Annotated in this window: 114 protein-coding genes, 2 tRNA genes, 1 pseudogene and 1 riboswitch (2 of these 118 only partly in view); of the genes and pseudogenes, 62 read left to right on the forward strand and 55 right to left on the reverse strand. The window is 71.4% G+C overall.

Translation table 11 applies throughout. The features are described 5' to 3' along the window. Together MTDSW087_RS03675 and MTDSW087_RS03680 are read right to left on the reverse strand one after the other, a co-directional pair. On the reverse strand, positions 1–152 hold the 5' portion of the coding sequence (locus MTDSW087_RS03675) for an anti-sigma factor family protein (RefSeq protein ID WP_144760289.1). It extends 646 nt beyond the left edge of the window; the window shows 152 of its 798 coding nt (coding positions 1–152); it begins with the start codon at positions 150–152; its stop codon lies beyond the left edge, outside the window. Next, entirely contained in the window at positions 149–658 is a 510-nt protein-coding gene (locus tag MTDSW087_RS03680) for a sigma-70 family RNA polymerase sigma factor (protein WP_144760292.1), read from the reverse strand. Before MTDSW087_RS03680 ends, MTDSW087_RS03675 begins: the two co-directional genes overlap by 4 nt. A 197-nt stretch (positions 659–855) precedes the next feature. Here MTDSW087_RS03680 and copM point away from each other — a divergent pair, with 197 nt between their 5' ends. Both copM and MTDSW087_RS03690 read left to right on the forward strand, forming a co-directional pair. Continuing rightward, the gene (gene copM, locus MTDSW087_RS03685; protein WP_003605583.1) at positions 856–1,254 is read left to right on the forward strand and encodes a CopM family metallochaperone; all 399 of its coding nucleotides are present in this window, start codon (positions 856–858) and stop codon (positions 1,252–1,254) included. A gap of 48 nt (positions 1,255–1,302) precedes the next feature. Continuing rightward, positions 1,303–2,742, forward strand: a complete 1,440-nt coding sequence (locus tag MTDSW087_RS03690; RefSeq protein ID WP_144760295.1) for a YncE family protein — start codon at positions 1,303–1,305, stop codon at positions 2,740–2,742. Positions 2,743–2,800: 58 nt separating this feature from the next. Here MTDSW087_RS03690 and MTDSW087_RS03695 read toward each other — a convergent pair whose 3' ends face one another. The 7 genes from MTDSW087_RS03695 to MTDSW087_RS03725 form a co-directional block, all read right to left on the reverse strand. After that, positions 2,801–3,238: an EamA family transporter gene (locus MTDSW087_RS03695; protein WP_003605580.1), complete on the reverse strand. Its 438-nt coding sequence runs from the start codon at positions 3,236–3,238 to the stop codon at positions 2,801–2,803. After that, positions 3,235–3,669: a DUF190 domain-containing protein gene (locus tag MTDSW087_RS03700; protein ID WP_003605578.1), complete on the reverse strand. Its 435-nt coding sequence runs from the start codon at positions 3,667–3,669 to the stop codon at positions 3,235–3,237. The genes MTDSW087_RS03695 and MTDSW087_RS03700 overlap by 4 nt, the downstream gene beginning before the upstream one ends. 9 nt (positions 3,670–3,678) lie before the next feature. After that, on the reverse strand, positions 3,679–5,064 hold the full coding sequence (locus tag MTDSW087_RS03705; RefSeq protein ID WP_003605576.1) for a voltage-gated chloride channel family protein: 1,386 nt from the start codon (positions 5,062–5,064) through the stop codon (positions 3,679–3,681). A 23-nt stretch (positions 5,065–5,087) separates the two neighbouring features. Then, a riboswitch (Fluoride riboswitch) is annotated at positions 5,088–5,161 on the reverse strand. 82 nt (positions 5,162–5,243) lie between these two features. Then, complete coding sequence (sorB, locus tag MTDSW087_RS03710; RefSeq protein ID WP_003605575.1) at positions 5,244–5,564, reverse strand: SorB family sulfite dehydrogenase c-type cytochrome subunit; 321 nt, start codon at positions 5,562–5,564, stop codon at positions 5,244–5,246. A 13-nt stretch (positions 5,565–5,577) separates the two neighbouring features. Continuing rightward, positions 5,578–6,789: a SorA family sulfite dehydrogenase catalytic subunit gene (gene sorA, locus MTDSW087_RS03715; protein WP_003605574.1), complete on the reverse strand. Its 1,212-nt coding sequence runs from the start codon at positions 6,787–6,789 to the stop codon at positions 5,578–5,580. 122 nt (positions 6,790–6,911) lie between these two features. After that, complete coding sequence (locus tag MTDSW087_RS03720) at positions 6,912–7,628, reverse strand: anti-sigma factor family protein (protein ID WP_144760298.1); 717 nt, start codon at positions 7,626–7,628, stop codon at positions 6,912–6,914. Next, positions 7,628–8,116, reverse strand: coding sequence for an RNA polymerase sigma factor (locus MTDSW087_RS03725; protein WP_003607611.1), 489 nt, complete (start codon positions 8,114–8,116; stop codon positions 7,628–7,630). The genes MTDSW087_RS03720 and MTDSW087_RS03725 overlap by 1 nt, the downstream gene beginning before the upstream one ends. 489 nt (positions 8,117–8,605) lie before the next feature. Between MTDSW087_RS03725 and MTDSW087_RS03730 the strand changes: the two genes are divergently transcribed. Continuing rightward, positions 8,606–8,893, forward strand: a complete 288-nt coding sequence (locus MTDSW087_RS03730; RefSeq protein WP_144760301.1) for a hypothetical protein — start codon at positions 8,606–8,608, stop codon at positions 8,891–8,893. A 211-nt stretch (positions 8,894–9,104) separates the two neighbouring features. Here the strand turns inward: MTDSW087_RS03730 and MTDSW087_RS03735 are convergent, their stop codons facing one another. Beyond that, entirely contained in the window at positions 9,105–9,623 is a 519-nt protein-coding gene (locus MTDSW087_RS03735) for a hypothetical protein (protein ID WP_144760304.1), read from the reverse strand. A gap of 60 nt (positions 9,624–9,683) precedes the next feature. Continuing rightward, positions 9,684–10,577: a hypothetical protein gene (locus tag MTDSW087_RS03740; RefSeq protein WP_144760307.1), complete on the reverse strand. Its 894-nt coding sequence runs from the start codon at positions 10,575–10,577 to the stop codon at positions 9,684–9,686. Positions 10,578–10,829: 252 nt separating this feature from the next. Here MTDSW087_RS03740 and MTDSW087_RS03745 point away from each other — a divergent pair, with 252 nt between their 5' ends. The 8 genes from MTDSW087_RS03745 (at position 10,830) to MTDSW087_RS03780 (ending at position 13,790) form a co-directional block, all read left to right on the forward strand. After that, positions 10,830–11,189, forward strand: coding sequence for a hypothetical protein (locus MTDSW087_RS03745; protein ID WP_144760309.1), 360 nt, complete (start codon positions 10,830–10,832; stop codon positions 11,187–11,189). Further along, positions 11,186–11,443: a hypothetical protein gene (locus tag MTDSW087_RS03750; protein ID WP_144760312.1), complete on the forward strand. Its 258-nt coding sequence runs from the start codon at positions 11,186–11,188 to the stop codon at positions 11,441–11,443. Before MTDSW087_RS03745 ends, MTDSW087_RS03750 begins: the two co-directional genes overlap by 4 nt. Continuing rightward, positions 11,440–11,631: a hypothetical protein gene (locus MTDSW087_RS03755; protein ID WP_017483090.1), complete on the forward strand. Its 192-nt coding sequence runs from the start codon at positions 11,440–11,442 to the stop codon at positions 11,629–11,631. Before MTDSW087_RS03750 ends, MTDSW087_RS03755 begins: the two co-directional genes overlap by 4 nt. Beyond that, on the forward strand, positions 11,628–11,840 hold the full coding sequence (locus MTDSW087_RS03760; protein ID WP_017483089.1) for a hypothetical protein: 213 nt from the start codon (positions 11,628–11,630) through the stop codon (positions 11,838–11,840). Before MTDSW087_RS03755 ends, MTDSW087_RS03760 begins: the two co-directional genes overlap by 4 nt. Before the next feature lie 151 nt (positions 11,841–11,991). Beyond that, a complete protein-coding gene (locus MTDSW087_RS03765; protein ID WP_144760315.1) occupies positions 11,992–12,351 on the forward strand; it encodes a hypothetical protein in 360 nt (119 codons plus the stop codon). A 2-nt stretch (positions 12,352–12,353) separates the two neighbouring features. Then, positions 12,354–12,863: a hypothetical protein gene (locus MTDSW087_RS29935; RefSeq protein ID WP_017483087.1), complete on the forward strand. Its 510-nt coding sequence runs from the start codon at positions 12,354–12,356 to the stop codon at positions 12,861–12,863. After that, the gene (locus MTDSW087_RS03775; RefSeq protein ID WP_144760318.1) at positions 12,860–13,135 is read left to right on the forward strand and encodes a hypothetical protein; all 276 of its coding nucleotides are present in this window, start codon (positions 12,860–12,862) and stop codon (positions 13,133–13,135) included. The genes MTDSW087_RS29935 and MTDSW087_RS03775 overlap by 4 nt, the downstream gene beginning before the upstream one ends. Before the next feature lie 88 nt (positions 13,136–13,223). Next, a complete protein-coding gene (locus MTDSW087_RS03780) occupies positions 13,224–13,790 on the forward strand; it encodes a hypothetical protein (RefSeq protein ID WP_003607332.1) in 567 nt (188 codons plus the stop codon). Here the strand turns inward: MTDSW087_RS03780 and MTDSW087_RS03785 are convergent. Further along, entirely contained in the window at positions 13,787–14,329 is a 543-nt protein-coding gene (locus MTDSW087_RS03785; RefSeq protein WP_003607333.1) for a metallophosphoesterase family protein, read from the reverse strand. The two genes, MTDSW087_RS03780 and MTDSW087_RS03785, sit on opposite strands and share 4 nt — an antisense overlap. Before the next feature lie 232 nt (positions 14,330–14,561). Further along, complete coding sequence (locus tag MTDSW087_RS03790) at positions 14,562–16,058, reverse strand: tyrosine-type recombinase/integrase (RefSeq protein WP_144760321.1); 1,497 nt, start codon at positions 16,056–16,058, stop codon at positions 14,562–14,564. A 399-nt stretch (positions 16,059–16,457) separates the two neighbouring features. Between MTDSW087_RS03790 and MTDSW087_RS29940 the strand changes: the two genes are divergently transcribed. Continuing rightward, entirely contained in the window at positions 16,458–16,598 is a 141-nt protein-coding gene (locus tag MTDSW087_RS29940; RefSeq protein WP_186383719.1) for a hypothetical protein, read from the forward strand. Positions 16,599–16,744: 146 nt separating this feature from the next. Here the strand turns inward: MTDSW087_RS29940 and MTDSW087_RS03800 are convergent, their stop codons facing one another. From MTDSW087_RS03800 to MTDSW087_RS03810, 3 genes are all read right to left on the reverse strand, one after another. Next, positions 16,745–17,023 carry an adenylosuccinate synthase gene (locus MTDSW087_RS03800; protein ID WP_144760324.1) on the reverse strand — a complete coding sequence of 93 codons (279 nt, stop codon included), beginning with the start codon at positions 17,021–17,023 and terminating at the stop codon, positions 16,745–16,747. A 1-nt stretch (position 17,024) separates the two neighbouring features. Next, the gene (locus tag MTDSW087_RS03805) at positions 17,025–17,279 is read right to left on the reverse strand and encodes a hypothetical protein (RefSeq protein WP_144760327.1); all 255 of its coding nucleotides are present in this window, start codon (positions 17,277–17,279) and stop codon (positions 17,025–17,027) included. A 160-nt stretch (positions 17,280–17,439) separates the two neighbouring features. Then, positions 17,440–18,126 (reverse strand): spermidine synthase, encoded by a 687-nt coding sequence (locus MTDSW087_RS03810; RefSeq protein ID WP_144760330.1) that lies wholly within the window; start codon positions 18,124–18,126, stop codon positions 17,440–17,442. Between the two features lie 263 nt (positions 18,127–18,389). On the opposite strand from MTDSW087_RS03810, the gene MTDSW087_RS03815 reads away from it, so the two are divergent. Beyond that, entirely contained in the window at positions 18,390–18,641 is a 252-nt protein-coding gene (locus MTDSW087_RS03815; protein WP_144760333.1) for a hypothetical protein, read from the forward strand. A gap of 96 nt (positions 18,642–18,737) precedes the next feature. Then, the gene (locus tag MTDSW087_RS03820) at positions 18,738–20,135 is read left to right on the forward strand and encodes an adenylate/guanylate cyclase domain-containing protein (RefSeq protein WP_144760336.1); all 1,398 of its coding nucleotides are present in this window, start codon (positions 18,738–18,740) and stop codon (positions 20,133–20,135) included. Positions 20,136–20,179: 44 nt separating this feature from the next. On the opposite strand, the gene MTDSW087_RS03825 is transcribed toward MTDSW087_RS03820, so the two are convergent. From MTDSW087_RS03825 to MTDSW087_RS03845, 5 genes are all read right to left on the reverse strand, one after another. Next, entirely contained in the window at positions 20,180–20,758 is a 579-nt protein-coding gene (locus MTDSW087_RS03825; protein ID WP_144760339.1) for a peroxidase-related enzyme, read from the reverse strand. A 95-nt stretch (positions 20,759–20,853) separates the two neighbouring features. Then, positions 20,854–21,648, reverse strand: coding sequence for an anti-sigma factor family protein (locus MTDSW087_RS03830; RefSeq protein WP_144760342.1), 795 nt, complete (start codon positions 21,646–21,648; stop codon positions 20,854–20,856). Then, entirely contained in the window at positions 21,645–22,175 is a 531-nt protein-coding gene (locus MTDSW087_RS03835) for a sigma-70 family RNA polymerase sigma factor (protein WP_373321900.1), read from the reverse strand. The genes MTDSW087_RS03830 and MTDSW087_RS03835 overlap by 4 nt, the downstream gene beginning before the upstream one ends. A 281-nt stretch (positions 22,176–22,456) precedes the next feature. Beyond that, a complete protein-coding gene (locus tag MTDSW087_RS03840) occupies positions 22,457–22,840 on the reverse strand; it encodes a cupredoxin domain-containing protein (protein ID WP_186383720.1) in 384 nt (127 codons plus the stop codon). 33 nt (positions 22,841–22,873) lie between these two features. Beyond that, positions 22,874–23,827: a metallophosphoesterase family protein gene (locus MTDSW087_RS03845; RefSeq protein WP_144760348.1), complete on the reverse strand. Its 954-nt coding sequence runs from the start codon at positions 23,825–23,827 to the stop codon at positions 22,874–22,876. A gap of 298 nt (positions 23,828–24,125) precedes the next feature. On the opposite strand from MTDSW087_RS03845, the gene MTDSW087_RS03850 reads away from it, so the two are divergent. From MTDSW087_RS03850 to MTDSW087_RS31385, 4 genes are all read left to right on the forward strand, one after another. Then, positions 24,126–24,434 (forward strand): hypothetical protein, encoded by a 309-nt coding sequence (locus MTDSW087_RS03850; RefSeq protein WP_144760351.1) that lies wholly within the window; start codon positions 24,126–24,128, stop codon positions 24,432–24,434. 104 nt (positions 24,435–24,538) lie between these two features. Then, positions 24,539–25,522 (forward strand): ABC transporter substrate-binding protein, encoded by a 984-nt coding sequence (locus tag MTDSW087_RS03855; RefSeq protein WP_144760354.1) that lies wholly within the window; start codon positions 24,539–24,541, stop codon positions 25,520–25,522. A gap of 157 nt (positions 25,523–25,679) precedes the next feature. Continuing rightward, on the forward strand, positions 25,680–25,847 hold the full coding sequence (locus MTDSW087_RS29945; protein ID WP_186383721.1) for a hypothetical protein: 168 nt from the start codon (positions 25,680–25,682) through the stop codon (positions 25,845–25,847). A gap of 149 nt (positions 25,848–25,996) precedes the next feature. Next, positions 25,997–26,116, forward strand: a complete 120-nt coding sequence (locus MTDSW087_RS31385; protein WP_373321901.1) for a YjiS-like domain-containing protein — start codon at positions 25,997–25,999, stop codon at positions 26,114–26,116. 11 nt (positions 26,117–26,127) lie between these two features. On the opposite strand, the gene MTDSW087_RS03865 is transcribed toward MTDSW087_RS31385, so the two are convergent. Further along, positions 26,128–27,105 carry an ABC transporter substrate-binding protein gene (locus MTDSW087_RS03865; RefSeq protein WP_144760360.1) on the reverse strand — a complete coding sequence of 326 codons (978 nt, stop codon included), beginning with the start codon at positions 27,103–27,105 and terminating at the stop codon, positions 26,128–26,130. A 482-nt stretch (positions 27,106–27,587) separates the two neighbouring features. On the opposite strand from MTDSW087_RS03865, the gene MTDSW087_RS03870 reads away from it, so the two are divergent. Next, positions 27,588–29,408 (forward strand): HAMP domain-containing protein, encoded by a 1,821-nt coding sequence (locus MTDSW087_RS03870; protein WP_144760362.1) that lies wholly within the window; start codon positions 27,588–27,590, stop codon positions 29,406–29,408. Here MTDSW087_RS03870 and MTDSW087_RS03875 read toward each other — a convergent pair. Continuing rightward, positions 29,378–29,647, reverse strand: a complete 270-nt coding sequence (locus tag MTDSW087_RS03875) for a hypothetical protein (protein ID WP_144760365.1) — start codon at positions 29,645–29,647, stop codon at positions 29,378–29,380. The genes MTDSW087_RS03870 and MTDSW087_RS03875 overlap by 31 nt on opposite strands. Before the next feature lie 200 nt (positions 29,648–29,847). On the opposite strand from MTDSW087_RS03875, the gene MTDSW087_RS03880 reads away from it, so the two are divergent. The 10 genes from MTDSW087_RS03880 (at position 29,848) to MTDSW087_RS03925 (ending at position 40,957) form a co-directional block, all read left to right on the forward strand. Then, positions 29,848–30,048, forward strand: a complete 201-nt coding sequence (locus MTDSW087_RS03880) for a hypothetical protein (RefSeq protein ID WP_144760368.1) — start codon at positions 29,848–29,850, stop codon at positions 30,046–30,048. Positions 30,049–30,191: 143 nt separating this feature from the next. After that, complete coding sequence (locus MTDSW087_RS03885; RefSeq protein WP_144760371.1) at positions 30,192–31,424, forward strand: sensor domain-containing phosphodiesterase; 1,233 nt, start codon at positions 30,192–30,194, stop codon at positions 31,422–31,424. A gap of 395 nt (positions 31,425–31,819) precedes the next feature. Further along, entirely contained in the window at positions 31,820–31,909 is a 90-nt protein-coding gene (locus tag MTDSW087_RS03890; RefSeq protein ID WP_144760374.1) for a K(+)-transporting ATPase subunit F, read from the forward strand. 33 nt (positions 31,910–31,942) lie between these two features. After that, entirely contained in the window at positions 31,943–33,658 is a 1,716-nt protein-coding gene (gene kdpA, locus MTDSW087_RS03895; protein ID WP_144760377.1) for a potassium-transporting ATPase subunit KdpA, read from the forward strand. Position 33,659: 1 nt separating this feature from the next. After that, a complete protein-coding gene (locus MTDSW087_RS03900) occupies positions 33,660–33,854 on the forward strand; it encodes a hypothetical protein (RefSeq protein WP_144760380.1) in 195 nt (64 codons plus the stop codon). Between the two features lie 180 nt (positions 33,855–34,034). Continuing rightward, positions 34,035–36,125 (forward strand): potassium-transporting ATPase subunit KdpB, encoded by a 2,091-nt coding sequence (gene kdpB, locus MTDSW087_RS03905; protein ID WP_144760383.1) that lies wholly within the window; start codon positions 34,035–34,037, stop codon positions 36,123–36,125. Positions 36,126–36,142: 17 nt separating this feature from the next. After that, a complete protein-coding gene (locus MTDSW087_RS03910; protein ID WP_144760386.1) occupies positions 36,143–36,748 on the forward strand; it encodes a K(+)-transporting ATPase subunit C in 606 nt (201 codons plus the stop codon). A gap of 137 nt (positions 36,749–36,885) precedes the next feature. Further along, the gene (locus MTDSW087_RS03915; protein WP_144760389.1) at positions 36,886–39,603 is read left to right on the forward strand and encodes a sensor histidine kinase; all 2,718 of its coding nucleotides are present in this window, start codon (positions 36,886–36,888) and stop codon (positions 39,601–39,603) included. Between the two features lie 22 nt (positions 39,604–39,625). Next, on the forward strand, positions 39,626–40,348 hold the full coding sequence (locus MTDSW087_RS03920) for a response regulator (RefSeq protein ID WP_144760392.1): 723 nt from the start codon (positions 39,626–39,628) through the stop codon (positions 40,346–40,348). A gap of 417 nt (positions 40,349–40,765) precedes the next feature. Next, the gene (locus MTDSW087_RS03925) at positions 40,766–40,957 is read left to right on the forward strand and encodes a hypothetical protein (RefSeq protein WP_144760395.1); all 192 of its coding nucleotides are present in this window, start codon (positions 40,766–40,768) and stop codon (positions 40,955–40,957) included. A gap of 87 nt (positions 40,958–41,044) precedes the next feature. Here the strand turns inward: MTDSW087_RS03925 and MTDSW087_RS03930 are convergent, their stop codons facing one another. After that, positions 41,045–41,341, reverse strand: a complete 297-nt coding sequence (locus tag MTDSW087_RS03930) for a hypothetical protein (protein WP_144760398.1) — start codon at positions 41,339–41,341, stop codon at positions 41,045–41,047. A gap of 125 nt (positions 41,342–41,466) precedes the next feature. Continuing rightward, positions 41,467–41,832: a helix-turn-helix domain-containing protein gene (locus tag MTDSW087_RS03935; RefSeq protein WP_244948369.1), complete on the reverse strand. Its 366-nt coding sequence runs from the start codon at positions 41,830–41,832 to the stop codon at positions 41,467–41,469. Between MTDSW087_RS03935 and MTDSW087_RS30690 the strand changes: the two genes are divergently transcribed. Both MTDSW087_RS30690 and MTDSW087_RS03940 read left to right on the forward strand, forming a co-directional pair. After that, complete coding sequence (locus tag MTDSW087_RS30690; protein WP_238178590.1) at positions 41,819–41,986, forward strand: hypothetical protein; 168 nt, start codon at positions 41,819–41,821, stop codon at positions 41,984–41,986. The two genes, MTDSW087_RS03935 and MTDSW087_RS30690, sit on opposite strands and share 14 nt — an antisense overlap. Positions 41,987–42,260: 274 nt before the next feature. Continuing rightward, a complete protein-coding gene (locus MTDSW087_RS03940; RefSeq protein WP_144760401.1) occupies positions 42,261–42,671 on the forward strand; it encodes an MFS transporter in 411 nt (136 codons plus the stop codon). A 70-nt stretch (positions 42,672–42,741) separates the two neighbouring features. Here MTDSW087_RS03940 and MTDSW087_RS03945 read toward each other — a convergent pair whose 3' ends face one another. From MTDSW087_RS03945 to MTDSW087_RS03955, 3 genes are all read right to left on the reverse strand, one after another. Then, entirely contained in the window at positions 42,742–43,068 is a 327-nt protein-coding gene (locus tag MTDSW087_RS03945) for a DMT family transporter (RefSeq protein ID WP_144760404.1), read from the reverse strand. Further along, complete coding sequence (locus MTDSW087_RS03950; protein WP_144760407.1) at positions 43,065–44,219, reverse strand: SDR family oxidoreductase; 1,155 nt, start codon at positions 44,217–44,219, stop codon at positions 43,065–43,067. Before MTDSW087_RS03950 ends, MTDSW087_RS03945 begins: the two co-directional genes overlap by 4 nt. A 165-nt stretch (positions 44,220–44,384) precedes the next feature. Continuing rightward, entirely contained in the window at positions 44,385–45,248 is an 864-nt protein-coding gene (locus MTDSW087_RS03955; protein ID WP_186383724.1) for a MipA/OmpV family protein, read from the reverse strand. A 320-nt stretch (positions 45,249–45,568) separates the two neighbouring features. Between MTDSW087_RS03955 and MTDSW087_RS30695 the strand changes: the two genes are divergently transcribed. Beyond that, complete coding sequence (locus tag MTDSW087_RS30695; protein WP_238178589.1) at positions 45,569–48,913, forward strand: PAS domain S-box protein; 3,345 nt, start codon at positions 45,569–45,571, stop codon at positions 48,911–48,913. 99 nt (positions 48,914–49,012) lie between these two features. Here the strand turns inward: MTDSW087_RS30695 and mutS are convergent, their stop codons facing one another. Both mutS and MTDSW087_RS03980 read right to left on the reverse strand, forming a co-directional pair. Beyond that, on the reverse strand, positions 49,013–51,727 hold the full coding sequence (gene mutS, locus MTDSW087_RS03975; protein ID WP_144760414.1) for a DNA mismatch repair protein MutS: 2,715 nt from the start codon (positions 51,725–51,727) through the stop codon (positions 49,013–49,015). Positions 51,728–51,859: 132 nt separating this feature from the next. Continuing rightward, the gene (locus MTDSW087_RS03980; protein WP_144760417.1) at positions 51,860–52,153 is read right to left on the reverse strand and encodes a hypothetical protein; all 294 of its coding nucleotides are present in this window, start codon (positions 52,151–52,153) and stop codon (positions 51,860–51,862) included. A 241-nt stretch (positions 52,154–52,394) separates the two neighbouring features. Here MTDSW087_RS03980 and hrpB point away from each other — a divergent pair, with 241 nt between their 5' ends. The 7 genes from hrpB to MTDSW087_RS04015 all read left to right on the forward strand — a co-directional run bounded on the left by hrpB (position 52,395) and on the right by MTDSW087_RS04015 (position 59,451). Continuing rightward, on the forward strand, positions 52,395–54,854 hold the full coding sequence (gene hrpB, locus MTDSW087_RS03985) for an ATP-dependent helicase HrpB (protein WP_144760420.1): 2,460 nt from the start codon (positions 52,395–52,397) through the stop codon (positions 54,852–54,854). Positions 54,855–55,027: 173 nt separating this feature from the next. After that, positions 55,028–55,810, forward strand: a complete 783-nt coding sequence (locus tag MTDSW087_RS03990; RefSeq protein ID WP_144760423.1) for an alpha/beta fold hydrolase — start codon at positions 55,028–55,030, stop codon at positions 55,808–55,810. A gap of 279 nt (positions 55,811–56,089) precedes the next feature. Next, positions 56,090–56,524, forward strand: a complete 435-nt coding sequence (locus MTDSW087_RS03995) for a PaaI family thioesterase (protein WP_144760426.1) — start codon at positions 56,090–56,092, stop codon at positions 56,522–56,524. 7 nt (positions 56,525–56,531) lie between these two features. Then, entirely contained in the window at positions 56,532–57,116 is a 585-nt protein-coding gene (locus MTDSW087_RS04000) for a DUF1285 domain-containing protein (RefSeq protein ID WP_144760429.1), read from the forward strand. A 2-nt stretch (positions 57,117–57,118) separates the two neighbouring features. Continuing rightward, complete coding sequence (locus MTDSW087_RS04005) at positions 57,119–57,769, forward strand: CoA pyrophosphatase (RefSeq protein ID WP_144760432.1); 651 nt, start codon at positions 57,119–57,121, stop codon at positions 57,767–57,769. A 219-nt stretch (positions 57,770–57,988) separates the two neighbouring features. Then, positions 57,989–58,246 carry a DUF6111 family protein gene (locus MTDSW087_RS04010; RefSeq protein ID WP_144760435.1) on the forward strand — a complete coding sequence of 86 codons (258 nt, stop codon included), beginning with the start codon at positions 57,989–57,991 and terminating at the stop codon, positions 58,244–58,246. Beyond that, positions 58,246–59,451 (forward strand): CCA tRNA nucleotidyltransferase, encoded by a 1,206-nt coding sequence (locus MTDSW087_RS04015; protein WP_144760438.1) that lies wholly within the window; start codon positions 58,246–58,248, stop codon positions 59,449–59,451. Before MTDSW087_RS04010 ends, MTDSW087_RS04015 begins: the two co-directional genes overlap by 1 nt. A gap of 70 nt (positions 59,452–59,521) precedes the next feature. Here the strand turns inward: MTDSW087_RS04015 and MTDSW087_RS04020 are convergent, their stop codons facing one another. From MTDSW087_RS04020 to MTDSW087_RS04050, 8 genes are all read right to left on the reverse strand, one after another. Continuing rightward, positions 59,522–59,923 carry a F0F1 ATP synthase subunit epsilon gene (locus MTDSW087_RS04020; RefSeq protein ID WP_144760441.1) on the reverse strand — a complete coding sequence of 134 codons (402 nt, stop codon included), beginning with the start codon at positions 59,921–59,923 and terminating at the stop codon, positions 59,522–59,524. Between the two features lie 150 nt (positions 59,924–60,073). Beyond that, on the reverse strand, positions 60,074–61,534 hold the full coding sequence (atpD, locus tag MTDSW087_RS04025; protein WP_144760444.1) for a F0F1 ATP synthase subunit beta: 1,461 nt from the start codon (positions 61,532–61,534) through the stop codon (positions 60,074–60,076). Between the two features lie 59 nt (positions 61,535–61,593). After that, positions 61,594–62,475 carry a F0F1 ATP synthase subunit gamma gene (locus MTDSW087_RS04030; RefSeq protein WP_144760447.1) on the reverse strand — a complete coding sequence of 294 codons (882 nt, stop codon included), beginning with the start codon at positions 62,473–62,475 and terminating at the stop codon, positions 61,594–61,596. A 158-nt stretch (positions 62,476–62,633) separates the two neighbouring features. After that, positions 62,634–64,163 (reverse strand): F0F1 ATP synthase subunit alpha, encoded by a 1,530-nt coding sequence (atpA, locus tag MTDSW087_RS04035; RefSeq protein ID WP_144760450.1) that lies wholly within the window; start codon positions 64,161–64,163, stop codon positions 62,634–62,636. Positions 64,164–64,220: 57 nt separating this feature from the next. Beyond that, the gene (locus MTDSW087_RS04040) at positions 64,221–64,793 is read right to left on the reverse strand and encodes a F0F1 ATP synthase subunit delta (protein ID WP_144760453.1); all 573 of its coding nucleotides are present in this window, start codon (positions 64,791–64,793) and stop codon (positions 64,221–64,223) included. Between the two features lie 409 nt (positions 64,794–65,202). Beyond that, the gene (locus tag MTDSW087_RS31170; RefSeq protein ID WP_280525248.1) at positions 65,203–65,337 is read right to left on the reverse strand and encodes a hypothetical protein; all 135 of its coding nucleotides are present in this window, start codon (positions 65,335–65,337) and stop codon (positions 65,203–65,205) included. Between the two features lie 175 nt (positions 65,338–65,512). Next, positions 65,513–66,205, reverse strand: a complete 693-nt coding sequence (locus MTDSW087_RS04045) for a DsbA family protein (protein ID WP_144760455.1) — start codon at positions 66,203–66,205, stop codon at positions 65,513–65,515. 51 nt (positions 66,206–66,256) lie between these two features. Continuing rightward, positions 66,257–66,883: a 2-hydroxychromene-2-carboxylate isomerase gene (locus MTDSW087_RS04050; protein WP_144760458.1), complete on the reverse strand. Its 627-nt coding sequence runs from the start codon at positions 66,881–66,883 to the stop codon at positions 66,257–66,259. Between the two features lie 211 nt (positions 66,884–67,094). On the opposite strand from MTDSW087_RS04050, the gene MTDSW087_RS04055 reads away from it, so the two are divergent. Next, the gene (locus tag MTDSW087_RS04055) at positions 67,095–68,333 is read left to right on the forward strand and encodes an argininosuccinate synthase (protein WP_144760461.1); all 1,239 of its coding nucleotides are present in this window, start codon (positions 67,095–67,097) and stop codon (positions 68,331–68,333) included. 41 nt (positions 68,334–68,374) lie between these two features. Here MTDSW087_RS04055 and MTDSW087_RS04060 read toward each other — a convergent pair whose 3' ends face one another. Both MTDSW087_RS04060 and mtgA read right to left on the reverse strand, forming a co-directional pair. After that, positions 68,375–68,950: a hypothetical protein gene (locus tag MTDSW087_RS04060; protein ID WP_144760463.1), complete on the reverse strand. Its 576-nt coding sequence runs from the start codon at positions 68,948–68,950 to the stop codon at positions 68,375–68,377. Between the two features lie 105 nt (positions 68,951–69,055). After that, positions 69,056–69,778, reverse strand: coding sequence for a monofunctional biosynthetic peptidoglycan transglycosylase (gene mtgA / locus MTDSW087_RS04065; protein WP_238178588.1), 723 nt, complete (start codon positions 69,776–69,778; stop codon positions 69,056–69,058). Between the two features lie 87 nt (positions 69,779–69,865). Here mtgA and MTDSW087_RS04070 point away from each other — a divergent pair, with 87 nt between their 5' ends. Both MTDSW087_RS04070 and MTDSW087_RS04075 read left to right on the forward strand, forming a co-directional pair. Further along, positions 69,866–70,837: a polyprenyl synthetase family protein gene (locus tag MTDSW087_RS04070; RefSeq protein ID WP_144760466.1), complete on the forward strand. Its 972-nt coding sequence runs from the start codon at positions 69,866–69,868 to the stop codon at positions 70,835–70,837. A 199-nt stretch (positions 70,838–71,036) separates the two neighbouring features. After that, on the forward strand, positions 71,037–73,247 hold the full coding sequence (locus MTDSW087_RS04075; RefSeq protein ID WP_144760469.1) for a GAF domain-containing protein: 2,211 nt from the start codon (positions 71,037–71,039) through the stop codon (positions 73,245–73,247). A 797-nt stretch (positions 73,248–74,044) separates the two neighbouring features. Here MTDSW087_RS04075 and dksA read toward each other — a convergent pair. From dksA to MTDSW087_RS04095, 4 genes are all read right to left on the reverse strand, one after another. Further along, positions 74,045–74,464 (reverse strand): RNA polymerase-binding protein DksA, encoded by a 420-nt coding sequence (gene dksA, locus MTDSW087_RS04080; protein WP_144760471.1) that lies wholly within the window; start codon positions 74,462–74,464, stop codon positions 74,045–74,047. Between the two features lie 220 nt (positions 74,465–74,684). Continuing rightward, the gene (locus tag MTDSW087_RS04085; protein WP_144760474.1) at positions 74,685–75,707 is read right to left on the reverse strand and encodes a hypothetical protein; all 1,023 of its coding nucleotides are present in this window, start codon (positions 75,705–75,707) and stop codon (positions 74,685–74,687) included. A gap of 4 nt (positions 75,708–75,711) precedes the next feature. Beyond that, positions 75,712–77,085, reverse strand: coding sequence for an MBOAT family O-acyltransferase (locus tag MTDSW087_RS04090; RefSeq protein WP_144760477.1), 1,374 nt, complete (start codon positions 77,083–77,085; stop codon positions 75,712–75,714). Positions 77,086–77,199: 114 nt separating this feature from the next. Then, positions 77,200–78,363: an acyl-CoA dehydrogenase family protein gene (locus tag MTDSW087_RS04095; protein WP_144760480.1), complete on the reverse strand. Its 1,164-nt coding sequence runs from the start codon at positions 78,361–78,363 to the stop codon at positions 77,200–77,202. A 366-nt stretch (positions 78,364–78,729) separates the two neighbouring features. Here MTDSW087_RS04095 and MTDSW087_RS04100 point away from each other — a divergent pair, with 366 nt between their 5' ends. Next, positions 78,730–79,950 carry an MFS transporter gene (locus tag MTDSW087_RS04100; RefSeq protein ID WP_244948370.1) on the forward strand — a complete coding sequence of 407 codons (1,221 nt, stop codon included), beginning with the start codon at positions 78,730–78,732 and terminating at the stop codon, positions 79,948–79,950. Positions 79,951–79,984: 34 nt separating this feature from the next. On the opposite strand, the gene MTDSW087_RS04105 is transcribed toward MTDSW087_RS04100, so the two are convergent. Continuing rightward, positions 79,985–80,341 (reverse strand): response regulator, encoded by a 357-nt coding sequence (locus tag MTDSW087_RS04105; protein WP_342353831.1) that lies wholly within the window; start codon positions 80,339–80,341, stop codon positions 79,985–79,987. A 540-nt stretch (positions 80,342–80,881) separates the two neighbouring features. Here MTDSW087_RS04105 and MTDSW087_RS04110 point away from each other — a divergent pair. The 3 genes from MTDSW087_RS04110 to MTDSW087_RS04120 all read left to right on the forward strand — a co-directional run bounded on the left by MTDSW087_RS04110 (position 80,882) and on the right by MTDSW087_RS04120 (position 83,684). Further along, the gene (locus MTDSW087_RS04110; RefSeq protein WP_144760489.1) at positions 80,882–81,496 is read left to right on the forward strand and encodes a cysteine hydrolase family protein; all 615 of its coding nucleotides are present in this window, start codon (positions 80,882–80,884) and stop codon (positions 81,494–81,496) included. Positions 81,497–81,572: 76 nt separating this feature from the next. Then, the gene (locus MTDSW087_RS04115; RefSeq protein WP_144760490.1) at positions 81,573–81,824 is read left to right on the forward strand and encodes a hypothetical protein; all 252 of its coding nucleotides are present in this window, start codon (positions 81,573–81,575) and stop codon (positions 81,822–81,824) included. A 60-nt stretch (positions 81,825–81,884) separates the two neighbouring features. Further along, positions 81,885–83,684 carry a methanol/ethanol family PQQ-dependent dehydrogenase gene (locus MTDSW087_RS04120; protein ID WP_144760493.1) on the forward strand — a complete coding sequence of 600 codons (1,800 nt, stop codon included), beginning with the start codon at positions 81,885–81,887 and terminating at the stop codon, positions 83,682–83,684. Positions 83,685–84,003: 319 nt separating this feature from the next. Here the strand turns inward: MTDSW087_RS04120 and MTDSW087_RS04125 are convergent, their stop codons facing one another. The 4 genes from MTDSW087_RS04125 to MTDSW087_RS04140 form a co-directional block, all read right to left on the reverse strand. Next, positions 84,004–84,405 (reverse strand): hypothetical protein, encoded by a 402-nt coding sequence (locus MTDSW087_RS04125; RefSeq protein ID WP_144760496.1) that lies wholly within the window; start codon positions 84,403–84,405, stop codon positions 84,004–84,006. Positions 84,406–84,863: 458 nt separating this feature from the next. After that, positions 84,864–85,364 (reverse strand): hypothetical protein, encoded by a 501-nt coding sequence (locus MTDSW087_RS04130; RefSeq protein ID WP_186383725.1) that lies wholly within the window; start codon positions 85,362–85,364, stop codon positions 84,864–84,866. A 279-nt stretch (positions 85,365–85,643) separates the two neighbouring features. Further along, the gene (rpoH, locus tag MTDSW087_RS04135; protein ID WP_144760499.1) at positions 85,644–86,528 is read right to left on the reverse strand and encodes an RNA polymerase sigma factor RpoH; all 885 of its coding nucleotides are present in this window, start codon (positions 86,526–86,528) and stop codon (positions 85,644–85,646) included. Between the two features lie 282 nt (positions 86,529–86,810). Then, positions 86,811–87,800, reverse strand: coding sequence for an RluA family pseudouridine synthase (locus tag MTDSW087_RS04140; protein WP_373322019.1), 990 nt, complete (start codon positions 87,798–87,800; stop codon positions 86,811–86,813). 90 nt (positions 87,801–87,890) lie between these two features. On the opposite strand from MTDSW087_RS04140, the gene MTDSW087_RS04145 reads away from it, so the two are divergent. Beyond that, positions 87,891–87,966 (forward strand) — tRNA-Glu (locus tag MTDSW087_RS04145). A gap of 55 nt (positions 87,967–88,021) precedes the next feature. Here MTDSW087_RS04145 and MTDSW087_RS04150 read toward each other — a convergent pair. Further along, entirely contained in the window at positions 88,022–88,270 is a 249-nt protein-coding gene (locus MTDSW087_RS04150; protein WP_144760501.1) for a tyrosine-type recombinase/integrase, read from the reverse strand. On the opposite strand from MTDSW087_RS04150, the pseudogene MTDSW087_RS04155 reads away from it, so the two are divergent. From MTDSW087_RS04155 to MTDSW087_RS04165, 3 genes and pseudogenes are all read left to right on the forward strand, one after another. Beyond that, positions 88,263–88,540: pseudogene (locus MTDSW087_RS04155) on the forward strand (LysR family transcriptional regulator); the annotation flags it as partial. The gene MTDSW087_RS04150 and the pseudogene MTDSW087_RS04155 sit on opposite strands and share 8 nt — an antisense overlap. Positions 88,541–88,634: 94 nt before the next feature. Next, a complete protein-coding gene (gene msrA, locus MTDSW087_RS04160; protein WP_144760786.1) occupies positions 88,635–89,144 on the forward strand; it encodes a peptide-methionine (S)-S-oxide reductase MsrA in 510 nt (169 codons plus the stop codon). A gap of 153 nt (positions 89,145–89,297) precedes the next feature. After that, entirely contained in the window at positions 89,298–89,705 is a 408-nt protein-coding gene (locus MTDSW087_RS04165; protein WP_238179430.1) for a hypothetical protein, read from the forward strand. 67 nt (positions 89,706–89,772) lie between these two features. Here MTDSW087_RS04165 and MTDSW087_RS04170 read toward each other — a convergent pair whose 3' ends face one another. After that, the gene (locus tag MTDSW087_RS04170) at positions 89,773–90,735 is read right to left on the reverse strand and encodes a LysR family transcriptional regulator (RefSeq protein ID WP_144760507.1); all 963 of its coding nucleotides are present in this window, start codon (positions 90,733–90,735) and stop codon (positions 89,773–89,775) included. Positions 90,736–91,039: 304 nt separating this feature from the next. On the opposite strand from MTDSW087_RS04170, the gene MTDSW087_RS04175 reads away from it, so the two are divergent. The 6 genes from MTDSW087_RS04175 (at position 91,040) to MTDSW087_RS04200 (ending at position 98,023) form a co-directional block, all read left to right on the forward strand. Then, positions 91,040–92,233, forward strand: coding sequence for an ABC transporter substrate-binding protein (locus tag MTDSW087_RS04175; protein WP_144760510.1), 1,194 nt, complete (start codon positions 91,040–91,042; stop codon positions 92,231–92,233). 153 nt (positions 92,234–92,386) lie between these two features. Beyond that, positions 92,387–93,262 carry a branched-chain amino acid ABC transporter permease gene (locus MTDSW087_RS04180; protein WP_144760513.1) on the forward strand — a complete coding sequence of 292 codons (876 nt, stop codon included), beginning with the start codon at positions 92,387–92,389 and terminating at the stop codon, positions 93,260–93,262. Continuing rightward, on the forward strand, positions 93,259–95,040 hold the full coding sequence (locus MTDSW087_RS04185) for a branched-chain amino acid ABC transporter ATP-binding protein/permease (RefSeq protein WP_144760516.1): 1,782 nt from the start codon (positions 93,259–93,261) through the stop codon (positions 95,038–95,040). The genes MTDSW087_RS04180 and MTDSW087_RS04185 overlap by 4 nt, the downstream gene beginning before the upstream one ends. Continuing rightward, complete coding sequence (locus MTDSW087_RS04190; RefSeq protein ID WP_144760519.1) at positions 95,040–95,777, forward strand: ABC transporter ATP-binding protein; 738 nt, start codon at positions 95,040–95,042, stop codon at positions 95,775–95,777. The genes MTDSW087_RS04185 and MTDSW087_RS04190 overlap by 1 nt, the downstream gene beginning before the upstream one ends. 82 nt (positions 95,778–95,859) lie before the next feature. Beyond that, on the forward strand, positions 95,860–96,561 hold the full coding sequence (locus MTDSW087_RS04195; protein ID WP_144760522.1) for a cyclase family protein: 702 nt from the start codon (positions 95,860–95,862) through the stop codon (positions 96,559–96,561). Between the two features lie 52 nt (positions 96,562–96,613). After that, on the forward strand, positions 96,614–98,023 hold the full coding sequence (locus tag MTDSW087_RS04200) for an amidase family protein (protein WP_144760525.1): 1,410 nt from the start codon (positions 96,614–96,616) through the stop codon (positions 98,021–98,023). Positions 98,024–98,347: 324 nt separating this feature from the next. Here the strand turns inward: MTDSW087_RS04200 and MTDSW087_RS04205 are convergent. Beyond that, positions 98,348–98,425: transfer RNA gene (locus tag MTDSW087_RS04205), tRNA-Pro, on the reverse strand. 160 nt (positions 98,426–98,585) lie between these two features. Between MTDSW087_RS04205 and MTDSW087_RS04210 the strand changes: the two genes are divergently transcribed. Further along, on the forward strand, positions 98,586–99,857 hold the full coding sequence (locus MTDSW087_RS04210) for a glycosyltransferase family 4 protein (protein WP_373322051.1): 1,272 nt from the start codon (positions 98,586–98,588) through the stop codon (positions 99,855–99,857). 114 nt (positions 99,858–99,971) lie between these two features. Here the strand turns inward: MTDSW087_RS04210 and MTDSW087_RS04215 are convergent, their stop codons facing one another. Beyond that, positions 99,972–101,321 (reverse strand): 8-oxoguanine deaminase, encoded by a 1,350-nt coding sequence (locus MTDSW087_RS04215; RefSeq protein WP_144760530.1) that lies wholly within the window; start codon positions 101,319–101,321, stop codon positions 99,972–99,974. Between the two features lie 143 nt (positions 101,322–101,464). Between MTDSW087_RS04215 and MTDSW087_RS04220 the strand changes: the two genes are divergently transcribed. The 4 genes from MTDSW087_RS04220 to MTDSW087_RS04235 all read left to right on the forward strand — a co-directional run bounded on the left by MTDSW087_RS04220 (position 101,465) and on the right by MTDSW087_RS04235 (position 104,423). Then, positions 101,465–102,379, forward strand: coding sequence for a protein-methionine-sulfoxide reductase heme-binding subunit MsrQ (locus tag MTDSW087_RS04220; protein WP_144760533.1), 915 nt, complete (start codon positions 101,465–101,467; stop codon positions 102,377–102,379). Positions 102,380–102,415: 36 nt separating this feature from the next. Beyond that, positions 102,416–102,724 (forward strand): hypothetical protein, encoded by a 309-nt coding sequence (locus MTDSW087_RS04225; protein WP_144760536.1) that lies wholly within the window; start codon positions 102,416–102,418, stop codon positions 102,722–102,724. Positions 102,725–102,764: 40 nt separating this feature from the next. Then, a complete protein-coding gene (locus tag MTDSW087_RS04230) occupies positions 102,765–103,319 on the forward strand; it encodes a Uma2 family endonuclease (protein ID WP_144760538.1) in 555 nt (184 codons plus the stop codon). Positions 103,320–103,409: 90 nt separating this feature from the next. After that, a complete protein-coding gene (locus MTDSW087_RS04235) occupies positions 103,410–104,423 on the forward strand; it encodes an adenosine kinase (RefSeq protein ID WP_144760541.1) in 1,014 nt (337 codons plus the stop codon). Between the two features lie 209 nt (positions 104,424–104,632). On the opposite strand, the gene MTDSW087_RS04240 is transcribed toward MTDSW087_RS04235, so the two are convergent. Both MTDSW087_RS04240 and ubiG read right to left on the reverse strand, forming a co-directional pair. Next, complete coding sequence (locus tag MTDSW087_RS04240) at positions 104,633–105,604, reverse strand: NADPH:quinone oxidoreductase family protein (RefSeq protein WP_144760544.1); 972 nt, start codon at positions 105,602–105,604, stop codon at positions 104,633–104,635. Between the two features lie 74 nt (positions 105,605–105,678). Beyond that, positions 105,679–106,437 (reverse strand): bifunctional 2-polyprenyl-6-hydroxyphenol methylase/3-demethylubiquinol 3-O-methyltransferase UbiG, encoded by a 759-nt coding sequence (gene ubiG / locus MTDSW087_RS04245; protein ID WP_144760547.1) that lies wholly within the window; start codon positions 106,435–106,437, stop codon positions 105,679–105,681. Between the two features lie 162 nt (positions 106,438–106,599). Between ubiG and MTDSW087_RS04250 the strand changes: the two genes are divergently transcribed. Then, positions 106,600–107,731, forward strand: the 5' portion of a protein-coding gene (locus MTDSW087_RS04250; protein WP_144760550.1) for an aspartate kinase. It continues 104 nt past the right edge of the window; the window shows 1,132 of its 1,236 coding nt (coding positions 1–1,132); the start codon lies at positions 106,600–106,602; its stop codon lies beyond the right edge, outside the window.

Consider the following 107,731-nt stretch of genomic DNA (forward strand, 5'->3'; position numbering starts at 1 on the left):
CGCACCTCCCGGTCGGCGGCGACACGGGCGGCTGCCTCCGGATGCGCGGCGAGCCACGCCTCGACGCGGGCGCGGCGGCCCGGATCGAGCCGTCCGTCCACGAAGGCGTGCAGGTCGTCCTCGCCGACGGGACGCGGGTCGGACGCGGTCATTTCACCCTCCGCAGATGCCCAGTGACGATCGTGGGGGCCTGATCGAGGAAAGCGCGCATGCGGCCGCGGGCCCGGCTGAGGCGCGACATCACCGTGCCGACCGGGACCGCGAGCACGGCGGCGACCTCGGCATAGGACATGTCCTCGACCGCGACGAGGAGCAGGACGGACCGCTGTTCCTCGGGAAGTGCGGCGATCCCGTCGAGCACGTCCCGCGCCCCCAGGGCCGCCTCGGGATCGACCCCGGCCTCCGCGATCTCCATCAGCGCCTCCGGGCCGACCTCGATGCCCCGGCGGCGGCGCACGCCTTCGAGGTAGCGGTTGCGCAGGATCGCGAACAGCCACGCCCGCAGATCGCCCTCGCGGCGCTGCGGCCAGGCGCGGATCGCCCGTTCCAGCGTGTCCTGGACGAGGTCGTCGGCTGCTTCGCGCTGCCGCAGCAGCGCGGTCGCGTAGCGCCGCAAGGCCGGAATCTGCGGTTCGATCAGGACGGCGAGGACGTCCAAGGGTGGTCTCCGGATCGCGGCTACGGCGATGCCCGTGCCGCCGTTCGGAACAGAGATGCCGGAAGCGCCCGAACTATTCCAAGCCTCGCCCCGGTAAGCTGATCACGCATCCGTGACCGATTGACCGGGAGCGCCGGGGAATATCCCGGCCTGGCCGGCATCTCTCCCCGCGTGACCTCGACACTGCGGGAGAGACCATGCGCGGAGCACCGACGGCGATCCTCATCACACTGCTCATGGCCGGAGGCGTCCTGGGCGGCGGGATGATGATGCGCACCGGGCATGCGGAGACCGCCCCCGGCGGCTTCGATGCGATGATGGCCCAATCGATGGCGCGGATGCACGCCGACATGGCGGTGGCGCCGTCCGGCGACCCCGACCGGGACTTCGCCGCCATGATGATCCCGCACCATCAGGGCGCGATCGAGATGGCCAAGGCCGAACTCGCCTACGGCCGCGACCCGGTCCTGCGCCGGCTCGCGCAGGGCATCATCGTCGAGCAGGCGCAGGAGATCGAGGTCATGCACCGCGCCCTGGCCGAGCGACCAGCCGCGCAGACCCCACTGACGCAGCCGCCGGCCCGCCACCATCACTGAGCGGATTGCCGTCCCCCGTCCCAACCATCAGCGCGAAGAGACCTCACGATGCGACATCTCATTCCGGCGGCCCTGCTGCTCGCCCTTCTCGGCGGAACCGCCTTCGCGGGCCAAGCGCCGGGGTCCGCCTCGGCGCCGGACGTGCCGGTCGGGCCCCGCGACCGGTTCTATACCTCGGACCAGTTCTCCAACACGGTCTCGGTGATCGATCCCGCCGCCAACACGCTCCTCGGCGTGATCCGCCTCGGCGACACGACCCCCGCGAACCTGAGCCCACTCTATCGCGGCCAGCTCCTCGTGCACGGCATGGGCTTCTCGCCCGACCGCAAGACGCTGCTCGCCGTCTCGATCGGCTCGAACTCGATCAGCTTCATCGATACCGGCACCAACACGGTGCGCCACACGACCTATGTCGGTCGCTCGCCGCACGAGGCGTTCTTCACGCCGGACGGGCGGGAGGTCTGGGTCAGCGTGCGCGGCGAGGACTACGTCGCAATCCTCGACGCCGGGACGGGCCGGGAGACGGGCCGGATCACGGTGCCGAACGGGCCCGGCATGACGATCTTTTCGCCCGACGGGCGTTACGGCTACGTCTGCTCCAGCTTCAGCCCCGAGACGGTCGCCATCGACGTGAAGAGCCGGGAGATCGTCGGGCGGATCAAGCAGGAGAGCCCGTTCTGCCCCGACATCGCGGCGACGCCCGACGGCAAGCAGGTGTGGTTCACCCTCAAGGACGTCGGCCGCGTCCAAGTGTTCGAGGCCACGCCGCCGTTCAAGGCGCTCAAGACCATCGAGACGGGACCGATCACCAACCACGTCAACATCGCGCGCACGAAGGCCGGGCAGTTCGCCTACGTGACGGTCGGCGGCCTGAACCAGGTGAAGGTGTTCCGCACCGACGACTTCTCGCAGGTCGCGACGATTCCCACCGACGCGCTCCCGCACGGCCTCTGGCCCTCGGGCGACGGTTCGCGGATCTATGTCGGCCTGGAGAACGCCGATGCGGTCGCGGTGATCGACACCGGCAGCAACGCGGTGATCGCCACGATCCCGATCGGCCAGGGGCCGCAGGGCGTAGCCTACGTCCCGGAGGCGGTGCCGGAGGGGGCCGGCGCGCCGAACCTCCAACCGCTGGGCGCGGCGGGCCAATCGAGCACGCTGACGCTCGCCGGGCCGGACGGCAAGGCGGCGACGCAGGTCACGCTGTTCGACCAGGGGGTGCTGCAGACCCTGCAGGCGGCGGTGACGGGCCTCACACCGAAGAAGCCCTACGTGCTGGCCCTCTCGGCCGATCCGAAAGGCGCCGGGCCGCTGGAGCCGCTGGCCGCCTTCATGACGAACCCGGCGGGCGCGGCCATCGTCAACGCCGTCGGCCCGATCCGGCAGGTGACGCAGAACGCAAATGCGGCTGCGCGGCGCAGCCTCGTCATCGTCGAGGGCAAGCCCGGCGAGACCGGCGCCACGATCCAGACCCAGGCACCGCACTGACGAGACGAGGGGGCGGTCGCCGGACTGCCCCCTCGCGTCCTATCCCGACGGCTTGTCCTCACGCCCTGTAGGCGACCAGCACGGCGCCGGCGGCGATCAAGGCGATGCCCAACCAGTTTGGGGCAGCCAATCGCTCGCCCAGGAACATGACGCCGAACACCGCGACCAGCACGACGCTGAGCTTGTCCAGAGGTGCAACGCGGGCCGCATCGCCGAGCTTCAAGGCGCGGAAGTAGCAGAGCCACGAGCCGCCGGTGGCGAGCCCCGAAAGGACGAGGAACAGGTAGGTCTTCCGCGAAATCGACCCGAGCGGCTGCCATTGCCCGGTGGCGAGCAGAATCAGGCTGAGGACGCAGACGATCACGACCGTGCGGATCAGCGTGGCGAAGTCGGAATTGACCCCCTCGATCCCGATCTTGGCGAAGATCGCCGTCAAGGCCGCGAAGGCGGCGGAGAGCAGTGCCCAGATCTGCCAGGATGCCAGAAGGGTCTTCACCGCTCGAACCCCGCCACGTCCTGAGGGACATCGGCCTGCGTGATCCCGGCAGGCCCGACGCACCAGTGTTCCAGAGGCTTGTAGACGACGATCTTGTCGGTCAACAGATCGCCCTGTTGACGGCAGAATTGTTCGAGTTGGGCGCGCCGGCCGATTAACTCGACGCAGATGGTGAGCTGAGGGTCGGAAAGCTCCGAACCGTCTTCTCGGATCGGCCCGTGGTCGCTGAATCCGTACTGAGCCGGGTGGGCGACCGCGTTCATCAGGCCTGCGGTATTGGCCCGCAGGATCAGTTCCCGGTAAAGGGGCTTTGCTCCCGTTCCGGGCTGCCAGAATGAGCGCCGCCCGCGCGATGCGGCCCTGTCCGCCCGTCTGGCATAAGCGCGCAGCATGCCGACCTCGGCCGGAATCACGGTGTGTGCCTGGGGCATCGTTTCTCCTTAGTCCTTCACGGGTGCGACGGTGCGAGGGGAAGCGGTCCGGACCGTGCGGGCCTGCCGCAGGGTGGCGCCGAGGATCGACGCATCCTGGGTGGCGACTTTCGGAACGGCGATGCGCTGCGACAGGTAGATGCCGCTATGCCCGGAGCAGAGATAGGCCACGAAGCAGGCGATGGCGGTTGGGACGGCATGGGTGGCACCGAACAGCTCGATGCCCATCAGAGTGCAGGCGAGCGGCGTGTTGGCGGCCCCCGCAAAGACCGCAACGAAGCCGAGGCCCGCCATCAGGTCGATAGGTGCCCCCAGAAGCCCCGCGAGCGCGTTGCCGAGGGCCGCCCCGATGAAGAAGAGCGGCGTGACTTCGCCGCCCTTGAAGCCGGTGGCGAGGGTTACGGTGGTGAAGAGGATCTTGAGCGCCCAGCTCCAGGGATGCACGTCCGGCCCGAAAAAGCTCGCGATGATCAGGGCATGCGGATCGGGCGACCACACGCCCAGCCCGAGATAGTCGCGGGTGCCGCACACGGAGACCAGGCCGATGACGGCGAGGCCCCCGACGACGGGCCTCAGCGGGGCGTAGGCGATGAGCCGCTTGCACCAGCCGCCGAGCCAGTGGTTCAGCTCCGCGAAGAGCAGGCCGGCAAGCCCGAAGGCGACGCCGGCGAGGCCCACCTTGGCCAGGAGCAACGGCCCGGCCCCGTGCGCGCCCTCGGCTAGATCATCGATGCGGAACAGGCCGTGATGGATGCCCCAGAGACGGCACGTCCAGTCGCCCACGACCGCCGCGATCAGACAGGGGACGAGGGCTGCGTACTCGACGCGACCGATCGCCAGCACCTCCAGAGCGAAGACCGCACCGGCCAGCGGGGTGCCGAACACCGCACCGAACCCGGCCGCGATGCCGGCCATGAGCATGATCCGGGCGCTCTGGGAATCGAGGCGGAACAGCCTGACGCAGGCGCTCGCCAGGGAGCCACCGAGCTGGACGGCCGTGCCCTCGCGTCCGGCCGAGCCGCCGAACAAGTGCGTGACGACGGTGCCGAGGAAGATGAGCGGGGCCATGCGCAGCGGCACGCCGCCGCCGGGCTCGTGGATCTGCTCGACAATGAGATTGTTGCCGCCCTCTACCGACCGGCCGAGCCGGTGGTAGAGCAGGCCGACGGCAAGGCCTCCGAGGGGCAGCCCGAACAGCAGCCAAGGCTGGGCGAACCGCGCAGTGGTCGCGGCGTCGAGGCTCCACAGGAAGGCGGCGCAGAGCGTCCCGACCGCCGCGGCCATTGGCACGAGGGCGATCAGCCAGCGCGCGACCGACAGGGCGTGGACCCGCCTGAGACGCAGGAAGGCGATGAGGTCAAACTGAGAGAGAAGATTCCGGAACGAGGCGCGCATAATTCCCCCTTGTTGCGAGATCGCAAAAGGTAGGAATCATCAGCCCGAGAGCGGTTCGGCCACGATGGCCCGGCAGAAATCCATTGCCGTGCTGGCGATGTGTCAGCCGCGGAGTTGCGTGTCAAGCTACGCTCTCCGCGCGTGCGCACGCGCGGAGAGCGGACTGCCCGTGCAACGCTTCAGTACGTCTCCGCCAGATAGGCGGCGATGGCCTTGGCCTGCGCCTCGTCGATCGGCGCGTGGTAGACCTTGACCATCTTGTGCACCTCGGACTCCCAGAAGGCCGCGCCTTTGCCGGGCGGCTGCATCGCGATGTAGTCCACCGAATGGCAGACGAGGCAGTTCGTCTGGGCCGCCTCGAAGCCTTCCGCGTGCGTGCCGGCCTTCGGCGCCCGCAGGGTCGCGATCGGTTCGGGCACCTCGTAGGATTTCGGCGCGGCAAGCGCCGCGCCGGTCGCGAGGGCGAGGGCCGCCGTCAGGGCGAGGGTGATGCGGGTCATCGTCGTCACTCCCTCAGGCCGCGCGCACGCGGGTGGTTTCGACCACGTTGCGCAGGTACCCGGCCGGGTTCCAGCGCGGTTCCATCGGCTGGCTCGCCCCGTCGTTGGCGGTCGCCCGCACCCGGATCGCGTGCGCCCCCGGCGACAGCTCCGCGTCGAGGGTCCAGGGCCGGAAGGCGTAGGGGCCGAGATCCTGCCCGAGCCGCGCCTCCGTCCAGGTCTTGCCGTCGTCGGTCGAGACCGCCACCGCCTTGATCCCGGAGCCGCCGTCAAAAGCGATGCCGCGCAAGGGGATGCGCCCGGCCTTCACCTCCGCCCCATCGGTCAGGTTGGTGAGGAAGGAGCGCACCGTGAAGCGGTTGATCGGCACGGTCTTGTCCGCCGCCTTGCCGGGTTCGGTGCAGGCGCAGTCGTTGTCGGGGATGCGATAGGCCTTCTGCATCCAGAAGCCGTCGAAGGGTTTGTCGAGCACGCTGATGCTCTCCAGGTGCTTGACCCAGTAGGTGCCGTAGAAGCCCGGCACGACGAGGCGCAGCGGATAGCCGTTGAGCCAGGGCAGGTCCTGCCCATTCATGCCCCAGGCCAGCATCACCTGCCCGTCGCGGGCGTGGTCGAGCTTGAGCGACTTGGCGAAGTCCGGCGTCTCCGGGATCACCGGGCCGTCGAGCCCGGTGAAGGCGACCTCCACGGCGCCCGCCTTCACCCCGGCCTTGTCGAGCACGGCCTTCAGCGGCACGCCGGTCCAACGGGCGCAGCCCATGGCGCCGTTGGCAAGCTGCCCGCCGGCCATGCGCGGCGCGAAGAAGCCGCGGGAATTGCCCGAGCACTGGTTGACCGCGACGATCTCGGTCGTCGGCATCGCCTTCAGGTCGGCGAGCGAGAGCGAGACCTCCCGCTCGACATGGCCCTTGATCGAGACCCGGTAGGTCTCGGGATCGATCTCGGTCGGGATGTCGGCGAGATGGTAGCGCACGAAGAACGCGTCGTTGGGCGTGATGGCGCCCTCGTCGAACACCGAGAACGGGGTCTCCAGCTGCGGCGGGCGCGCGGTCATCTGGAGCAGCGGGCGCTTGCCCGGATAGGCCACCAGGGGCCGCTCGCCGTTGCCGAAGGGCAGCGTGGCGGTGTCGCCCGCGAGCGCCCGCAAGGGCGCGAAGCTGCCGCCGCCGAGGCCTGCCAGGGCGGTGAGGCCCGCCCGCCTGATGAGATCGCGTCTGTCGAGCATCCGATTCCTCCCCGATCCGCGCGTGGCTCATGCCAAGGAGCCCGCGACGTGCGGAGGAGGAGACGCACGTCGCCCCCGGTCTATTCGCGGCGGGTCGAAATAAATCCGCGACTCGCCCCGGATCAGCCGGTGCAGGGGCGCTCCGAGAGGCTGGTCGCCCGGTCTAGAGCGAGCCGCAGGCGGTCTGTCCTGTCCGGTGCCGTGAGCAGCACGGCCGCCTCGGCCAGCAGGGCGAACCGCTCGGCCGGCACCGTCTCGGACAGGAGGACGTAGCGCCGCCCCTCGCTGTCCCAGCGCGCCAGACGCAGGCCGCCACTCCCTTGCGCGATCTCCAGACGGGCCTGCCCGCGCGACGGTCCGCTCCAGATGGCGAGCCGGCAGCCGTGACGCCCCTCGTAACCGGCGAGCCAACCGGCCGAACCGTTACCCTCGGACACATAGACCAAGCGGAAGCCGGCCGCCTCGAGATCGAGGGGGAAGCCATTCAGGCCGCCCGCGGGCCGCACGTCGTTCGGGGGCGAGCCCGCCGCGCTCCAGGCCGTGAAGGCCGCGCGCGCGGGGTCGGTCGGCGCGCGAGACGACAGGGCCAGCCAGCCGGTGCCGACGAGGACGACCAGGGCCGCGGCACACACCCATCCGAGGGAGGCGCGGGCGATCGGTGCGCGCCGGGGCGGCACGGCCGCCGACGTTACCCCTTGCCTCACCCCCTGCTTCAGCCGGGTCAGGATCGCGACCCGCGCGGACAGGACCGGGTCCCGTGCCAGCGTCTCCGCGACCGCGCGCCGGTCCTGCGCATCGAGTTCCCCATCGACGTAGGCATTGAGGGTCTCCCAGCGCATCACGGCCCCTCGCTCCCATCGGACGGCCCGGCGATCCGGTTCAGCATGATCCGCCTCGCCCTATGCAGACGGCTCATGACCGTGCCGACGGGAATGCCGAGCCGTTCGGCGGTCTCCCGGTAGCTCAGACCTTCGACGTCCACGCAGGTCACGACCCTCTGGCAGGGCGCATCGAGGGCAGCGAAAGCCTGGCGCACGGCAATGGCCTCGATCAGGCGGTCGTCGAACCCTTCGTCGGGCCAATCCACCAGATCGTCCTCGCGGCGGGTCCGGGTCCGGCGGATCCGGTCGATCCAGGCGTGGCGCACGATCCGGAACAGGTAGGCGCGGGCCGCCCGCGGTTCGCTCGGCGTCGTCCCCGTCGAGAGCGCCTTGAGGGCGCTCTGCTGCATCAGGTCGCGCGCGGCGTCGGGCTCCCGCGTCAGCGTCAGGGCGTAGCGGAACAGGCGCGGCCACGCATCGACGAGGTGCTGACCGATGGACCGCATCCTGATGTGTCATCCTCCCCGCACTCCATAGCACATCGATGCATGTCCACACAGAGGCGCAACGGTCGTTGATGGTTGTGGATGTCGGGAGGCCTTACACCTCAGCAGCGCTACTCGGAGCGTTGCTGTTGCTGAACAATCGATAGCAAGCTCGCATGTCTGCTTTCAGGCATTGTGAGGATGCGGTTTTAAGGCCGGGGTGGGCGGGAAGCTAAATGTCCGGTTCCGGGTATCGAGCTGATGTCCGCTCATGGCGCATTGCTGACCGACAAGTGCTTGGCGGTCTCCGGCCGCCCGCCGCGGCGCGGGGGATTTTCGTTGCGAATCCGTGAAGTAACGGGGGGAGCGGCTTGGCCGAGCCCCAGGTCGACTCGGACCCGTCCGTCCGCATTTCCCGCCCAGGGATTGGGTAACCCTGGCGCCAAGCGCAGCTGGACAGGGAGTCCCGGCTCTGAATCTATGGGCCTACGGACACGGCGGGAGGCGGACATGGCAGGGCACGCGAGGGCAGCGACGGGCGAGATCGGCGCCGGCCTGATGGGCGCGCTCCTGGCCGTCGACGGCGCCGTCCGGGCGGCCCGGGAGCAGGCCGCGTGGGACCGTGCCGAGGCCCGCGCCGAGGACGCCGTCCACCGCCTGGGGCAGGCCCTCCTCGCCTCCCGCGCCCGAGAGGCGGAGCTCGCCCGCCAACTCGCCGCCGCGCGCGCCGAGGCCACCGGCCTGCGGATCAGGGCCACCCGGGCGGAGGCCCGGATCCCCGCCGCCCGGCGCGCCTGACCGCTCGATTTCCGTTGTCCCTTTCCGGGTGCGCCCGACAGGGGCCGCACGTCGGCCGACACAGGCCGCACGTCGGGCGCACGCTCCCATGAGCAAGGCCCGCCGGGGTGACCGGCGGGCCTCTTCGTTTCCGGGAATGCGGGGCGGGCTAGGCGGCGGAGGTCTGCCGGCGGCGGAGCCCCTCGACGTGGGCCAGCAGGTCGGCCATCGCTTAGTCCGAACGGTCCCGGCGATGGGGCCATGAGTAGACGGGTGCGGACGCGTCCGCATCGGCCTGCGGATGCGTCACGGGATCCGCGGACACGTCCGCGTCGTGGGGCCCTCTCAGGCCGGGGACCGTGCCCGTCCCAGCGGCCAGGGCCTCCGCCTCATGGGGGAGCGTCCGGGCCAGGACCGCGAGCTCGTCCGGCGCGAGCGAGTGCAGCCACGTCGCGACGTCGGCCGGCAGGGCGGACAGGTCCACCGGATCCCCGCCGGCGGCCACATGCCGGGCGTGCAGCACGAGCGCGACGCCGAGGGGATGCCTTGCAGGGACGCCGGCGACGGTCGGCACCGCCGGCGGCGGGGCGGCCGCGGCGTCCAGGTAGTCTTCCGCGGCGACGGCCGTGGGCAGGACGGGATCGGGGCGGGCGAGGGTCTTGAGCACCCAGCGCCCTCCCTCCCAGACCATGACGAGCGGAGCGAGGGCGACCGCGGCGAGGGCGGCGGCGAGGCGGGCGAGTAGGCGCATCGTGGGATCTCCGTGTCGGGGGCGACGCCTCGATGATCGCCCCCGGCCGGCAACCCACAATCAGGCGGCCGCCTCCGCCAGCATGTCGGCCATCTCGTGCCCGAAAACGGCGAGCTCCATCTCGCGCGGGAGCTGCTTGCGGTGCGTCCGGAGCGCCCGCAGGGCGTGGCTCGCGAGCGTGGCGTCGAGCGCCGGGAGACCGGCGAGGATATGGCCCCGGGTCGTCGTCGTCTTGCCCCAGCCCGACGAGTTGCGGATGCCGGCCCGATCCGCGTCGCGCGCGGTCAGGAGCTTGCACCCCTCGTGCGCGGCGGCCTGGACTTCGGGCAGCGCGGCTCGCTCGGCCTCGGGCTCGTACGGGATCTCCATCGCCTTGAGCGCCCGGTCGATGTTGGCCTGCGCGCGGGCGACGAGGTCGAGCAGGTGCTCGGACTGGTAGCGCTCCATGCCGGCGGGCCCGCGGGCGATGCGCCGCTCCGCCGTCTCGACGTCGTCGCGCACCGCCCAGGCCCACGCCTGCGTCCGGAGCGATTCGCGCGCGGCGGCGATGGCGCGCTCGGCCAGTACGAGGTCCTCGGCCGCGCGCCGGGCGACGGCGGCCGCCGTCAGGGCCTCGCGCTCCGCTTTCTCGACGCGCTCGCGGGCGAGCTTCTCGCGGTACGCCGGCAGCCCCCTGACCGCGGTGTTGACCAGGCACTCGACCTGGCGCGCGTCGGCGTGCACGCCTTCCCAGTAGCAGGGCAGGCCGCCCCTGAGCCTGTCGTGGGAGAACCCGAGGTTCCGCAGCGAGCGCCCCTCCGGCCCGGCGAGCGCGTCGTCGTAGTCCTGGCTCGGCGCCTCCGCCGTCCAGAGCGCCTTCGGGACGCCCCCGACCTTCAGCTCGCGCGGCGGCTGCCACGTCAGGCCGAACCCCGCCGGCGGCCCCTGCCACCCACCCACATTCGTCTCCGGCATCGTAACCTCCGCGTGCACGACATACGGCACATGACGAATGCTAGCACTCGCGGGGGCAGCCGCAAGATCTCGTTCAGTCCTGGTGTCAATTTTGGACCCCAACCGGATGCTCATTAAATGAGTAAATTCTGAGTGCTCCATGCTCATCCAGTCGTCCGCGTTAAGTTTGTGCCCTCAACTTCCCTTTCGTCATCTGACGAACGTGCTTGAATGCTTGGGCGCGGCGTCGCGCGTCGATTCGTGGAGGGGGCTATGCGGGTGTGGAGGGAGGTCGGCTCGGGCGTGACGGCGGCGCAAGTCCGCCGTGTCGTCGCGAGCACGGTGGGCGTCGGCGCCGTCGCGCGCCGGCTGGGCGTCGCGGAGTGCACGGCGCATCGCTGGGCCGGCCTGGCGGGCGTGAGCATCGTACCGCGGCCCCGAACGGAGCGCATGCCCGGGCGCCAGCTCGTGTCCGACGCCGCCGTGCGGGACGCCATGCTCGGCCCACTCTCGCTCCGCGGCGCGGCGGCCGCGCTCGGCGTCACCGCCGCCGGCCTCCAGGCGCGCGCCCAATACCTGGGGCTGCCGACCGACCCCCTCGGGCGCGAGGCCCTGAGGAGGACGCAGGTGTGAGCTGGCACCCCGACGACGCCTACGACGCGGCCGCGCTCTCCCGCGAGGAGGCGGCCGAGGTCGCGGCTCCCGCCGCCGTCCTCGACGAGCTCCGCGCCGCCGTCGAGCGCGCGCCCTCCGCCGCCCGCTGGGCCCGGCGCCACGGCGTCGGACCCGGCTACCTCGCAGACGTGCTTTCGGGCCGCCGCCCGCCGGGCGCGAAGATCCTGTCGGCGCTCGGCATCGACCGGGCCTTCGTGAGGGGGCGCCCGTGACCGACCGCGACGCCGCCGTCCTGGCCGCCCTGCGCGCCGTCCCCGCGGGCGCGCTCCCGATGCACCTGGCGCCCGGCCTCGGGCTCGGGGTCAAGCAGGTCTCGACCGTCCTGCAGCGCCTGCGCATCGCCGGCCTCGTCCGGTTCGAGGCGCCCCGCTGGACCGCCATCGAGGAGCCCCGCCCGTGAGCCCTCCCCTGCTCGACGGCCTCGACGCTCTCGTCGGCGCCGCCCTGCGTGAGCGCCTCGTCGCCGCCCTGGCGGCCGCCCTGGCCGCCGCCGCCGGCGACCCCGCGCACCCCCTCGTCGCCCGCGTCCGCGCTGCCGGGCGAGGCGGCCGCCCCGGCGCCGCGCACCCCGATCCGCCGCGTCCCCGCACCCGCCCCGAGGTCCCATGACGACGCCCCCGCCGGACCCGCCGCGCCTGAGGCTCGTGCCGGGGCCGCCCCCGGGATCCCCACCGCCGGCGCGGCCGCGGCCCCGCCCGCCATCATCGATCCTCGGGCCGGCCTCGTGCGAGCGCCGGTGGCGGCCGGCGGACCGGCGCCCGTGGCCGGACGCGGAGCGCTGGCCGCGCTGAGGCGAACGTCGGCGGCCGCGGCGGACGGCCCGCCCAAGACGCCGGAGCGGACCGTCCCAGCGAGGCCGGCCGTCCCGCCGTCCCGCCGTCCCGCCCGCAGGCCCGTCGGCCGGTGCCGCAGCTCGCGCCGCCGCCCCCTCGCCGTCGCCCTGGCGGCCGCCGAGGCGCGCGCTGCCCGCCGTCCCGCCGCCGTCCCGGGCGAGATGACCGCCGAGGACATCGCGTGGCTGCACGCGCTCCCCGACTACGAGCCCCCGGCCGCCCCGGCGCCGGCGCGCCGCCCCACGGACGGCGCTTGGCTCCGCGACCTGCTCATGCAGGCGAGGTGAGCATGGCCGCCGTCACCGCCCCCGCCTTCACCCGGCCGATCCGCCGCCGCATCCGGTGGGGCTACGGCCGCACGGTCATCCGGCCGGGCCACAGCGACCTGGCCGGGCTGCGCCGGTTCCCGGTCGAGACGTGGCACCCGATGAACGTCATCCTCGCGCCGCTCCCGGACCCGTGGCGCGAGGACCTCTACCTCTCCTCGCCCCTCCGCGACGCCACGCCGGCATGGGCCGCGCGCGTCACGGACGACGAGACCGGCGACCTCGTCGGCCTGCTCGTCGAGACGCCGCCCGGCGCCTGGCCCGCCCACGCCTGGCACCGGGGCGAGCTCGCCGCCGACGGCCACGCCGCGGGAGCCGGGGGCGGCCGCTACGCCGCCGTCGACCGGGAAGCGCGCCTCATCGTCGGCGAGTGCGCGGTGAGCCTGGACTCGGCCCTCGACGCGCTGTGCCGGACCGTGCGCCGCCGGCGCGAGACCCCCGAGGACCTCGCCGCGCTGGAGGGACTGCAATGACGCCCGCCGACCTCGCCCCCGCTGGCCGCCTGCTCTCGGGCAGCGACGAAGAGTGGAAGCGCCCGCTCGCCCGGATGCTCGGCGCCATGCACCCCGACGGCCCCCGCGAGAGCCTGGATCCCCGCGGCGTCGACCGCTGGGCGTCGGGCGCCCGCGAGATCCCCGGATGGGTCGGGCCCGCCGTCGCGCGCCTGCTCAGGGACCTAGCGGACAGCCTGGAATTCGAGGCGGCCGCCGCTCGCGCCGTGGCGGTTAGGGTTGCCGCGGGTTGAACGAGCCTCATCGCATTTGACGCGATTCCCGACGGGTCGATTCACGCGCGCCTGCTACGCCGTCCCCGTCGAGAGCGAGGAGGGCGGCATGCCTGAGGATTACACGGTCGAATGGCCGAAGGTGCCCGGGGCTAAGTATATGCACCTCGCCGACATCGGCTGGGGCTGGTGGCGGCCCATGCCGGTCGTGCTCGAAGAACACAGCGATCCTTGGGCGCACCGGCTCTACGCGCAGAGCCGACTGCCACAGGCAGTGCATCCCGAGCGCCGCCCACGGCAGGGCCTCCTCGTCCTCAACCCGGACCCGGCCCTCGACCAGAGGGAGCGTGAGCTCGCGCTCATCCTCCGCATGCCCCGAGACCCGCCGGGTGAAGAGCACCGGCTCCGATACCGTTGCCTGTACCTCGACGACCGCCATCCCGACCCGGGGACGCCGTGGGAGGACTGGCTCGTCGATAACCGGCGTTGGATCGCCATACGGTCGGACTGTCGGGTCGTTCGCGCGACGACGACCCGCGCCGAGGCCATCCGACATGCCCTCCAACCGCACCGGAAGTGGGTGTCATCGCCGGCCCCGGAGCGGGAGGCCGAGCCCGAGGGCGAGGACCTGGTCGAGCTCGGGATCGTCGCCGAGGCTCATCTCGGGCGGGGCTAGCCCCTGTCCCGCGCCCGGGCGACCTCCTCCGGCACGGTGTCGCTCAGGGCCATCGCATCCACGATGTCCGAGAGCGACACCGGCCGGTAGCTCCAGACGTCGACGCCTACGTCGCAGGACTGCGTCGTGCCCGGCAGCGTGCCGTGCACGTGCCCGTACAGGTGCAGGCTGCCCCGGAACGCCCGCGGCCAGCTACGCATGGGATAGTGGCACAGCACCAGGTGCCGCCCCTCGACCGAGATCTCGCGGATCCCGTCGTGCTGCTCCGCCCAGGGGAGCTTGCGCGACCGCTTGTCGTGGTTGCCAGCGACGAGGCACTTGCGCCCGTGCAGCCGGCGGAAGATGCGCTCGGCCGCCTCGGCCGGGCCCAAGGCGAAGTCGCCCACGTGGTAGACGGTGTCGGCGGGCCGGACGGTCGCGTTCCAGGCCTCGACCAGCGACGCGTCGTGCTCGGCGATGGACGAGAACGGGCGCCGGCAGGCCGGGATGACCCCGGCGTGCAGGAAATGCGTGTCGGCGGTGAACCAGGTGTCGGGCACGGAGGCCTCCAAAAATCGGAGGCCGGCGTCGCGCGCTCAGGGCCTCCGGGATGTCGGGACGGGCGGCGGGGCCCAGGGTTTTCGGGACATCGGGAAGGTCTCAGGCGGGGCAGGAATCGTGACGATCGCAGCTCGCGGCGTGGCGGTCCAGCGCGGGCTCGCGGCAGGGTGAACGAATGCCTGGCCGGGGCGGTCTGGTGGGACAAACCTAAGGCGGATCCGGGATTCTGCCTTAGGTTTGTACCGTGGGCTCCCTCCCCTTCTGCCTAGCGCGTGCAGCCAGGAACCCGGCCCGCACCTCGTCGAGGTCGAACTTCGCCTTGCCGGCGTGCTCCTCGACTAGGTCCCACCACGCCCTCATCGCGGGCCGCTTGAGGTCCATGCGGTCGTCGTCGACGTAGTGCCGCTCGGACACGTTGCCCGACGCGACGCCCTCGGCGTGGTCGATGATCATGTCCAGGACCGACGGCGCCAGGCCCAGGGCCCGGCGGCCATGCGAGCGCAGGGCGCGGCGCAGGTCGTGCGGGCTAGCGTCGACCGGGAGCGCCGCGAGCAGGTGCGTCAGCGCCGATTCGGACAGGTAGCCGACCGGCGCGCCGGCGCGGCGCGGCCGCATCCCCGGGAACAGCCACGGCCCCTCCCCGAACTGCCCCCGGACCGCCGCCCAGACCGGCGGCGGCAGCGGCACCGCGTGGTGCGCCTGCGCCCGGCCCGTCTCGCCCGTCTTGCGCCGCACGGGCGGCAGGCGCCACACGCCCCAGCCATCGCCGGCATCGGAGAACTCGTCGAGCCGGGCGGACACGATGGCGTGCCGGCGCTGGACTGTCGCGACCAGGAGCAGCACCGCGGCGGCCAGGCGAGGGTCGAGCAGGTCGGTGCGGGCGAGCGCCACGAGCAGCCCGACGCGCTCCATCGTCGGCCAGCGCACCTGCTGCCGCGGCGCCTCGCCCTCGCGCGCCTTCGGGCGCTTGGGCCGCTGCAGGTCGTCGAGGTAGCCCTTGGCGACGCCGCTGTCCCGCCTCGGCCCCGGCGTCGCAAGCCAGCCGTAGAAGTGGCGCAGCCGCACGAACAGGGCCTCGGCCTGGCGGTGGTGCGAGCGGTTCTTCGCGGCCAGCACCGTCGCCAGGTCGTCGGGCGTGACGGCCGCCACCGGCATGCCGGCGAACCGCTTGAGGACGGGGTGGCGCAGGTTCTTGCGCGCGTCTTCGTGGGCGGCCTTGCGCCACTCGGGCTCGTGGGCGGCGAGGTAGGCGGCGACGGCCTGATCGTACGTCCAGCCCCGGGGCCGCGGCGGGGGCGCGGGCGTCGGGTGGTGGTAGACGTTCTTCGGGAACACCTCCTCGATCCGCATGAGGCCGAGCTCGGCCAGGCGCCGGTTGAGCCAGAGCAGGGTCGGCCAGCCGTTGCCGGAGCGAAGCAGGTCCATGGCCTCCCCGGCGACCTGGCGGGCCTGGGCGACGGTCAGCCGCTCCACCGGCCCGAGGTCAAGGCGTACCGTCCTCTTGAGGCGCTCCGCCTTCCAGCCCCACGATATCGTCCGGGGCGAGACCCGCAGCAGCAGGCCCGGGGCGCGCAGGTCGCGGACGTCGACGGCCGGCACGCCGGGGCGCTGCTCCTCCCGGCACCGGGTGATGAATGTCCCCGTGATGTCGACCGGCCCGCGGGGCGGCCAGTCGATCCGGGCGCGGGCCGGTGCGGCCTTCTTCGCAGCGGGCTTGGCGCGGGCCATTTGGGCGGGATTCCTTGGGCGGCTTTGGGCGGGGCCGCGAAAATCACCCGGCCGGGGCCCGCCGTCGAGGGAAAACCGCCGCCGCTGGCTAAGTCCCTGTGGATGCTCGCGGAAGTTAACGCCCGTTAGCTACACGTTCCTGGCACCAGAAGCCGCCCAAAACCGGTCGGGAAGCTGACTCTTAATCAGCGGGTCCTAGGTTCGAACCCTAGTGCGCCCACCAAGATTTCCAGACACTTCGCCGAAATACCCACCTCGGTTCGATCGACCGGGGAGACGTTGCGGGTAGCAGGGTGTCTCACCACCTCCTGCCTCAGAAGCGGCGCCGTTAGCCCTTACTGCCGCCACACGGGTGCCCGATCTTGGCCGTTCGGACCATTGATCGCGGAGGCACCCACGATGGCCTCAATCAAGATCCACGGGACCGGAGACGGCACGTTCTCCGTCTTCAAGAACGGCAGCGCCGTCTGCTCGGGCCTCACCCGAGCGCAGGCCGAGAAGATGGCAGCACTTCTGCGCTGGACCGAGCCGGCCCTTTAAGACGCCGATCTCTGCGAACCGCACAGATCGCCGCATCGTGAGGTGACGGCTGGCGCTGTGGATCGTAGCGTCGAGCCTTCTTCTCCAAGCTTCTCGGCCCGCCCGGCATCGCCGCGGCGGGTCTTCTTTCTTGGGAAGCGAGCAGCCTACGCGGCCTCGGCGATGACGAACGCCATGCCGAGACCCGGACCCTGGTCGGCATATTCAGCGAGCGTCAGGCCGCGCTCGGCAAGCACCGCCTCGACGGTCTCGCGCTGCTTGCGCACCATCTGCCCGATCGCCAGCGGCGTCAGACGCGGGCTGGCGCGTCGGAGCTGGTCCACGCCGATGCTGGCCGGCAAGCCCTCGCCTTCGGCAATCCGGGCAAGCGCCAGGCCGAGATCGTGGGCCTTGGTCTCGGCGGCGGATTTCTGCGTGAACGCCATGTCAGGCCGCCTCCAGGCTCTCGGCGAAATCATCCGGCACCTCGCCGAACTGGCCGAGGATCGTCGCGCTCTCCAGTTCGCCCGTCTCGTCGTCGGCCACGATGCGCAGCGCCGCGGTGCCGGGCAGCCGGCCCGCCATGGCCTCCGCCTTCTTCAGCGCGCCCCACTCGGTCGTTGCCGTCTCGGGCCGGTCGGGCTTCAGCCGCTTCCGCTGGAGGCTGAAGGTCTGAACGAGAAACGTCGTCTTCATCGCCATCGCGGCGCATCTCCACACAAAGGCCTGAGGGGGCGCCCTCCACGGTGCCGACCCATGGCCGCACACCCTCTGTTCATTATTCGTTCTAGCACAGAGAGGCTTGGCCTGCACGCGGAGAGTGGGGCGGTGCGACCGGCCGAGGCCGCGCGGGCGGGGCCCTCTATCCCGCAGCGGCCGCGCCCTGCGTCGCGACCCAGACCACGTGGCGCGGGCCGCTGTTGCCGCTCGCCGGGATGCGGACCTCTTCGACCGCGAAGCCGAGCCGCTGCAGGCGGGCCTTGAACTTCCGGTCGGGCGTCCCGGACCAGACGCCGAGGACGCCGCCCGGCTTGAGGGCCCACTGCACCCGCTTCAGCCCCCAGGTGTCGTAGAGCCGGTCGTTGGCCCGGCGCATCAGCCCTTCCGGCCCATTGTCGACGTCGAGCAGGATGGCGTCCCAGCCGGCCGCCCCGGACTGGATGAGGCGGTTGACGTCGGCCTCGCACAGGTGGACGCGGGGGTCGTCGAGGCAGCCGCCGAAGACCTGGGCGAGCGGCCCGCGGGCCCAGGCGGCCACGGCCGGCACCAGCTCGGCCACGACGATCTCCGCCTGCGGCCCCAGCGTGCGCAGGGCGGCGCGCAGGGTGAAGCCCATGCCGAGGCCGCCGATCAGCACACGCGGGGCTGGCGTATGCGACAGGCGCTCGCAGGTCAGCGCGGCCAGCGCCTCCTCCGAGGTGCCGCGGGTGCTGTTCATCAGCTCGATCGCATCGACGACGATCGAGAACTCGTCGCCCTTCTGCATGAGCGCGAGGCTCTTGCCGCCGCCGGGCACGAGGCCGGTGTCGATGTGCACCCAAGCGTTCATGGAGGATCTTTCTGGCAGTTGCGGCTTCGGCTTGGAGCGCCCTTCCGCCGACATGGGTGCCGGTCCGGCGAAAGCGCGCGCGTCATGACAAGGACTGGGAGCCGGACTCGGTCGCGATGCGATCGGGCACGGCTCCAGCCGGAGGAAGATGGGGATCGGCCCCGGACGGCGGCACCCGACGCCGTCGTCAAGCCTGCGCAGGGCCTGCGTCCCGTGCGCGCGCAGGCGTTGCCGCGCCGGCACGGCTGCGTCTATCAGCCCTCATGGCAAAGCGCATCAAATCCCTGCCGCAGGAACGCGGCTCCGTTCTGTTCGACATCGTCTATACCGATGGCAGCCGCGCATCGAACCGGCGCGTCCCCGTCGAGATCCTCGGCGGCCTGGACGGCGACGAGCCGGCCCGGCAGCTCATCGCCGAGCAGGACGAGGCCATCGCCCAGAAATCGGGGCGGCCGGCCCGCGAGATCCTGAGCCTGACGCGCTCGCCGCCGCCCACCCCGAAGCCCGCAGCCTGACCGGCACCGGGCCGGGCGTGTGGCGGCCCGGGCTCGGCCATGCTCTAATCTCCGCACCGGCTCTTCGTCGCGGAGCCGCGGAGCCAGGACGCCGTCATGCGGCACGAACTGCGCGGACATGCCCCGCCGCGGGAACCGGAGCCGTTCATCGGCATTCCCAGCGGCTCCCTGGAAGGCGACCTCGTCAGCGCGCTGATGCGCCGCCACGAGGTCGCGGCGGAGCGCCTGATCGGGTGGCTGCGCGTGGCGATCGGGGGCTGCATCTTCCTGTCGGTGATCGTGGCGAGCGCCGTGCTGAGCGAGCTGACGGACGCGTCCCTCGATGCGTTCGAGCGCAATGCCTGGATCGCCTCGCTCGGCTTCCTCGCCATCGGCGCCGTCAGCATCGTCCTCGCCGTGCCGCAGCGCTGGCACCACGCCTTCGCCTACCTGTTCATGGCCCTCGATGTCGGGCTCGTGCTCGGCATCGCCTGCCTCGCCGTCGGCGGACGCGATCTGCCCGGCAACGCGCTGCCCTCCGCGCCCATCGTCTGGGCGGCGCCGCTGGTCCTGGCGGTCGGGGCGCTCCGCTACGACGTCAAGGTGCAGCTCTGCGCGATCGCGCTCCTGGCGCTCGGCTTCATCGCCATCGCGGTCGGGCTGGAGCACAAGCTCGTCATGGAGCCGGGGGCTGCGACCATGCCGGCCTGGCCGCAGCTCTTCTCGATGCCGGTCAACGTGATGCGGTTCGCGCTGATCCTCATGGCGGGCGGGGCGACGGCGTTCGGCATCGTGCGCTCGCGCCGGCTCCTAGCCTCCGCGGTCAAGGACGCCGTCGGGCGCGCCAGCCTGTCGCGCTTCCTGCCCGCCGAGATCGCGCCCCGGCTCGCGGCCGGCGACGTCGACCTCCGCCGGGGACGCCGCCAGCGGGCGGTCATCGTCTTCGTCGACATCCGCGACTCGACCGGCATGGCCGAGGGCATGGACCCGGAGCGCCTGTCGCAGTTCTTCACCGCCTTCCGGACCCGCATCCTGGGCTGCGTGCGCCGGCACCACGGCGTGGTCGACAAGTTCATCGGCGACGGGGCCCTGATCCTGTTCGGCGTGCCGGACGAGGACAGCGACGATACGGGCCGCGCCCTGACCTTCGCGCATGACCTCGTCGGCATCGTCGAAGCGTGGAACGCGACGCAGGAGCACCCGCATCCCATCCGGATCGGGATCGGGATCCATGTCGGCGAGGTGTTCTGCGGCATCATCGGCGACGAGGAGCGCATGGAGTTCACGGTCCTGGGCGATGCCGTGAACGTCGCCTCGCGGCTCGAGCAGGCGACCAAGCGCTACGGCGAGGTGGTCCTCGCCTCCGGAGCCGTCGTCGAGGGCTCGTCCGAGCGCGAGGCGTGGCGCGAGATCGGGCGGGAGCCCCTCGCCGGCCGCAAGGAGCCGGTCACGATCTACGCGCCCGCGGCGTCGCCGGCCCGCCAGGGCACCGAGCTCGCGCATCTGGGCTCCTGAGGGCCCTGATCCGCCGAGGGGATGCCGGCTCGGCGAAGCGCGCGCTACCGGCCCAGCGTGTAGAACTCGTCGTTCGGCCGCATGCGCGTCACGTTCGCCATGCGGTTCGACAGGGCGAAGAAGGCCGCGATCGCGGCGATGTCCCAGACGTCGTCCTCGCCGAAGCCGTGGACCACGAGGTCGGCGAAATCCGCCTCGTCGACGGTGTGGGCCTCGGACGCCACCTTGACGGCGAAGTCGAGCATCGAGCGCTGCCGATGCGTGATGTCGGCCTTGCGGTAGTTGATCGCGACCTGATCGGCGATCAGCGGGTTCTTGGCGCGGATGCGCAGGATCGCCCCATGGGCGACGACGCAGTAGTGGCACTGGTTCATGCTGCTCGTCGCGACGACGATCATCTCGCGCTCGGCCTTGGTCAGGCCGCCCTCCTTGTCCATGAGCGCGTCGTGATAGGCCATGAAGGCGCGGAACTCGTCCGGACGATGGGCGAGGACCAGGAACACGTTCGGGATGAAGCCCGTCTTCTCCTGCACGCGGATCAGGCGGTCGCGGATGTCCTCGGGCATGTCGTCGAGGGCCGGGACGGGAAATCGGCTGATCGGAGCCTGCGCGGATTGGGCCATGGCGTTGGTCCTCCTTGACTAGGAGCCTGTTCGGACGGGACCGCCGGTCTCGGAGGGGGCCCTTACGGGATACCTAGCACGGCCCCGGTCCCGGCTCAGCGCGGCGCGCGCTCGGCGAAATCGTCCTGGAATTCCTTCAGCTCGACCGCGTTGAGATCCGACACCGCCCAGAAGGTGAGCCCGGCCTGCTGCCAGCCGAGGATGTTGTAGCCGTCCATCGCGCCGGACCGCGGGATGCGCCCGTCCGAGGGCCAGGAGAAGAGATTGATGACGTGCTTGTGCCGCCTGTAGATCAGCGCGGCCACGACGCGGTCGCCGATATAGTCGAGCCGGCCGCCGACCAGCGGGAAGCCGCGGTCGCTGAGGTCGACCACCGGCGGCGCAAAGTCGATCTTGCCGGAGAACCACGGCTTGACCGTATGCTGGTCCGAGGTCTGGACGTCGGTCAGGTGGTTCGCCAGGAGCGAGCGGACATGGCCGGCGACGAGCTGCTTCGACAGGTCGGTCGTCTCCTCCGGCCGCGTCACCAGCACGGCGAGGGCGAGGCTCGCCGCGAGCGCGACGCCGCCGGGCAGCACAGCCCAGCTCCGCGCCGCATCGCGCAGGCGCGCCATCCAGCCGGGGCCGGGAGCCCGTCCCGCGCCGGCGGCCTGCTCCTCCCGCGCCAGTGCGTCGCGGATCCGCATGCGCAGGGCATCGGGCGCGCGCCAGGCGACGCCGTCGGCGAGCAGGGCCCGGATCTCGACCAGATGGCCGAGCTCGGCCCGGCAGGCGGCGCACTCCGCCACATGGGCCTCGCAGCGCAGGGCGTTCGCGGCGTCGAGCTCGCCGTCGAAGAGGGCGTGCAGCAGCGCGTTCTCGGCGCAGGGGGTGTCGTGGCCGGTCGTCATGGCCGCGCCTCGCCGCTCCGGCCGTGCCAGGCCTCGCCGAGCATCTGGCGGGCCCGGGCCAGCCGCGACATCACCGTGCCGATCGGCGTCGCGGTGATGTCGGCGATCTGCTTGTAGGAGAGGTCGTCGAACTCACGCAGGATCAGCACCTCGCGGAAGGCCTCGGGCAGGGCCTCGATCAGCCGGCGGACGAGGCTCGCCTCGCTGTCGCGCAGCACGGCCGTCTCCGGGGTGTCCTGGTCGGGATCCCACGCCTCGTTCTCCTCGCGCTCGCCATCCGCGTCCCCGCGCGCGGGCGACCCGCCGAGCGGCTCGCAGAGGGCGCGCGTCCGGCTCCGCTCGCTCGCCCAGCTCCGCACGCAGTTGCGCACGATGGCGAGGAGCCAGGCCCGGGCATCGCCGCCGCGGAACCCGGCGAAGGCCCGGTGCGCGCGCAGGAACGCGTCCTGCACGATGTCGTCGGCGGCGTCCGCGTCGCGGGTCATGAAGCGGGCGAGGTTGTAGGCGGCATCGAGATGCGGGAGCATGATCTCCTGGAACGATCGGCTCCCCGAGAGCGGATGCGGCGCGGATCCGGCCGGAGCGCGCTCGGCCCGCGGCAGCGCGCCGACGGCCTCGGCGCGGTCCGCGGCCGACATGGCGAGCACGCTGCCCGACCGCGCCGCGAGCCGGGCGGCGGCTTTCCCGAGCCAGGCACGGAGATCCACGGCCTGCCATCGCTGCCGGGACGGGGCGGGCAGCATCAGTGCGTGCGCCATCACGGGACCGCTCCTGTGCTCACGGACGGCGTCCACGGAGCCCGGCCGCCTCAGCCCGCCGGGTCCTTCACCACGACCTTGCCGGTCATGTGCGGGTGCAGCGAGCAGAAGTAAGGATACTCCCCCGGCGCATCGAAGGTGAAGGTGTAGCGATCGTCCGTATCGAGGGTCTTCGAGCGGAAGATCCTGGATTGCGAGACCACGGTGTGCGGGATGTCGTCGCCGTTGATCCAGGTCACCGTCGTGCCCGGCGCCACGGTCACCGTCTCGGGGCCGAAGGTGAAGTTGTCGATGCGGATGACGACGGGCTTGCCGGCATCGGCCGGCTCGGCGGCCGGCGCCTCCATCGGCGCGAGCGCGAGGATCTGCGCGGTGACGGCGACCGCGAACCGGCAGCGGCCGCGACGACGGGGCGAGGGAGAGGACGCGTCCATGGCGGATTCCTGATCTGGCGGGATGGGGCGGGCTCAGCCGGCGAGCGGCGTGTCGATGATCGCGAGCGGCTCGCTGCCGCGCACGAGCGTGACGCTGGCGATGCCGAGATGCCGGCGCAGCTCGCCGGCCGGCACCTTCATCGGCCCCGGCGAGGGGGCGCTGCCGGGCGCGGGCTGGGGGAAGGCCGTGGAGCGCGCCGTGTGAAAGGCCACGTTGCCCTCGACCTTCTGGATGATCTGGTGGATGTGCCCGTTCAGCACCGTCACCGAGCCGAAGCGCCTGAGCAGCGCGAGGGCCCTCGCCCCGTCCTGCGTGCCCCAGCCCCATTCGGGATAGACCGTCCAGAGCGGGATGTGGGCGAACACGACCACGGGCGTGCTCGACGCGAGCCCCGCCACGTCCGCCTCCAGCCAGTCGAGCTGCTCGGCCCCGAGATTGCCGAGGCCGCCGGCCTTCAGGTCGACGACGTTGACGAGGCCGATGAAATGGATGCCGCCCTGGTCGAAGCTGTACCAGCCGGCGCCGCGCGAGCCCTTGCCGTAGCGGGCGAGGTAGGCGCGGCCCTGCTCGTCGTCGAGCAGGTCGTGCTCGCCCGGCACGAAGAACAGGGGCAGGCCGGTTTCGCGCAGGATCTGGTCGGCATCGTCGAACTCCCCGTCCTTGGAGAGATGGCTGATGTCGCCGGTATGGATGATGAAGGCCGGCTTCTGCGGCAGCGCGCGGATCCGCTCGACGGCCTCGCGCAGCGTGCCGAGGGCATCGGGATTGGCCGGCTTGCTGAAGCCGACATGGCTGTCGCTGATCTGGAGGAAGCTGAAGGGCGCCGGCGCGGCCTCGGCTGCCAGGGCCCGCTCCAGCCCGACCGCGCGCGGTAGCCCGCCGCCGAGGGTCCAGAGGAGGCCCGTGCCCGCCCAGGCCATGCATTCGAGGGCGCCGCGGCGGCTCGGCCGCGACGGGTCCCCGTCCGAATCCGTGGGGTCGTGCATGATCCGGCTCCGTATCGAGACGGGACGTCGGCGTCCCTGCGGGTCCAGATCGGCGAAGGGTCCCGGATATTCCCGGGAGCCGACGATATTTCTCGCGATTGCCCGAAATTCCGGTCTCCGGGAATAAAGCGGCCCGCCCCGAAGTCTGGATGGCACGAGAGGCCGGAAAGGCCCTCGCACAGGACCAGCAGAGCCGGGATCTCGAACAGTATTCCCACCCGCAGGGACGCCGATCCGGCACGCCGGACAGGCGCTCCCGCGGGGCAGGCCCCTGCTGGCCGCCACCCAGGAGAGCGCCATGACGATCCATCACCTCGCCCGGCCCGCCGGCCTGCCGTTCCGGACGGCGGCCGTCCTCGTCTTCCTGCTGGCCGGCGCGTCGGCGGCCGCGGCCGGCCCGCGGCACGCGCCGCGCAGGGCGGTTCCGACGACCTACGACGCCGTCGGCGCGCTTGACCGGGATCGGACCGGGAGTATCAACGCCGGGCGGAATCCCGTCGCCCCGCCGCACGCGCTGAGGAGCAGCACCCTCGGCAATGCGGAGTTTCCGGAGCGCGATCCCATCGCGCAGAATCTCGGCAACACGGCGGGCGGCGGCCTGAACTGAGATGGGCGCCGCCCGACCGGCAAGCCCGCGCGGCGTTCGAGCCGGGCAAAGGCCGCACGGGGTGCGGGTCCGCGACGGCGGGCCCGGTCCGGTGGATGTGAGCCATGAGGCGTCGACATCTCCTCGCAGCCGCGGCCGGCGCGCTCCTCGCGCCCCGGACCGGCCGCGCGCAGCAGGCGCGTCGGCCGGTGGTCGGCTTCCTGTCGATCTCCTCGGCGGCGGCCGTCGGGCCGTCGCTGCTGCCGGCCTTCCATCGCGGCCTCGGGGAGGCCGGCTACGGCGAGGGGCGCAACGTGGAGATCCGCTACGTCTGGGCGGACGGATCCTACGATCGGTTGGCGGCCCTCGCGGGCGAGCTCGCGCGGCAGAGGGTCGACGTGATCGTGGCGGCGGGCGGCACCATCGCGGCGCTCGCCTCCAAGGCCGCGACGCCCGAGATTCCGATCGTCGGGCTCGCGGGCGACGATCCGGTCCGGCTCGGACTGGTCCGGAGCATCAACCGGCCGGGCGACAACTTCACCGGCGTCGTCCAGCTCGTGGTCGCCTCGGTGGGCAAGCGCGTGGAGCTGCTGCGCGAGCTCGTCCCGGACATGTCGGTGGTCGCCTTCCTCGACAACCCGCGCCGGTCCAACGCCTCGAATCAGGTCCGCGAGATGCGGGAGGCGGCGCGCGCGCTCGGCCTGGAGGTGGCCCTGATCGAGGCGAGCGACGACGACGCGCTCCGCTCCGCCCTGTCGGCGGCGCGGGCTGGGGCCGGCGGCCTCGTCATCGCCGGCGATCCGTTCTTCTTCGCCCGCCACGCGCTGATCGTAGCCCTCGCCGCCCAGCACGCGCTGCCGACCGTGTACTTCTTCAAGGAATTCGTCTCGGCCGGCGGGCTGATCAGCTACGGCTCGAACCTCGCGGACGCGTTCCACCGCATCGGCGTCTATACCGGCGCCATCCTGGCCGGGGCGAGGCCCGCCGAGCTGCCGATGGCGCAGCAGACCGACAAGCTCGAACTCGCCGTCAATCTCGGGACGGCGCGGACCTTGCGCCTGTCGGTCCCGGTCTCGATCCTGATCCAGGCCGACACGGTGATCGAGTGAGAGGGCGGGCATCGCCCGCAGCCATCACGCACCGACAGATCCAGATAGCGGCAGCGAAAGCGTGGCCGTATCGGATCGGACGGCGTGCGCTTCAGCACAGTCATCGTCACGCGTCCGGTTTACGCATCCAGTTCGATCGGGGGGATGGGAGGTGATCATGCAGATCATCCGTCATCCGCGAGCCGACGACAGCTTCACGGCACTTCTGGCCCTCGCGCTGTCGTTCATCGGTATCCTGCTCTCGTTGGCCGCATTCGAGCGTGTTTACGAGGCTCAGACACGCGAAATCGAATCGACCATCGACCGTCTTCGATCGGCCTCCTGACCGGTCGAAGCCGTCACGCAACGATGGCGACACCCTCGAGACGGGCAACCATCCCGCGCGAGGCGAGAACATCCGGTCTTTCGTCATGGGAGAATCGACGAACGCGACTTCCGAACGCGGAGGCGGGCATGTGGCTGATGCTTCGATACATGAGGGCGTGGCGGCTGACGCGCAGCGCCTGCCGGGAACTGCGGCGTCTCAGCGACCGCGAATTGGAGGATATCGGCCTCAATCCCTGCGAGGTGATCTCCCGCAGGATCCGCTCCTGAGGCGCTGACGGTCACTCGATCACCGTGTCGGCACTTATCGCGAGCGTCGCGGGCACGTTGACGCCGAGCTTGGCCGCCGACTGGAGGTTGATGAACAGCTCGACCTTGGTGACGAGTTGGACCGGCAGGTCGCCGGGCTTCTCGCCCGCAAGGATCCGGCCGGTATAGAGGCCGGCATAGCGGTGCGACTGCTCGAAATCGCCGCCATAGCTCATCAGCCCGCCGGCCGTGGCGAAGTCGCGCGTCTGGGTGATCGCGGGGATGCGATAGCGCAGCCCCAGGGTCGCGAGCATCTGGCTGCGGGTGGCGAAATAGGGATCCGACGTGAAGACGAGCCCGGCCCAGCGGCGCCGCTGCTCGGGCATGAACGCCGCCTCGAGCTCCGCCTCGGTGCTGGCCTGGATGATCTGGAGCGTGACGCCGAGGGAATCGGCGGCCTCGTGCAAATTCTTGAGCTGCGAGGCCGCGGTCGGGCTGGTCGGGTTGACGACGACCGCCATGCGGCCGGCGCCGGGGAGCACCTCGTGCAGGAATTCCAGCCGCTTGCGCGAGACCTCGACGCTCAGGCTCGATATGCCCGTGAGGTTGCCGCCGGGACGCGACAGGCTGTCCACCACCCCGAGCGCGACCGGATCGCCGCCCATCTCGAAGACGACCGGGATCGTCGTGGTGGCGGCCTTCGCCGCGAGCGCCACCGGGGCGCCTCCGGGCGTCGCCAGCACCGAGACCTGCCGGGCGACGAGGTCGGCGGCGAGGGCGGGAAGCCGGTCGTACGCCCCTTCCGCCCAGCGATAGGCGATGGTGACGTTGCGGTCCTCCTCGTAGCCGGCCTCGGCCAGCCCCTTCCGGAAGGCGATCAGGCGGCTGGCATAGGGGCCGGGCGATTCGAGGCCGAGATAGCCGATGACGGGTCTGGCGCCCGGCTGCGCGCGGACCGGGCGCGCCCAGGCCGCCGCGCCGAGCAACAGGATGATCTCGCGCCGCCTCATCTCGCGCAGCCCCTGGGATCCGCATCGTCCGATCGGGATCTCGGCACGGGACAGGAATTCAGGCTCGACGACCGCGCATCATCGCGGCGGAGCCCGAATGTCCGGCCCGACGATGATCAGCATAGCGGCGCGCCTCTTCGGAACCAATCCGTCCCGAATCGGAATCCGGCATCGCGCCATGCCGAGGGCGAAGATGCTTGCGCAGCTGGGACCGATCTGAGGATCTCCCGCCAAGACCTGAGCGTGCGCAATTCTTGAGATCTCGAAAGCCCGTTCTTGTCCCGCATTCGACGACATCGGACATCGAAGGCCCATGAGCTTGCCCCGGCAGATCCAGCCATGACGCGGGACTTTTCGCATGCCATAGTCCGGCCGACCTCCCGAAGGGCGTCGAGGCCATCCATGAGGCGGCGCGAGATCCCCTGCCTGCCACGCGGCGCACGGCCCTGCGCCGCAGGCGGCCCGGACCGGCCCGCCCGGCCATGAGCGGCCGGCCCAGCCGCTCGCTCCTGCGCAAGTATTTCCTCGCGCTGTTCGCGGCGGTGGTCGTGCCGCTCCTCGGGAACGGCGCCATGGAGGCCTGGTTCGGCTACCGGGACCAGCGCGCCCAGCTGGACGTGCTGCTGGAGGCCGAGGCACACGCCGCCGCCTCCCGGATCCGCAGCTTCATCGACAACATTCGCGACCAGCTCGGCTGGATGGTCCAGATCCCGCCGGCCCCGGGCGCCGAGGAGCAGTCGCGGCTCGATGCCCTGCGGCTCCTGCGCCAGGTCCCGGCCGTCGTGAGCCTCACGGTTCTCGACGGGGCCGGACGGGAGCGTCTGCGCGTCTCGCGCGTCGGCCTCAACCAGGTCGGCAGCGACATCGACCGCTCCGCCGAGGCCGCCGTGGTCGGGGCCCGGGCCGCCCGGGTCTGGTACGGGCCGGTGACGTATTTCCGCGGCTCGGAGCCGTTCATGACGATCGCCCTGGCCGGCAATCGCGCCGCCGCCGGGATCGTGGTCGCCGAGATCAACCTCAAGCTGATCTGGGAGGTCGTCTCGGCCATCCGGGTGGGCGAGACCGGGCAGGCCTTCGTGCTCGACGCGCAGGGGCGCCTGATCGCGCATCCGGACATCAGCCTCGTGCTGCGCGGCGGCGATTCCGTCGCGGCGCGCCCGCTCCTGACGCTCCGCGACGCCATCCGGGCCGGCGGCGGCTCGGCCATCGGCCAGGACGCCGCCGGCGCCACGATCATCGGCGCCATGGCCTCGGTCCCCGGCGTGAACTGGAGCGTCATCGTCCATCAGCCCGTGCTGGAGGCGTTCGGGCCGATCTACCGCGCGCTCTGGCGCACTATCGCCCTGCTCGTCCTCGGCACCGCCTTCGCGGGGCTGCTCGCCTACTGGCTGGCGCGCCGCATGATCGGCCCCATCCGGCAGCTCGAGCACGGCACCGAGCAGATCGGCGCGGGGCATTTCGACCACCGCATCGCGATCGCCTCGACGGACGAGCTGGGCCGGCTGGCCCGGCGCTTCAACGCCATGGCGGCCGAGCTCGCCCTCTCGAAGGAGCGCCAGGAGCGCATCGCGCGCCTCCGGCGCTTCCTCGCCCCCCAGGTCGCGGAGCTGATCGATTCGGCGGGGGACGACAGCGTCCTCGAAGGCCGGCGGGTCGAGGTGGCGGTGATCTTCGGCGATCTGCGCGGCTTCACCGCCTTCTCGGCGAAGACGCCGCCGGACGAGATCATGCAGGTCCTGGCCGAATATTTCGATGCGCTCGGACGTGTCATCACAGCCCACGGCGCCACGCTGACGAACTTCGCCGGCGACGGGCTGATGGTGCTGGTCAATGCGCCGGTCGCCTGCCCCGACCCCGGGGGGACCGCCATCCGGCTCGCCACCGACATGCAGGCGGTCGTCCGCTGCCTCGTGTCGGACTGGCGCGCCCGGGGATACACGATCGGCTTCGGGGTCGGCGCCGCGATGGGGACGGCGACCGTCGGGCGGATCGGATACGAGAACCGGTTCGACTACACGGCGATCGGCCCGGTGGTGAACCTCGCCGCGCGGCTCTGCTCGGCCGCGGAGAACGAGCAGATCCTGATCGACGGGGCCCTCGCCGCCGCGATCCGGGACCATGCCGGCCTCGTGGCCCTCGGCTCGCGCGCCGTGAAGGGGCTCGATGCCGAGGTGGCGGTCTTCGGAATCGTCCCCAGGAATCCGGCCCCGGTGGCATCCGGCCCCGGCGAGTCAGAGACGTTTCCGCCCGGACCCGATCCGATCGCGGAAATTCAGGCCGCTTCGAGGGCCGGGGTCGCGTAAGGCCGTTCGATGTCCTCCGGCGCGGCGGCTCCGGAGCCGAGGGGCCCGGCATGGAGGCTCGCCACCAGGGCGGCGATCTCGTCGGGGAAGGCCGGCTCGCCCTCGATGCCGAAGGCGAGGTCGAGGAGCGGGGCGAGGCCGTTCAGGAGGGCCTGGGCCGGCCGGGGCTCGGCCCCGGATCGATCGGCATCCGCGCACCGAGGGCTCGGGCCGAGGGCGGGGCGCGCGCGAGAGGGCATGGGATCCTGATCGGTGACCTGCGCTCGGCCGGCCCGAGGTTCGGGCGCCCATCCCTGCGAGGCCCGCCAAGCTAGGCCGGCCCAGTTGAACGGCACCTGAAAACCGCTGGCAGGGTCCGGTTCAGAAATCGCCGGCGCGGGCGCGGTAACGCATCGTTAACCATGAGGCGGCGAGGGTCCGGCGGTTCGGAGATCCCGCCATGACTCGACGCAGCCGCCGCGATTTCGGAGCCCTGACCGAGGCCCAGATCCGGGCGAAGCGGATCGATCCGCGCCGGGTCGACGCGTCCAGCCTGTTGCGCACGCCCGAGCCGAAGCGGATGGTGGACCTGCTCGACGCGATCCAGCAGGTCGAGGAAGCCGCCAAGGGCGAGCGCAGCTTCCTGCACCGGCGCGGCTGAGCCCACGCGCCGCGGGCCCTCGAACCGCTCCGGCGACAGGTTCCGAAACGTCGATTTCTTCGCTCGCGATCACGAATGGTCTATGCCGCGCCGCGAACTCTGCCTATCGATGCAGGCGGGTTGACGAGGGCTGATTCGCGCGGATGTCGCTGGCTTCAATTCTGGATATCAGACCCGGAACCACGGGAGAGCAGATTCAATCGATCCTCCGATCCGTCCGCAGGCATCTGGCGATGGATGTCGGCTTCGTGTCGGAATTCTTGAACGGCAACCGGGTGTTCCGCTTCTCCGACAGCGAGACGTACAGCAATCCCGTGGTCGTCGGCGCCTCCGATCCGCTGGACAAGAGCTTCTGCTACTATATCGCCCGCGGGCTGATGCCGGAGATCATGCACGATGCGCGCGAGAATCCGGTCGCCGCGCAGCTTCCCGTGACGGACGCGCTTCCCGTCGGCGCGCATCTCAGCGTTCCCCTGCGCTACGACGACGGGACGCCGTTCGGCACCCTGTGCTGCTTCAGCTTCACGCCCGACCGGACCCTGACGACGCGCGACCTCGGCGTGCTGCGCCTCTGCGCCGACGTCGTCTCGGCCGCCATGCAGAAGGACCGCTCGGCCGCCCTCGACCTGGAGGCGCGGCGCAGCCGCATCGAGCAGGTGATCGCGGCGGGCGACCTCGACATGGTGTTCCAGCCCCTCTACCGGGTGGCCGACGCGCAGTTGATCGGGTTCGAGGCCCTGTCCCGCTTCCGGCCCGAGCCGCGCCGGCCGCCGGATACGTGGTTCGCCGAGGCCGAGGCGGTGGGCCTCGGCGAGGAGCTGAAATTCCTGGCCGTCGAGCGGGCGCTCACGGCCTTCTCCAGGCTCGATCCCACCCTCCGGCTCACGCTCAACCTCTCGCCCGGCGCCATCCTCGGGCCGCGCTTCGCCAGCGCGATCACGGAGGCCCTGCTCCACCGCGTCGTCATCGAGCTGACCGAGCACGCGGAGGTCCCCTCCTACGAGGCGCTGCGCTCGGCCCTGGCGCCCGCGCGGGCGAAGGGCCTGCGCCTCGCCATCGACGATGTGGGGGCCGGCCACGCCACCTTTCGGCACGTGCTCGATCTCGCGCCCGAGATGATCAAGCTCGACCGCAGCCTGGTCCACGGCATCCACACGGACAACGCACGGCGCGCGCTCGCCGAGGCCCTGACGATGTACGGGCGGCGGATCGGCTGCGAGGTCGTGGCCGAGGGCATCGAGACCGCCGACGACTACGCGATCCTGCAGGATATCGGCGTCACCCGCGCCCAGGGCTACCTGCTCGGCCGCCCCCTGCCCCTCGCCGAGGCCGCCGCCCTCCCACTCCGGCACGGCACGCTGGCGGCCCGCGCCTAGGCGCGGGGGCCCAACGCCCTCCGGTCGAGTCGTTCGCGGACGCGGTCCGGACTGGACGCGGGTCCCCTCTCCCGAACGGGAGAGGGAGCGCCGCGCGCCTCGCCCGCAAGGCCGCGCTTCGCCAAAGGACGCCGAACCGAGCGCCTATGCCCCAGGGCCCCCGAGGATCCTGATGGGATCCTTATAAGATCGCGGTCCTCTCCCTCTCGAACGCTAACGCGGTTCGGGCCGACAATCCGGCCCGGCCGAGGAGGGCGCGCGCGGCGCGTCCGGTCCCGGCCGAACGGACACGGACGCACCATGCTCGACATCGTCTTCCTCGCCGGCGGCCTCGCCTTCTTCGGCCTGTCGGCCGGCTACGCCGCCCTCTGCGAGCGCCTCTGAGCGCGGTCGCCATGATCCTCGACCTCGCCCTCGGCGCCCTCGTGACGGCCGGACTCCTCGCCTACCTCATCGTCGCCCTCGTCCGCCCCGAGCGGTTCTGAGCGGCGGGCAGACCCCATCCCGGACCCCATCCCATGACCCTCAACGGCTGGATCCAGATCGCGCTGTTCTGCGCGGTCGTGCTGGCGCTCGTGAAGCCGCTCGGCCTCTACATGACCCGCGTCTTCACCGGCGCGCGCACCCCCCTCTCGCCCGTGCTCGGCCCCGTCGAGCGCGGGCTCTACCGGGCGGCCGGCATCGATGCGGGCCACGAGCAGAGCTGGCTCGGCTACGGGCTCGCCATGCTCGCCTTCCACGCGCTCGGCTTCGTGCTGCTCTACGCGGTGCTGCGCCTGCAGGCTCTGCTGCCCCTCAACCCGATGGAGCAGGCGGCGGTGGCGCCCGACCTCGCCTTCAACACGGCGGCGAGCTTCGTCACCAACACCAACTGGCAGAACTACGGCGGCGAGAGCACGCTCTCCTACCTGTCGCAGATGCTCGGGCTGACCCACCAGAACTTCCTCTCGGCGGCCACCGGCATCGCGCTCGCCGTCGCGCTGATCCGCGGCTTTTCCCGCGCCTCGGCGCGGACGGTCGGCTCGTTCTGGGTCGACCTGACCCGCTGCACCCTCTACGTGCTGCTGCCGCTCTGCGCCGTGCTGACCCTGTTCTACGTCGCGCAGGGCATGCCGCAGACGCTGTCGCCGTATGTCGAGGCGACGACGCTGGAGGGCGCGAAGCAGACCATCGCGGTCGGCCCGGTGGCGAGCCAGGTCGCGATCAAGATGCTCGGCACCAATGGCGGCGGCTTCTTCAACGCCAACGCCGCGCATCCCTTCGAGAACCCGACCGCGCTGGCGAACTTCGTGCAGATCGTCACGATCTTCGCGCTCGGCGCCGCGCTCACCAACGTCTTCGGCCGCATGGTCGGCGACGAGCGGCAGGGCTGGGCGATCCTCGCGGCGATGATGCTGCTGTTCGTGGCCGGCGCCGCCGTGACCTACGGGGCCGAGGCCGCGGGCAGCCCCGTGCTGAACGGGCTCGGGCTCACGGGCGGCAACATGGAGGGCAAGGAGGTCCGCTTCGGCATCATCGCCTCGGCGCTCTTCGCGGTGGTGACGACGGCCGCCTCCTGCGGCGCGGTCAACGCCATGCACGACTCGTTCACGGCGCTCGGCGGCCTCGTGCCGATGCTCAACATGCAGCTCGGCGAGATCATCGTCGGCGGCGTCGGGGCGGGCCTCTACGGCATGCTGGTCTTCGTCGTGGTGGCGATCTTCGTGGCCGGGCTGATGGTCGGGCGCACGCCGGAATATCTCGGCAAGAAGATCGAGGCGCGCGAGGTGAAGATGGCCATGCTCGCCGTCCTCTGCCTGCCGCTGATGATGCTGGGGCTCACGGCGCTCGCGACCGTGCTGCCGGCGGGCCTCGCCGGCCCCGCCAATGCCGGCCCGCACGGCTTCTCGGAGATCCTCTACGCCTTCACCTCGGCGGCGGCCAATAACGGCTCGGCCTTCGGCGGGCTCACCGGCAACACCCTGTTCTACAACGTGACCCTGGCGCTCGGCATGCTGGTCGGCCGCTTCTTCGTGATCCTCCCGGCGCTCGCCATCGCCGGCTCGCTCGCGGCCAAGAAGCGGGTCCCGGCCTCTTCCGGCACTTTCCCCACCGATGGCGGGCTGTTCGTCGGGCTGCTCGTCGGCGTCATCCTGATCGTCGGCGGCCTCACCTTCTTCCCGTCGCTGGCGCTCGGCCCCGTGGTCGAGCACCTCGCCGGCGCGGCGGGCCAGACCTTCGCGACGGGGGGCTGAGATGCCGCGCGCCCTCGACCTCCGCCGCTCCCGGCACCTGCTCGCCCAGGCGCCGCTCCGCCACCGCGCGCACGGGCCCGAGCCGCGGCCGGTGCGCACCTCCGACCTCGTGCTGGCCCTCCTCTCGGTGGTGATGCTCGGCGGCCTCGCCCTCGCGGCGGCCTTCGCGCTGACCGCCGGCACGGCCGCGCCCTAGAGCATTTTCCGCGGAAGCGGTCGCCGGTTCCGCGAAAGAAAATGCGGCACGATCAATCGGTTAGAGGATTTTCTGTGATCCAGGGATCATGGGAGATCCTCTAGCGCTCTTGAGCCGAATGCCGAGGACCCGGGCGTCGGCCCCGGGTCCCCTCGCCTCCCCTTCCGGACACCCAGATCCATGTCCCGCAAGACCGCATCCCTGTTCAGCGCCGCCCTCGTCGGGCCGGCCCTCATCGGCTCCGTCAGGAAGCTCGATCCGCGCGCCATGATCCGCAACCCGGTCATGTTCGTGGTCGAGGTCGTGGCGGCGCTCACGACCGTCCTGTTCCTCCGCGACCTCGCCGCGGGAGGAAGCGACCTGTTCTTCTCGGGCCAGATCATCCTCTGGCTCTGGTTCACCCTGCTCTTCGCGAACTTCGCCGAGGCGCTGGCCGAGGGCCGCGGCAAGGCCCAGGCCGAGTCGCTGCGCCGCACCCGCACCGAGATGACGGCCAAGCGCCTCACCGGCGAGGGCGGCAGCTACCGGACCGTGCCGGGCACGAGCCTCAAGGTCGGCGACCTCGTCCTCGTCGAGGCGGGCGACCTGATCCCCTCGGACGGCGAGGTGGTCGCGGGCGTGGCCTCGGTCAACGAGGCGGCGATCACCGGCGAATCCGCCCCCGTGATCCGCGAATCGGGCGGCGACCGCTCGGCGGTGACCGGCGGCACGCAGGTGCTCTCGGACGCGATCACGGTGCGCATCACCGCCGAGCCCGGCTCGACCTTCGTCGACCGCATGATCGCGCTCGTGGAGGGCGCATCGCGCAGCAAGACCCCGAACGAGATCGCGCTGAACATCCTGCTCGCCGGCCTCACCATCGTGTTCGTCTTCGCGGTGGCCTCGATCCCGAGCTTCGCGAGCTATGCCGGCGGCACGATCCCGGTGATCGTGCTGGTGGCCCTGTTCGTGACGCTGATCCCGACCACGATCGGCGCCCTGCTCTCGGCCATCGGCATCGCCGGCATGGACCGGCTGGTGCGCTTCAACGTGCTCGCCATGTCGGGCCGCGCCGTCGAGGCGGCGGGCGACGTGGACACGCTGCTCCTCGACAAGACCGGCACGATCACGCTGGGCAACCGGCAGGCCACCGAGTTCCGCCCCGTGCGCGGCGTCTCCGAGCGGGATCTCGCCGACGCGGCGCAGCTCGCCTCGCTCGCCGACGAGACGCCGGAGGGCCGCTCCATCGTCGTTCTCGCGAAGGAGGCCTACGGCATCCGCGCCCGCGACATGGCCGCCCTCAACGCCACCTTCGTGCCCTTCACGGCGCAGTCGCGCATGTCCGGCGTCGATCTCGACGGCAGCGCCATCCGCAAGGGCGCGGTCGAGGCCGTGATCGCCGCCCTCTCGACGCAGCCGGCGGCGAGCCGCGGCTCGAACGCCGCCCTCGCCTTCGCCCCGGAGGCCGAGAGCGAGGCCGTGGCCGAGATCCGCGCCATCGCCGAGGAGATCGCCAAGGCCGGCGGCACTCCCCTCGCGGTCGCCCGCGACGGCCGGCTCCTCGGCGTCGTCCACCTCAAGGACATCGTGAAGGGCGGCATCCGCGAGCGCTTCGCGGAGCTGCGCCGCATGGGCATCCGCACGGTGATGATCACCGGCGACAACCCCATGACCGCGGCCGCCATCGCCGCCGAGGCCGGGGTGGACGATTTCCTCGCCCAAGCCACCCCCGAGGACAAGCTGGCGCTGATCCGCCGCGAGCAGGCGGAGGGCAAGCTGGTGGCCATGTGCGGCGACGGCACCAACGACGCGCCGGCCCTCGCCCAGGCCGATGTCGGCGTCGCCATGAATACCGGCACGGTGGCCGCGCGCGAGGCCGGCAACATGGTCGATCTCGATTCCGACCCGACGAAGCTCATCGAGATCGTCGGCATCGGCAAGCAGCTCCTGATGACCCGCGGGGCGCTGACGACCTTCTCCATCGCCAACGATGTGGCGAAGTACTTCGCGGTGCTTCCGGCGATGTTCCTCGGGCTCTACCCGCAGCTCCAGGCGCTGAACGTCATGGGGCTGGCCTCGCCCCAGAGCGCGATCCTGTCGGCGATCGTCTTCAACGCCCTCGTCATCGTCGCGCTGATCCCGCTCGCGCTGAAGGGCGTCGCCTACCGCCCGGTCGGGGCCGCCTCGCTCCTGCGCCGCAACCTCCTCGTCTACGGCCTCGGCGGCGTCCTGGTGCCCTTCCTCGGCATCAAGGCCATCGACCTCGCCGTCAGCGCCCTGCACCTCGCCTGATCACACCTGGAACCACCATGCTCACGCATCTGCGCCCCGCCCTCGTCCTCCTCGTCGCCCTGACCGGGCTGACGGGCCTCGCCTACCCGCTCGCCATGACCGGCATCGCCGGAACGGTCTTCCCGGCCAGGGCCGCCGGCAGCCTGATCGAGCGCGACGGCAAGGTCGTCGGCTCCAGCCTGATCGGGCAGAGCTTCACCGGGGCCGGCTACTTCCACGGCCGGCCCTCGGCCACCACCGCGGCGGACCCGGCCGATTCCGCCAAGACCGTGCCGGCGCCCTACAACGCGGCGAACTCCATGGGCTCGAATCTCGGGCCGACCAGCGCGGCGCTGGCCGAGCGCGTGAAGGCCGACCGCGACGCCCTGCAGGCCGAGAATCCGGGCCAGCCGGTGCCGCTCGACCTCGTCACCACGAGCGGCTCGGGGCTCGATCCCGACATCTCGCCGGAGGCCGCCCTGTTCCAGGTGCCGCGCGTCGCCCGGGCGCGCAACCTGCCCGAGGAGCGCCTGCGCGCCCTCGTGGCGGCCGCGATCCAGGGCCGGACGCTGGGCCTCCTCGGCGAGCCCCGCGTCAACGTGCTGGGGCTGAACCTCGCGCTGGACGATCTCGCCCGGCGCTGAGCGCGCCGACAATGCCAGACCCCGATGAACGCGACGCATCGCAATCTGCCCGCGCGACGGCGCGGCGGCGGTCGTCCGCCGGGCGCGTCGATCCCGACCAAAGGTCGGGATCGACGCACTTTGGTATAGGATCGCGCATGCCCGAGACCGGCCGCGCCCCGAACCGCCCCTCGCCCGACGCGCTGCTCGATGCAGCGCGCCGGGAGGCGCGCACGCGCGGCCGGCTCAAGGTCTTCCTCGGCGCGGCGCCGGGCGTCGGCAAGACCTACGAGATGCTCACCATCGGGCGCGCCCGGCTGAAGGCCGGCGCCGACGTGGTGGTCGGCGTGGTCGAGACCCATGGCCGGGCCGAGACCGAGGCCCTGCTCGACGGCTTCGCGGTGATCCCGCGGCGCAGCGTGCCCTATCACGGCACGGTGCTGGAGGAGATGGACCTCGACGCGCTGCTGGCGCGCCGGCCCGAGATCGCGCTGGTGGACGAACTCGCCCACACCAACGCGCCGGGCTCGCGCCACCCCAAGCGCTACCAGGACGTGGAGGAGCTGCTCGATGCCGGCATCGACGTGCTCACCACGCTCAACATCCAGCACGTGGAGAGCCTGAACGACGTCGTCGCCGCGATCACCCGCATCCGCGTGCGCGAGACGGTGCCCGACGGCGTGCTCGACCGGGCCGACGACATCGAGGTGATCGACCTCAACCCCGACGACCTGATCCAGCGCCTGAAGGACGGCAAGGTCTACGTGCCGGACAATGCCGAGCGGGCGCTGAAGCACTACTTCTCCCGCGGCAACCTCACCGCCTTGCGCGAGTTGGCGCTGCGGCGCACCGCCGACCGGGTGGACGACGAGCTCCTCAGCCACATGCGGGCGAACGCCATCGCCGGGCCCTGGGCGGCCGGCGAGCGGGTGCTGGTCTGCGTCAACGAGGATCCGCGCTCGGCCGGCCTCGTGCGCTACGCCAAGCGCCTCGCCGACCGCCTGCACGCGCCCTGGACCGCGCTCTCCATCGAGGGCGCGCGCTCGGCCGCCTTCAGCGAGGCGCAGCGCGACCGCATCGCCGAGGCGCTGCGCCTCGCCGACCGGCTCGGGGGCGACGCCGTCACCCTGCCGGGCGGGCGGCGCATCGCCGACGACATCCTGGCCTATGCGCGCTCGGCCAACGTCAACCACATCGTGGTCGGCAAGGCGGCACGGTCCTGGGCCTTCGAGCTGGTCAACGGCTCGGTGGTGCACGACCTCGTGCGCCGCAGCGGCACGATCGGCGTGCACGTGGTGCCCGGCGAGGCGCCCCCCGCGGAGAGCCCGGCGCGGCGCGCCGTCGCCACTGCCGCGCCGCGCCGGACGCGCGACGGCCGGCCCTATCTCGTGGCGCTGCTCGCCACCGCCACGGGCCTCGGCGCGGCGCTGCTGCTCCAGCCCTATGCCGGCGTCGAGAATGCCGACCTGTTCCTGCTCACCGCCGTGGTCGGCGTCGCCGTGCGCTGGGGGCTCGGGCCCTCACTCGTCGCGGTGGTGGCGGCCTCGCTCGCCTACAACTTCTTCTTCCTGCCGCCGGTCTACACCTTCACCATCGCCGACCCGACCAACGTCGCCGCCTTCCTGCTCTTCACCCTGGTCGCCGTGCTGGTCTCGAACCTCGCCGCGCGGGCGCGCTCGGTGGCGGTGATCGCGCAGGGGCGCGCCAAGGCGACGGAGCGGCTGTTCGGCTTCTCGCGCAAGCTCGCGGGCTGCGGCACCCTCGACGACGTGCTCTGGGCCACCTCCGCGCAGGTGGCGGCCATGCTGGGGGTGCGCGTCGTGCTGCTCCTGCCCGAGGGCAAGGCCGTCACCGTGCGGGCCGGCTACCCGCCGGAGGACATGCTGGACGAGGCCGACCTCGCCGCCGCGCAATGGGCTTTCGACAACGACCGCCCGGCCGGGCGCGGCGCCGACACCCTGCCGGGGGCGCGGCGCCTGTTCCTGCCGATGCGCACCGGGCGCGGCACCATCGGCGTGATCGGCCTCGACCGCGACGGGACCGGGCCGATCCTGACGCCGGAGGGACGGCGCCTGCTCGACGCCCTCGCCGACATGGGCGCCCTCGCCATCGAGCGGGTCCGCCTCGTGGAGGATCTCGACCGGGCCGAGCGCGAAGCCGAGACCGACCGGCTGGCCCGGGCGCTGCTGACCTCGATCAGCCACGACCTGCGCACGCCGCTCGCCTCGGTACTCGGCGCGGCGAGCACCCTGCGCGACCTCGACGCCGACCTGCCCAAGGAGGCCAAGGCCGAACTCGTCGCCACCATCATCGCGGAATCGGAACGGCTCAACCGCTTCATCGCCAACCTCCTCGACATGACGCGGCTGGAGGCGGGCGCCGTCGCGCCGAACCTCCTGGCCCAGGACGTCGCCGAGACCGTCGACACGGCGCTCCGCCGCACCGAGGCGGTGCTCGCCGGCCACCGGGTGCGCGTCGCGGTGGAGCCGGACCTGCCGACGCTGCGGCTCGATCCGGTCCTGTTCGAGCAGGTGCTGGTCAACCTGCTCGACAACGCCGCCAAATATGCGCCGGAGGGCACCACGGTCACGGTCCGGGCGCGCCGCGAGGGGGCCAGCGTCCGCATCGCCGTGCTCGACGAGGGCGACGGGCTGCCCGAGGCGGATGTGGAGCGGGTGTTCGACAAGTTCTACCGGGCCCGCAAGGGCGACCGGGTCCGGGCCGGCACGGGGCTCGGGCTCGCCATCGCCCGCGGCTTCGTCGAGGCGATGGGCGGCACCGTCACGGCGGCCAACCGGCGCGACCGCGGCGGGGCCTGCTTCCTCGTCACCCTGCCGGTCCCCGCCCGGACCACGCCGAAGGACATCGCCGCATGAGGCGCCGCATGAGGCCGAGGTCATGAGCCCGACCGTCCTCGTCGTCGACGACGAGCCGCCCATCCGCAAGCTCCTGCGCATGGGCCTGTCCACGCAGGGCTACGCCATCCTGGAGGCGCCGGACGCGCGCAGCGCCCTCGAGGTCCTGGGCCGGACCCGCGCGGACCTCGTCATCCTCGATCTCGGCCTGCCCGACATGCGCGGCCACGACCTGCTCCGCGCCATCCGCGCCAGCCATCCCGACCTGCCGGTGGTGGTGCTGTCGAGCCGCGACGACGAGGGCGGCAAGGTCGAGGCGCTCGATCTCGGCGCGGACGACTACGTCACCAAGCCCTTCGGCATGGCCGAGCTGCTCGCCCGCCTGCGCGCGGCGCTGCGCCACCAGCTCGCGGTGCGCGGTGAGCGCCCGGTCTTCCGGATCGACGGGCTCTCGGTCGATCTCGTGCGGCGCATCGTGCGGGTGGGCGAGGCCGAGGTGAAGCTGACCCCGCGCGAATACGATTTCCTGCGGGTGCTGGTGCTGCATGCCGGCAAGGTGCTGACCCATTCCCAATTGATGCAGCAGGTCTCGACCTCCTCCGACCCGCAATACCTGCGCGTCTACATGCGCCAGCTCCGGCAGAAGCTCGAAGTCGATCCCGAGCGCCCGCGCATCCTCCTGACCGAGACCGGCATCGGCTACCGCCTCCGCGCGCCGGACGACGAGCCGCGCCCCGTCCCGGCCGGCGATCCGGCGGGACGCTGATGCCGGACCGGCCCGAACCGCCGCGCGGGGTCCGCCCTGCCCGATTCGCCCGCTGGATCGCCTATGCGGTGGTGCTGGCCACCGCCCTCTGGCTGGCGGCGCATCTGCGCTGAGCCCCCCTTGTCGCCATCCGGCGCGGTGCAGATCCGCACCTGGGAAAATCAGTCTAAATTGCATGCTATCGCTGTCTCATCCCGCATTTGGGGTATGGATCCAGCGGTAATTCAGTCTCCCTGGCATACGACATCATGCGATGATTGGGCCCGCCTGTAACAGGACGTGCGGGAGGGCAATTGAGGCGGTGTCCGCACGATTTAACGTTGATCGCAGCGGAGACATGAAAGATCTGGCGCGGTGCCGGAGCCTCCGCGGAACCGAGTAGCCGCCGCACCGCGCATGTCATGCTGGGAGGGGGTCATGAGTGACGCTGATACCGTGCCCGTTTGGGCGCGCCGCCGGTTCGAGCGCCTGGTCGGCCGCGGCCTTCCCGCCGCGCTCGCGCGCCGCATCGTGCTGCCGACCAAGCGGCTGCCGGTCGACGAGATCCCCGAGGCTCCGAGCAACCTGATCCGGTTCCCGGTCCTGGCCTACTCGTCCGACGCGGTCTGACCGGCCCGACATCCGGCCATCGCCGACGAGGCCGGGCGGCGGGGGGCCTGGAACGCTCCCCGCCGAGGTGAACCGAATCCTGAGCTTTTACCGGGCGGGAACTGCCGGGCTCAGGGTGACGCCGGACGTGCCCGGAGCCCCCGTGCTCGGCGTGCCGCCGACCCCGGCCGTGGGCGGGGAGACGAGCGGCACGGTCCCCGTGGTCGCCGCCGATTCCTCGAGCGTCGGGGCGACCGTTCGGGGCCCCTCGACCACGCCGACGGCCGGCGGGACGGGATCCAGCACCACCGGGCCGCCGGCCCGGGCCGGCGCGTCCTGCGCCAGCGCACCCCCGGCAAGTGCTGCGGTGAAGACTGCTGCCAGTGCGATCGTCGCGCGTCCCATCTCTTCGTCCTCTCTATTCGAGTCGGACGGTAACGAGCGACGTGGGACGAAGTTCGTGTTGGGGCTCAGGGGCCTGGCCCAAAGGGGCATGCCGGCGATCGACGCCAGCGCGCCCGCAGGACCCGTCACCCGGCGAGCCGGAACGCGTTGCCGGCCCGGGTGGCCGGGTGGATCAGGAAATCCATGATCAGCTTCACCCGGACGAGGTCGCGCGTCTCGGCATGGGTGATGAGCCAGTAGGACCGGACGAGGCGCACGGTGCCCGTGACCTGCCGGCAGGCCTCGTCGAGATGGGAGCGCATGGCGATCGCCATGCGCTCCATGCGCTCGGCATCCGCCAGCAGCCGCTCGCCCGCCGCGGTGAGGACGAAGCCGCTCGGCCGCCGGTCGAACAGGCGCGCGCCGAACGCGGCCTCTAGGCCCGACAGGCGCCGGCTCAGGGTCGAGTGGTCGATCCCCAGGCGCTGCGCCGCCACGGTGAGGCGCCCCATCCTCGCGATCCCGCTCGCGGGCGTCGTCGGCAGCCCGGTCTCGGGGCTGATCCTGGAGCATTTCGACGGCTCCACGATCATGAAGGGCTGGCAATGGCTGTTCCTGCTGGAGGCGGTGCCCTCGCTCGTCGCCGGCATCGCGGTGCTGTGGTGATGGTCGACCGGCCGGAGCAGGCGCGCTGGCTCAGCGACCGGGAGAAGGCCGAGGTGACGGCGGATCTCCGCCGCGAGGACGGCGACAAGGTGGTCCACACCTCGTCCCGGCAGTTCCTGCGCGACGTCAACATCTGGAAGCTCTGCGCCGTCTACTTCATGACGATCATCGGCCTCTACGGGATCAGCTTCTGGCTCCCCTCGGTGGTGAAGAATTCCGGCATCGCCAGCGTCGAGCTATCGGCTGGATCTCGGCCATCCCCTACCTCGTCGCCGTGCCCACCCTCATCCTCACCGGCATCAACGCCGACCGCACCCGCCGGCGCCGGCTGCACTTCACGGTCACCCTGGCGGTCGGCGCCGCCGGGCTCGCGCTCAGCGGCTATGTCGGCCAGAACCCGGTCGCGGCGGTGATCTGGCTCAGCGTCGGCACGGCGGGCATGCTCTCCGCGCTCTCGCTGTCCTGGGGCGTGCCCTGCACCTTCCTCGCCGGATCCTCGGCGGCGGCGGGCATCGCGACCATCAACTGCGTCGGCAACCTCGCCGGGTTCGTGTCGCCCTACATGGTCAGCTGGCTGAACGTGCTCACCGGCAATCCGGCGATCGGCCTCTACGCGGTCGCGGCCTGCATGCTGGTCGGATCCTGCCTGATCCGCCTCGTGCCGGCCTCGCTCGGGGACCGCTGATCGGATCCAGGGCCCGCCGCGCATCCCCTCTCCCGGCAAGCGGGGAGAGGGGATGCGCGCTCGGACAGGCTCAGGTTTGCGACTGCGCGATCGCCAGGATGGTGACGCCGAGGGCGATCACGGCGATGCCCAGGATCATCGTGGCGTTCACCGCCTCACCGAACAGGAGGGCGCCCCCGAGGGCCGCCCCCACCATGCCGACGCCGGCCCAGATCGCGTAGACGACGCCGATCGGCAGCATGTCCATGCTGGTCGACATCAGCCACAGGGCCGTGCCGTAGCCGAGGGCGACGATCAGGCTGGGGACCGGCCGCGTGAAGCCGTCGGCGGCCTTGAGCGCCAGCGTGGCCGAGACCTCGGCGCTGATCGACAGGGCGAGGATCAGGAACGGGTTCACGCCACCACCGCCTGCGGGAGCGCGGCGGGGGCTTGCGGCGCGCGCACGAACATCTCGAGGTCGTCGGCGAACTGGTCGACGATCGGCCCGGAATTCGCCAGGCAGGTCGCGAGATAGGCCGAGAGCGAGGGGGCCGGGGCCACGCCCTCGGCGAGCAGGCGGTCGTTCGCGAAGGTCATGTCGAGGGCGCAGAAGGCGTAATAGGCGCGGGTTGCCCGCAGCATGGTCTGCTTCAGCGGGCTGTCGAGGCCGAAGACCTCGCGGAACCGGTCGCGCAGGGCCGCCCGGTCGCTCAGGTCGAAGCTCGCCAGCGCGCGCACGCCATCGCTCGGCTCGCAGGCCTCGAAGGCGCGGTTCAATTCGCTCCAGCGGGTCACGCTCGGGCGGCCCGCCGACACATGGTAGAGGTCGTGCGCGAGATGCGGCTTGAGGAGCAGCGTCAGAAGCGCGCCGGCGGCCCAGTCCGCGGGGACGATGTCGCAATGGCTCTCGGGCGCGCAAGGGAGCAGGCGCAGCCGGTCGGCGGCGCGCACGAGCCAGAGGATGCTGGAGCTCGGCCCCGCGCCGAGCGTGCTATGCCCGACGACGATCGAGGGCCGCGCCACCACGAGGGGGAGGTCCGGAAGCTCGGCCAGCAGGGCCTCCTCGGCCGCGGCCTTCGAGGCGGTGTAGGGGACGAGATGGCGCGCGGCCGGGTCTGAGCGGCCCTCGCTGACTACCGGCCCGGCATCGGCGCCGCAGCTCATCGCCGTCCCGATATGCAGGAAGCGGCGCAGGTGCCGCATGCGTGCGGCCCGCCGCGCGAGCGCGAGGCTGCCGTCGCGGTTCGTGCGGAACAGCCGCTCGCCGCCGAAATAGGACGTGTCGGCGGCGAGATGCAGCACGTGGGTCACGTCGTCGAGACGGGGATCGTTGTCGCGGTCGGCCTGGGTGAAGTCCCCCGGCACGATCTCGACCTTGCGGGCGAGGCGCTGCGCGGTGAAGGGATCGGTGAAGCGCGCGAGGCGGCCGGCGACGCGCTGCCGGCCCTGATCTGCATTCGCGCAGCGAACCAGGCAGACCCACGCGGTGCCGTCGTCACGCTGAAGGGCTTCGTGGAGAACAGCGCCGCCGAGCAGGCCGGTGGCGCCCGTCAAAAGGATACGTGCCAAGGGTTTCTCTCCCGTCTCCGGGGAGTATACGGAGAAACAATCCGCAATATTTTGGCAAATCGTGCCTAGGTAGTACGAACGGATAGTGCCGTGTCAATTATATCACATGTATTCACGAGAACGTGATCTCGTTTTTAGGGCCGACTACACGTCTCACGCAAAGTTTTATTGACCGACCGCGAAGGTGTGAATCAGCCCGGTTCCAACGGTGACTTCGTCGAGTCTTCCGGTCCGGCGCACGATCGGGCTCGCCCCGGCGGATCCGATCATCCGGTCGTAGCGCAGATAGGCCAGGACCTGCCAGGACTCGGACCAGTCGTAGCTGACCGCGCCGGTGGCGCCGATGGAGCGCGGCCCGGCCGCGGCGCGGTAGGGCGCGAGCAGCGGGTTCAGCAGCGCCGAGCGGACGGGCACGTCGAAGGCGAGCCGCTCGGCAGCGGTGTCGCCGACGACGAGGCGCGGGCCGCCGCTCAGGGTGAAGCGGCCGAGATGGGCGACCACGTCGGCCCCGATCTTGGCCACCACGCCGTCCCGCTCGCGCAGGCCCTGCGTCACCTCGGCCCGGAGCCGGAGGACACCCTCCACCGGCCAGACCTCGGCGAACAGGCCGGCGGCCGGCGCCAGGGGCAGGCGCGGCAGGCCCATGAGGCGGCGGTCGTCCCGCGCCGAGCGCGCCTCGCGCAGGTCGAGGACCGCCCCGACCTCGAGGGGCCCCTGCCGGACGAAGGAAAAGTCGAGCCCGTCATCGGGGGACCACCAGTCCCGCGGCTCGTCCGGGCCGCGCAGCGACAGATAGGGAAAGGCCCAGACCCCGGACTTCCCCGCCCCGGGAAAGCGCGGCCCGGAGCCGAGCAGGCCGCCCACCGAGACCAGGGTGCGCGGCTCGAGCAGGACGCTGAGGTCGTCGGCGCGCGCGGAGACCGGCGCCATCGCGGCGAGCGACAGGGCTGACCCGGCCGATAGCGCGGCACGGGCCCAGCGCGCGGCCGGGCCCAGGGCGGCGCGCGCCGGTCGAACAGGCTGAGCCATGCCGCTCTTCATGTCAGGCAGATCGGTCCGAGGCCACGCGATGCCAGATCTCGACTGGCGCAAGCCAGACGTTCGGGCTCGTCGGAGATACAGCCGGAGAGGTCAAGAATATATCTCCCGGTGGAATGCTCTGTACACGGTCCCGGGCGAATTGCGAGTGGCGCCCCGGGCTGGGTTCGTTGTCCGTTCCCATCAGCGTGGCTGTTCCTGGCGCACTCGCCGCTCCGTGATAGGGGGCTAACATGGGTGGGTAACCCAATCGGTGATACGGCGGCCGGGACGGTTCGTATTGTTGCGCTCGCGGCGCCGAGATCCCGCCCATGGTCCCTGTTCCGGTCAACGAGGCCGCCCGGCTCGCAGAACTGCGCCGCCTCGCGATCTTCGGCACGCCGCGCCAGCCGCATTTCGACGCCGTCTGCCGCCTCGCCTGCGAATTGTTCGCCGTGCCGATCGCCACGATCGCCTTCGTCGAGGCGGACCGGCAATGGTTCAAGGCGTCCTGCGGCGTCGCCTCGGAGGGCTCGTCCCGCGAGGACGCGTTCTGCTCCTACACCATTATGTCCGACGCGCCGTTCATCGTCGCGGACGCCGCCGCCGATCCGCGATTCGCCGAGAACGCGCTCGTCGTCTCCGAGCCGCATATCCGGTTCTATGCGGGGCTGCCGCTCTCGCTGCGGCCGGACCTGCGGATCGGCACCCTCTGCCTGATCGACACCGTGCCGCGGGACTTCCCGCCTGAGCAGGTCGCGCGGCTGCGCGATCTCGGCGAGATCGTCGTGGCGCATCTGCGCCTCCACGAATCCGCCAACGCGCATGCCGCGGAGCTCGACGCGCAGCGCCGGGTCGCGGAGGCGCTCGCCCTGGCCAACCGCGCCCTGGCCGAGCGCGAGGCGGACCTGCGCGCGACGAAGGACCTCCTGCGCAACACCATCGACCGGATGGACCAGGGGCTCGTCGTGCTCGATGCCGGGCAGCGCATCCGGGTCGCCAACGCGCGCATGGCCGACCTGCTCGACCTGCCGCCCGCCCTCCTGCACGAGGGCGCGGCGCTCGCCGAGATCCGCCGCCGCCAGCGCGCCCGCGGCGACGCCGCGGAGCTTCCGCCCGGCCTGTGCCCGGTATCCGAGGACGGATCCGAACCGCAGAGCCCGCCGGTCTTCGACTGGCCGCGGCCGGATGGCGGGGTGCTGGAGGTCCGGCGCTCGCCGCTCCACGACGGCGGGTCGGTCGTGGTCTTCTCGGACGTCACCCAGCACCGGCTCGCGGCGCGGGCCGTGCAGGAGAGCGAGCGCACCTTCCGGCTCCTCGCCGAGCACACGACCGACATCATCATCTGGAGCGACCTCACCACGGCCCGGCGCTACGTGTCGCCGGCGGTGACCACCGTGCTCGGCTACGATCCCGCCGCGCTCCTCGGCACGCGGCCCCTCGACTTCGTGCATCCGGGCGAGGCCGACGCCTATGCCGGCATCCTGGGGGACCTGACCGCCGGCCGCGCCGAGCGCGCCCTGACGACCCAGCGCTACCGGCACCGGGACGGCCACTGGGTCTGGCTGGAGATCAGCTTCCGCCTCACGCACGATGCCCGCACGGGGCGTCCGGACGGGTATGTCGCCTCCCTGCGCGACATCTCGGAGCGCAGGGCCATGGAGGAGGCGCTGCGCGAGAGCGACGCGCGCTACCGCGCCCTGGTCGAGCACCAGCTGCGCCAGGCGCGGGAGCATGCCGACTTCACCGCTACGACGAGCGCCGCGATCCTCGGGCAGCTCGCCGAGGGCGTGATCGTCACGGACGGCGACGGGCGGATCATCCTCGTCAACAACGCCGCCGCGGCGATCCACGGAACCTCCCGCCTCGACGTGCCCCCGGACGCCTACAGCGACACCTACCACCTGTTCACCGAGGACGGGCAGCCGCATCCGCCGGAGGCGCTGCCCCTGGCGCGCGCCGTGCGCGGCGAGGTGGTGCGCGACGCCTGCTGGCTGATCCGGCGCCCCGACGGCACCGAGATCCGCGCGGTGGGCAACGCGCAGCCGCTGTTCGGGCCGGCCGACGCGCAGATCGGCGCCGTGCTCACGCTTCGCGACGACACCGCCCGCGCGGCGGCCGAGCAATCCCTGCGCGACCTCAACGCGACGCTGAGCCAGCACGTGGCCGTGCGCACCCGCGAGGTGGAGGCCGCGCGCGAGCTGGCCGAGGCGGGCAGCCGGGCGAAGTCCGATTTCCTGGCCGCCATGAGCCACGAGATCCGCACGCCGCTGAACGGCGTGATCGGCTATGCCGACCTGCTGCAGGAGGAGCCGGGCCTCAGCCCCGCCGCGCGCCTGCACGCCGACCGCATCCGCTCCTCGGGCTCGGCGCTGCTCACCATCGTCAACGACATCCTCGACTTCTCGAAGATCGAGGCCGGCCGCGTCGAGATCCAGTCCGAGCCCTTCCTCGTCTCGGGGCTGGTCGAGGGCGCCTTCGCGATCGTGCGGGGCTCGGCCGAGGCCAAGGGGCTCGCCGTCAACGTCACGGTCGCCTCCGAGGTGCCGGTCTGGGTGTCGGGCGACAAGGCGCGCCTGCGGCAGGTGCTGCTCAACCTGCTCAACAACGCCATCAAGTTCACCCATCGCGGCTGGGTCGACCTCAGCGTCGCGTCGGCCCCCTGCCCGGACGGCCGGGTCCGCCTGCACTTCGCCGTGTCCGACACGGGCGTCGGCATCCCCGCCGGCCGGCGCCACCGGCTCTTCCGGCGCTTCAGCCAGGCGGACGCCTCGATCAGCCGGGATTTCGGCGGAACCGGGCTCGGGCTCGCGATCTCGAAGTCGCTCGTCGACCTCATGGCCGGGTCGATCGGCTTCGAGAGCACCGAGGGTCAGGGCTCGCGGTTCTGGTTCGACGTCCCATTGCCCATCGTGCCGCCGGACGCGCGGTCCGACGAGGCGAGCGCCGCACCCGTCATCCGCACCAGCCACCACCTCCTCCTCGCCGAGGACGTCCCGCTCAACCAGGATCTCGCCTGCCTCATCCTGCGCGGGGCCGGCCATACGGTGGACGTGGTCGGGGACGGGGCCGAGGCGGTCGCGGCGGTGCGGACCAACAGCTACGATCTCGTCCTGATGGACGTGCAGATGCCCGGCGTCGACGGGCTCACCGCGACCCGGCGGATCCGGGCGCTCGACGGCGCGGCCGGGCGGGTGCCGATCGTGGCGCTGACCGCGAACGTGCTGCCGCAGCAGGTGGCGGCTTTGCACGCGACCGGGATGGACGGCCATGTGGGCAAGCCGTTCCGGAAGGACGCCCTGCTCGCCGCCGTCGAGCGCTGGGCGCTGCGGCGGATGGCGGGTACGCCGCGCCCCAGCATCGACAGGGAGGTCTACGAGGAGACGAGCGGCCTCGTCGGCCGCGAGCGGATGCGCGACATGCTGGCGATGCTGGCCGAGGAGCTGGGCCAACGCTTCGGCCCCGCCTCGGTCGCCCATCACCGCGAGCGGATCGCGGAGGACGCGCACGCGATGATCTCGGCCACCAGCATGATCGGGTTCTCATCCCTGGCGGAGACCTGCCGCGAGGTCGAGGATGCCTGTCGGTCGGACGGGGCCTACGAGCACCGCTTCGAGGCCCTGCGCGCCCGGGCGGCCGAGACGATCGCGGAGATCGAGGCGTTGCGCGCGGCCTGAGGGAGGCCCGGATTCCGGCACCCCAGCACGGGAGGCATCCGGACGAGGCACCAATCCCCTCTCCCCGCCGGGCGGGGAGAGGGGATCCGCGGCGGGCGCTCAAGCCCCCGCCGCGCGTTCGCGCTTGAGCCGGTACAGCACCTCCAGCGCCTCGCGCGGCGTCAGCGCGTCGGGGTCGACCGCGTCGAGGAGCGGGCCGAGGCGGTCCTCGGCCTGGGGCTCCGGCGGGGGCGGCGGGGCGAGGGCCGCGAAGAGGGGCAGGTCGTCGATGCGCGGACGGCCCGGGCGCTCGCGCTCGGCCTTCTCCAGGCCCTTCAGGATCGCGCCGGCCCGCGTCACCACGCTCGCCGGCAGGCCGGCGAGGCGGGCGACCTGCAGGCCGTAGCTGCGCTCGGCCACCCCCGACACCACCTCGTGCAGGAACACCACCTCGCCCCGGTGCTCGGCCACCTTCAGGGTGGCGTTGTCGAGGCGGGCGAGCCGCTGGCCGAGCGCCGTCAGCTCGTGGAAATGCGTGGCGAAGAGCGCCCGGCAGGCATTGGCCTCGTGCAGGTGCTCCAGGCAGGCCCAAGCGATCGAGAGACCGTCGAAGGTCGCGGTGCCGCGCCCGATCTCGTCGAGGATGACGAGGGAGCGCCGCGTCGCCTGGTTCAGGATCGCGGCGGTCTCGACCATCTCGACCATGAAGGTCGACTGGCCTCGCGCGAGGTCGTCGGCGGCGCCGACTCGCGAGAACAGCCGGTCGACCCGGCCGATCCGCGCCTCGGCCGCCGGCACGAAGGCGCCAATCTGGGCGAGCACGGCGATGAGCGCGTTCTGGCGCAGGAAGGTCGACTTGCCGCCCATGTTCGGGCCGGTGATCAGGCGGATGCGCCCGCGCGAATCGCCCGACAGGTCGCAATCGTTGGCGATGAAGGGCTCGCCCGCGCGGCGGAGCGCCGCCTCCACCACCGGGTGGCGCCCGCCCTGGATCTCGAAGGCGAGGGAATCGTCCACCACCGGGCGGCGCCAGTCGAGCTCCACCGCGAGCTCGGCATGGCTCTGGGCCACGTCGAGACCGGCCAGCGCCTCGGCCACCGCGGCGATGCCCTCGGCGCGCGCCAGGACCCGGGCGGCGAGATCGTCGAATACCGCGGTTTCGAGGGCGAGCGCCCGGTCGGAGGCGCCGGAGATCTTGGATTCCAGCTCGCCCAGCTCGACGCTGGTGAAGCGCATGGCGTCCACCATGGTCTGGCGGTGGACGAACTCGCTCATCAGGCCCTTCAGGCAGGCCTCGCCCACCGATTGCGGCACCTCGATGAAATAGCCGAGCAGGTTGTTGTGCTTGATCCTGAGCGTGCGGCAGCCGGTCGCCTCGGCGTAGCGCGCCTGCAAGGCCGCGATGACCTTGCGCGAATCCTGGCCGAGCGTGCGGGCCTCGTCGATCTCGGGGTGGTAGCCCGCGCGCACGAAGCCGCCGTCGCGGCGGTTGAGCGGCAGCTCGTCGGCGAGTGCCGCCTGCAGGGTGGCGATCAGGTCCGGATCGGCCCGGAGCAGGTCCTCGGCGAGGCCCGCGAGGTCGTCGGGCAAAGCTGCCCCAGTGAGCCGCGTGCCGAGCCGGACCGCCACGTCGAGCCCGTCGCGGATCGCGGCGAGGTCGCGCGGACCCGACCGGCCGAGGCCGACCCGCGAGAGGGCGCGGGCGAGGTCCGGCGCGCGGGCGAGCGTGTCGCGCAAGCCTCCCCGCAGGGCCATGGCCTCGGTGAGATGGGCCACCGCCTCGTGCCGCCGGGCGATCCGCCCGAGATCGGTGAGCGGGCCGGCGAGGTGCTCGGCCAGGAGCCGCGCCCCGTTCGCCGTCACCGTGCGGTCGATGGTGGCGAGCAGGCTGCCGGCGCGCTCGCCCGACAGGGTGCGGGTGAGTTCGAGATTGGCCCGCGTCGCCGCGTCGATGGCGAGGGTCGCGCCGCCGCCCTCGCGGGTCGGGACGCCGAGCGTCGGACGCGCCGCGAGCTGGGTCCGCGCGATGTAGAGGAGCGCCGCGCCCGCCGCCGCGATCTCGGCCCGGGTGAACTGCCCGAAGCCGTCGAGGGTCGAGACGCCGTACTGCTCGCGGATGCGCCGCTCGGCGGAGGCCGGCTCCAGCTCGCCCTGCGCCAGCGGCACCACAGCGGCGCTCGTCTCCTGCCAGAGCCGGGCCAGGGCCGGATCGGCGTGGATCGCCTCCGAGAGCACGATCTCGCGCGGGTCGTGCCGGCTGATCGCGCCGGAGAGGTCCTGGGCCGGGACCTCGCTCAGGGCGAAGCGGCCGGTCGAGATGTCCACGGCGGCGAGGCCGTAGGCGTAGGCCGTCTCCGAGAGCTTGCGCCGGCCGATGGCGAGCAGGAGGTTGGCGCGGGCCGGGTCGAGCAGCCGGTCCTCGGTGATGGTGCCGGGCGTGACGAGGCGGACCACCTCGCGCCGCACCACGGATTTCGGGCCCCGGCGCTTCGCCTCGGCCGGATCCTCGGTCTGCTCGCAGACGGCGACGCGGTGACCGAGCGCGATCAGGCGGTTGAGGTAGTCGTCGGCCCGCTCCACCGGCACGCCGCACATCGGGATGTCGGCGCCGCCATGCTTGCCGCGCTTGGTCAGCACGATGCCGAGCGCCCGCGAGGCCGTCTCCGCATCGGCGAAGAACAGCTCGTAGAAATCGCCCATGCGGTAGAACAGCAGGCAGTCGGGATTGGCCGCCTTGATCTCGATGTACTGCGCCATCATCGGCGTGGCGCCGGCCACCTCCGGCCCGGCGGGCACATCCGGGGTGGGGGCGATCTTGCGGGCGGTGCGGGGCATGGCCCGACCTTAGCAGAGCCGGCCGCGCGAATCAGGCGCGCGGGGTCGCAGGGCTGGGGAGAAGCCGTGCCGGCACGGCGAAGGGGCCGCCGCATGCGCGACGGCCCCCTGTCATCCTCGATCCGGATCCGCTCAGTAGCGCGGGCCGCCCGTGGTGTTGCCGAGCTGCTGCTTGTAGCCGGGCCGCTCGGGATTGCGGGCGTTCGGGTTGCCGTGGCGCATGGTGTTCATGCGGCGCGCGCGGCGCTCGGCCCGGGTGGAGTGGTGGCGGTAGCGCATGTGGTGATGGCGGCGCCAAGCGGCCGCCTCGACCGTCTCGCTGGCGGAGACGCCCGCGGGCACGGCGAGCGGGGCGGCCGAGGCCGAGAAGGAGCCGAGGCCGCCGAGCAGTAGGCCGGCGGACAAGGCGAGGGCGAGACGCGTCATCAAGGGATCTCCACGGCGCGCGGGCTGCGCGCGTCGACCGCTTAAGACCCGTCGAAAGCCCTTGTTCCGCGGCATCGCGGGAAAAAATAACCTGTCGAAACCGCCGCCTTTAGGGACGACGACAGTCGCTCGCACGTGGGTCAGCGCGAACTATCCCATCAGCTGCTACTTATGGGCGCATGCGGTCTCGGCAAGTCGGCCCGGTTGCCTCACCGCCGCGATCGCGCCATCACCCGCCGCGATGCCACTCGCCCCCTCGCCTCCCCTGCCGATCGATGCGGTGCTGCCGCGCCTCCTCGGCGCGCTCGACGACCGCACCGGCGCCGTGCTGGTGGCACCGCCGGGCGCGGGCAAGACGACGCGGGTGCCGCTCGCCCTCCTCGACGCGGACTGGCTCGACGGACGCCGCATCATCCTGCTGGAGCCGCGGCGGCTGGCCGCCCGCGCCGCGGCCGAGCGCATGGCCGCGACGCTCGGCGAGCGCGTCGGCGAGACGGTGGGCCTGCGCGTGCGCCTCGGCTCCAAGGTCACGGGCCGGACCCGGATCGAGGTGGTCACCGAGGGCGTGTTCACCCGCATGATCCTCGACGACCCGGAGCTCGCCCGCATCGGCGCCGTGCTGTTCGACGAGTTCCACGAGCGCTCTCTCGATGCCGATCTCGGCCTCGCCCTCGCCCTCGACGCGCAGGGGGCCCTGCGCGAGGATCTGCGCATCCTCGTGATGTCGGCGACCCTCGACGGCGCCCGCGTGGCGCGCCTCCTCGGCGACGCGCCGGTGATCGAGTCCGAGGGCCGCGCCTTCCCGGTCGAGACCCGCTACCTCGAGCGCGACCCGAACCGGCGGATCGAGGAGCAGATGGCCGAGCTGGTCCTGCGCGCGCTGCGGGCGGATCCGGGCTCGGTGCTCGCCTTCCTGCCGGGCCAGGCCGAGATCCGCCGCGTCGCCGAGGCGCTGGAGGGCCGCGTCGGGCCCGAGACCGACCTCGCCCCCCTCTACGGCGCCCTGACGCCGGCCGAGCAGGACCGCGCCGTCTCACCCACCGCACCCGGGCGGCGCAAGGTGGTGCTCGCCACCTCCATCGCGGAGACCTCGCTGACGATCCAGGGCGTGCGCATCGTGGTCGATTCGGGCCTCGCCCGGGTGCCGCATTACGAGCCCGGCATCGGGCTCACCCGCCTCGTCACGGCCCGCGCCTCCCGCGCATCGGTGGACCAGCGCCGCGGCCGCGCCGGGCGCACCGAGCCCGGCATCTGCTGGCGCCTGTGGTCGGAGGCCGGCACCGGCGCGCTCGAACCCTTCACCCGGCCCGAGATCCTGGCCGCCGACCTCGCCGGCCTCGTGCTCGACTGCGCCGCCTGGGGCGTCTCCGACCCCGCGCGCCTCGCCTTCCTCGATCCACCGCCTGCCCCTGCCTTGCGCGAGGCCGGCACGATGCTGCGCGACCTCGACGCCCTCGACGCGGACGGGCGCCTCACGGAGGCCGGCGCGCGGCTCAGGGCGCTGCCCCTGCCGCCGCGCCTCGCCCGCATGGTGGTGAGCGCGGCGGGCCTCGGCCAGGCCCGCGCGGCGGCGGACATCGCCGCCCTGCTGGTGGAGCGCGGCCTCGGCGGCGACGCCCCCGACCTCGCCGAGCGCCTCGACCGCTTCCGGCGGGACCGCGGGCAGCGCGCCGCCGACATGCGGCGGCTCGCGGGCAATTGGGCGACGCTCGCAGGGAATGCCGAGGCGTCCGAGCCGGCCGAGCCCGGCCCCCTCCTGGCGCTCGCCTATCCCGACCGCGTCGCGAGGGCGCGCGGACGCGAGGGCGAGTTCGTGATGGTGAACGGCCGCGCCGGCCGCCTCGACCCCGCATCGCCGCTGGCCCGCGAGCCCTTCATCGTGGTCGCCGACCTTTCGGGGAGCGCCGGCAATGCCCGCATCCTCGCGGCGGCGGCGATCGACGGAACCGCCATCGAGGCCGCCTTCGCCGGGCGGATCGAGGCGGTCACGCAGGTGAGTTTCGACGCCGCGGCCCGGGCGCTGCGGGCCCGGGCGATCCGCCGCCTCGGCGCGGTCAATCTCGGCGAGCGCCCGCTGCCCGTGCCCGCCGATCTCGACAGCGCCGCGATCCTCGCCCGCGGCCTCGCCGGGCTCGGCCTGGAGCGCCTGCCCTGGAGCGCGGGCCAGCGCCAGATGCTCGCCCGCATCCGCTTCCTGCGCGGCGCCGAGGGCGAGCCCTGGCCGGACCTCACGGAGGCCGGCCTCGCCGCCTCGGTGGAGGATTGGCTCGCCCCCGCCCTCGTCGGACGCACCGGCCTCGATGCGATCAGCGCGGACGATCTGGGCCAGGCGCTCGCCGCCCTGCTGCCCTGGGACCTGCGTGCGCGTCTCGACAACGCCGCGCCGACCCATGTGGAGGTGCCGACGGGCTCGCGCATCCCGGTCGATTACGAGGCGGAGGGCGGCCCGGCGCTCGCCGTGCGGGTGCAGGAGCTGTTCGGGCTCGACACCCATCCGAGCGCCGGCGGCATCCCCCTCGTCCTCAACCTGCTCTCGCCGGCCCAGCGCCCGATCCAGATCACCCGCGACCTGCCGGGCTTCTGGCGCGGCTCCTGGACTGCCGTCCGCGCCGAGATGCGCGGGCGCTACCCGCGCCACCCCTGGCCCGAGGACCCGCTCGCCGAGGCCCCGACCCGCCGCGCCAAGCCGCGGGGGACGTGAGGGTTCAGGTTTCGAATACGGCAAGCCGAACCATTCATAGGGGCACCTCCGGCCCAAATAGGACTTGTATCGGCGCAGTACTGGATGTCTGGTCCCGCGTGTAACTGGTCCGCGCAGTCACTCGAATGAGGGACGCGCCTTGGGCTATCGCCTGCAACCGGAGACGCGCTTCGATGATGACCCGTCGAGATCTGAACCGCACACTCGCAGCGACAGTCGCGGCGGCGCTCCTACCTGGAACGGCATCTAGCCAAGATGCACCGCGCGCGCGCAACGTCGTGCTTGTTCACGGGCTCTTCGCGGACGGATCGTGCTGGTCGGAGGTGATACCGCGGTTGCAGGCGGTTGGGCTCAACGTCACCTCCGTGCAGAACCCGCTGACCACTCTGGAGGAAGCGGTCGCCGCCGCGCAACGCGTGCTCGCACGTCAGGAAGGGCCGACAGTGCTCGTCGGGCATTCGTTCTCGGGCATGATCGTAACTGAGATCGGGATAGACCCGAAAGTCTCGGCGCTCGTGTATGTGGCGGCTCGTGCGCCAGATGCCGGAGAGGACTACACGGCGTTGGCCAAGACCTACCCGACGCCGCCCGCCTCGGCCGGGATCGTGTTCGACGGGGATGAGGGGCGCTTGAGCGAAGCGGCCTTCCTGAAGGACTTTGCAGGTGACCTGCCGATGGAGAAGGCCAAGGTGCTGTTCGCGGTGCAACAGCCGTTCCGCGAAGCCTTGTTGACGGGCAAGACGACCCGGGCCGCATGGCGATCGAAGCCGAGCTTCTATGCTGTGTCCACACAGGATCGGACGATCGATCCCGACCTTGAGCGTTTCATGGCCAAGCGGATGGGTGCGAAGACCATCGAGTTGCAGGCAAGCCACTTGTCCTTGATCTCGCACCCGCAGGAGATCGCGGATCTCATCCTCGAGGCCACGGGCCAGCTGCACGGCCGTCGCGGCTGATCGGAGCCGTTCGCCTCGTGGCGCGAAGCGGAGGGGAAGTCCGGACTCGTCCAATCTCCGCTTCCCCTAGAGCGCGCTCCGCCGAAGTGGACACCGGTTCGGCGAAAAAGAGCGCGTCAACACAAAGGCTTAGAGCCGCGTCCCGTCGCAACGCGATCGGGAACGGCTCTAGCGCTCCCGCACACGCCGACGAGGACCGCGTTCAGGCCCCGGCGCGAGGCTTCTCGCGCCGCACCCGCTATGCCATCGTCCTCAGCCTCCTCCGGAACCCATCCCTGCATGACATCCACCGACGAGACGCCCGCCGGCTTCGAGCCGATCCACGATGTCGGCTTCATCGACCATGTCGGCCCGGTCTATCGGCGCGCGGACGGGGCCTACGGCTTCCGGGCCGCGCAGAAGCACGCCAACCTGATCCAGGTGGTGCATGGCGGCATGCTGATGAGCTTCGCCGACCGGGCGCTCGGTGAGACCGCCATGGCCGCGGCCGATGGGGCCAATTGCGTGACCATCCAGATGGAGATGCAGTTCATCGACGTGGCCCGCCTCGGCGACTGGATCGAGGCGCGGCCGGAGGTGGTGCGGCGCACGGGCTCGCTGGTCTTCCTGCGCACCGACCTCCGGGCCGGCGAGCGCCGGGTCGCGGCGGCCACCGGCGTCTGGAAGATCCTGCGGCGCCGGCCCGATGCCGTGGCGCCCGAGCGCGCTAGCTGAGTCGCCCATGGACGACGCGACACCGCAGGACCCGACCCTCGCCCGCCTCGGCGCAGCCCTCGGCAGCCTGCCCAAGCGCGGGCCCGCCCCCGTGGACCAGTGGAACCCGCCCTATTGCGGCGCCATCGACATCCGCATCGCCGCGGACGGAACGTGGTTCCACAACGGCAGCCCGATCCGGCGGGACAAGATGGTCCGCCTGTTCGCCTCGATCCTGCGGGCGGAGCCAGACGGCAGCATCCGCCTCGTCACCCCCGTCGAGAGCGTCGGCATCAGCGTGGAGGACGCGCCCTTCGTCGCCGTCGAGATGGCGGTGGACGGGGAGGGCCCGGCGCGCCGCATCAGCTTCCGCACCAACGTGGACGACCTCGTCGCGGTCGGGCCCGAGCACCCGCTGCGCTTCGCGGAGGGCGAATCGGGCGCCCTGAAGCCCTACCTGCTGGTGCGCGGCGGCCTCTGGGCGCTGGTGAGCCGCGCGCTGACCTACGACCTCGTCGAGATGGCCGAGGCGCGGGAGGTCGACGGGCAGAGCTGGCTCGGCGTGGCGGCCGGCGGCGCCTTCCACCGCATCGCACCGGCCGAGGCGGCGTGAGCGTGGCCACGGTTCAAGTGTGGGACCGGGAGGCGAGCGCCTTCCTCGACCGCTGCGCAGAGGCCCTGCTGGCCGAGCCGCCGGGGCCCGACGACCCCACCTCGAACCCGCGCGGCGACCACAGCCTCGACCCGGACGGCAGCGCCGTGATCCCGCCGCCGCCCCATCGGCGCGCGGCGGTGCTGGTGCCCGTCGTCGCCCGCGCGGAGGGCCTCCGCCTCGTCCTGACCCAGCGCGCCGCGCATCTGCGCGACCATTCCGGCCAGATCGCCCTGCCCGGCGGCAAGATCGACCCCGCCGAGACGCCTCGCGAGGCGGCGTTCCGCGAGGCGCACGAGGAGATCGGCCTCGATCCCGATTCCGTGCGGGCGCTCGGCTATCTCGATCCCTATCTCTCGGCCACCGGCTTCCTGGTGAGCCCGGTGATCGGCTTGGTCGATTCGGCCGCGGGCTTCCGGCCGAACCCGGAGGAGGTCGCCGAGATCTTCGAGGTGCCGCTCCCCTTCCTGATGGACCGGGCGCGCTATCAGCTCCGCTCGCGCGAATGGCAGGGCCGCACGCGCTATTTCTACGCCCTACCCTTCGGCGAGCGCATGATCTGGGGCGTCACGGCGGGCATCCTCAACAACCTGCGCGAGCGGCTGTCGCGATGACGCGCGCGGATACGGCCGCACCCACCGGTACGCGGCTTCCCCTCCCCCTTGCGGGGAGGGGCCAGGGGTGGGGGTGGTTCAGGATGGAGCGTCGAGCGTTGTTCGGCACCACCCCCACCTCCAACTCCTCCCCGCAAGGGGGAGGAGAGCGCGACGCCCTCGAAAAAGGTGTCGCATCCGCGCCGAGGATCGGAGCGCCGGCCCAAGGGTAGACCTCTCATGCTGCGTCGCTTCATCGAAGAGTTCGCCCTCTTCCTCATCCCCTTCGCGCTCTTCTTCGCCTACCTGCTGCTGGCGGGGCGGAACCCGCTGCAGCGGGCGCATTGGGACCCGCACACCCTGCGCCTCGTCCTGGCCGGACTCGCCATCGTGATCGCCTCCCTCGTCTGGTCGGGCCTGTTCTCCGAGCGCAGCAGCGGCGGCTACGTGCCCTCGCACATGGAGAACGGGCGGCTCGTGCCGGGGCAGTTCCGCTGATGCGCGTGCTCGACCCCGCCGGGCTGGCGCGCCTGCGCGGGCGGCCCGGCGTCGCGGCCGTGCTCGCGGCCCTCGATGCGCCCGGCGCCGAGACCCGGCTCGTCGGCGGCTGCGTGCGCGACGCGCTGCTCGGGCACGACGCCGCCGACATCGACTGCGCCACCACCCATCTCCCCGAGGCGGTGATGGCACGGGCCGGGGCTGCTGGGCTCAAGGCGGTGCCGACCGGAATCGAGCACGGCACCGTCACGCTGGTGGCGGACGGGGCGCCGATCGAGGTCACGACCCTGCGCGAGGACGTGGAGACGGACGGGCGCCGCGCGGTGGTGCGCTTCGGCGGCGACTTCGCGCGCGACGCCGAGCGGCGCGACTTCACGGTGAACGCGCTCTCGCTCGATGCGGGCGGGCGCCTGCACGACACGACCGGCGGCGTCGAGGATCTGCGTACCGGCCGCGTGCGCTTCATCGGCGATCCGGCGACGCGCATCCGCGAGGACGCGTTGCGCATCCTGCGCTTCTTCCGCTTCCACGCCCGGTTCGGGCAGGGCGCGCCGGACGGGCCGGCGCTCGCCGCCTGCATCGCGGCGCGCGACGACCTCGACCGGCTCTCGCGCGAGCGGGTGCGGGCGGAGTTCCTGAAGCTGCTGGAGGCGCCGGGCGCCGTCACGATGGTCGCGACCCTGAGCGAGACCGGGTTGCTCGCCCGCATCACCGGCGGCGTCGGCGAGGTCGGCCGGCTCGCCCGGGCGCAGTTCCTGCCGCTCGGCGCCCTCGCGGTCGCGGTGCCGGAGGATGCGGAGCGCCTGCGCGAGCGGCTGCGCCTCTCGAACGGCGAGCACGCCGCCCTCGACCGCTACGCCCGGGCGCTCGGCGCGGCGCGGAACCGGGCGGCGCTCGATGCCGGGGCGATCCGCGCGCTCGCCGCCGAGCACGGCGTCGAGGCCGTCGATGCAGCGCTCGCAGTGCTCGCCGGCGAGCCGCGCCCGAGCCTGCCCGCGGACATCCCTGCCCTTCTGGACGATCTCCGCGCCGGGCCGCCTCTCGCCCTGCCGGTGACGGGCGCCGATCTCGTCGCCCGCGGGCTGGCGCCGGGCCGCGGCATCGGCCGGGCCCTCACCCGGGCCCGGGCGCGCTGGCTGGCGCTCGGCTGCCCGATGGACGCGGCGGCGCGCGCCATGCTGATCGCGCACGCGCTGGAGACATGAGAAAGCCCGCCGCGGCCGATCCGTAAGGATGGCCGGGCGGGCTGTCCCGAACCCGAATCGGCGTGCGCGATCAGAGCTTGAGGAGAACCTTGGTCTCCTGGAGCTGCACGATCTGCGCGTTCAGCTCCTGGCGCTTCTGCTGGTCCTCGGTGGCGTCGCGGGCGAGCTCGGCCGCCTCGATGTCCCGGTCGATCGATTCGGGGGTCAGCTCCTCGATCGGGGCGGCGCGCTCGGCCAGCACCGTGCAGGAGGTCGGCCCGATATCGGCGAAGCCGCCGCGCACGTAGATGCGCTTGCCGTTGCCCTGGCCCTCGGTGACCACGATGACGCCGACGCGCAGCGTGGTGATGACGGGGGCGTGGCCCGGCAGGACCGTCATCTCGCCCTCGGTCCCCGGAAGCTGAACCGCCTCGACGGCGCCCGAATACAGGGTCCGCTCGGGGCCGACGAAATCGAACTGGAAGGTGGCCATCTGAAGCTTTCCGGGATCTGGGTCGCCCTCTCCTCCCCCTTGCGGGGAGGAGCCGGAGGTGGGGGTGATGCAGGAGAGGCCGTGACGCCCAAGCCTGCGCGACCCCAACCCCTACCCCCTCCCCGCAAGGGGGGAGGGGACGTGCTCGCCTTACGCGGCGGCCTTGAGCTTCTTGGCCTTCTCCTGGGCCTCCTCGATGGTGCCGACCATGTAGAAGGCGGCCTCGGGGAGGTCGTCGTAGTCGCCGTTCACCAGGCCCTTGAAGCCCTTGATGGTGTCCTCGAGCGCGACCTGCTTGCCCGGCGAGCCGGTGAAGACCTCGGCCACCGAGAAGGGCTGCGAGAAGAAGCGCTCGATCTTGCGGGCGCGGGCGACCGTCAGCTTGTCCTCCTCGGACAGCTCGTCCATGCCCAGGATCGCGATGATGTCCTGGAGCGCCTTGTAGCGCTGCAGGGTCTGCTGGACGCGGCGGGCGACGGTGTAGTGCTCCTCGCCGAGGATGACCGGCGAGAGCATGCGCGAGGTGGAGTCGAGCGGGTCCACCGCCGGGTAGATGCCCTTCTCGGCGATCGAGCGCGACAGCACGGTCGTGGCGTCGAGGTGGGCGAAGGAGGCCGCGGGCGCCGGGTCGGTCAGGTCGTCGGCCGGCACGTAGATCGCCTGCACCGAGGTGATCGAGCCCTTGTTGGTGGTGGTGATGCGCTCCTGCAGGGCGCCCATGTCGGTGGCGAGCGTCGGCTGGTAGCCCACCGCCGAGGGGATGCGGCCGAGAAGCGCCGACACCTCGGAGCCCGCCTGCGTGAAGCGGAAGATGTTGTCGACGAAGAAGAGCACGTCCTGGCCCTCGTCGCGGAACTGCTCCGCGATGGTGAGGCCGGTGAGCGCGACGCGCGAGCGGGCGCCGGGCGACTCGTTCATCTGGCCGTAGACCAGGGCGCACTTGGAGCCCTCGGCCGAGCCGTTGTTCTCCTTCGGGTCGATGTTGACCTTCGACTCGATCATCTCGTGGTAGAGGTCGTTGCCCTCGCGGGTGCGCTCACCCACGCCGGCGAAGACCGAGTAGCCCGAGTGCACCTTGGCGATGTTGTTGATCAGCTCCATGATCAGCACGGTCTTGCCGACGCCGGCGCCGCCGAACAGGCCGATCTTGCCGCCCTTGGCGTAGGGGGCGAGGAGGTCCACCACCTTGATGCCGGTGACGAGGATCTGCGCCTCGGTCGACTGCTCGTCGTAGGACGGGGCCGGCTGGTGGATGGCGCGGTAGGTCGTGGCCTCGACCGGGCCGGCCTCGTCGATCGGCTCGCCGATGACGTTCATGATGCGGCCGAGCGTGTTCATGCCGACCGGCACCTTGATCGGCTCGCCGGTATCCGTGCACTCCTGGCCGCGGGTCAGGCCCTCGGAGGTGTCCATCGCGATGCAGCGCACGGTGCTCTCGCCGAGCTGCTGGGCGACCTCGAGGACGAGGCGGTTGCCGTTGTTGGTGGTCTCGAGGGCGTTCAGGATCTCCGGCAGGTGACCGTCGAACTGCACGTCGACGACCGGGCCGATGACCTGGGTGATCTTGCCGGCCTTGTTGGCGCCGGCGCCGGGAGCTGCGGTGTTGGCCATGATTGCCTACCCTTCGATGCGTGTGCGGTCGGGGCGCCGGGGCGCCCGCTTCGTTTCGGTCAGAGCGCTTCCGCGCCCGAGATGATCTCGATGAGTTCCTTGGTGATCATGGCCTGACGCGTGCGGTTGTAGACCAGCGTCTGCTTCTTGATCATCTCGCCCGCGTTGCGCGTGGCGGAATCCATGGCGCTCATGCGCGCGCCCTGCTCGGAGGCCGCGTTCTCCAGGAGCGCGCGGAAGATCTGGACGGTCAGGTTCTTCGGCAGCAGCGTCTCGAGGATCGCCTCTTCGGAGGGCTCGAATTCCAGCGCCGCGTCGGAGCCGGGGCCCTTGGCGTCGGCCTCGGGGAGCTCGGCCGGGATGATCTTCTGCGCCGTGGGGATCTGCGAGATCACCGAGCGGAACTCGGAGTAGAACAGGGTCGCCACGTCGAACTCGCCGGCATCGAAGCGGGCGAGGATGTCGTCGGCGATCTCGGCGGCGAACTCGTAGTCGACCGGCTTGTTGCCGCGGATGTCGCGCGAGGCGACGATCTGCTCGCGGAACTGGCGGCGGAGCACGTCGAGGCCCTTCTTGCCCACCGTGATGATCTTCACGGTCTTGCCCTCGGCGATCAGCCGGTTGGCATGGTCGCGGGCGAGACGCGCGATCGAGGAGTTGAAGGCGCCGGCCAGACCCCGGTCGCCGGTGCAGACGACGAGCAGGTGCGTCTGCTCGGAGCCGGTGCCCGACAGGAGGCGCGGCGCGCCGACGCCGCCGATCAGGCCGCCCGCGAGGTTGCCGAGCACCGCCGCCATCTTCTCGGCATAGGGGCGCCCGCTCTCGGCGGCGATCTGCGCCCGCCGCAGCTTGGCGGCGGCGACCATCTGCATGGCCTTGGTGATCTTCTGCGTCGCCTTCACCGAGGTGATGCGGTTGCGCAGATCCTTCAAACTCGGCATCGGGCGGCGTCCAGATCCGTTCGGAAGAGCCTCTCCTCCCCCTTAGCGGGGAGGAGCCGGAGGTGGGGGTTGGTGCGGGATGGCGTCGCGGAGCCTTGCGGGCACCGTCACCATCCCCGCCCCCTCGCCCCGCAGGGGGAGGGAAAGCCCGTCCGGGCTCAGTTGATGGACTTGGCGACGGCCTCGACGACGCTCTTCAGCTTCGCCGCGTTGTCGTCCGAGAGGTCCTTGGAGGTGCCGATCGCGTCGAGCAGGTCCTTGTGCTTCGAGCGCAGCGTGGAGAGCAGCTGGTCCTCGAAGGCGCGGACCTTGGCGACCGGCAGCTTGTCGAGGTAGCCGTTGACGCCGGCATAGATCACCGCGACCTGCTCCTCCATCTTCAGCGGCGAGAATTGCGGCTGCTTCAGGAGCTCGGTCAGCCGCGAGCCGCGGTTGAGGAGCTGCTGGGTCGAGGCGTCGAGATCCGAGCCGAACTGCGCGAAGGCGGCCATCTCGCGGTACTGCGCGAGCTCGCCCTTGATCTTGCCGGCGACCTTCTTCATCGCCTTGGTCTGGGCCGAGGAGCCCACGCGCGACACCGAGAGGCCGACATTCACCGCCGGGCGCACGCCCTGGTAGAACAGGTCGGTCTCGAGGAAGATCTGGCCGTCGGTGATCGAGATCACGTTGGTCGGGATGTAGGCCGAGACGTCGTTGGCCTGGGTCTCGATGACCGGCAGCGCGGTCAGCGAGCCGTTGCCGGCGGCGTCGCCCATCTTGGCGGCGCGCTCGAGCAGGCGCGAGTGGAGGTAGAACACGTCGCCCGGATAGGCCTCGCGGCCCGGCGGGCGGCGCAGCAGCAGCGACATCTGGCGGTAGGCCACCGCCTGCTTGGAGAGGTCGTCGTACACGATCACGGCGTGCATGCCGTTGTCGCGGAAGTACTCGCCCATGGCGCAGCCGGCGAAGGGTGCGATGAACTGCATCGGGGCGGCGTCCGAGGCGGTGGCCGCGATGACGATCGAGTACTCGAGCGCGCCCTGGTCCTCCAGGACCTTCACGAACTGGGCGACGGTGGAGCGCTTCTGGCCGACCGCCACGTAGATGCAGAAGAGCTTGGCCTTCTCATCCGTGCCCTGGTGGGCGGGCTTCTGGTTCAGGATCGTGTCGAGGGCGATCGCGGTCTTGCCGGTCTGGCGGTCGCCGATGATCAGCTCGCGCTGGCCGCGGCCGATCGGGATCAGCGCGTCGATCGCCTTGAGGCCGGTGGCCATCGGCTCGTGCACGGACTTGCGCGGGATGATGCCCGGGGCCTTCACGTCGACGCGGCGGCGCTCGGTCGACTGGATCGGGCCCTTGCCGTCGATCGGGTTGCCGAGCGCGTCGACCACGCGGCCGAGCAGCCCCTTGCCCACCGGCACGTCCACGATGGCGCCGGTCCGCTTGACGGTCTGGCCTTCCTTGATCTCGCGGTCGGAGCCGAAGATCACGATGCCGACGTTGTCCTGCTCGAGGTTGAGCGCCATGCCGCGCACACCCGACTCGAACTCGACCATCTCGCCGGCCTGGACGTTGTCGAGGCCGTAGGCGCGGGCGATGCCGTCGCCGACGGACAGGACCTGTCCGACCTCGGAGACCTCGGCCTCCTCGCCGAAGTTCTTGATCTGCTCTTTCAGGATCGCGGAGATCTCGGCGGCGCGGATGTCCATCGTCGGGGCCTCTTACAAATCGAATTCAGTCAGGGCGTCGGCGTTGCGGTCCCGCTTTCAGCGGGCTTCCCGCATCGCCAGGCGGATTCCGTTGAGCTTCGTGCGCAGCGAAGCGTCGACCATGCGCGAGCCCATCTTCACGACGAGGCCGCCGATCAGGCTCGGATCGACATGGAGGTCGACGTCGATCTCGGCCTTCGCGATCTCGCGGAGCGCGGCCTTGATCTCGGTCAGCACCGCGTCGGAGGGCTTCTCGGCCACGCGCACCTCGGCGCGGACGATGCCCTTCGACTCGCGCACCAGGGCGCGGAAGACGGCGATCATGTCCGGCAGGGCGAACAGACGGCGGTTGGCGGCGGCGAGGCGAATGAAGTTGGCGGCGAGCCCCTTGATGCCGGCCTTCCCGACCACGGCACCGATGGCAGCGGCCTGCTGCTCGGCGGTGAAGACGGGGCTCTTCACGAGGCGGCGGAGATCGGCGCTCTCGCGCAGCAGCGCGTCGAACGTGTCGAGATCGGCGGCGACCGCATCGACTTGGCCACCCTCGCGGGCCAACTCGAACAGGGCGGAAGCGTAGCGGCCCGCCATGCCTGCGACGAGGGACCCTGCCTCGGAACCGTTCTGCGCCACCCGTCGCTCTCTCTTGCCTTGCCCGCGGTTCCGGCCGGGCCAGGCCCGATCAGGGGCTCGGTGGGGAGACCGCAGGAGATGGGATTGTGCCGCGCGGCCGGGTGCATAGTGCTCCCTGCCCGGCGCGGCGACCGCCTAGCATGGCAACACGGTGGCACGCAAGGCGAGGCGGGAGGCCGCGACGGATCGTTCCGCCATATGGTTGCGACGCCCGGGCGCAGGCCGGTAGCCGGCTCAGCGCGATTGCCCTCCCCCTTTGCGAGAGAGAATTGCCCCTGCGTCCAAGAGGGTTCGGGAAGGGGAACCCGCGTCGGAACGCACGCAGGACCCGCGACAGGCTCTCTCTCCCATTCGGGAGAGGGGACCCGCGCCTGATCCTGAAAACCAGCGATGCGCGTAGGCGACCGCCCTACCGCCGCCGGCCCCGGCCCTCGCTGATCCGGCTCGCGAGGCTGCGCACCGGGGTCTCGATCCTCTCGGCCACGAGCACGCCGGCGATGACGGCGGCGGTCATCGCGAGAAGCTGGGCGATCAGGGCGTGCATGGTCTGTCCACAGGTTCGGTCCGGAGCCGGCTCGGGCCCAGGAAAACCTTAGCCGCGAAACCCTCTCGATTCTTGAACGGCCAGGCTTGACCGGAGCTTGCCCCGCCCTACCGCCGCCGTGACGCGCGCTCTTTCGCCGGACCGGTGTCCATTTCGGCTCAAGAGCGCGAGCCCCTCAGCAGGCGAGCTTGTCGCAGCGGCGGGTGCTGGCGATCATCCGCGCGAGGGAGCGGACGCCGGGATGGCCGAGGATTCCGGCATTTCCGAGGACGTAGGAGGGCGTCGCGTAGAGGCCGAGATCGGCCGCCATGCGCATGTGGCTGCGCAGGGCCTCGCGCACGGCGTCGCTGTCGGCGACCGCCTCGATCTCGGCGGCCGGCACGCCGAGGCCGCCCGCGACCTCCAGGGCGCCCGGCCCGTCGATCCGGCCGGGCTTGCCGAGCAGCTTGGCGTAGAAGCCCCAGGCGGCCTCGGCGCCGAGCCGGCGCTGCACGGCGAGCATCACCTTGGCGGCCTGCGCCGATTGCGGCGACAGGATCGGGTTGTGCACGAGGCCGATCCGCAGGGCGGCGTCGCTCTCGTGCAGCGAGACCATGTCGGCGGCGGCCTTGCGGCACCAGGGGCAGTTGAAGTCGAAGAACTCGTAGAGCGCCGTCTCGGCCTCGCGGGAGCCGGCATAGGTCACGCCCTTCATCGCCGGGATCTGGCCGGTGATCTCGCCGGGCAGGATGGAGTTGGCCACCGCCTTGCCCTCGTCGTTGGCGACGGGCACGCGCTGCCCATAGGACTGGGCGCGGGCGAGGCTTGCGGTGAGGCCAGCGGCGAGGCCGGCGGAGGCGACGAGGAAGCGGCGGCGGTCGAAGGGCATGCCCGGCAGGTCCCGAGGGTCAGGAGCCGCCCTTCTAGCCGAGGATATGGCCTAACGGAGGCCGCCGGAGCGCTCGCCGACCGCCCAGGCCAGCGCCTGTTCCAGCCGGTCGTTGCCCCAGAACAGCTCGCCGTCCTCGGTGAGGAAGCTCGGCGCGCCGTAGATGCCGCGCGAGCGCGCCTCCTCGCCGGCCACCCGCAGGCGCGTCTTGTTCGCCTCGGCGCTCGCAGCCTTGAGGGTCTGGGTGCCGTCGAGCCCGAGCGAATCGAGGATGCCGATCACCGCGGCCGGCTCGGCGATGGAGCGCCCCTCCGCGAAGCTCGCCGTGTAGACCGCCTTCGAGAAGGGCACGAGCCAGTCCTCGCCCTGGCCGAGGACGGCCGCGCGGGTGGCGCTGAGGCTGTTCTGCGGGAAGGGATCGGGCTTGGTCAGGGCCGGCAGGCCGAGCCGCGCGGCCTCCCGCTCCACGTCGCGCCACATGTTGCGGCCCTTGGCCGGGTAGAGGTTGAAGGGCGAGGAGGTCCAGCCCTGCGCCGCGAAGATCGGGCCGAGCAGGAAGGGCCGCCAGCGCACGGCGACGCCGGCCTCGGCCGCAGCCGCCTCCATCCGCATGGCGGCGAGGTAGGAATAGGTCGAGGCGAACTCGTACCAGAACTCGATGGCTGGCTGGCGGGCCATGGGCGCAGCGTCTCCGCACGGGAGGGGTGAAGCAAGGAGCGAACCGGCCGGGGCGGAAGGCGGCGCGGCCCGAGGGAGTAGATGGGGCGCTCCCGGGCCGGGGCGAATCCCCCCGGCAGGGTCCGGCGGTTGCAGGCGCCGGATCCGCGCGATAAGCCGCCCGCGACCGCGACAGCCTGCCGCGACAGCCCGAAGACGACGGAACCGCCCGATGTCCGCTCCCGACCAGAAGCCCGTGAAGAAGGTCGTGCTGGCCTATTCCGGCGGCCTCGACACCTCGATCATCCTGAAGTGGCTGCAGACCACCTACGGTTGCGAGGTCGTGACCTTCACCGCCGATCTCGGCCAGGGCGAGGAGCTGGAGCCGGCGCGCAAGAAGGCGCAGCTCCTCGGCATCAAGGACGAGAACATCTTCATCGAGGACCTGCGCGAGGAATTCGTGCGGGACTACGTGTTCCCGATGTTCCGCGCCAACGCCGTCTACGAGGGCGTCTACCTGCTCGGCACCTCGATCGCCCGGCCGCTCATCGCCAAGAAGCAGATCGAGATCGCCGAGAAGGTCGGCGCGGACGCGGTCTGCCACGGCGCCACCGGCAAGGGCAACGACCAGGTCCGGTTCGAGCTCGGCTATTACGCGCTCAAGCCCGACGTCACGGTGATCGCGCCCTGGCGCGAGTGGGACCTGCGCTCGCGGGAGCAGCTCATCGCCTTCGCCGAGCAGAACCAGATCCCGATCGCCAAGGACAAGCGCGGCGAGAGCCCGTTCTCGGTGGACGCCAATCTCCTGCACGCCTCCTCGGAGGGCAAGGTGCTGGAGGATCCGGCGATCGAGGTGCCGGACTACGTCTATTCCCGCACCCTCTCGCCGGAGGAGGCGCCCGACCAGCCGACCGTGATCACCATCGGCTTCGAGCGGGGCGACGCGGTCTCCATCGACGGCGAGGCGCTGTCGCCGGCCTCGCTGCTCGCCAAGCTGAACGAGCTGGGCCGGGCCAACGGCATCGGCCGGCTCGACCTCGTCGAGAACCGCTTCGTCGGCATGAAGAGCCGCGGCATGTACGAGACGCCCGGCGGCACCATCCTGCTGCCGGCCCACCGCGCCATCGAATCGATCACGCTGGACCGCGGCGCGGCGCATCTGAAGGACCAGATCATGCCGCAATACGCGGAGCTGATCTATAACGGCTTCTGGTTCTCGCCGGAGCGCGAGATGCTCCAGGCGCTCATCGACAAGAGCCAGGAGAAGGTCACCGGCACGGTGCGGCTGAAGCTCTACAAGGGCGGCGTGCACGTGATCGGCCGCGAGAGCCCGAACTCCCTCTACGACCAGGACCTCGTGACCTTCGAGGAGGGCGCCGTGGCCTACGACCACCGCGACGCGGCGGGCTTCATCAAGCTCAACGCCCTGCGCCTGCGCACCCTCGCCCAGCGCAAGAAGCGCGAGGGCTGAGCGGCGCGACCCGGGCGGCGGCGCATCCGCCGCCCGGGCGATCAGGCGTAGTCGCCCGGCGCGATGTCGGCGTAGCGCAGGAAGATCTGCAGGGCCGGCTGCATGGCGTGGTGCAGGCGGTCCAGGTCGGCCTCGGCGCCGCCGATGCGGCGGTGCATCGAGGCCTCCAGGTCGGCCTCGCCGTAGGGCGCGGCCGGATCGACCAGCGGCACCATCCGGGCCTCGTCCCACAGCACGGCGAGATGCGGGATCAGGGCGAGGTGCTCGGGCGCCACGTCGAAGGTGATCTGCTCCGGCGCGGCGCCGGCCTCGTCGCGGAAGACGTCGCCGGTCCGCGCCGGGTCGAGCTTCACCAGCGGGTTGTGGTAGGTGTAGCGGCCGGGCTTCAGGGCCGCGTGCCGCACGAAGGCGGCGAGCGCGGCGCCCACCGCGCGGTGCTCCTCCTCCGCCCCCTCGTCGTCGCCGGTGACGTTGGCGATGTCGCCGTCGCGGTCGGTGCTGCCGTAGGGCGCGTCCGGATGGACGATCGGCGCGCCGTGCCCCTCCGGGTTCCAGGCCACCACGAGGCGCCGGATCAGGGCGATCCGCTCCAGGGTGATCTCGGTGGGCTCGGACATCGGCGTCTCCTCTCGGGTGCCGCTCCATAGCCGATATTCCGGGTTTCGAAAGGGATCATTCCCTGCCGCAGGGTCCGAGGCGGAGTCTCGGGGAGTGTCCCGGACCTACGGGCGCAGGCAGGCCATCAGGCCCTCGACCTGGCCGAGACGGCCCTGGATGCGGCTCGCCATGCGGCGGAGCGCCGGGGTCGGCTTGCCGGCGCTGCGCAGGATCGGGTTCGGCAGGGAGGCCGCGAGCAGCGCCGATTCCTGGCGCGTCAGGTCGCGCGCATCCTTGCGGAACCAGTGCCGCGCGGCGGCCTGCGCGCCGTAGATCCCGTCGCCCCACTCGGCGACGTTGAGGTAGATCTCCATGGTCCGCCGCTTGCCCCAGAGCGCGTCCACCAGCACCGAGAGCGGGATCTCGACGGCCTTGCGCAGGTAGGAGGGGCCCGGCCACAGGAAGACGTTCTTCACCGTCTGCATGGTGATGGTGGAGGCGCCCCGGCTCGGGCCGTCCTCGTCGTCGATGGCGTCGCGCAGCGCCCCGAGATCGATGCCGCTGTGCAGGCAGAAGCGCTGGTCCTCGGAGGTCAGCACCGCCTGGACGAGGCTCGGGCTGATCCGCTCCAGCGGCACCGCCTCGCGCGTCACGGGGCGCAAGCTCAGCCAGCGCCCGAGCATCAGGGTTGAGGGCGGCGTCACGGCGCTATAGACGAGCGCCAGCGTGAGCGTGAGAACGAGCACGATGCCCGGTGCGAGCAGGACCAGCCCGACGAGACGGCGCAGCCGGCGCGGGCGCCCCGTCCGCTTCACCGGATGCAGCGGCCGCTCCTGCGCAGTCGTCACCCCGGGCGCCGCGCCTTGCCGCGGCTCCGCTCTGATATCCTCGGGCCGCACAGCGTCGCGTCTCGTTCCTCCCAAGGCCACGTTCCCATGACCTCCTCCCCCTCAACGCAGGCTAACCCCGGATCGGTCAAGGCGGAGGGGGGCGCGGACGGGTTTTCCCACAGGCTCGCCGGCATCGCCGACACGGTCGAGCGCTTCATGGTCGACCTGCTCGACGCCACGGTGCGGCCGGGCGAGATCGCGCGGCCCCCGCGCCTGATGGAGGCGATGCGCCACGCCGTGCTCGGCGGCGGCAAGCGCCTGCGCCCCTTCCTGACCATCGAGACGGCGCGCATGCTGGGCGGCCCCGAGGCCGGGGCGCTGGCGGCGGGCGCGGGCGTCGAGCTCGTGCATTGCTACTCCCTGGTCCACGACGACCTGCCGGCCATGGACGACGACGACATGCGCCGCGGCAAGCCCACGGTGCACAAGGCCTATGACGAGGCCACCGCCATCCTGGTCGGCGACGCCCTGCAGACGCTGGCCTTCGAGGTGACCGCCGACCCGCGCTGGCAGGCGGACCCGGCCGCCCGCGCCGACCTCGTCCTCGGCCTCGCCCGCGCCTCCGGCCTCGGCGGCATGGTCGGCGGCCAGCTCCTCGACCTCTCGGCGGAAGGCCGCTTCGGCGCGGTCAGCCTCGGCGTGGACGACACCCTGCGCATGCAGGCGATGAAGACCGGCGCGATCCTCGCCTTCTCGGTGGAGGCCGGCGCCATCGTCGGCGGGGCCGATCCGGATGCCCGCGCCGCGCTGCTGCGCTACGGCCACGCCCTGGGCCAGGCCTTCCAGATCGCCGACGACATCCTCGACCGCGAGGCCTCCCCCGAGGCCATGGGCAAGGCCACCGGCAAGGACAAGGATGCCGGCAAGGCGACGCTGGTCGACCGGCTCGGCCTCGACGGGGCGCGGGCGGAGTGCGACCGGCTCGTCGGCGTCTGCGACGAGGCGGTCTCGCGCTGGGGCGCGGGCGCCGCGGTGCTGCGCGAGGCCGCCCGCTTCACGGTGGCGCGCAAGGCCTGATCGGGGTTTCGTGAGGGCGAGCCCTTTCGCGGGTCCGGGCAGAGCCCGGGCCTAGGCCCGGGCTCTGCCCCGGCACCCCGCCAAAGGGACGCATCCCCTTGGGATCACGGATCTATCGCCACCATCCAGGGTTGCGGTCTATGAGAGGTTGCTCGCGGTCGAGCTGCCTCTCCGAACTGGGCCCTCCACGACATCGGCGATGCCATCCGAACAGACGCGTTTCCTCGATGCCGGCAGTGCGATGGGCGAGGCCATCCGGCGCCACGACTGGCATGGATCCCCGCTCGGCCCCGTGGAGGCCTGGCCCGACGCGCTGAAGACCACCGTCGCGCTGATGCTCGGCTCGCGCTTCCCCCAGGCCATCGCCTGGGGGCCCGAGCTGATCACCCTCCACAACGACGCCTTCCTCCCCATCCTCGGCAACAAGCCCTCCGCGCTCGGGCGGCCGTTCAGCGCGGTCTGGGCCGAGACCTGGGACGAGATCGAGCCCATCGCCGAGGCGGCCTTCGCGGGCCGGGCGACCTTCGTCGAGGACTTCCCGCTCGTGGTGGAGCGCGGCGGCAGCCCGGAACAGGTCTACTTCACCTTCTGCTATAGCCCGATCCGCGACCAGACCGGCCGGGTGCTCGGCATCCTCGACACCGTGGCCGAGACCACGGCCACCGTCGTCGCCAACCAGCGCCTCGCCTTCCTCGACGGGCTCGGCCGCGCCGTCGCGGGCGCCCGGGACGCCGACGCGATCCTCGCCACCACCACGCGGATGGTGGCCGAGTATCTCCAGCTCTCGAACTGCGCCTATGCCGACATGGACGCGGATGCCGACGGCTTCACCATCCGCGGGGACTGGCCGCGCAAGGGGGCGCCGAGCATCGTCGGCCGCTACAGCCTCGCCGATTTCGGGCGGCTCGCCGTCGACCGGCTGAGCGCGGGCGAGCCGCTCGTCGTCAACGACAACCTGCGCGAGCTGGCGCCCGAGGAGGCGGCGACCTTCCAGGCCATCGGCATCGCCGCCACGATCTGCATGCCCCTCGTCAAGGACGGGCGCCTGACCGCGCTGATGGCGATCCACGACCGGCTGCCGCGCACGTGGTCGGAGAGCGACCTCGCGCTGATCCGCGAGGTGACGGAGCGCTCCTGGGCGCATATCGAGCGGGTGCGCGCGGATGCGGCGATGCGGGAGGCCGCCGCCGCGCTGGCCACCCTCAACGCGACCCTTGAGGAGCGGGTGGAAGAGCGCTCGGACCGCCTCGCCGAGGCCGAGGCGGCCTTACGCCAGTCGCAGAAGATGGAGGCGGTGGGCCAGCTCACGGGCGGGGTGGCGCACGACTTCAACAACCTGCTGACCATCATCCGCTCCTCGGTGGACTTCCTGCGCCGGCCCGATCTGCCGGAGGAGCGCCGCCGCCGCTACATGGACGCGGTCTCCGACACGGTGGACCGCGCCGCCAAGCTCACCAGCCAGCTCCTCGCCTTCGCCCGGCGCCAGACCCTGAAGCCCGAGGTCTTCGACGTGGGCCGGCGGCTCTCCGGGGTGGCCGACATGATCGACACCGTCACCGGCGCGCGCATCCGGGTGGTGACCGAGCGGCCGGATAGGGCCTGCTTCGTGCGGGCCGATCTCAGCCAGTTCGAGACCGCGCTCGTGAATATGGCGGTGAACGCCCGCGACGCCATGGCGGGCGAGGGCACGCTGACGCTCCGCCTCACCTGCGGCTGTCCGCTGCCGCCGATCCGCGGGCATGGCGGCTCGCCGCTGCCCTTCGCCGCGGTGTCGCTGTCCGATACCGGCAGCGGCATGGAGGCGGGCCTGCTCGGGCGGATCTTCGAGCCGTTCTTCACGACGAAGGAGGTCGGCCGCGGCACCGGGCTCGGGCTCAGCCAGGTCTTCGGCTTCGCCAAGCAATCGGGCGGCGACATCGACGTGGTGAGCACGGTCGGCGGGGGCACGACCTTCACCCTCTACCTGCCCGAGGCCGAGCCGGACGGCGACATCCGGCCCGCGGAGCAGGAGGCGGTCCCCGCGCCGGCGGCGGGCGGCGGCCACGTCCTCGTGGTCGAGGACAACCTGGAGGTCGGCCGCTTCGCGACGCAGATCCTGCGGGATCTCGGCTACGAGACCACCTGGGCCGTGACCGCGGAGGAGGCCCTCGACAAGCTCGGGCCGGACGCGGCCGGGTTCGACGCCGTCTTCTCCGACGTGGTCATGCCCGGCATGGGCGGCATCGCCCTGGCCCGGGCGCTGCGGCGGAAGATCCCGCACCTGCCGGTGCTGCTCGCCTCGGGCTACAGCCACGTGCTCGCCCAGGACGACGCCCACGGATTCGAGCTCCTGAGCAAGCCCTACTCGGCCGAGCAGGTCGGCCGCGTCCTGCGCCGCGTCATGGCGCGCGCGGCGCGGGAGCGGGGCTGAGGGCGCTGGATCCGGGACGGTTGCCCCCGAAGGCGTCGGGAGCGAGGAAACCGGCTTCAGAACGCACGCAGGACCCGCGGCAGGCCCCCTCTCCCGTTCGGGAGAGGGGGCCTGCGCCTTCTCCGGCATCGCCGCGGGCCGCTCCCCACCCATTGTCCTGAAGAGGCGCCTTCCCCGCCCCCTTGCGGGGAGGAGAGCGGGCCCATTCTATGACAATAAGCTTGAAAGACGAGAACAAAACACGTACGCAGCTGCCCACGCGCTGTCCCGCAGCGCGACGGGTCCTGCAACCCGGCGCGCCGTGAGCAGGGAGCCCGAGCCGGATGACCGCCGGCAAGGACCAGGACAGCGCGGCGGTTCCCGCGTCGCCGGCCGGTCAGCCGGTGCCCCGGGCGCCTCTGCGCGACACAGGGCCGTTCTCGGCGCCAGCCCGGACGAACACGGGACAGCGCCGACAGTCCGGCCTGCAGGTCGAGGAACCGATGCCGGGCCCAATACGAGGCCGGGTGCAGGACACGTTACGTCTGCCGAGGACGAGGCTGGGATGGGGGACGCCCTGCTTTGGCGGGACCAACCCCGATACCAGGCCATCCGAGGTCGGGGTCGATGCAGGCGGGTATCCAAGAAACCGCGACGCTCAAATCGGATGAGACTGGGCCGGACGCCTCTCTCATCCGCGGGACGCCGGGGAGCCGGTGTTTGCGCATACCGTTCAGGGTTCCGCGGCGTCCCGCGTCTCCCTCTCCGGCCAAGCCTCCGGCATCACCAGACGCGCGGAGCCGAAGGCGCGTGGGCGCTCAGTCGTCGCGGTAGACCCGCTCGCGGCGCTCGTGGCGCTCCTGAGCCTCGAGCGACAGGGTGGCGATGGGACGGGCGTCGAGGCGCTTGAGGGAGATCGGCTCGCCGGTCTCCTCGCAATAGCCGTAGGAGCCGTCCTCGAGGCGGGCCAGGGCCGCGTCGATCTTGCCGGTAAGCTTGCGCTGGCGGTCGCGGGCGCGCAGCTCGATCGCCCGGTCGGTCTCCGAGGAGGCCCGGTCGGCGATGTCGGGATGGTTCTCGTTCTCGCTCTGCAAGGCGACGAGCGTGTCCTGGGCCTCGCGGAGAATGTCGTTCTTCCAGCTCAAGAGCTTGCGCCGGAAGTACTCCCGCTGCCTTTCATTCATGAAGGGCTCGACGTCGGAAGGCGCGTAACCTTCCTCCAGCGTTACCTTCGCCATGTGTCGCCCTCACACTCGCGTCTGTGCCTGCTGACGGCCATGAACCCGTGCCGTATAGTCGAGGCGCCGTCTTGCCACAACGGAGACGAACGCAAGGTTCGGACCCGAGGCAACACGACGCGCACGGATGCGGCATCCCGGTCACGGTCGGATACGGAATCCCGAGGCCGGACGGCTGTGACTTCCCGGCCACGGGATCCCGCGGAATCGCGAACCCGACTCATGGGGCCTGCTCCGTCGGGGCCCGCAGCCGGGCGATCGCCGCGGCGATGTCCTCCGAGACCCGCCGCGCCAGCGGGTGCCGGTAATGGCTCCCGTCGAAGAACAGGTCCGGATCCCGCGCCTCGGGCCTGTCCCGGCGCCAGTCGAGGAGCGCGCTGCGCGGATGGCTCGCCAGCGCCTCGCCGATCGCGGCCTTGCAGGCGGCCTCCGCCGCCGCGCGCGGGGTGCCCGGGCGGGGCAGCGCGGCGTGGGCGACCGGGGGCAGCACGGCGACAACCGGCGTTTGCGCCGGCACCGCGCGCAGCGCCGCTCGCAAGGCGTCGGCCGCCGGGAACGGCCCGGCCCGGCCGCGCTCCGGCCCGTCCGGCACCGGCTTGTCGCGATAGGGCGCCCGATGCGCCTCCTCACCGAAGCCGAGCCGGAGATAGTCCGGCTCGTAATCCCACCAGCCGTCGGCCCGGGCGAGCGGCCGGCGCTTGCGCGTCAGCCAGCCGATCCGCTCGATCACCTCCTGCGCCACGGCGTAGCGCATCAGCCCGCGCAGGTAGCCTGGCAGGTCGGACGCGAAGAGCCAGAACGGGAAGGGCTTGTCGTTGCGGAAGGCCGGGTCGTCGCCGCACCAGAAATCGTCCGGCGCCAGCACGATCGCCTGCGGATGCGGGTGATGGCGCAGGAACCAGTCGAGGACGACGAATTGCTCGCCGGGCCCGGTGGCGGGAATCGCGAGCTGCACGAAGGGGATGCCGGTGAGCCCGCTCAACCGCTCCGGCTCGATGAGCTGGATGTGCGAGTTGCCGATGATCGCGCCCCGGAAGGCCGGATCGCGCCCGCGGCTCGCCGCGGCGGTGCGCGGTCCCTGCGGCCGGATCCCGACCGTGCCGAGCGGCGAGCGCCCGCTGTCGTAGGGGTCGAGCGCGAAGGCCAGCGCGAGATAGCCCGCGACGAGGCAGAGCGCGGAGACGAGGAATCCCCGCGCGAAGCCGCCCCAGGCGGCGTCCGGACCGGAGGGAGGGGCCGCCATCGCGTCAGAACTGGAAGTAGATGAACTCGTAGTTCGCATCGTCCCCGATCTTCAGGAGCACGACCACGAACAGGAGCCCGAACAGGATGGCGAGGCCGCGCCGGGGCGGCAGGCGGTGCACGGCGGCCCAGGCGGTGGGGCCGACCATGGCGACCAGGGCCGCGGCGGCGATGGCCCGCCACTTGAAGCCGGCGCCCGCCGGCCCGAGGCCGAGGAGCCCCTCGTAGATGCGCAGCGCCCCGCCGAAGCTGCCGGCCCGGAACAGCACCCAGGTCAGCACCACGAAGAGGCTGGTCAGGACCCAGCCGGCGAGCGACGGCATCGGCAGCTTCGCCCGCCGCCACAGCGTGCCGGCGCCGAGCCCGAGCCCGTGCAGCGCCCCCCAGGCGACGAAGGTGAGGCCCGCCCCGTGCCAGAGCCCGCCGAGCGCCATGGTGGCGAAGAGCGCGCCGACCTGGATGCCGAGCCCGCGCTGGTTCCCGCCCATCGGGATGTAGAGGTAGTCGCGCAGGAAGCGCGACAGGGTCATGTGCCAGCGCCGCCAGAACTCGCGGAGCGAAGTGGCGCGATAGGGCACGTCGAAGTTCTGCGGCAGCACGATGCCGAACAGCAGCGCGATGCCGAGCGCCATGTCGGTGTAGCCGGAGAAGTCGAAATAGATCTGGAAGGTGAAGCCGAGCACCGCCTGCCAGGCCTCGGCCGCGCTCACCACGCGCCCCACCTCCGCCGCCTGGAAGACCGGGTTGACGTAGGCCGCCAGCGGATCGCCGAGGAAGACCTTCTTGGCGAGCCCGACGGTGAGCAGCATCAGCCCGCGCCCGATCCGCTCGGCGGCGTCCGGCCGCGCATAGGGGCGCTCGTCGAACTGGTGCATGATCTCGCTCCAGCGCACGAGCGGGCCGGCGAGAACCTGCGGGAAGAAGGCGATGTAGAGGGCGTACTTGACGAGCCCGAAGCCCGGCGCGCGGCCGGCCCTCAGGTCCGTCAGGTACATGATGTGGTGGAAGGTGAAGAAGGAGATGCCGAGCGGCAGCACCCAGCCGGGCCGCGCGAGGTCGACGCCCGGGAGGAGGTCCGCGAGGTCGGCGAAGAAGTCGAGATACTTGAAGAGGGCGAGCACCAGCAGGTTGCCCGCGATCGCCCCCGGGATCAGCCAGGGCCGCGGCGCCGCGAGGAAGGCGCGGGCGATCCCCCAGTTCAGCAGGATCGAGGCCGCCAGCAGCGGCACGAAGCGCGGGTCCCACCAGCCGTAGAACACGAAGGACAGGCCGACGAGCACCGGCAGCCGCCAGGCGGGGCGGTAGCGCTCGGCGAGCCCGTGCAGCGCGAGGGCAGCCGGCAGGAAGGCCAGGAGGAAGACGAAGGAGTTGAACAGCATCGGGCGCCGAACCGGCGGCGGCGCCGGACAAGAGACGTCGTGGGCGCGCCTTGTCGGGGATCGCGGCCGGGGCGTCAATCGCGCCCGGCCGACGCATGCGCCGGACAGGCCTCGTCAGAAGGAGCGGGGCAAGCCGAGGATGTGCTCGGCGACGTAGGAGAGGATCAGGTTCGTGGAGATCGGCGCCACCTGGTAGAGCCGCGTCTCGCGGAACTTGCGCTCCACGTCGTACTCGGCCGCGAAGCCGAAGCCGCCGTGGAACTGGATGCAGGCATTGGCCGCCTCCCAGCTCGCCTTGGCGGCGAGGTACTTGGCCATGTTGGCCTGCGCCCCGCAGGGCTCGCCGGCATCGTAGAGGCGGCAGGCCTCGTAGCGCATGAGGTTGGCCGCCTCGACCTCGATGAAGCTCTCCGCGATCGGGAACTGAACGCCCTGGTTCTGGCCGATCGGGCGGCCGAACACGGTGCGTTCCTTCGCATAGGCCGAGACCTTGTCGATGAACCAATAGCCGTCGCCGATGCACTCGGCCGCGATCAGCACGCGCTCGGCGTTGAGCCCCGTGAGGATGTACTTGAAGCCCTGGCCCTCCTCACCGATCAGGTTCTCGGCCGGAATCTCAAGGTCGTCGAAGAACAGCTCGTTGGTCTCGTGGTTGACCATGTTGAGGATCGGCCGGACGCTCATGCCCTTCCTCTGCGCCTCGTGCAGGTCCACGAGGAAGATCGACAGGCCTTCGGACTTCTTCCTGACCTGATCGAGCGGCGTGGTGCGGGCCAGGAGGATCATTAGGTCGGAGTGCTGGATGCGCGAGATCCAGACCTTCTGGCCGTTGATCACCCAGCGGTCGCCCTTGCGCACGGCCGTGGTCTTGATCTTGGTGGTGTCGGTGCCGGCGGTCGGCTCGGTCACGCCCATCGACTGCAGGCGCAGTTCCCCGGCCGCGATCTTCGGCAGGTAGCGCTGGCGCTGCTCCTCGGAGCCGTGCCGCACCAGCGTGTTCATGTTGTACATCTGGCCGTGGCAGGCGCCGGAATTGCCGCCCGAACGGTTGATCTCCTCCATGATCACGGAGGCTTCGGTGAGCCCGAGACCCGAGCCGCCGTATTCCTCGGGGATGAGGGCGGCCATCCAGCCGGCCTTGGTCAGCGCGTCGACGAAGGCTTCCGGATAGCCGCGGGCCTCGTCGATCTTCCGGTGGTACTCGGGCGGGAACTCGGCGCAGAGCGCGCGCACCGCGTCGCGGATGTCCTGATGCCGCCCGTGGTCGATCGTCTGCATCGGCGCCTGCTCCCTGACTCGTCGTGTCGTCGGACGGGCGGGAACGGCATGGCCCGGCCCGGATCGGCGCCGCGATCGACTTCTCGATGGAGGAGAGCCCTAGCGAGAGCAGCGGACCGGCGCCAATACAACCTCCGACAGCGCATTATAGCGGAAAGTTATATCGTCACCGGGGGCGCGCGCCGGAGGTTGCGCGCGGGCTTCGACGGGGCCACTGATACCGCGTCCGGTTGATCAGACCGGACGCGGTTATCAGCCAGCCCGCGCGGCGCTTGAGCGAAGGCGACATCCGCCATCCCGAAGGGATCACCCGGATGTCGTATGAGGCGCTCTCCCCTGCCCCACCCCGTCCGGAGATCGCCTGCCGTGTCCCACCCTGCCCCCGATGCGGCCCCGGCCACGCGGCGCGGCACGCCGACGCTCGCGGGCAATGCGGCGCTCGGCGTCACCCAGATCATCCTGTGGGGCGGCTCCTTCTTCCTGATCGCCGTGGTGGCCGATCCGATCGTGCAATCCACCGGCTGGCCGCAGGCGGTCGTGGTGGGCGCCCTGTCGCTGGCGATCCTGATCTCGGGCCTGCTCTCTCCCTGGGTCGGGCGCATGATCCGGCGGCACGGCGGACGCCCAGTCCTGATCGCGGGCACGCTGACCATGGCCGCCGGGCTCGTCCTGATGGGCCTGGCGCCGAACCTGCCGGTCTTCCTGCTCGCCTGGACGGTGATGGGCCTCGGCATGGCGGGCGCGCTCTACGACCCGCTCTTCGCGGCGATCGGCCAAGCCTACGGGTCGGCGGCGCGCGGCGCGATGACCCAGATCGCCATCGCCTCGGGCTTCGCCGTCACCCTGTGCTGGCCCGCCACCAGCGCCATGGTGGCCCAGATCGGCTGGCGTGGCGCCTGCTTCGCCTATGCCGCCCTCTCGGTCGCCGTGGTGGCGCCGCTCTTCGCCTGGGCCCTGCCCCGGCAGGCGCGCGCCGAGGCCGTCCCGGCCGTCGCCGCCGCGACGCTGGCCCGGCCCGCGGCACCGGCCCGCCTGCCCGGCGAGCGGGTTCTGGCCGTCACCTTCACCACCGCGGCGGTGCTGATGACCGCGGTCTCGGTGCAATTGCTGCTGCTCCTGCAGGCCCAGGGCATCGCGGCCGGCACGGCGGTGGCCCTGAGCGCCCTGATCGGGCCGTCGCAGGTCGGCGCGCGCATCCTGGAACTCGCCTTCGGGCGGGGCGCGCACCCGATCTGGGCGCTCCTCGTCTCCAGCGGCAGCGTGGCGCTCGGCCTGCTGCTGCTCGCCGTCGCCCCGGGCCTCGCCTGGCTCGCCATCATCCTCTACGGGGCCGGCAACGGCATGCGCACGGTGGTGCGCGGCACCCTGCCGCTCGCCCTCTACGGCCAGCAGGACTACGCCGCGGTGATGGGCCGGCTGGCCCGCCTTCCCCTCTTCGGGCAGGCGGCGACGCCCGTGGCCTGCGGCGCCCTCTCGGACTGGCTCGGCCTCGACGCCCTGCTCGACATCATGCTGGGGATCGCGGCCCTGAACCTCGCCCTGTCGCTGTTCGTCGCCCGCCGCACCCTGGCGGAGCGGCGGGGCTGAGCGGCTTCGGCTCGGCTGATCGGCTTGCCGCCGGTCAGCCCGCCACGGGCTCGTCCGCCCGTTGCAGCGCGCAAGCGGCCACGGCCCGCGCCACCGCCTCCGGCTCCACCGGCTTCTCGCAATGGATCGTGCGGGAATCGGCAGGCGGAAGCATCCCGCGATCGTATCCGGTGGCGAAGACGATCGGCACGCCCCGCGCGCGCAGGGCGTCGGCGACCGCGAAGGCCATCTCGCCATGCAGGTTGATGTCGAGGACAGCCGCGTCGATGCGCGGCGTCGCGCCCGCGATGTCGAGCGCATCCGCCACGCTGCTGGCCGGGCCGAGCACTGTGGCGCCCAGCCGTTCCAGCCCGTGCCGGAGGTCGTCCATGATGAAGTAGTCGTCTTCCACCACAAGTACGTGGCAGCCGGCTAAGATCCCGCCCCTATCCATCGCCGCAGCCTCCTCCTCCGTCGCTCGCACGCCGGATCCGCACGTTCCGCAGCCGCTCCGCTGGAGTGATCCGGCGCACAGCGTTTGAGTATAGATGGCATGCCCGCTCAGACACGAAACGGGCGGCACCTCAAAAATCACGATATTTTTTGCGTCTCGGTCACGTGCATCCACACCGATCGGCAGAGATGATCATTGATCCAGATCAAACGCCCGCGGACGAACTCGACCGCTCGCAGCAATATGCGGCAACGTGAAGTGCTTGGTGAAATGCTTGGCCGCTCATTGCTTCACATCGATCGGAACCGCCCCGGCGCCCTGAGGTTCAGCCCCTAGCAGCAATGGCGGAACCCATCGGTTCCGTCCGGGTCCGGGCGACAGAGCCGACACAACCCTTGCGTGCCGCCGTGATCGGACCGGCCCGTGCGCGACGGGCGTGCGGCGCGGCGACGGGCAGATCCGGATAACGGCCTTCGAGAATGGGAGACGGGAATCGCGATGCAGCCCGGATTGGGACTGCGCTTCGGCGCCCTGGACGAGCGGACGGTTCATCTCTGCGTCGATGCGCAACGCATGTTCGCCGAGGAGACGGACTGGCACACGCCCTGGCTGCGCCGGATCCTGCCCGCGATTGAGCGCATCGCCGCATGGCAGGCGCATCGCACGATCTTCACCCGCTTCGTTCCGGCCGAGAATGCCGGCGCCTGCACCGGCACGTGGCGGCGCTACTACGAGCGCTGGCCGGACATGACCCTGGATCGGCTCCCGGCCGGCATGGTCGACCTGCTGCCGAGCCTCGCCGCCCGGGTGCCGCCGGCGCGGGTCTTCGACAAGCGGACCTACTCGCCCTGGATCGAGCCCGGCTTCGCGGCGCTCCTGCAGGGGACCGAGGCCGTCGTCGTCACGGGCGGCGAGACCGATGTCTGCGTGCTGGCGACCGTGCTCGGCGCGGTCGACCGCGGCTACCGGGTCGTCATCGCCGCCGACGCCGTGTGCAGCTCCGCCGATGAGACCTACGACGCGATGGTGACGCTGTATTCCAGCCGCTTCGGCGAGCAGATCGAGATCGCGCCGACCGCGGAGATCCTCGATGCCTGGCCCGCCACACCGTGACCGGAGCATCGACACCGGCGGCGAGCCCGGTCTCCGGTCCGCACCGCGCCAACCGACCCATGTGCGAGCCACCGCGATGACACGCCTTCAGGAAACCCTGCGGACCTTCGCGGGTCTGCTCGCCGCCGAGCAGCCGGTCAATGCCGGCGAGGCCGATGCGGCGATCTGGGCCTATCTCGCCTCCTTCGAGGGGCTCGATGCACAGGCGGAGGCCCTCGGCGTGCTGGAGCGCGCAGTGGCAGGCCTCGATGCGGGCTCGGCCTTCATGCCGATCCTGCTCGACACCCTGGAACGGCACCGGGCGCGCCTGTCCGAGCCCTCGGCCTGATTGCCGCAGGACGCGACCACGCCCTTGCCGGGGCGGCCTCGGAGGAGGCACAGCTCCGCCATGTCCCGAAGCTCCGCCGTGCCCAGCCGCCTGTCTCGCCTGCTCGCGGCGCTCGCCCTCCTCGGTGCCGCGACGGCGGCGCGGGCCGAGCCGGCGGACGGCCCGGTCCTGCAGACCCTCGACTACGCCAACACCCGCTTCTCGCCGCTCGACCAGATCGACGCGGGCAATGTCGGGCGCCTCAAGGTGGCCTGGACCTTCTCGACAGGCGTGCTGCGCGGCCACGAGGGCGCGCCGATCGTCGTCGGCTCGGTGATGTACGTGCACACGCCGTTCCCGAACACGGTCTACGCCCTCGACGTCGACCATGACGGCCGGATCCTCTGGCGCTACAGCCCGCGGCAGGGTGCGGACGTGATCCCGGTGATGTGCTGCGACACGGTCTATCGCGGCCTCGCCTACGCCAATGGCCGCCTGTTCCTGCATCAGGCGGACACCACGGTGGTCGCCCTCGATCCCGGCAGCGGCCGGGTCCTCTGGTCCGTGCGCAACGGCGACCCGGCCCGCGGCGAGACCAACACGGCGACGGTGCTGCCCGTGAAGGACAAGCTGATCGTCGGCATCTCGGGCGGCGAGTACGGCGCCCGCTGCCACGTCACCGCCTACGATCAGGCGACCGGCCGGCAAATCTGGCGCGCCTACGCCACCGGCCCCGATGCCGACATCCTGTTCGATCCGGAGCGGACCACGATGCTCGGGCGACCGGTCGGGCCGGATTCCTCGCTCCGGAGCTGGGAGGGCGACCAGTGGCGGATCGGCGGCGGCTGCAGCTGGGGCTGGTTCTCCTACGATCCGGAGCTGAACCTCGTCTATTACGGCACCGGCAATCCCTCGACCTGGAACCCGGCCCAGCGCCCCGGCGACAACAAATGGGCGATGGCGATCCTGGCCCGCGACGCGGATACGGGGGTGGCGCGCTGGGCCTACCAGATGACGCCCCACGACCAGTGGGACTATGACGGCGTCAACGAGATGATCCTGACCGAGCAGGAGATCGGCGGCGAGCGGCGGCGCCTCCTGACGCATTTCGACCGCAACGGCTTCGGCTACACCCTCGACCGGGCAACGGGCGCCCTGCTCGTGGCGGAGAAGTTCGATCCGAGCGTCAACTGGGCGAGCCGCATCGAGCGGGATCCCGCGAGCCCCGGCTACGGGCGGCCCATCGTCGAGAAGCGCTACGCCCCCGAGGAGGCGGGCGAGGACGAGACCACCACCGGGATCTGCCCCGGCGCGCTCGGCGCCAAGAACCAGCAGCCCGCCGCCTATTCGCCGGCTACGCGCCTGTTCTACGTGCCGACCAACCACATGTGCATGGATTACGAGCCCTTCCACGTGAGCTACGTGCCGGGCCAGCCCTATGTCGGCGCGACGCTGGCGCTCCACCCGCCGGCCGGCGAGAGCCGGACCGGCGCGTTCATCGCCTGGGACGGCACGGCCGGCCGGATCGCCTGGTCGATCCCCGAGCCGTTCTCGGTCTGGTCGGGCGCGCTCGCCACGGCCGGCGGCGTGGTCTTCTACGGGACGCTCGAAGGCTACCTGAAGGCTGTGGACGCGCGGACGGGCCGGGAGCTGTACCGGTTCAAGACCCCATCGGGCATCGTCGGCAACGTGACGACCTATCGGCACAAGGGACAGCAATACGTCGCCGTGCTCTCGGGCGTCGGCGGCTGGGCGGGCATCGGCCTCGCGGCCGGACTCACGGACCCGGCAGACGGTTCGGGTGCAGTCGGCGGCTACGCGGCTTTGTCGCAATACACTGCCGCCGGCGGCCAGCTCACCGTCTTCGCGCTTCCGGACTGAAGGCGGCGGAGCCAGCCGATCCTCCGGACTGTACCAAACGCTAATGACAGTCGGTATTAATCTGTATTAAACCTCACACAGGCGCTGGGGAGCCATCGGGAATCGCGGAGTCGATAACGATGAGCAAGAGCACCGACGCCATGCGCCGCCGTCTGTCGAGCGGACGATACCCCATTCTCGTCACGCTGATGCTGTTCGTCATCGTCGGCTACGCGGCCGTGCTGATGCGGCTGGAATGAATCCGGTCCCGATCCGCGCGGCGATCGGCGGCGACGACATCGAGCCCGGTGATGGGCCCACCCCAATTCCGCATCCTCGCTCAGATCGGCTTGCATGATCCATAGCTGACGCGCACCGCAGTGCGATCCTCGGGGTTCAGCTGCGCCCGGACGAACCGGTTTCGGCCGAGATCCAGGGTGATGAAGTAGATGCCGTTCTGGCACTTGATCGTGTTGCGCGGCCGCCCCTCGTTCAAGCGCGGATTCGCGGCCGAGCATTCGTAGAACTCGGACCGCCCGGACGAGATCAGGGTCATGTAGTCGCCGCTGACGGTCAGCGAGAAGGTCTGCCGGATGAAGACCGCCGGCTTGGCCTCCTCGCCGTCGATCCCGTTGCCGAGGCCGACGGCCGATTCCTCGACACAGAGCATGGGCCGCCGCGATTGGGCGTAGGCCGGCAGAGCGCTCAGTGCCACAACAGCGATCGCGATTACCGCTCTCATGGCTCCCTCCGATCCGCGCCGCGACGGACCGAGAGCACCCCACGCGACTTCCGGCCGCCGAAAGCCTGTCCTCGTCGCGCAGGAATGCGACGGGAGCTCCGCGAGAACTCTCGATGCAAAGTCTCAGCACTTCCTACGTAGACGACGGCCAAGCCTTTGTCGCGACAAATCATCGGCCTGGCGGAGGCACGCACAGCCCTTCGCGACCGTCCCAATGAAAAGGCGATCCGAGCGCGGGTGGGGCTCGGATCGCCTGTTGAACGCTGCCCCGGTGTTGAGACGGTGACCGGCAGCCTGAGGCCTGCGTTACGCCGGCATGGTTAACGATGTCTTAGCGCTAGAGCCGTTCCCGATCGCGTTGCAATCGGGAACGGCTCCAAGCTCCTGTTTTGACGCGCTCTCTTGCGCCGAACCGGTATCCACTTCGGCGGAGAGCGCTCAAGCACCGCGCCCGAGTCTCACCGGCTCGACAGCTGCGCGGTCGGCGGCGTGAACTCACCAGACCATTGCGTGATGGCATCGGTCTTCGAGGTGAAGACCGTCGAGAAGGTGCCGCCGCCCTTCAGGCCGGCGAAGGCGCCGTTGGCGTCGCGCGTCCTGAACCGGCCCTGCGCGGTCACGCGGCCCTGGGCATCGGTGGAGACCCTGCCGGAATAGGTGCCGACAGTGGAGCCGACCGGGGTGTTGAAGGTGATCGTGCCCTGGACCGGCCCGTTCCCGCGCTTCAGGACCGCGATCTCGCTGATGCCCACGGCGGCCCCGTCGAGCGGCAGGCCCGGGCTGCGGTTGATGCCCGAACCGGTCTGCTGGATCTCCAGTCGATCGGGCGACCCGAGCGGCCGGACATCCTGTTTGCCGACATGGGTATCGAAGGTGCCCGACATCGGCATCGCCACCGCCGGCGCGACGAGCGTCAACGCCGGCAGGACCACAGCGGGCATGAGAAGGCTGCGCAACATGTCCGACCTCCCGTGATTGTTACATTGTCAGACGAAGCGTTCTGCTTCGTTTGACATCATCAGGAGTTGCGGCAAATTTGACTATCATCCGGATGAGGTATCTCATCCGAGCATTGATTTTTGATGATGCCGGATCCGCCTGAACATGGCGGAGACGGTATCGTCATGCCCGCGCGACGTCTGATGGGATCCCGTCGGAGCCCAGCCAGGGTGCGGATGCGCGCGGCTACCCTCCCCCGGCAGCGCACCGGGGGAAGAGCCTTCGCAAGGATCGGCCGGTCAGGCTCCGGGCTGGGCGGATTCGCGCACCGCGAGGTTGCGCTTGACCGCTTCCTGCACCTTCTCGAAGGCGCGCACCTCGATCTGGCGCACGCGCTCGCGGGAGACGCCGAACTCGCCCGAGAGATCCTCGAGGGTGATCGGATCGTCGGCGAGCCGGCGCGCCTCGAAGATGCGGCGCTCGCGCGGGTTCAGGACGCCGAGCGCGTCGCGCAGCGCCGAGAGCCGGTTCTGGCCCTCCTCCTCGCGCACCAGCACGGTCTCCTGGCTCGGGCTGTTGTCCACGAGCCAGTCCTGCCACTCGCCCTCGCCCTCCTCGCGCAAGGGCGCGTTGAGCGAGGTGTCGCCGGACAGGCGCCGGTTCATCTCGACCACGTCCTGCTCGGGGACGCCGAGGCGGGTGGCGATCTGCTTGACCTGATCGGGCTTGAGGTCGCCCTCATCGAGGGCCGAGATGCGGCCCTTCGCCTTGCGCAGGTTGAAGAAGAGCTTCTTCTGGTTGGCCGTGGTGCCCATCTTCACGAGCGACCACGAGCGCAGGATGTATTCCTGGATCGCTGCCTTGATCCACCACATGGCGTAGGTGGCCAGCCGGAAGCCCTTGTCCGGATCGAAGCGCTTGACCGCCTGCATCAGGCCGACATTGCCCTCGGACACGACCTCGCCGATCGGCAGGCCGTAGCCGCGATAGCCCATGGCGATCTTGGCGACGAGGCGCAGGTGCGAGGTGACCAGCCGGTGCGCGGCCTCGCGGTCGCCGGCGTCGCGCCAGGCTTTCGCCAGCGTGAACTCCTCCGACGGTTCCAGCATCGGAAACTTGCGGATCTCGTCGAGGTAGCGCGACAGCCCACCTTCGTTGGCGAGCACGGGTAAAGCGCCGGCCATATGCATCTCTCCTTGGTGGTCCCCCTGTCGGGCGGACGCGTGAAGCGGACGGCCGCTCCTTGAGCCGGCCTCCCGAATCCCCATCTGTACCGGGGAAGCCTTCAGGCCGGTAGCGGGTCCGCGCCCCGAACGTCGTGAACAACGCGTGACGGACTGAAGAGGTTGACCCTGCCACGAACGGTCGCGGCGGGAGGGGTCCCAGCGCACCTGTCCCGACGCCTGCCTTGACTGTGCCGCCGCAGCAACGCCCTCCCGCAGAACTTCGCGCCCCGCCCCGGGCGGTTACGCCGCCAGGGCCGCGACGAGCCGGGCGAGCTCGGCCGGCGCCGGGCTCTCGAAGCGCAGGTGCTCGCCCGTGCGCGGATGCGCGAAGCCGAGGAGCCCGGCATGCAGCGCCTGCCGGTCCAGGGCGACGAGCGCGGCGCGGGCCTCGTCGGGCAGGCGCGCCGCCTTGGTCTTGAACGCTCCGCCATAGACGGCATCGCCGAGGAGCGGATGGCCGATATGGGCCAGGTGCACGCGGATCTGATGGGTGCGGCCGGTCTCCAGCCGGCAGCGCACGAGGCTCGCCTCCGCGTAGCGCGCCTCGACGGCGTAGTGCGTCACCGCATGGCGGCCCTCGCCGGGACGGACCACCGCGATCTTCTCGCGGTTGTACCGGCTGCGCGCGAGATCCGCGGTGATCGTGCCGCGGGCGGGTTCCGGGATGCCCCAGGCCAGGGCGAGATAGGCCCGCTCCAGCGGGCCGCTGCGCCCATGGTCGGCGAACTGAGCGGCGAGGCCCCGATGCGCGGCATCGTTCTTGGCCACCACCATCAGGCCGCTCGTGTCCTTGTCGAGACGGTGGACGATGCCGGGCCGCCGCACGCCGCCGATCCCCGAGAGGCTGTCGCCGCAATGAGCCAGGAGGGCGTTCACGAGGGTGCCGCCCTCGTGGCCGGGCGCGGGATGGACGACGAGGCCCGCCGGCTTGTCCACCACCACGAGGTCGTCGTCCTCGTAGGGGATCGCGAGGGCGAGGGCCTCCCCCTGCGGGATCGCGGGCGCCGCCTCCGGGATCGTCACGGCCAGCGCCGCGCCCGGCCCGACCTTGAGGGCGGGATCGCGCACCACGGCGCCATCGCGCCGGACCTGCCCCGCGCGGACGAGGTCCTGCAGGCGGGCGCGCGAGAGATCGGGGAACATCAGCGCGAGCGTCCGGTCGAGGCGCGCGGTCCCGGCCTCCGCGGCCACCACGCCCTGCCGCTCGCTCCCCGCCGCCCCTGCCTGCACGTCCGATTCTCCGAGCTCGTTCGAAAAAGCTGCGATCCGGGCTTGCCCGCCCGTTCGGGCGTCGCTATAGGAACCCCGCGCCGCAGGAAAGCTCCCATCGTCTAGCGGTCTAGGACGTCGCCCTCTCACGGCGAAAACAGGGGTTCGAGTCCCCTTGGGAGCGCCACTTGCCTGCGTAAGTCATTCTCTCTCCTTCTAAAATTCGGATATGCCCCAAACTGCTAGGATGTGGTTTGGGCAGCCCTGTTCCCTTTCCACCCCTCCAGCTTTGTGATGGCGCCGCTGGAAAGGTTCGCCCTGTTCGCCTCGCGGGTGTACCGCTCAGCTTGCGCGAGGGTGCTATGGCCGAGGACGGCCATGATCTCGTGCGCAGTACAGCCAGCTTCGGCGAGGCGCCTGCCGGCAGCCTTGCGCAAGCCGTGCGGTTGAGCATCCAGCGGCAAGCCAGCTGCCGTGATGGAGTCGCACATGAGCGAGGCCGTCCGCAGGCTTGAGACACGGCTCGGCGGCCGGCTTCTCAACCGCACGACGCGCAGCGTTGCGCCGACCGAGGCAGGCGCACGCCTGTTGGAACGGCTGTCTCCGGCCCCGAGTGAGGTCGAGGCGGCGCTCGATGTCGTGAACGGCTTCCGCGACCGGCCGGCACTCTCAGGCTCAACGTGCCGGTCAGCGCCGCGCGGCTCGTGCTGCCCCGGATCGTGCCGCCCTTCCTGAAGGCCTATCCTGAGATCCGGCCTGAACCGCCAACCTTCGTGACGGCCGACCGAAGGGAGGCAAAGCGCCATCGACGCCCCCATATACGAACGACGCGGGAGACACGTACAGGGAATGACGATGAGCACGGAAAGGGCGGTGCTGGCGGGCGGGTGCTTCTGGGGCATGCAGGACCTGATCCGGCGTCAGGAGGGCGTGGTGTCGACGCGCGTCGGATACACCGGCGGCGACGTGTCGAACGCCACATATCGCAACCACGGCACACACGCTGAAGCCATCGAGATCATCTACGACCCGGCCCATACAAGCTTTCGGCGCATGCTGGAGTTCTTCTTTCAGGTCCACGATCCTTCGACCCTGAACCGCCAGGGTAACGACAGGGGCCTCAGCTACCGCTCGGCCATCTTCTACGTCGACGAGGATCAGCGCCGCGTCGCGGAGGACACCATCGCCGAGGTTGACGCCTCCGGGCTGTGGCCGGGGAAGGTCGTGACCGAAGTGGCACCGGCCGGTCCGTTCTGGGAGGCCGAGCCGGAGCACCAGGACTACCTGGAACGCCGGCCCGATGGATACACCTGCCACTTCGTCCGTCCGAATTGGAAGCTGCCGCCTCGTTCTTCAGCCTCTTAGGACGTCTGATACCGCGTCCGGTCGATCAGACCGGACGCGGTATCAGCAAGCCCGCGCGGCGCTTGAGCGTAGGCGACATCCGCCATCCCGCAGCGGACGAACTTCTCGGCTCGTGCCCTGCAGCAGCAGACCGGCCTCTACTTCCGAGACCAGATGAAGTGGAACGGCTTCGTCCTGACGGGCAGCGTGCGCAACGACTGGGTCGACCAAGAGATCCGCAGCACGTTCAACTTCCCGAACCTGCCGGTGCCGACGCTGAACCGGACCACGATCGACCAGCAGCGCTTCTCGGCGCTGAGCTACCGCGTGGGCCTCGGCTACGAGTTCGATTTCGGCCTGGTGCCCTACGCCTCCTATCCACCTCGTTCAACCCGCAGATCACCGGCACCATCCCGATCTTCCACGAGGAGACCGATGCCTGGACGGGGGCGGAACCGGCGGTCGAGGCGTCCGGCACGCCCATCAGGTCGCTCGACGATCTCGTCGCGATGGCGCACACGGCGCGGCCCGGCAAGCGTGCCGTCGCAGTCGATCTTGACGCGGATCACCCGGGGCCCCTGACGGTAAGCCTCGCCGAACCGGGTGCGCGCACGTTGGCTGGCTCGCAGCCGAAAGCAGGCAACACCGTTCAGGCGCGCGTGCGCACAAGAGCGGGACGCTCCGTCGGCTTGAGGCGCGCGCGCCACACGGAACGCTCGACGAGATCTCCGATCACGCCCGCCAGGACTCCGGCAACGGCCTCGCTGCCGCGGGCATTCAGGGTTCGCTGGGACACCACGACCGAGAGCCGCCAGGATGGCGTCGGATCGACGATCGGTATCGCAACCATCTCGCCGCGCTCGATCTCCGCAGCCAGAGCGAAATGCGGCATGATGGCCGCGAAGGCTTGAGCGCGCACGAGCTCGGCGATCGCGGGCAGGCTCTCGCAATCCGTTGCCGTCGGTGTGATGTCGTGACGGGCCGCGAGCTGCTCGATCACGGCACGCAGGACGTTCGGACGCCCGGGAAGGATGACCGGGAGTGCCTGCTGGAAGACTTGGCCGAACCCGATCTCGCGCCGCGCGGCCAGCGGGTGGGAGGCGGGGACCACAAACATCAGGTCCTCGACCATCATCTCGGTCCAGGCCACGTGCTCAAAGGCCTTGTGGTCGTAGAGCAGCGCGACGTCCAGGCGTCCGGACTGGATCCACTCGTCCAGGGTACCAGTCATCGCCTCGACGATATGGAGGCTGATGTTGGGAAGCGCTTCCAACATGGCCCGGTGGAGAGGGAGCGACAGGCCCCGGCAGGCTGAGGTCGGCAACCCGACCGAGATGCGCCCGCTCGGGCTCGTCGCCTGAGAGCGCACGACCTCTTTGGCCCGCTCGACCTCCTGCAGGATACGTCGCGCGTGCTCGTAGAACTTGAGCCCGAGTTCCGTGGGCGTGACCCCTCGGGCGTGCCGGAATAGCAGCTCGACACCGAGTTCATCCTCGAGATTGCGCATCTGTTGGCTGAGCGAGGGCTGGGCGATTCGCAGCACCTCAGCCGCCCGAGAGACGTTCCCGCTCTCTGCGATCTGCGCGAAGTAACGAAGCTGACGAAGATCCATGGCGATCCTAACCCAGGGTCTTCGTCAAGAGACAGGGAACTCCACGGCGATGTCAAACTGCTCTAGCGCCGAGCAATCTGCGTAAACTATGTGCATCGCATCAAGATTTATGATTGCAACGCAACAGTTTGATGGCTGAAGGCCTCTCATATTTTCGCCTATGATCTAAACTCATAGGAATTTCCAATAGCTCATATCGGAAATTGGTCTTTGATGCCCGTTGTATTCGTTGCGTAGCCTGACGCCTATCGATCGAGGATCGGGGCTGGACCCGGGACATCATCAGGAAATCGGAGCCCACCGCATGGATGCGCACAAGTATTTGCGCCGTCTCTTCCTGGCCGCGCCTCTCGCGTTCACGATCCCTGGTGCGGCACTGGCGCAGCAGGAGCCCTGCATCGGCAATTCCGCTGCGATCACCGGGCCGGCGGCCTTCGGCGGGCAGGCCATCAAGATGGGCGCCGAGATCGCCATCGAGGAGATCAACGCGAAGGGTGGCGTGCTCGGCAAGCCGTTGCGCTTCGTCCAGTACGACGATGCCGGTGCGCCGCCGCGCGGCGTCGACAACACCCGCCGCATCGCCCTCGCCGACAAATGCGTGGTGATCCTGGGCGGCTACCACTCCACCGTCTCGGTGGCGCAGGTCGAGCCGGTCCACGCCATCGGCATTCCCTTCGTCGGCGTGCTCGCGGCCAACACGCAGGCGATCGAGAACGGGCGCAGCCCGAACTACATGTTCCGGGTCTCGGCCAAGGACAAATGGGTCGCCCGCTTCCTCGTCGAGCAGGCCTCGAAGGTGTCGAAGACCGGTAAGATCGCGTTCTTCTACGAGAATACCGGCTGGGGCAACGGCGCGGTTCCGGACGTGAAGGCGGCCATCGCTAAGGCCGGCAAGGAACTCGTCGCTACCGAGACCTTCAACTGGAACGACCAGGACATGACCCCGCAGGCGATCCGCGCGCGCGATGCCGGCGCCGACGTGGCCCTGTTCTGGGCCCTCGACCGCGAGGGCAACCAGCTCGTCCGCTCCATGGACAAGGTCGGCTACAAGCCGACCGTGATCGGTGCCTGGGGCATCGCCGGCAATCTCGGCGAGCTGGCCGGCCCCCTCGCCAACGGCGTCGAGGTGGTGCAGACCTACAGCTTCATGGGCGAACTCGACCCGCGCGGTCAGGCGCTCTGGCAGAAGATCCAGGCGAAGTACGGCCTCAAGGACCCGTCCCAGATCAAGATGGGCTCAGGCATCGCCAATGCCTACGACGCCATCCACATCGTGGCGCAGGCGATCGAGAAGGCGGGCGCCTACGATTGGAAGAAGGTCCGCGAGGCCCTCTACCAGGTCAAGTACGACGGCCTCGTCGCCAAGTACGACCCGGCCTTCGACGCCGCCGACCCCGAGCGCCAGGACGCGATCCTGCCGAGCTACTACAAGCTCACCGTCTGGTCCGACGGCAAGCTGCTTCCGATCGCGCAGACCCCCTACGGCAAGACGAACTGACGGCGCGTGCCGCCCGACCTTCCCCAGCGGGAGGGGCCGGGGCGGTCCGTCCGGATGCCCCCTCGCCGGGCCGGGCCGCCCCGTTTCCGCCGACGTTTCCCCGCCGCGCGCCGGGAGCCATCGCGACAGCCATGACGAGGCCATGACGAGGTCATGACGACCGCCCTGCAATACACCCTCTCGGGCCTCGCGATCGGGGGCATCTACGCCCTCGTCGCGCTCGGCTTCCACGTCATGTGGTCGGCCGCCAAGGCCGTGAACTTCGCCCACGGCGACACCCTGATGATCGGTGCCGTGCTCGCGGTGATGGGCGTCGATGCCGGCCTGCCGCTTCCCCTCGCCTGCCTCCTCGCCATCCTGGCCGGCGCCCTGTTCGGCGTCGCGCTGGAGCGCTTCGCGGTGCGGCCCTTCATCGGCGCCAACGCCTCGATCGGCTGGATGCTCACCACCATCGCGGTGGGCATCATGGCCGAGTCCCTCGCCACCATGCAGTTCGGCGGCTTCTCGCGGCCCCTGCCCTCGCCGGGCGTCGCGGGCGCCGTCTCGATCCTCGGCGCGGGCGTCTATCCGCAGGAGCTCGTCATCCCGGCCGTCGCGGTGCTGGCGATGGTGGGCCTCCACCTGATGCAGCGGCGCACCCTCGTCGGGCGGGCCATGCAGGCGGTGGCCCATAACCGGCAGGCGGCGGCGCTGATGGGCATCGACGTCGACCGGATCGTGATGCTCTCCTTCGGCCTCGCGGCCCTGTTCGGCGCCGGCGCGGGCGTGCTCGTCGCCCCCGTGATCCAGGCCTCCGCCAACATGGGCGTGCTCCTCGGGCTCAAGGGCTTCGCGGTCGCCATCATCGGCGGCATCACCAGCGGGCCGGGCGTCGTCGTCGCCGGCCTCGCCTTCGGCGTCATGGAGAAGTTCGTCGAGGGCTACGTCTCGACCTCGGCGCGGGAGATCGTCGGCTTCAGCGCGATGATCCTGATCCTCCTCGCCTTCCCTCAAGGCCTGTTCGGCCGCCGGGAGATCTTCAAGGTATGAAGGCCCTCCACGCCCTCGGCTTCGCGCTCCTCGCCGTTATCCTCGTCGCCGTGCCGCTGACCTCCGGCAACGAGTACGAGCTGCGTCTGTTCATGCTGTTCCTGATCTACGGCATGATCGCGGTCGGCCTGAACGTCCTCGTGGGCCTCACCGGGCTCGTCTCGCTCGGCCAGGCCGGCCTGTTCGCGCTCGGCGCCTATGCGGGCGCGATCCTGGCGATCCGGCTCGGCCTCGACCTCCTGCTCGCGAGCCTCGGCGCGGCGGTGGTCGCGGGCCTGTTCGGCGCGGCGCTCGCCTATCCGAGCGTGCGGGTGCGCGGCGTCTACCTCGCGGTGGTGACGATCGCCTTCGGCCTCATCGTCGAGAACGTCGCCATCGAATGGCAGGGCCTGACCGGGGGCACCACCGGGCTCACCGGCATCCCGGGCCCGAACCTGCTCGGCCATCCGCTCTCGGGCTACGCCTTCTACGCGGTGCTCGCCCTCACGCTGTTCCTGGCGACGCTCGCCGCGCACAACCTGAAGCATTCGGGCTACGGCCGGGCGATGCTGGCGGTGGCCCAGAGCGAGACGGCGGCGCGCAGCCTCGGCATCGGCGCCACCGGCATCCGCACGCTGGCCTTCGCGGTCGCGGCGGTGACGGCGGGGGTCGCCGGCAGCTTCTACGCCTTCCTCAACGCCTACATCTCGCCCGACATCTTCACCTTCTCGGATTCCGTCCGCTTCCTGCTGATGGTGATCCTGGGGGGCGCGGCCTCGACCTTCGGGCCGGTGCTCGGCGCCTTCATCCTCACCTACCTGCCCGAGGTGCTGCAGCGCTTCGCCGAGTGGCAGAAATTCGCCTACGGCGCGCTGCTGCTGGCGGTGATGTTCGGCCTGCCCGGCGGCATCCTCGGCACGCTGGGCCAGCTCTACGCCCGCCTGCGACCGGGCCCGCGCGGGGTCGACCCGGCCGAGGGCATGCCCGCCTCCGAGACCCTGGCGGGCCGCGCCCCCGCCGCCCTGGAGACGGACGGCCTCACCGTGCGCTTCGGCGGCCTCACCGCCCTGAATGCGGCCGGTATCCGCGTCGCCCCAGGGGAGATCCACGCCCTGATCGGCCCGAACGGAGCGGGCAAGTCGACCTTCGTCAACACGATCTCGGGCTTCTACCGGCCGAGCGCGGGTGCGTTCCGCCTCGACGGAACGGACCTCGCCGGCCGGAAGGTCCACGCCATCGCCCGGCTCGGCCTCGCCCGCACCTTCCAGAACACCGAGCTGTTCGGGCAGATGACGGTCCTGGAGAACGTCATGGTCGGGGGCTTCACGCATCTCGGCTACCGCCTGCCCGGCGCGATCCTGCGCACGCCCCGCTTCCGCCGCGAGGAGGCGGCCTGCCGGGCCGCCGCGATCGGGCTCCTCGACTTCGTGGGCCTCGCCGACGTGGCCAACGAGCAGGCCCGCTTCCTGCCCTTCGGCCACCAGCGCCGCCTGGAGATCGCCCGGGCGCTCGCCACGCGGCCGCGCCTCCTCCTCCTCGACGAGCCGGCCGCAGGCCTGACCACGCAGGAGATCGATGAGCTCGAGGCGATGATCCGCAGGATCGCGGGGCTCGGGGTCTCGGTGCTGCTGATCGAGCACCATGTCGACCTGATCATGGCAGTCGCCGACACCGTGACGGTGCTCGATTACGGCCAGATCATCGCAAGCGACCGCCCGGAGGCGGTGCAGGCCGATCCGCGCGTGATCGAGGCCTATTTCGGCGGCCCCTCCGCCATCCTCGCTGAGGAGGCCGCCTGATGTCGCACCCGCCCCTGCTCGCGGTCGAGGATCTGGAGGTCCGCTACGGCGCGGCCACGGCGCTCCGCGGCGCGAGCCTCGCCGTGCGGCGCGGCCAGCTCGTCGCGGTGATCGGCAACAACGGCGCGGGCAAGACCTCGCTGATGCGCGGGCTGACCGGCCTCGTGCGCCCGAGCGCCGGCCGCGTCCTGTTCAAGGGCGAGGAGGTCACGCGGCTTCCCGCCCACGCCAAGGTCGCGCGCGGCCTCGCCATGGTGCCGGAGGGGCGCCTGATCTTCCCCGACCAGAGCGTGGAGGACAACCTGATCCTCGGCGCCTACGCCCATGGCGGCCTCAGGTCCAAGCGGGCGAAGGAGACCCTGGAGCGGGCGCTCGTCCTCTTCCCGCGCCTGCGCGAGCGGCTGCGCCAGCCCGCCGGCAGCATGTCGGGCGGCGAGCAGCAGATGCTCGCCATCGCCCGCGGCCTGATGGCCGAGCCCGATCTCCTCGTCATCGACGAGCTCTCGCTCGGCCTCGCGCCGCGGGTCGTCGAGCAGCTGATCGGCGTCCTGCGCGACCTCAACCGCCAGGGCCTCACCATTCTTCTCGTCGAGCAGCTTGCATCCTACGCGCTCGCCATCGCCGACCACGCCTACGTGGTGGCGCAGGGGCGCGTGGTGCGGGACGGCCCGAGCGGGCAGATCGCCCGCGACCCCGAGGTCATGGAGACCTTCCTCGGCAAGAAGAAAGCCGCCTGAGCGGCCCATCCGCGAACCCGGCTCAACGCGGCGCCCCCCGGCGCCGCGAACGCTCCCTCACGCCCGAAGAAAAGGACCCGCCATGTCCCAGCGCGTCGTCGACCTGAGCCTCCTGATCGAGGACAACATGCCGGCCCACAAGCTCTTCCAGCGGCCGGTGATCACCACGCATCTCAGCCACGAGAGCTCGGCCGCCCTCAACCTCGGCGTGCCGGGCGACGCGATGACCTTCCAGACCAACTTCATCGCGATGCTCGACCATGTCGGCACCCACGTGGACGCGTTTCTTCACGTGAATCCGAAGGGCCAGCCCGTCGACCAGATGCCGCTGGAGCTGTTCATGGGCAAGGCGGTCTGCTTCGACCTGCGCCACATCCCCGATCTCGGCGACATCACCGTCGCCGACATGGAGGCGGCCGAGGCCAAGAGCGGCGTCAGGGTCGACGGGCACATCGTGCTGCTCTGCACGGGCTTCCACGCCCGCAACTATCCGGGCCTCGATTCCGTCTGGAAGAACCCGCTCCTCACCGCCGAGGCCACGAAATGGCTGCACGAGCGCGGCTCGCGGATGCACGGGGTCGAGGGTCCCTCCACCGACAAGCCGAGCGACAACATCTTCGCCCAGCATCGCCTTTGCCGCGACCTCGGCATGAGCCACTGGGAGTGGCTGGTGAACCTGGAGGAGCTGCTCGGCAAGGGCGAGGTGCAGTTCTTCGGCGTGCCGCTGAAGTTCAAGGGCGGCTCCGGCTCGCCGGTGCGCGCCTTCGCCCTCGTCAACGACTGACCCTGTCGCGGCGCCCCGCGGGGCGCCGCAGCCCGATGCGGAGAGCGCAGCGATGACGAGCGACCTCGACTTCATGACCGCGCTGGACCTGCGCCGCCTGGTCGCGACGCGCGCGGTCTCGCCGGTGGAGCTCACGGAGCGCGCCCTCGCCCGCGCCGAGGCGAGCCAGGCGACGCTCAACGCCTTCTGCCACCTGATGCCGGAGGAGGCCCGCGCCGCCGCCCGGGCCGCCGAGGAGGCCGTGATGCGGGGCCAGCCCCTCGGGCTGCTCCACGGCCTGCCGGTCTCGGTGAAGGACCTGATCGCGGTCGCCGGCGTGCCCTACGCCTCGGGCTCGCGCGCCATGGCGGGCAACGTCGCCGCAGCCGACGCGCCCTCGGTCGAGCGGCTGCGTGCGGCTGGCGCAATCATCGTCGGCAAGACCACGACGAGCGAGTTCGGGGCCAAGCCCGTGGGCGATTCGCCGCTCACCGGCATCACCCGCCACCCCTGGGACCTCTCCAGGACGCCGGGCGGTTCGAGTGCCGGCGCGGCCGCTTCGGTGGCGGCGGGGATCACGCCCTTCGCGCTCGGCACCGACGGCGGCGGCTCCTTACGCATCCCGGCCGCGCTCACCGGCCTCGTCGGGCTCAAGGCCCAGTTCGGCCGCGTGCCGGTCTGGCCGACCTCGGCGACGCCGACACTCGCCCATGTCGGCTCCCTCGCCCGCAATGTCGCCGATGCCGCCCTGCTGACGACGGCGGTCGCCGGCCACGACCCGCGCGATCCCTTCGCGGTGGCGGGGCCAGTGCCCGATCTCCTCGGTGCGACCAAGGCCTCGGTCGCGGGTCTGCGGGTCGCCTGGAGCGCCACCCTCGGCTATGCCCGTCCGGACCCGGAGGTGGCGGCGATCGCGCGCGCCGCCGCGACGGCGCTCGCCGACCAGGGCGCGATCGTGGAAGAGGTCGAGGCGGTCTTCGAAACCGACCCGGCCGACCTCTGGACTGCCGAGTTCTATGCGGGGATCGGGACGCGGCTGCGGGACGTCCTCGAGACGCGCCGGGACCTGCTCGACCCGGCGGTCGCCGACGTGCTCGACGCAGCCCTCGCGCAGGAGATGCGCGCCTATTACGAGACCGTCTTCGCCCGCTACGCCCTGCGGGACCGGATGGCCCGCTTCTTCGCCGAACACGACGTCCTGCTTTCACCGACCCTGCCGATCTCCGCGCTGGAGGCGGGCCGGAACATCCCCGCGGGGCTGGAGGACCGCAGCCTCGTCTCCTGGGCCTTCTACACCTATCCCTTCAACCTGACGGGCCAGCCCGCGGCCTCCGTCTGCGCCGGGCTCGCCGCGGACGGGATGCCGGTCGGCCTCCAGATCGTCGGCCGCAGCCTCGGCGAGGCGGATGTGGTGCGCGCCGCCGCGGCGGTGGAGCGAACGAAGCCGCCGGGCTACAATCTTCGGCCATTTACAGTGCCCTGACCGGCTGGCTTTGGGCCGGGCTGTTTGAGAGGATCCGCCAGGACCGAAGGAGTCGGACATGCGGCGAGGTCAGAAGACGAGCGCGGAGCAGGTCGTGCTGAAGCTGGGCCAGATCGAGGTGCAGACAGCCCCCGGGCGCTCGATGGCTTCTTCATGTCGACGGTAATCTGCCAAGGTCGATCCTGAATTCCGGGCCAGGACCTCGAAAACTCAGCCCATGCATCTAGGCCAGGGAACGTGGATCTTGTGGCCCGATCGGGCCCAGAAACGGCAAAGGCGGCTCGAAGGCCGCCTATCGCAAATGTCTCACCCGGCTGAAATTTATGGTCGGAGCGAGAGGATTCGAACCTCCGACCCCTAGTCCCCCAGACTAGTGCGCTAACCGGGCTGCGCTACGCTCCGACGCCCCGAAGGGCAGGCGGGGATTTAGCTTCCTGCTCCGCCATGCGCAAGCCCCTCGAAGCGGCTCGTGGAACCTGAGGGCGGCCCGCTCGTGCTCTGGCCCTCGGCGGCGGGGGCGGGTAACCGGGGCGGGCCGCGATCGCGCATGCACGGAGCCCGGATGGAACGACCCCTCGCCTTCGACCTGACGCGGCTGGTGACGCGGCTGCGGCATGCGAGCCCCTCGGGGATCGACCGGGTCGACCTGGCCTATGCCCGCCGGGTGCTCGGGACCGCGGGCGCGCGCTTCGGAGTGGTGTCGACGGCGTTCGGCCCGCGGGTGCTCGACCGGGCGCGGGCGCTCGCCTTCGTCGAGGCGGTGGCCGCGGGCTGGGTCGAGGACGGGGCGGCCGAGGCCGATCCGGTCTATCGCCGCCTCGCCGCCCGGCTCGGAAGCGGGATTGCGAGCGCCGCGCCGGCGGCTCCGGCGCGCTCGGCCGGGTCGCGCCGGGCGATCCAGGCGCGGGCGAGCGCCACGATCCTGCGTGGCGCCTCCATCGCGGCCCTGCCGCAGGGTAGCCTCTACCTGCACAGCTCGCATCTGCGCCTCGACAAGCCGGGCCGGTTCGACTGGCTCTACGACCGTCGCGACGTGCGCGCCGCCTTCTTCGTGCACGACCTCATCCCCATCACCCATCCCGAATACGGCCGCCCTGGCGAGGCGGAGCGCCATGCCGAGCGGATGCGCACGGTCGGCCGCCACGCCGCCGCGATCCTGGCGAACTCCGCCGACACCGCCGCGCGCACCGGCGCCTATCTCGCGCAGGAAGGCTACTGGCCGCCGCCGATGGCGGTGGGCCATCTCGGTGTCGAGCCGGCCTTCGGGCGGGAGGGGCCGCGCCTGTCCTGCGCGCGGCCGACCTTCGTGGTCTGCGGCACCATCGAGCCGCGCAAGAACCATCTGCTCCTGCTCCATCTCTGGCGGACGCTCGCCGAGCGCATGGGCCCGGCCACGCCCCGCCTCGTCCTCGTGGGACGGCGCGGCTGGGAGGCCGAGAACATCGTGGACATGCTGGAGCGCTGCGAGGCCATCCGCGCGCATGTCGTGGAGGTCTCCGGCCTCTCGACCCACGGGCTCGCCGCCCTGATGCGCGGCGCCACCGCCCTGCTGATGCCCTCCTTCACCGAGGGCTACGGCATCCCCATCGTCGAGGCCGCCGCCTCCGGCCTGCCGGTGGTCGCCTCGGACATCCCGGTCCACCGGGAGATCGGGGCCGGCTTCTGCGACCTGATCGATCCCCTGGACGGCACCGGCTGGATGCGGGCGGTGGAGGAGATCGCCGCCCCGGATTCGAGCCGCCGCGCCGACCTCGCCCGACGCCTCGACGGCTACACCCCCCCCGACTGGACCGGCCATTTCGCCGCCGTCGCGCCGCTCCTCGAAAGCCTTTGAGTCCGAGTTTCGAAAGGGATCATCCCTTTCGTGGGTCCAGGGCAAAGCCCTGGAGAAAGCCGGGGCCCTGCCCCGGCACCCCGCCAAAGGGATGATCCCTTTGGGAACCCCAGGTCATGCGAAGAGCGTGCGGGCGAGGCGGGAATGGTCCTCGCGCAGGCGGTGCACGTCGAGCCCGAGCGGCGCGCCGTCGATCACCCGCCAAGCGCCGGCCACCATCACCCGGTCGGCCCGGGTCGCCCCGCAGAGCACGAGGGCGGCGAGCGGGTCGTGCGCGCCGGAGAAGCGCAGCTCGTCCAGGGTGAACAGGGCGAGGTCCGCCTCGCGGCCCGGCGCGATCCGGCCGATATCGGCGCGGCCGAGGCAGGCGGCCGAGCCCTCCGTCGCCCAGCGCAGGGCGTCGCGGTGGGTCACGGCCTCCGCGCCGTAGGTCAGGCGGTTGAGCAGCAGTGCGTGACGCACGCCCTCGATCAGGTTGGAGCCGTCGTTGGAGGCCGAGCCGTCGACGCCGAGGCCAACGGGGCTGCCCGCCGCCTCCAGCTCGCAGGTGCGGCAGCGGCCCGAGGCGAGAACCATGTTCGAGGTCGGGCAGTGGCAGATGCCGACCCCGGCCCGGCCGAGGCGGGCCACCTCCGCATCGTTGAAATGGATGCCGTGGGCGAGCCAGGTGCGGGGCCCGAGCCAGCCGACCTCCTCCAGATATTCCACGGGGCGCTGCCCGAAGAGCGCCTGGCAGTAATCGTCCTCCTGGAGCGTCTCGCCGAGATGGGTGTGCAGGCGGCAATCGTGGGCCTCGGCGAGGTGCGCGCTCTCGCGCATCAGCCGCTTCGTCACCGCGAAGGGCGAGCAGGGGGCGAGCCCGATCTGGACCATCGCGCCGGGCCTGGAATCGTGGAACAGGCGCAGCACCCGCTCGCTGTCGTCGAGGATCGTGTCGTCGTCCTGCGTCAGGCTTCCCGGCGGCAGGCCGCCCTCCGCGTCCGACAGGCTCATCGAGCCGCGGGTGATGAAGGCGCGGATCCCGAGCGCCCGCGCCTCCTCGACCTGCACGTCGACGGCATCCTCCAGCCCCTTCGGGAACAGGTAGTGGTGGTCCCCCGCCGTGGTGCAGCCGGAGAGCAGCAGCTCCGTGAAGGCAACCCGCGTGGCGAGGCGGAAGGCCTCGGGGGTGATGCGGTCCCAGACCGGATAGAGCGCCTTCAGCCAGGGGAAGAGCGGCTTGTCGATCGCCGCCGGATGGGCCCGCGTCAGGGTCTGGAAGGCGTGATGATGGGTGTTGATCAGGCCGGGGATGACCACATGGGCGGAGGCGTCGAAGGTCTCGTCCACGGGCTGGGCCGGCTCGGCGCCGGCGGGGAGGCATTCGGCGATGCGGGAGCCCTCCACCACCACGCCGCCCGCCGCCCCCTCCGCGAGGATGGCGAGGGGTCGGCGGATCCAGAGCCTGCGGGCGGCTGCCGTCATGGGTGGGTCCTCATCCTGCGCGATCCCGCTTCGCCCTTGATCCGCCTTGTAACCGCTGCGGCGGCGCGGCGAAGAGTCCGACACACGCATCGATCGACCCATCCGGCGGTTTCCCGCCGAACCCCCGACAGCCCCCACCGCCCATGCCCGCTTCCGCGCCCGCACGCCCGACATCGCCGCTGCCCTGGCTCGACCGCGCCGGCCGCCTCTCGCTGCTGAAGCTCTGCGCCTTCCTGCTGGTGCTGGCGCCGGGCCTCGAGCTCGCCTGGGCCTATGCCCACGATGCGCTGGGGGCCAAGCCCATCACCGCCCTCGTCCACGCCACCGGCGAGTGGTCGATGCGGCTGCTCCTCGCCACGCTCGCGGTGACGCCGCTGCGGCGCGTGGCGAACTGGCCGAAGCTGATCAACCTGCGGCGGATGCTCGGCCTCTCCGCGCTCGCCTACGCGCTGGCCCATCTCGCGCTCTACGTGACGGACCAGAACTTCGACCTCGCGAAGGTCGTCTCGGAGATCGCGCTGCGCTTCTACCTGACGATCGGCTTCGTCGCGCTCGCCGGCCTGGTCATGCTCGGCTGGACCTCCACCGACGCGGCGATCCGGCGGATGGGCCAGGCCTGGAACCGGCTGCACCGGATCGTCTACGGGATCACGGCGCTCGGGCTGCTCCACTATTTCCTGCAGGCCAAGATCGATGTGACGAACCCGGTCTTCTGGACCGGGCTGTTCCTGCTGCTGATGGGCTGGCGCCTGATGCAGCGGCTGCGCGCGCCGACGCGGCCCTGGTCGCTGGCGCTGCTCGCAATCGGCACCGCACTGCTCACGGCGCTCCTCGAGGCCGTCTGGTATGGCGTGAAGAGCGGCGTGCCGGCGAGCCTTGTGCTCGGCGCGAACCTCGATTTCTCCGGGCCGATCCGACCGGCCTGGTGGGTGCTCGGGATCGGCCTGCTGCTGCCGCTCCTCAATCTCGTGCGCGGCACGCCCGAGGGCGGCAGGGCCGCGACGGCGCGGCGCGCCCCCGGCCTTGTTCCCGCTCGCGCGATGGCGCAGAAGCCCTGACCGCGGCCGCCCGGGCCGCGCTGGGGAAAAAATCCCATGCGGAACACGGTCCTGGCCTGCGCGCTCCTCCTGTCGGGGCCGGCCGCGGCGGCCTGCACGGCGCCCGCGCCGCCCCCCGTGGCGGAACGCCCGGAGAAGCCGCCGCTCCCGCAGAAGCCCGCTTGCCTCGACGCCAAGGGCGGATGCCCGGGCTGGGAGGCCTATACCTACAATGACCAGATCAAGGCCTATAACGTCCAGGCTCAGGCCTTCCGGCCGCTGGCCGAGGCCTATCTGAAGAAGCTCAACGCCTACGTGAAGGCGGCCAACGACTACGCCCAGTGCGAGGTGAAGACGCTGCAGTAGCGCCGACCGGCTGCACGCGAATCGTGCTAGGCTCGGCCTCATGAGCGCAGAGCCGAAGCCGCGAATGAGCGTGGACGAGTTCCTGGCCTGGGCCGAGGACCGGCCGGGACGCTACGAGCTCCGGAACGGCCGCGTCGTCGGCATGTCGCTGGAGCGGGCGCGCCACGCCGACGTCAAGTTCGCCGTGCAGGCCGCCCTGAAAGCGGCGATCCGGCGCGACGGGCTGCCCGGCCGTATGCTGCCGGACGGCATGACCGTCCGGATCGACCAGGACACCGCCTACGAGCCGGACGCGCTCGTCTATTGCGGGCCGCGCCTCGACCCGGGTGCCGTGGAGGTTCCGAACCCCGTCGTCCTCGTGGAGGTGCTCTCGCCGAGCACGCGGGGCGTGGACAGCGGCGAGAAGTTCTCCGGCTATTTCCGCCTGCCGAGCGTGCAGCACTACCTCCTCGTGGATCCGGAGCGCCGCGTCGTCGTCCACCACAGGCGCGGGGACGGCGACCTCATCCTGTCGCGCATCGTCTCCGAGGGCACCCTGACCCTCGATCCGCCGGGCCTCGGCCTCGCGCTCGCGGAGCTGTTCGAGGATCTCTGACGCGCTCCGCAGGGGCGCGGTGCGATTCTCCTGGCTTGACCGGCCGATGAGCCGATGCGACAGCCCGGCAAACCGCAGCAGGATTCCCGGATGACCGCTCCCCTCGACCTCCTCGTGCTCGGCAACGCCATCGTCGATCTGATCGCGCGCACCGAGGAAGACTTCCTGACGGCGCAGGACGTGACAAAGGGGGCGATGCAGCTCATCGACGAGCCCCGGGCCGAATCCCTGTTCGACGCGATGGGGCCGACCACCGTGGTCTCGGGCGGCTCGGGCGCCAACACGGCGGTCGGCGCGGCCATGCTGGGGGCGAAGACCGCCTTCATCGGCAAGGTCCGCGACGACGAGCTCGGCGGCCTCTACGCGCACGAGCTGAAGGCCGCGGGCGTCGGCTTCCCCGTGGTCGCTGCCACCGAGGGGCCGGCCACGGCGCGCTGCTTCGTGCTGGTCACGCCGGACGGCGAGCGCACCATGAGCACCTATCTCGGCGCCTGCCAGGGCCTCTCGCCCGCGGATGTCGAGCCCGCCGTGGTGGAGAGCGCCCGCGTCACCTACCTCGAGGGCTATCTCTGGGATCCGCCGGCCGCCAAGGAGGCCTTCCGCAAGGCGGTGAAGATCGCCCACGGCGCCGGCAACGCCGTGGCGCTGACCCTCTCCGACGCCTTCTGCGTCGGCCGCTACCGCGAGGAGTTCCTGGGGCTCATCCGCGACGGCAGCATCGACATCCTGTTCGCCAATATCGGCGAGCTGAAGAGCCTCTACGAGACCGAGGATGCCGAGGCCGCGGTGAAGGCGCTGCGCGAGGAGCGCAACGGCCGGGGCATCCACCTGCTCGGCCTCGTCACCCGCTCCGAGGAGGGCGCGCTGGTGGTGAAGGGCGGCGAGGTCCGCTCCGTGCCCGCCACCCCCGTGGAGACTGTGGTGGACACCACCGGCGCGGGCGACCTGTTCGCGGCGGGCTTCCTCGCCGGCCATGCCCGCGGCCTCGACAACGTCGCCTGCGCCCGGCTCGGCGTGCTGGCGGCGGGCCAGGTCATCCAGCATATCGGCGCCCGCCCGCAGGTCGACCTCGTGACGCTCGCCAAGGAGAAGGGGCTGCTCTGAGGGGCCCCGGTCCCGCCCGCTTCACGAACCGCCTTTCCCTTCACGGCCAGAGAGGAAGCGGCGCTGCCGAATGAGGCACGGGTCCCCGCTCCCGAGCGGGAGAGGGCGCGCGACGCGGTTCCTGAACACATCCGGAAGCCGGGCTCCCCGCTCCCGACCCGCTCCGCGGGTCGATCTCCCGCAATGGGGGGAGGGAGAGGGCCGGTCTGTCATGGCCGCAGCAGCACCTTCCCCACCGCCTCGCGGCGCGTGAGGATGCCCATCGCCTCCGCGTAGTCCTCCAGCGGGTAGACCCCGTGCACCTTGGCGGTGAGCTTCCCCTCCGCCACCCAGGCGAGGAGCTGGCGCTGGTTCTCCTGGTGCGCCGCCGGGTCGCGGTCGAGGAAGGCGCCCCAGTGGACGCCCTGCACGTCGAGTTCCTTCAGGAGCATCAGGTTGAGGGGCAGGCGCGGGATCTCGCCCGCCGCGAAGCCGACGACGAGGTAGCGCCCGCGCCAGCGCAGCGCCCGCAGCGCCGGCTCGGCGAAGGCGTCGCCCACCGCGTCGTAGACCACGTCGACCCCGCCGCCCGAGGCCTCGCGCAGCGCGTCCTTCAGCGTCGCCGGATCGTAGACGAGGCCGATCTCCGCCCCGTGCGCCTTCGCCGCCGCGAGCTTGTCCTCCGAGGAGGCGCAGGCGATCACCCGCGCGCCCATGAGCCTGCCGAGTTCCACCGCCGCGAGGCCGACGCCGCCCGAGGCGCCGAGCACCGCGAGCCACTCACCCGGCTGCACCCGCGCCCGGTTGCGCAGGGCGTGGAGCGAGGTGCCGTAGGTGATGGTGAGTCCCGCCGCCTGCTCGTCCGAGACGCCGTCGGGCACCCTGGTGAGCTGGGCGGGCTCGGCCAGGACGCAGTCGCGGCAGGTGCCGAACTTGGCGTGGACGATCACCCGGTCGCCCACCGCGAAGCCCGCGACCTCCGGCCCCAGCGCCGCGACGGTGCCGCAGGCCTCGCCGCCCGGCGAGAAGGGCAGGCCCGGCTTCACCTGGTAGCGGCCGGCGATGATCAGCGTGTCGAAGAAGTTGAGCGCGGCGACATGCACCCGCACCAGGACCTGGCCGGGCCCGGGCACCGGATCGGCCAGGGTCTCGATGCCCAGATCCTCCGGCTTCCCCAGCTTCGTGCACAGCAGGGCCCGCATCGCGTCCTCCTCGATTCTCGTTCAGCGGCGCATGCCCGGGACCCGCCGGTCCCGCAAGGGTTCGAGCGCGCGGTTCAGGCCGGCTTCTCGGCCGCGACCATGTAGTTCACCGCCGCGTCCCGGCTCGGGCGCCAGCCGTCGGTGAGGGGGTTGTAGACGACGCCCGTCGTGTCGACCGGGGTCACGCCACCATCCCGCAGCATCCGCTTCAACTCGTCCGGCGTGATGAACTTGTCCCAGTCATGCGTGCCCTTCGGCAGCCAGCCGAGCACGTATTCCGCCCCGACGATGGCGAGCGCGAAGGAGCGCAGGGTCCGGTTGATGGTGGCCGCGAACAGGAAGCCGCCGGGCTTCACCGCCGCGCAGGCCGCGCGCAGGAAGGCGGCCGGGTCCGGCACGTGCTCGATCACCTCCATGGCGAGCACCACGTCGAAGCGCGCGCCCTCCCCGGCCACGGCCTCGATCGTGTCGGAGCGGTAGGTCACCGGCACGCCCTCGGCCTCCGCATGGGCGCGGGCCACCGCGAGGTTGCGGGCGGCGGGCTCCAGCCCGGTGACCGCGGCGCCGAGCCGGGCGAGCGGCTCGGACAGGATGCCGCCGCCGCAGCCGATATCGACCACGCTCAGGCCCTCGAGCGCGAAGGGGCGGTCGGGATCGCGCCCGAAATGGCGGCAGGCCCTGTCGCGGATATAGGCGAGGCGCACCGGGTTGAAGCGGTGCAGCACCCGCATCGGCCCGGCCTCGTCCCACCATGTCGCCGCCAGCGCGTCGAAGCGCGCCACCTCCGCGGCGTCGACCCGACCCTGCTGTCCGTCCGTTCCCGCCTCGGCCATGCCCGACCCGTACTCCGTGTTCGGACCGCCTCCAACCTGCCGGTCGGCGTGTTGACAGCCCCTGCCGCCGCTTGTACCCGCCCGAACCCGACCCGGTACAGACGCGGGACCTCGGGTCCGCGTCGCCGGGTCCGATTCTTCGTGGAACAACGCGGACGCGCCATGCCCCGTTTGGTGATGAAGTTCGGCGGCACGTCCGTCGCCAACGTGGACCGGATCCGCAACGTGGCCGCCCACGTGGCCCGCGAGGTCGCCGCCGGCTACGAGGTCGCGGTCGTGGTCTCGGCGATGTCGGGCAAGACCAACGAGCTGGTCGCCTGGGTGAAGGACGCCGACCCAATCTATGCCGAGGCCGAGTACGACGCGGTCGTCGCCTCGGGCGAGCAGGTGACCTCGGGGCTGCTGGCAGTCGCCCTGCGCAAGATGGGCATCGCGGCCCGCTCCTGGCAGGGCTGGCAGATCCCGATCCTCACCTCCGACGCGCACGGCTCGGCCCGCATCGCGGAAATCGACGGCGCGCGGCTCGATGCCGGCTTCAAGCGCGGCGAGGTCGCCGTCATCGCGGGCTTCCAGGGCATGCATGCCGAGACCGGCCGGATCACGACGCTCGGCCGCGGCGGCTCGGATACCAGCGCGGTCGCGGTGGCCGCCGCCATCGGCGCCGAGCGCTGCGACATCTACACGGACGTGGACGGCGTCTACACGACCGACCCCCGCGTCGTGCCGAAGGCCAAGCGCATGGAGCGCGTGACCTTCGAGGAGATGCTGGAGATGGCCTCGCTCGGCGCCAAGGTGCTGCAGGTCCGCTCCGTGGAGCTCGCCATGGTGCACCGGGTGCCGACCACCGTGCGCTCCTCCTTCGATCCGCCGGACGCGGCCCGTCCCGGCACCCTCATCTGCGACGAGGACGACATCGTGGAACAGCAGATCATCACCGGGATCGCCTTCTCGCGGGACGAGGCGCAGATCACGCTGCGCCGCGTGAAGGACAGCCCCGGCGTCGCCGCGGCGATCTTCGGCCCGCTGGCGGACGCCAACATCAACGTCGACATGATCATCCAGACCGTGTCGGGCGACCAGTCGACCACCGACATGACCTTCACGGTCCCGGCCGCCGATTACGAGCGCACCCGCACCGTGCTGGAGGCGCAGGCCGAGACGATCGGCTTCGCGCAGATCGAGGGCGCCACCGACGTGGTGAAGGTCTCGGCGATCGGCGTCGGCATGCGCTCCCATGCGGGCGTGGCGGCCAAGGCCTTCCGGGCGCTCGCCCAGAAGGGGATCAACATCCGCG

The organism is Methylobacterium dankookense, from assembly GCF_902141855.1.
GTDB lineage: Bacteria > Pseudomonadota > Alphaproteobacteria > Rhizobiales > Beijerinckiaceae > Methylobacterium > Methylobacterium dankookense.

Excerpts from the sequence above, each read along its gene's own strand:
- copM (WP_003605583.1), top strand. The coding sequence starts at position 856 with ATGCGCGGAGCACCGACGGCGATCCTCATCACACTGCTCATGGCCGGA.
- MTDSW087_RS03690 (WP_144760295.1), top strand. The coding sequence starts at position 1,303 with ATGCGACATCTCATTCCGGCGGCCCTGCTGCTCGCCCTTCTCGGCGGA.
- MTDSW087_RS03700 (WP_003605578.1), bottom strand. The coding sequence starts at position 3,669 with ATGCCCCAGGCACACACCGTGATTCCGGCCGAGGTCGGCATGCTGCGC.
- MTDSW087_RS03705 (WP_003605576.1), bottom strand. The coding sequence starts at position 5,064 with ATGCGCGCCTCGTTCCGGAATCTTCTCTCTCAGTTTGACCTCATCGCC.
- sorB (WP_003605575.1), bottom strand. The coding sequence starts at position 5,564 with ATGACCCGCATCACCCTCGCCCTGACGGCGGCCCTCGCCCTCGCGACC.
- sorA (WP_003605574.1), bottom strand. The coding sequence starts at position 6,789 with ATGCTCGACAGACGCGATCTCATCAGGCGGGCGGGCCTCACCGCCCTG.
- MTDSW087_RS03720 (WP_144760298.1), bottom strand. The coding sequence starts at position 7,628 with ATGCGCTGGGAGACCCTCAATGCCTACGTCGATGGGGAACTCGATGCG.
- MTDSW087_RS03725 (WP_003607611.1), bottom strand. The coding sequence starts at position 8,116 with ATGCGGTCCATCGGTCAGCACCTCGTCGATGCGTGGCCGCGCCTGTTC.
- MTDSW087_RS03730 (WP_144760301.1), top strand. The coding sequence starts at position 8,606 with ATGGCAGGGCACGCGAGGGCAGCGACGGGCGAGATCGGCGCCGGCCTG.
- MTDSW087_RS03735 (WP_144760304.1), bottom strand. The coding sequence starts at position 9,623 with ATGCGCCTACTCGCCCGCCTCGCCGCCGCCCTCGCCGCGGTCGCCCTC.
- MTDSW087_RS03740 (WP_144760307.1), bottom strand. The coding sequence starts at position 10,577 with ATGCCGGAGACGAATGTGGGTGGGTGGCAGGGGCCGCCGGCGGGGTTC.
- MTDSW087_RS03745 (WP_144760309.1), top strand. The coding sequence starts at position 10,830 with ATGCGGGTGTGGAGGGAGGTCGGCTCGGGCGTGACGGCGGCGCAAGTC.
- MTDSW087_RS29935 (WP_017483087.1), top strand. The coding sequence starts at position 12,354 with ATGGCCGCCGTCACCGCCCCCGCCTTCACCCGGCCGATCCGCCGCCGC.
- MTDSW087_RS03775 (WP_144760318.1), top strand. The coding sequence starts at position 12,860 with ATGACGCCCGCCGACCTCGCCCCCGCTGGCCGCCTGCTCTCGGGCAGC.
- MTDSW087_RS03780 (WP_003607332.1), top strand. The coding sequence starts at position 13,224 with ATGCCTGAGGATTACACGGTCGAATGGCCGAAGGTGCCCGGGGCTAAG.
- MTDSW087_RS03790 (WP_144760321.1), bottom strand. The coding sequence starts at position 16,058 with ATGGCCCGCGCCAAGCCCGCTGCGAAGAAGGCCGCACCGGCCCGCGCC.
- MTDSW087_RS29940 (WP_186383719.1), top strand. The coding sequence starts at position 16,458 with ATGGCCTCAATCAAGATCCACGGGACCGGAGACGGCACGTTCTCCGTC.
- MTDSW087_RS03800 (WP_144760324.1), bottom strand. The coding sequence starts at position 17,023 with ATGGCGTTCACGCAGAAATCCGCCGCCGAGACCAAGGCCCACGATCTC.
- MTDSW087_RS03805 (WP_144760327.1), bottom strand. The coding sequence starts at position 17,279 with ATGGCGATGAAGACGACGTTTCTCGTTCAGACCTTCAGCCTCCAGCGG.
- MTDSW087_RS03810 (WP_144760330.1), bottom strand. The coding sequence starts at position 18,126 with ATGAACGCTTGGGTGCACATCGACACCGGCCTCGTGCCCGGCGGCGGC.
- MTDSW087_RS03815 (WP_144760333.1), top strand. The coding sequence starts at position 18,390 with ATGGCAAAGCGCATCAAATCCCTGCCGCAGGAACGCGGCTCCGTTCTG.
- MTDSW087_RS03820 (WP_144760336.1), top strand. The coding sequence starts at position 18,738 with ATGCGGCACGAACTGCGCGGACATGCCCCGCCGCGGGAACCGGAGCCG.
- MTDSW087_RS03825 (WP_144760339.1), bottom strand. The coding sequence starts at position 20,758 with ATGGCCCAATCCGCGCAGGCTCCGATCAGCCGATTTCCCGTCCCGGCC.
- MTDSW087_RS03830 (WP_144760342.1), bottom strand. The coding sequence starts at position 21,648 with ATGACGACCGGCCACGACACCCCCTGCGCCGAGAACGCGCTGCTGCAC.
- MTDSW087_RS03835 (WP_373321900.1), bottom strand. The coding sequence starts at position 22,175 with ATGCTCCCGCATCTCGATGCCGCCTACAACCTCGCCCGCTTCATGACC.
- MTDSW087_RS03840 (WP_186383720.1), bottom strand. The coding sequence starts at position 22,840 with ATGGACGCGTCCTCTCCCTCGCCCCGTCGTCGCGGCCGCTGCCGGTTC.
- MTDSW087_RS03845 (WP_144760348.1), bottom strand. The coding sequence starts at position 23,827 with ATGCACGACCCCACGGATTCGGACGGGGACCCGTCGCGGCCGAGCCGC.
- MTDSW087_RS03850 (WP_144760351.1), top strand. The coding sequence starts at position 24,126 with ATGACGATCCATCACCTCGCCCGGCCCGCCGGCCTGCCGTTCCGGACG.
- MTDSW087_RS03855 (WP_144760354.1), top strand. The coding sequence starts at position 24,539 with ATGAGGCGTCGACATCTCCTCGCAGCCGCGGCCGGCGCGCTCCTCGCG.
- MTDSW087_RS29945 (WP_186383721.1), top strand. The coding sequence starts at position 25,680 with ATGCAGATCATCCGTCATCCGCGAGCCGACGACAGCTTCACGGCACTT.
- MTDSW087_RS31385 (WP_373321901.1), top strand. The coding sequence starts at position 25,997 with ATGAGGGCGTGGCGGCTGACGCGCAGCGCCTGCCGGGAACTGCGGCGT.
- MTDSW087_RS03865 (WP_144760360.1), bottom strand. The coding sequence starts at position 27,105 with ATGAGGCGGCGCGAGATCATCCTGTTGCTCGGCGCGGCGGCCTGGGCG.
- MTDSW087_RS03870 (WP_144760362.1), top strand. The coding sequence starts at position 27,588 with ATGAGCGGCCGGCCCAGCCGCTCGCTCCTGCGCAAGTATTTCCTCGCG.
- MTDSW087_RS03875 (WP_144760365.1), bottom strand. The coding sequence starts at position 29,647 with ATGCCCTCTCGCGCGCGCCCCGCCCTCGGCCCGAGCCCTCGGTGCGCG.
- MTDSW087_RS03880 (WP_144760368.1), top strand. The coding sequence starts at position 29,848 with ATGACTCGACGCAGCCGCCGCGATTTCGGAGCCCTGACCGAGGCCCAG.
- MTDSW087_RS03885 (WP_144760371.1), top strand. The coding sequence starts at position 30,192 with ATGTCGCTGGCTTCAATTCTGGATATCAGACCCGGAACCACGGGAGAG.
- MTDSW087_RS03890 (WP_144760374.1), top strand. The coding sequence starts at position 31,820 with ATGATCCTCGACCTCGCCCTCGGCGCCCTCGTGACGGCCGGACTCCTC.
- kdpA (WP_144760377.1), top strand. The coding sequence starts at position 31,943 with ATGACCCTCAACGGCTGGATCCAGATCGCGCTGTTCTGCGCGGTCGTG.
- MTDSW087_RS03900 (WP_144760380.1), top strand. The coding sequence starts at position 33,660 with ATGCCGCGCGCCCTCGACCTCCGCCGCTCCCGGCACCTGCTCGCCCAG.
- kdpB (WP_144760383.1), top strand. The coding sequence starts at position 34,035 with ATGTCCCGCAAGACCGCATCCCTGTTCAGCGCCGCCCTCGTCGGGCCG.
- MTDSW087_RS03910 (WP_144760386.1), top strand. The coding sequence starts at position 36,143 with ATGCTCACGCATCTGCGCCCCGCCCTCGTCCTCCTCGTCGCCCTGACC.
- MTDSW087_RS03915 (WP_144760389.1), top strand. The coding sequence starts at position 36,886 with ATGCCCGAGACCGGCCGCGCCCCGAACCGCCCCTCGCCCGACGCGCTG.
- MTDSW087_RS03920 (WP_144760392.1), top strand. The coding sequence starts at position 39,626 with ATGAGCCCGACCGTCCTCGTCGTCGACGACGAGCCGCCCATCCGCAAG.
- MTDSW087_RS03925 (WP_144760395.1), top strand. The coding sequence starts at position 40,766 with ATGAGTGACGCTGATACCGTGCCCGTTTGGGCGCGCCGCCGGTTCGAG.
- MTDSW087_RS03930 (WP_144760398.1), bottom strand. The coding sequence starts at position 41,341 with ATGGGACGCGCGACGATCGCACTGGCAGCAGTCTTCACCGCAGCACTT.
- MTDSW087_RS03935 (WP_244948369.1), bottom strand. The coding sequence starts at position 41,832 with ATGGGGCGCCTCACCGTGGCGGCGCAGCGCCTGGGGATCGACCACTCG.
- MTDSW087_RS03955 (WP_186383724.1), bottom strand. The coding sequence starts at position 45,248 with ATGGCTCAGCCTGTTCGACCGGCGCGCGCCGCCCTGGGCCCGGCCGCG.
- MTDSW087_RS30695 (WP_238178589.1), top strand. The coding sequence starts at position 45,569 with ATGGTCCCTGTTCCGGTCAACGAGGCCGCCCGGCTCGCAGAACTGCGC.
- mutS (WP_144760414.1), bottom strand. The coding sequence starts at position 51,727 with ATGCCCCGCACCGCCCGCAAGATCGCCCCCACCCCGGATGTGCCCGCC.
- MTDSW087_RS03980 (WP_144760417.1), bottom strand. The coding sequence starts at position 52,153 with ATGACGCGTCTCGCCCTCGCCTTGTCCGCCGGCCTACTGCTCGGCGGC.
- hrpB (WP_144760420.1), top strand. The coding sequence starts at position 52,395 with ATGCCACTCGCCCCCTCGCCTCCCCTGCCGATCGATGCGGTGCTGCCG.
- MTDSW087_RS03990 (WP_144760423.1), top strand. The coding sequence starts at position 55,028 with ATGATGACCCGTCGAGATCTGAACCGCACACTCGCAGCGACAGTCGCG.
- MTDSW087_RS03995 (WP_144760426.1), top strand. The coding sequence starts at position 56,090 with ATGACATCCACCGACGAGACGCCCGCCGGCTTCGAGCCGATCCACGAT.
- MTDSW087_RS04000 (WP_144760429.1), top strand. The coding sequence starts at position 56,532 with ATGGACGACGCGACACCGCAGGACCCGACCCTCGCCCGCCTCGGCGCA.
- MTDSW087_RS04010 (WP_144760435.1), top strand. The coding sequence starts at position 57,989 with ATGCTGCGTCGCTTCATCGAAGAGTTCGCCCTCTTCCTCATCCCCTTC.
- MTDSW087_RS04015 (WP_144760438.1), top strand. The coding sequence starts at position 58,246 with ATGCGCGTGCTCGACCCCGCCGGGCTGGCGCGCCTGCGCGGGCGGCCC.
- MTDSW087_RS04020 (WP_144760441.1), bottom strand. The coding sequence starts at position 59,923 with ATGGCCACCTTCCAGTTCGATTTCGTCGGCCCCGAGCGGACCCTGTAT.
- atpD (WP_144760444.1), bottom strand. The coding sequence starts at position 61,534 with ATGGCCAACACCGCAGCTCCCGGCGCCGGCGCCAACAAGGCCGGCAAG.
- MTDSW087_RS04030 (WP_144760447.1), bottom strand. The coding sequence starts at position 62,475 with ATGCCGAGTTTGAAGGATCTGCGCAACCGCATCACCTCGGTGAAGGCG.
- atpA (WP_144760450.1), bottom strand. The coding sequence starts at position 64,163 with ATGGACATCCGCGCCGCCGAGATCTCCGCGATCCTGAAAGAGCAGATC.
- MTDSW087_RS31170 (WP_280525248.1), bottom strand. The coding sequence starts at position 65,337 with ATGCACGCCCTGATCGCCCAGCTTCTCGCGATGACCGCCGCCGTCATC.
- MTDSW087_RS04045 (WP_144760455.1), bottom strand. The coding sequence starts at position 66,205 with ATGCCCTTCGACCGCCGCCGCTTCCTCGTCGCCTCCGCCGGCCTCGCC.
- MTDSW087_RS04050 (WP_144760458.1), bottom strand. The coding sequence starts at position 66,883 with ATGGCCCGCCAGCCAGCCATCGAGTTCTGGTACGAGTTCGCCTCGACC.
- MTDSW087_RS04055 (WP_144760461.1), top strand. The coding sequence starts at position 67,095 with ATGTCCGCTCCCGACCAGAAGCCCGTGAAGAAGGTCGTGCTGGCCTAT.
- MTDSW087_RS04060 (WP_144760463.1), bottom strand. The coding sequence starts at position 68,950 with ATGTCCGAGCCCACCGAGATCACCCTGGAGCGGATCGCCCTGATCCGG.
- MTDSW087_RS04070 (WP_144760466.1), top strand. The coding sequence starts at position 69,866 with ATGACCTCCTCCCCCTCAACGCAGGCTAACCCCGGATCGGTCAAGGCG.
- MTDSW087_RS04075 (WP_144760469.1), top strand. The coding sequence starts at position 71,037 with ATGCCATCCGAACAGACGCGTTTCCTCGATGCCGGCAGTGCGATGGGC.
- dksA (WP_144760471.1), bottom strand. The coding sequence starts at position 74,464 with ATGGCGAAGGTAACGCTGGAGGAAGGTTACGCGCCTTCCGACGTCGAG.
- MTDSW087_RS04085 (WP_144760474.1), bottom strand. The coding sequence starts at position 75,707 with ATGGCGGCCCCTCCCTCCGGTCCGGACGCCGCCTGGGGCGGCTTCGCG.
- MTDSW087_RS04090 (WP_144760477.1), bottom strand. The coding sequence starts at position 77,085 with ATGCTGTTCAACTCCTTCGTCTTCCTCCTGGCCTTCCTGCCGGCTGCC.
- MTDSW087_RS04095 (WP_144760480.1), bottom strand. The coding sequence starts at position 78,363 with ATGCAGACGATCGACCACGGGCGGCATCAGGACATCCGCGACGCGGTG.
- MTDSW087_RS04110 (WP_144760489.1), top strand. The coding sequence starts at position 80,882 with ATGCAGCCCGGATTGGGACTGCGCTTCGGCGCCCTGGACGAGCGGACG.
- MTDSW087_RS04115 (WP_144760490.1), top strand. The coding sequence starts at position 81,573 with ATGACACGCCTTCAGGAAACCCTGCGGACCTTCGCGGGTCTGCTCGCC.
- MTDSW087_RS04120 (WP_144760493.1), top strand. The coding sequence starts at position 81,885 with ATGTCCCGAAGCTCCGCCGTGCCCAGCCGCCTGTCTCGCCTGCTCGCG.
- MTDSW087_RS04125 (WP_144760496.1), bottom strand. The coding sequence starts at position 84,405 with ATGAGAGCGGTAATCGCGATCGCTGTTGTGGCACTGAGCGCTCTGCCG.
- MTDSW087_RS04130 (WP_186383725.1), bottom strand. The coding sequence starts at position 85,364 with ATGTTGCGCAGCCTTCTCATGCCCGCTGTGGTCCTGCCGGCGTTGACG.
- rpoH (WP_144760499.1), bottom strand. The coding sequence starts at position 86,528 with ATGGCCGGCGCTTTACCCGTGCTCGCCAACGAAGGTGGGCTGTCGCGC.
- MTDSW087_RS04150 (WP_144760501.1), bottom strand. The coding sequence starts at position 88,270 with ATGTGCGACTCCATCACGGCAGCTGGCTTGCCGCTGGATGCTCAACCG.
- msrA (WP_144760786.1), top strand. The coding sequence starts at position 88,635 with ATGAGCACGGAAAGGGCGGTGCTGGCGGGCGGGTGCTTCTGGGGCATG.
- MTDSW087_RS04165 (WP_238179430.1), top strand. The coding sequence starts at position 89,298 with ATGAAGTGGAACGGCTTCGTCCTGACGGGCAGCGTGCGCAACGACTGG.
- MTDSW087_RS04170 (WP_144760507.1), bottom strand. The coding sequence starts at position 90,735 with ATGGATCTTCGTCAGCTTCGTTACTTCGCGCAGATCGCAGAGAGCGGG.
- MTDSW087_RS04175 (WP_144760510.1), top strand. The coding sequence starts at position 91,040 with ATGGATGCGCACAAGTATTTGCGCCGTCTCTTCCTGGCCGCGCCTCTC.
- MTDSW087_RS04180 (WP_144760513.1), top strand. The coding sequence starts at position 92,387 with ATGACGACCGCCCTGCAATACACCCTCTCGGGCCTCGCGATCGGGGGC.
- MTDSW087_RS04185 (WP_144760516.1), top strand. The coding sequence starts at position 93,259 with ATGAAGGCCCTCCACGCCCTCGGCTTCGCGCTCCTCGCCGTTATCCTC.
- MTDSW087_RS04190 (WP_144760519.1), top strand. The coding sequence starts at position 95,040 with ATGTCGCACCCGCCCCTGCTCGCGGTCGAGGATCTGGAGGTCCGCTAC.
- MTDSW087_RS04195 (WP_144760522.1), top strand. The coding sequence starts at position 95,860 with ATGTCCCAGCGCGTCGTCGACCTGAGCCTCCTGATCGAGGACAACATG.
- MTDSW087_RS04200 (WP_144760525.1), top strand. The coding sequence starts at position 96,614 with ATGACGAGCGACCTCGACTTCATGACCGCGCTGGACCTGCGCCGCCTG.
- MTDSW087_RS04210 (WP_373322051.1), top strand. The coding sequence starts at position 98,586 with ATGGAACGACCCCTCGCCTTCGACCTGACGCGGCTGGTGACGCGGCTG.
- MTDSW087_RS04215 (WP_144760530.1), bottom strand. The coding sequence starts at position 101,321 with ATGACGGCAGCCGCCCGCAGGCTCTGGATCCGCCGACCCCTCGCCATC.
- MTDSW087_RS04220 (WP_144760533.1), top strand. The coding sequence starts at position 101,465 with ATGCCCGCTTCCGCGCCCGCACGCCCGACATCGCCGCTGCCCTGGCTC.
- MTDSW087_RS04225 (WP_144760536.1), top strand. The coding sequence starts at position 102,416 with ATGCGGAACACGGTCCTGGCCTGCGCGCTCCTCCTGTCGGGGCCGGCC.
- MTDSW087_RS04230 (WP_144760538.1), top strand. The coding sequence starts at position 102,765 with ATGAGCGCAGAGCCGAAGCCGCGAATGAGCGTGGACGAGTTCCTGGCC.
- MTDSW087_RS04235 (WP_144760541.1), top strand. The coding sequence starts at position 103,410 with ATGACCGCTCCCCTCGACCTCCTCGTGCTCGGCAACGCCATCGTCGAT.
- MTDSW087_RS04240 (WP_144760544.1), bottom strand. The coding sequence starts at position 105,604 with ATGCGGGCCCTGCTGTGCACGAAGCTGGGGAAGCCGGAGGATCTGGGC.
- ubiG (WP_144760547.1), bottom strand. The coding sequence starts at position 106,437 with ATGGCCGAGGCGGGAACGGACGGACAGCAGGGTCGGGTCGACGCCGCG.